This window comes from Streptomyces sp. PL-25 (genome assembly GCF_058344915.1).
Genome location: NZ_CP136997.1, coordinates 1,995,178 through 2,109,665, shown reverse-complemented (window position 1 = coordinate 2,109,665; position 114,488 = coordinate 1,995,178). Strand labels below are relative to the sequence as shown.

Sequence of the window (114,488 nt, the reverse complement as noted above, 5' to 3'; positions counted from 1 at the left end):
AAGTGCGCGAACCAGCCGAGGGGTGGACAACCTGGTGAATAACGGGGTGTGCCACCTGCTGGACCACTGGGCGGGCCGGGAGTGCGGCGGACTCCGCTACGGCTCGCGGCGGGGCTCCCCGGGCGCGCTCGGCCTGCGCGCGGAGGCGCGCCGGACGCATCCGGGGCGAACGTCGACGGGCGTCGAGTTAACGAACAAATGGCCGAACCACCACGGCCGGGTGCGGCGCCGGCGGCCCGATGGCTCGGATCGCGCCATGCGGGGGCGATGCGGATCGGCCACGCACCCGCCGCGCTGGCCCCCGTCCACGACGAAGCCCGCCCTCCTCCGCCGGCCCCGAAGGGCGTGTGTGACGGAGGAGGGCGGGCGGGTGGCGCGGTGTGTGGGGGGGAGGGGGGGTGCGAGGGGGTGGGCGGGTGCGGAGGGCCGGGAAGGGGTGATGGAGGGCGGGTGCTCAGCAGCTCGCGAGGTAGCCCTGGAGAGCGCTCTTCTCCGCCGAGTCGACCGACAGGCCGTAGTAGTACTTCACCTGGACCCAGGCGCGGACGTACGTGCAGACGTACGCCGACCGGGACGGCACCCAGGTGGCGGGGTCCTGGTCGCCCTTGGCCTGGTTGACGTTGTCGGTGACCGCGATGAGCTGCGGGCGGGTCAGGTCGTTGGCGAACGCCTGGCGCTGCGCGGTGGTCCACTTGCTCGCGCCCGAGTCCCACGCCTCGGCCAGCGGGACCACGTGGTCGATGTCCAGGTCGGAGGCGGCGGTCCAGGTCGCCCCGTCGTAGGGGGAGTACCAGCTGCCGCTCTTGGCGGCGCAGGAGGAGTCGGTGGTGACGTTCGAACCGTCCCGCTTCAGCACGGTCTCGCGGGTGTTGCAGCTGCCGCTGATGGTGATCCAGTGCGGGAACAGGGAGCGGTCGTAGCCGGTGCGGTTCTCGGTCGCGACGGTGAGGGAGGCGAGGTAGCCGCGGGCGGTGGCGGCGCTGACCGGGGTGGGGAGGGCGGCGGACGCGGCCGGGGGGTTGATCAGCGCGGCGGAGGCGAGGAGGCCGGTCAGCGCCGTGAGGATGCCCACGCGTCGACGCGCGTAGAACGAGGGTGCGGAGGACCGGCGGCGGAATATGCGGGCCATGTGAACTCCCTTGCGTGGTGGGGGCTTTGGGCGCGAGCGTGGGAATGCTCGCGGCGCCGCGTTGCGGGAGGGTGTGCGTCCGGTGAGAAGTTAGTGACGCGTCCATGACAAGACAAGGTCCGGAGCGGAACTCGTCGTCGCGTAGCATGGACGGCGCAGAAGGGGAGTAGCTCTTCGCCGGACCGTCGACATACTGCTCAGCCACGCTGAGCCGGCGCCCGGAGGCAGACCGCGGACACCGTCCCGGCCGGCCAGCGAGACCTTCGGCAAGCAGTGCACGCCCGTGCCCACGGCACGGGCGCATCAGTGCGCTGCCCTGCCGAGGCGTCTGTCGCACAGTTCACAGCACTCTCGGCGGGGCGGCCCGACCGATTGAGGGACAGTGATCAGTCTCAGCGTCATGGCGCTCGTCTTCGGCGTCGTCTTCCTCGCCGAACTGCCGGACAAGACGGCCCTGGCGGGACTCGTCCTCGGCACCCGCTACCGCGCCTCCTACGTCTTCGCGGGCGTCGCCGCCGCCTTCCTGCTGCACGTGGTGCTGGCCGTGGCGGCGGGCAGCGTGCTCACCCTGCTGCCGCAGCAGATCGTGCACGCGCTCACCGGCGTGCTGTTCCTGGGCGGGGCGGCCGTGCTGCTCTTCAAGAAGGGCGACGACGAGGAGGAGATCCGCAAGCCCGCCGACCAGTCCTTCTGGAAGGTCGCCGGGACCGGCTTCATGCTCATCCTGGTCGCCGAGTTCGGTGACCTCACCCAGATCATGACGGCGAACCTCGCCGCCCGCTACGACGACCCGATCTCCGTGGGCGTGGGCGCGGTGCTGGCGCTGTGGGCGGTCGCCGGTCTCGGCATCGTCGGCGGAAAGGCGCTGATGCGGCGCGTGCCGCTGGGGCTGATCACCAAGATCGCGGCCGTGTTGATGATCGCGCTCGGTGTGTGGAGCCTGTGGGAGGCGGTGAGCTGAGCCGCCGGGCTTGCGCGCGGGGCGTGCGCGCGGGCACGCGGTCGTGTGCGCCGGGGGCGTGCCGGGAGGGTGCCCCCGGGGTCCCGGCGCCCGGCCCGGAGCTGAACTTCCGATGAAGTCCGGTGAAGGGTGTGCGGGGCGGTGGCGGGAAGCCGGTCTCGTTTTGTACCGTGGGGAAACAAAGTGGCTCCCGCCCGTTCTCCCTGACCGGCGGGCGGGGCCGCCTTGTCCCCTCCGGGAAGCCCGGCGGGACAGCCGGGGCCCCTCCGCACGCCCCTCCGCACCTTGGAGCTGCCGATGACGGCCACCGCCGTGCTCACCGCCCGCGCCCTCCTGCTCGACATGGACGGCACCCTCGTCAACTCGGACGCCGTCGTCGACCGCATCTGGCGGCGCTGGGCCGACCGGCACGGCCTGGACGGCGACGAGGTGATGAAGGTGGTGCACGGCCGCCAGGGCCACGCCTCCATGGCGCTCCTGCTGCCGGACCGCCCCCAGGAGCAGAACATCGCCGAGAACGCCCGCATGCTCGCCGAGGAGACCTCGGACATGGACGGCGTGGTGCCCGTGCCCGGTGCGCCGGAGTTCATGGCCGCGCTGCGCGGGCTGCCGCACGCCCTGGTGACCTCGGCCGACGTGGGCCTGTCCACCGCGCGGATGGCCGCCGCCGGGCTGCCGCTGCCGGACGTGCGGGTCACCGCCGAGTCCGTGGGCGCCAGCAAGCCCGACCCCGAGGGCTTCCTCAAGGGCGCCGCCGAACTCGGCGTCGAGCCCGCCGACTGCGTGGTCTTCGAGGACTCCGGCGCGGGCATCGCCGCCGGCCGGGCCGCCGGGATGCGCGTGATCGGCATCGGCCCGCGCGCCGCCCTCCACGAACCCGACGCGGTCGTGCGGGACCTCACCGAGATCCGGGTCGAGCCGGTGGGGGACGGGACCGTGCGGTTGCACCTGGGCTGATCGTCCAGTTGGTGGGCTGACCGCCCGCCTGGCCGGTAGGCCGGTCACTGGTCACCGGTCACCGGCCGCTGGGCGCGCTGGGCTGGGGGCTGGCAGCAGGCCGGCCGTGGACCGGCCGCCGGGTGGCCGTGGACCGGTCACGGACCGGCTGCCGGGCGTGGGCCAGTCGCGGATCGGCCGCTGACCGGCCACCGGCCGTCGAGCGGTCGTCGACCGGTCACGGGTCGCCGACCGCTGGCCCCGGCCGCCGACCGCGCAGGCCCCGTCTCACCAGTGCGTCGGCTCCGCCTCCAGGCTCGCTCGGGTCGCCGGGCCGTACACGCCGAAGCCGTCCGAGGTGATGCCGCGGGCCCACTGGTAGTTGCGTACCGAGTCCTCGACGCTGCGGCTGTAGTAGCCGTCGATCGCGTCGGTGTAGAGGTACAGCCGCGTCAGGCGCTCCTGAAGGTCGCGCACCGCGGGGCCGTGGTCGCCCCGGCGCAGGGACCCGGCGGGCTGCGTGGAGGCGGTGGCCAGGGTGTTCGGCGGGCTCTGCGGGGGCGAGGCGGTGCCCGGCCCCGGTACGGCGGCGCCGGTCGGGGATCCCGAGGGCGTCGGCGAGTGGCCGGTGGCCGAGGGCGACGCCGACGCCGACGCCGACATGCTCGCGCTGGGCGAGGGCGACGTGGTCGCCGACACGGACGGCGAGGGCGAGCGCACCGGCGCGGCACTCGTCGGCGCGGACGGCGGGACCGTGGGCGCCGGGCCGTCGGGGATGCCCTCCCGCACGTCCTGGGCCGCGCCGTCGCGCGCGGGGGACTCGTACGAGAACAGACCGCCGGCGTACGCGGTCGCCGCGACGACCGCCACCACCGCCGTCGACACGGCGATCACAGCGGCGGGGCGGCGCCGGCGCCGACGGGACCCGCCCGGCCCGTCGCCCGTACCGTCCGCCCCGGCGGACGGGTCCACGGCCTCGAAGGTCCGGGTGGAGCGGGCGTCGAACAGGCTCAGGTCGGACGCGCTGGGCGCACCCGCCCGCTGCGCCAGCGGGGTGGGCAGGGCGGGCGGAGTGATGGCGCGCAGCGACATGGTGGCGTCCGGGCCGTGTGCGCCGTGCGCGCCGTCCAGGCCGTGCGCGGCGCCCGCGCCCTCGGCGGCGTCCGCGCGGGGCGCGCCGTGAGCGCCGCTCATGCCGGGCGCACCGTCCGCAGAGGCTGTACGGGAAGCGCCCCCCGCGCCCTCAGCGCCGCCCGCGCCGTCCACGACGGGCACGACGGGCACCGGCCGGGTCTCCGCCTCGGCCCGGGTGGCCCCGGCGCCCCCGGCGCGCTCGCCCTCGGCGGCAACGGGAGCCGCACTCGCCCCCGAGCCCGCACCGACGACCCCGGGGCCACCCGGGCCTCCGGCGTCACCCGGGCCTCCAGGGTCTGCGGGGTCACCCGGGTCTCCGGGGTCCCCGGGATTCACGTATGGCCGTATCCGCAGCGGGTCGAAGTCCTCGGCCCGCGCCGCTTCCGCCGTCCGCGCGTCGCGCAGGGCATCGGCCGCCCGGCGGCCGCAGGCGCACGACGGGGAGTTGTCCGCGCTGCGGGGTGCCCCGCACTCCGGGCAGACATGCCGTTTCGGCTCTTCCACGCGCCGGTCCCCTCCCAGTCCGAACTCCAAGGATTATGCAGATCCCCTCCACACCTTCTCCCCGAAGCCCCCGGAATGGCGGCGGCCGAAGGGGACTCGACAGGCCATAACCGGACACATTGGTGACGATGGAGGGTGTCACGCGAGCGTCGGGAGGTCGCCATGGCCGGGGATGGACACGGCACGACCGGTACCCCGGAGACCCCGGAGGTGCCGGAGACGGCGCCGCGCGGCGCCGCGCCCGACGACTCCGAGCACGTCCCGGGCAACGTCCTCGTCTCGATCGGCGCGCTGCTCCTGGGCATGCTGCTGGCCGCGCTCGACCAGACGATCGTCTCCACCGCGCTGCCCACCATCGTCAGCGACCTCGGCGGCCTGGAGCATCTGTCCTGGGTGGTCACCGCCTATCTGCTGGCGTCGACCGCCGCGACCCCGCTGTGGGGCAAGCTCGGTGACCAGTACGGCCGCAAGAAGCTGTTCCAGACCGCCATCGTGATCTTCCTGATCGGCTCCGCGCTGTGCGGGATGGCGCGGAACATGCCCGAGCTGATCGCGTTCCGGGCCGTGCAGGGGCTGGGCGGCGGCGGGCTGATGGTGCTGTCCATGGCGATCGTGGGCGATGTCGTGCCGCCCCGCGACCGCGGCCGCTACCAGGGGCTCTTCGGCGCGGTGTTCGGCGCGACCAGTGTGCTCGGGCCGCTGCTCGGCGGTCTGTTCACCCAGCATCTGAGCTGGCGCTGGGTCTTCTACGTCAACCTGCCCGTCGGTGTGGTCGCGCTCGCCGTGATCGCCACCGCGCTGCACATCCCGCGCAAGACGCAGCGCCATGTCATCGACTACCTCGGCACGCTGCTGATCGCCTCGGTCGCCACCTGCCTGGTGCTGGTCGCCTCGCTCGGCGGCACCACCTGGGGCTGGGGCTCGCCGCAGATCATCGGCCTCGCGGTGCTGGGCGTCCTCCTCGCGGCGGCCTTCGTCGCCGTCGAGCACCGGGCGGCCGAACCGGTGCTGCCGCTCAAGCTGTTCCGCGTCCGCACCTTCACGCTCTCCGCGGTGATCAGCTTCATCGTCGGCTTCGCGATGTTCGGCGCGATGACGTACCTGCCGACCTTCCTCCAGGTCGTGCGGGGCATCTCGCCGACACTGTCCGGTGTGCACATGCTGCCGATGGTGGTCGGCATGCTGCTGGCGTCCACCGGTTCCGGGCAGATCGTCAGCCGGACGGGGCGCTGGAAGGTGTTCCCCGTCACCGGGACCGCCGTCACCACCGTCGGCCTGCTCCTGCTGCACCGGCTCGACGAGCACAGCTCCACCGCCGAGATGAGCGCGTACTTCTTCGTCTTCGGTCTCGGTCTGGGCCTGGTGATGCAGGTCCTCGTGCTCATCGTGCAGAACGCCGTCAGCTACGAGGACCTGGGCGTCGCCACCTCCGGCGCCACCTTCTTCCGCTCCATCGGCGCCTCGTTCGGCGTGGCCATCTTCGGTACGGTCTTCGCGAGCCGGCTCGGCGACCAGCTCGCCGCCGCCTTCCGGGGCACACGGCTGCCGCCGGGCGTGACGGCGGACGCCCTCAAGTCCGACCCGCGCGGCATCGGCGCCCTGCCGCCCGCTCTACGCCCGGCCGCGCTGCACGCGTACGCCTCCGCCATCACCGACGTCTTCCTCTACGCCGCCCCGGTGGCCCTTCTCGCCTTCCTCCTGGCCTGGCTCCTGAAGGAGGACAAGCTGCGCGGCTCGGTCACGGCGCCGGACGGCACGCAGACGCTCGCCACCAACCCGGTGGAGCGGTCCTCGTACGACGAGGTGTGCCGGGCGCTGTCGGTGCTGGGCACCCGCGAGGGGCGGCGCGAGATCTACCGGACGATCACCGCGCGGGCGGGCTACGACCTGCTGCCCGCGGCGAGCTGGCTGGTGCTGCGGATCAACAAGTTCGGGTGGGTGGAACCGGCCCTGCTCGCCGAGCGCGTCCCGGTGCCGCTGACCGTCATCCTGGAGGCGGCCCGCCAGGTCGAGGAACGCCGGCTGGCCGAACGGCAGGGCCTGGACCTCGTCCTGACCGACCAGGGGCGCGAGGTCGCCGAGCGGCTGGCCCACGCCCGCGAGGAGTCCCTCGCCGAGCTCCTGGGCGACTGGTGGAAACCCGGCCGCTCCACCGACCTGACCCAGCTCGTGAAGGAACTGACCGGCGAACTCTGCGGCTCCGACGGCGAACGCCCCCACGACGGACGCCCGGTCACCCGGCAGCTCTGACCGCCGCGCCGCGACGCACCGTGCCGCGACGCGATGGCGGAGACGCGGGCGCCTCAGCGCAGGGCCTTGGCGAACCAGTGCTCGGCGTAGAGGGAGTCGTTGTGGGGTCCGGTCTCGGTGTAGCCGAGGCGGGCGTACAGGGCGCGGGCCTCGACGAGGTCGTGCCGGGTGTCCAGGACCATGCGCCGGGCGCCGAGGGTGCGGGCCGCCTCCTCGGCGGCGGTGACCAGGAGCGCTGCGCCGCCCCGGCCGCGCGCCTGCTCGTACAGGAACACCCGGGTCAGCTCGGCGGTGCCGGAGTCCAGCAGCCGGACCCCCGCCGTTCCCGCCGGTCGCCCCTCGTAGCGCCCGAGCAGCAACTGCCCGGTGGGAGGGGCCAGTTCCGCCCCGGTGACGGCGGCGATCTCCCGCTCCAGCTCGTCCGGACCGGTGCGGCGCCCCTCGTGCAGCAGATACCAGCGGTCGCTGACCTCGGTGTAGTACGCCCGCCACAGAGCGGCGGCGACCGGCGAGTCGTACGGCTCCGGGCTCACGCTCCAGGACACGGCGGTGGTCGACGGCGGCAGCGGCATGCGCACATTCTCACCGGCGGGCCACACGCGTCCGCAACCGGATATCACCCGCCCGTCAGCCGGACGAGCCGTCGCCCGCCGCCCGTGCTTCCCGCCCTCCCCGCCGTGCGCGCCACTCGGCCACGACCTCCTCCACGTCGAACCGTCGCAGGCCCAGCGGCGGACCGGGTGGCGGCTTCACCATCATGTCGAGGATCTTGGTGTTGATGTCCGCGACGATCCGGCGGACGGCGCTCTCCGAGGGGGCCGCGTGGGCCGCCGCAAGGGCGTCCTCGGCCTCCTTGCGCAGGGCGAGGGTCGGCGGGAGGACGGACAGGCCCTCGCGGGCGAGCTTGCGCTTGACCCACCACAGTTCGTCGTACGTGGTGTCGTCCGGGAGGGGCTTGCCCGCGCCGGGGAGCCGGTCGAAGGCGCCGCGCGCCTGCGCGTCGCGGATCTCCTTCTCGACCCAGGACTCGAACGGCACACCCGGTGGCTTTCGCTCGGTCATGGGCTCATTGTGCCGGACATGCCCCGCCCAGGCGATTTATCATTCCGCCGCGGTGCGTCAACCGGGCGCTCCGCGACCGGTGTTGGCGCGCACGGCCGGGCACGCGCAGACTGCGGCCCGGGGCGCCCCGAACCACGAGGAGCGCACGTGCTCGAACTCACCATGGCCGCGGTCGCCGGGACGGACGCGGGCAGCACCGCGGGCATGCTGATGGCCGAAGCGCCCAGCGAGCCGGGTGCCGTGCTGCGGGTGGGCCGGGACCGGGCCGTGTGCCGGCTGGCGACGCCCGAGGACTGGCTGTTCGTCTCCCGCGTCCACCTGGAGTTCCGCTGCGGAGCCGGGGGCGCCTGGCGGGTCACCTGGCTGCGCGGCTCGCAGCCGGAACCGTCCGCCGAGGTCCGGCTGACCTTCGGCGCGCAGGGCGGCGCGCCGGGCAGGGCACAGCTCGGCGCGCAGGGCGGCGGCCCGCTCGGTTACGGCGCCACCGCCGAACTGCCCCGGGGCGGCTCGGGCGAGATAGTCGTCCGGGACCGCACCAGCCCGCGCAGCCTCAGCGTCGGCTTCTACCACGAGGTGTGAGCGGGCCGCGCGCGGCCCGGACGGGCGGGCGGGCGGGCGACGGGGGCTCAGTCGTCGAGCACGAGGGCCAGCGCGAAGCCGTCGTAGCCCTTGCTGCCCACCGTCTGGATGGCGGTGCCGTCCAGGCGGGGGTGCTCGGCGACGAGTTCCAGCGCGCCGCGGGTGCCGCGCACGCTCGGGTCGGTGCTGTCCGGGTCGGTCACGGCGCCCCCGCGCACCACGTTGTCCAGGATGATCAGGCTGCCGGTGCGGGTCAGTCGCAGCGCCCACTCCACATAGCGCGGGTTGTTGACCTTGTCGGCGTCGATGAAGACCAGGTCGAAGGGGGCCGGGTTCTCGTCGGCGAGCTTGGGCAGCGACTCCAGGGCGGGACCCACCCGCACCTCGGTGATCCGGTCGAGCCCGGCGTGCGCGAGGTTGCGGCGGGCCACGTCGGCGTGGTGGGCGTCGTACTCCAGCGTGACCAGGCGGCCGTCCTCCGGCAGCGCGCGGGCCAGCCAGATGGTGCTGTAGCCACCCAGCGTGCCGATCTCCAGGACGTTGCGGGCGCCCTGGAGGCGGGCCAGGAGGTGCAGCAGCTTGCCCTGGCTCGGAGTGACGTTGATCTGCGGCAGGCCCTCGGTGTCGCTGTCCCGCTGCGCGGCCCGGAGGGATTCGTCCTCCGGGGAGAGCAGGCCGGAGAAGTAGGCGTCCACGTCGTCCCAGAGCTGCGAGTCGCTCATGCACCATGCCTTTCGTGTGCCTAGTTAGATCCGCTAACTAGCTGCGCTAACGAATATAGCCCGGCGGCACGAACAGTGTCAGCGAATTGCGGCCCCGGCGCTCACGACTCCACGGAGGGCGGCGAACCCGGCAGCGGGCGCCCGGCGGACTCCGCCATGAACCACACCGCCACACCGCCGATCAGCGACGCCGCCATCATGTAGTAGGCGGGCATCATCATGTTGCCGGTCGCGCCGATCAGGGCCGTGACCACCAGCGGGGTGGTGCCGCCGAACAGCGACACGGAGATGTTGAAGCCGATCGACAGGGAGCCGTAGCGCACCCGGGTCGGGAAGAGGGCGGGCAGCGCGGACGGCATCGCCGAGGTGAAGCAGACCAGGAGCAGACCGAGCGCGCCCATGCCCAGACCGATGGCGAGCAGGCTGCCCTGGCGGATCAGCAGCAGCGCGGGGACGGACAGCAGCAGGAAGCCCGCGCAGCCCGCCGCGATCACCGGACGGCGGCCGATCCGGTCGGTGAGCGCCCCGGCGAACGGCTGGACGATCATCATCAGCGCCATCACGGCCAGCACGACCAGCAGCCCGTGCGTCTCGTCGTACTTCAGCTCACTGGTCAGATAGCTGGGCATGTACGACAGCAGCATGTAGTCGGTGACGTTGAAGACCAGCACCAGGCCCATGCAGAGCAGCAGCGCCTTCCACTGGCCCGCGACCATCTCGCGCAGCGGCACCTTCGGACGGCTGGATTCGGACTTCTCGACCTCGGCGGCGAACACCGGGGTCTCCTCCAGGCGCATCCGCAGATACAGGCCGATGATGCCCATCGGGCCCGCGATCAGGAACGGGATCCGCCAGCCCCAGGAGACCAGGTCCTCCGAGGACAGCAGCGCCGTCATCAGCGTGACCAGGCCCGCGCCGCCGATGTACCCGGCGAGCGTGCCGAACTCCAGCCAGCTCCCGAGGAAGCCGCGGCGCCGGTCGGGGGCGTACTCGGCGATGAAGGTGGACGCGCCCGCGTACTCGCCGCCGGTGGAGAAGCCCTGCACCAGGCGGGCGGCCAGCAGCAGGATCGGGGCGCCCACGCCGATCGTGGCGTACGACGGGATCAGGCCGATGGCGAAGGTGCCCGCGGCCATCATGATCATGGTGACGGCCAGCACCTTCTGCCGCCCGACGCGGTCGCCGAGCGGGCCGAAGACCATGCCGCCCAGCGGGCGCACCAGGAAGGCCGCGGCGAAGGCGCCGAAGGTGGAGAGCAGCTGGGCCGTGGGGTTGCCGGAGGGGAAGAAGACCTTGCCCAGGGTCACCGCGATGTAGCTGTAGACACCGAAGTCGAACCATTCCATCGCGTTGCCCAGCGCGGCGGCCTTCACGGCCCGCCGTACGAGCGCCGGGTCGGTGACCGTGGCGTCGGAGCGGTTCTTGGTGAGAGTGACAGGGCGGGGTGCGGTGACGGTGGCAGCCGACAAGGCTTCGCTCGCCTACCTTTCGACGGGGGCAGGGACGCGACCCGCGCGGCGGCGCTGTCGCCGGGTCCGGCCGGTCCGCACGGGGCGGTCCGGCACCGGTCCGCACGGGGCGGTCCGGCACCGGTCCGCACGGGGTACGGACCGAAAGCGGCCCCCGCGTGACATGGCTGGAAAGCGACGTTCGCGGTGGGCCAGAAATCGACCATACGACCGCTTGCTCCCCTTGCGTGGTGTAAGCAGGTCGATGCACAGAGCACTCAAATGGGCGATACGCAGGGACGTATGCCCGCTTCGGGGCGTCCGGCACGGTTCCGCGTTGTGATCCTTGTCGCGCCCCACGACTGGGTACGAGGGACCGGGAGACAGGTGGAACCCGGCCCGGGGGCGTCTTCCGGGGAGGGGCCGGCGCCTCACGGGGGGCTTCCGTGGCGGTGCCGCGCGCCTCATAGGGTTCGTAAGGGTTCGTACCGGGACAGGCAGACGTCCCGGCGCACGGGACGCGGCACGCGGATTCGCGAGCGCGCGGGACGAGTGGGGCGGGAGGCCGACGAGGCGTGGCGGATGCGAAGCACAGCGGCGGACCGGTGGCGGCCTTCGGGGGCGGTGCGGCGGCGGCCGCGGCACCCGCCGGAGGACGCCTGAGAGCGGCCCGGCTGGGCCTGTGGCTGATCGCCGGGCTCCTCGCGATACGGCAGGTGGCCGTCGTCCTCGCCACCCCGCGCGGGGACCGGCTGACGGACCTGGAGACCTGGGTGGGACCGCACGGCGTCCTGCACGTCAAGGGCTCCCTGTACGAGACGGCCAGCTTCACCGGCACCCCCTTCAGCGGCCTCGTCCTCAAACCGCTGACCAACGCCGCCGAGCGGGCCCTCGGCTGGAGCTGGATCTTCGGCACGCTGCTGCTGGTCGTCGCCCTCGGCCTGGTCGCCGCCCGCGCGCTGCCCCAGCCGGCCGGGCGCCGCACCGCGCTGCTGGCCGCGCCCGTCGCGATCAGCCTGCTCATGCTGTCCCTGCCGGTGCGCAACGCGTTCTGGCTCGGCCAGACCGGTGTCCTGCCGGTGCTGCTGGTGCTGCTCGGCCTGTTCGCCGTGCGCGGCGAACGCACCGGCGGCCTCCTCGTCGGGCTCGCCGCCGCGCTCCAGCCGACCACGCTGCTGTTCGCGCCGCTGCTGTGGTGCACCGGACGCAGACGGGCCGCCGCCGCGGCCGGCGCCACCTTCGCCACGGGCACCGCCCTCGCCTGGGCGGCCATGCCGCACGACTCCGCCGTGTACTGGATCCGCCACTGCGCGGGCACCGGCCTCGGCGGTCCGGCCGACGCCCGCGCCAACCAGTCCCTGCACGGCGCCCTGCTGCGCTTCGGGCTGACCGGCCCGCTGGAGATCGCGCTGTTCCTGGCCCTGGCCGCCGCCGTCGCCGTCCTCGCCCTGCGCCGCGCGGTCCGCTACGCCCATGACGGACAGCTCCTGCTGGCGGTCGCCGTCACCGGCTGCGCCGTGATCGCCGTTTCGCCCACCGCCTGGCAGCACCAGCTGCTGTGGGTGCTGCTCTCGGTCGCGGGCCGGGCCGGGCGGCGCGCCTCCGACCGGTACGTGTGGCCGGTCGCCGTGGTGCTGGTGCTGACGCTGCCCGCGCGGGCGATGCTGCCCCAGATGGCGGTCCTGAACCCGCTGCGCGACAACCTCGTCCTGCTGGCGGCCCTGGCGGCGGCCACCGCCGTGCCGTTCCTGTCCCGTGCCGACGAGCACTACCGCACCCCGGTCGCCACCCGCTACGCGGACCCGGTGCCCGCCCGCCTCCGGCACGTCCCGCTCGTCCCGTTCCTGCGCCGGGTGCTCACCCGCCCGAACCTCCTGCTCGAACTGCTCCTGATCCGCGTCACCTACGCCGCCTACTCCCAGGTCCGGGTGGTCGCGCGCGGGGACCGCGCCACCGCCGAGCACCACGGCCGCCAGGTGCACTCCCTGGAGCACTTCCTGCACCTCGACATAGAGCACTGGGCCAACCACGCCATGGTCCGGCTGCCCCGGCTCGACCACTTCCTCAGCTACTACTACGAGACGTTCCACTTCGTCCTGCCGCTGACCGTCCTCGGCGTGCTCTACCTGCGGCGCCCGGCCGACTACCGGTGGGCGCGCACCGCCCTGGGCGTGGCCACGCTGCTCGCCCTGGTCGGCTTCTGGCTCTACCCGCTGGCCCCGCCCCGGCTCATGCCGGGCTTCGGCTTCATCGACACCGTGCACGGCGTGCAGGACTTCTCCAAACCGGAGTACGGCGCCCTGACCGCGCTCACCAACCCGTACGCGGCGATGCCGTCCCTGCACTTCGGCTGGGCCCTGTGGTGCGGTGTGGTGATCGCCGTGGTGGCACCGCGCTGGTGGATGAAGGCCCTCGGCCTGCTGCACCCCCTGTTCACCGTCTCCGCGATCATCGGCACCGCCAACCACTGGGTACTGGACGCGGTCGGCGGCGCCACCGTGGTCGCCACGGGCTTCACGGTGACCTACCTGCTGTCGGGCCCCCGCGCGCGGACGACCGCAACCCGCCCGCCGGAACTCCGGAAGGCCGCCCCGGCCCCGGTCTCCGGCGCGGCCTTGACCACGGGGGCGGTCCCGTCCGCCGGTGCGGGCTCGGGTACCGGTCCGGTTCCGGTCGCCGATGCGGCCCCGTCCGCCGGTGCGGCCCCGTCCGCCGGTGCGGGCTCGGCCACCATCCCGTCCCAGGCCACGGGCACCGATACCGACACCGACACCGACACCGACCCGGGTGGCCCCAGACCCGCATCGGCGGCGCGCTGAGATGACGCGTACGGCCTCGCCACGCACGACGGTGCGGGCCGCTCTGCCCACCGTCGCGCCCGCCGCCCTGCCCGCCGCCCTGCCCGCCGCCCTGCCCGCCGCCCTGGCGCTCGCCCTCGGCCTGTGGGGGATCGGGCGGCGGGACAGCATGTGGCGGGACGAGTCCGTCACCCACCAGGTGGCCCACCGGTCCCTGGGGGACATCGGACGGCTGCTGGGCCACATCGACGCCGTGCACGGCCTCTACTACCTGCTCATGCACGCCGTGTTCGCGCTGTGGGACGGCGGCCTGCTCGCGCTGCGCCTGCCCTCGGTCCTGGCGACGGCGCTGGCGGCGGCGGGCGTCGGGGTGACGGGCGCCCGGCTCGCGGGCCGCCGCGCGGGCGTGCTCGCCGGTACGGTCTTCGCCGTGCTGCCGGTGACCCAGCAGTACGCGCAGGAGGGCCGCTCGTACGCGCTGGTCACGGCGGCGGTCACCTGGGCCACGTACTTCTTCCTGCGCGCCCTGGACGCGCCGGGCCGCCGCTGGTGGGCCGGGTACGCGGTGCTCCTGGCCGTGGCCTGCTGGCTGCACGAGTTCGCCGCCCTGGCGCTCACCGCACACGCTCTGACCCTGTGGCGGCTCGGCGCGCCGCGCCGCACCTGGCGCCGCTGGGCCCTCGCCTCGGCCGCCGTCCTCGCCGCCCTGCTGCCGCTGGCCGTGCTGAGCGCCCGTCAGGCCGACCGTCAACTGGGCTGGCTGGGCCGCCCGAGCGCCGCCATGTGGTTCCAGTACGCGGCCGTCGCGGCGGTCTGCGCGCTGCTGGCGCGGTGGCTGTCGCGGGACGGGACCGGCGAGCCCGGGAGGGGTGGTGAGGCGCGCGGCCGGGTGACGCTCGTCCGGCTCGGGCTGGGGCTGGCCGTCCTGCCCGCCGGGCTGCTGATGACGGTGTCGCTGGTGAAGCCCTGGTACGTGGACCGGTACGTGATCTACGGGATGACGGGTACCGCGCTGCTCGCGGGCGCCGCCCTGGACCGCGCGGTCGCCGGGCGCGCCCGGTGGCGCCGGGCGGTCCGGGTGCCGGTGGCGTGCCTGGCGGCCGTGGCGGCGGTGGCCGTGCTGCTGCCGTGGTCGCTGGCGGTGCGCTCACCGCAGAGCCGCAAGGACGACGTGGTCGCCGTCTCCCGGGAGGTGCGGCGGCTGGCCCGGCCCGGGGACGGTGTGCTGTTCCTGCCCGCCCGGCGCCGCGAGTGGCTGCTGTCCCGCCCCGCGCTCTACGCCCGCCTGGACGATCTGGCCCTGTCCGGCTCGCCGGCGGCCTCGGCCACCCTCCAGGGCACCGAGCTGCCCGCCGCGGAGATCCGGCGGCGCATCCTCGCGGCCGACCGGATCGTCGCCCTCGCCGACCCGCCGGGGCAGCCCCTGGACCCGTACCCCCAGGAGGCCGTCAAACGGGACGTGCTGCACCGGCAGTTCGAGGTCTGCGCACGCGTCCACGTGCACGGCGCGCAGGTCCTGCGCTACGCCCGCCCCGGCCGCTGCGGGCGCTGACGGCACCGGTGAGCGGCGCGCCGTCGGGCCCGCCGCTCACCGCTCCCGGCGCAGTCCCGCCACGAGGAGCTGCGCGAGGCGGCGCGCGTCGTACTCCGGGTCGTTCTCCGCGCCGATGCAGAGGTTGCCGACCCCGCGCATCAGCTCGTAGGCGGTCACGTCCGGGCCGGTCTCGCCCGCCTCGGCCGCGGCGCCGAGCAGTTCGGCGCAGACGGGCAGCAGCCGGTCGAGGAAGTACGCGTGCAGGGTGCGGAAGCCCGCGTCGTCGGACTGGAGGGCGGCGGCGAGGCCGTGCTTGGTGACCAGGAAGTCGACGAAGAGGTCGATCCAGCGGCCCAGCGCGGCGTGCGGGCTGGCGCTTTCGGCCAGCAGCGCGGGCCCGGCCTCGGCGCAGGCTTCGACCTGGTGCCGGTAGACGGCGACGACGAGGTCGGCGCGGGTCGGGAAGTGCCGGTAGATGGTGCCCATGCCGACCCCGGCCCTGGCCGCGATGTCCCGGACCGGCGCCTCCACGCCCGAGGTGACGAAGACCGCGGCGGCGGCGTCGAGCAGGGTCTGCTGGTTGCGCAGGGCGTCCGCCCGCCTGGCCCGGGACGCGCTCCCCGCGCCCCCGTCGCTCTCACTCACCGTGCGTACGCCCCTTTCCCACCGCGACTCCACCGGACCCACTGATTCCACCGCGGTCGCCGTTGCCAAAGCGGAGCGCTGTTCCGTATCGTCGTCGTTAACGGAGCAACGTTCCGCTTGTTCATCATGGCAGAGCGGCGGCCCGTCGGCCACCCCTGCCCCCGTTCCCTGGAGAGCATCCGCATGCAGTACCGCACCCTGGGCCGCACCGGCGTACAGGTCAGCACCCTCGCGCTCGGCGCCATGAACTTCGGCAGCATCGGCCGCACCACGCAGGAGGAGGCCACCGCCCTGGTCGACACCGCGCTCGACGCCGGGATCAACCTCATCGACACCGCCGACATGTACGGCACCGGCGAGTCCGAGGAGATGGTCGGCAGGGCGATCGCCGGCCGCCGCGACGACATCGTGCTCGCCACCAAGGCGGGCATGCCGATGAGCGAGGAGCGCAACCACCGCGGTTCCTCCCGCCGCTGGCTGGTCACCGCGCTCGACGCCAGCCTGCGCCGCCTCGGCGTCGACCACGTCGACCTCTACCAGATCCACCGCTGGGACCCGGCCACCGGCGACGAGGAGACCCTGTCGGCCCTGACCGACCTCCAGCGCGCCGGGAAGATCCGTGCCTTCGGCTCCTCCACCTTCCCGGCCCACCGCATCGTGCGGGCCCAGTGGGCGGCCCGCGAGCACCATCTCGGCCGCTACGCCACCGAGCAGCCCAGCTACTCCCTGCTCCAGCGCGGCATCGAGGCCCATGTCCTGCCCGTCACCCAGGAGTACGGCATGGGCGTACTGGTCTGGTCACCGCTGGCCTCGGGCTGGCTCTCGGGCGCCGTCCGCGCGGACCGCGGCCTCACCAACCACCGCGCCCGCATCCTGCCCGAGCGCTTCGACCTGACCGTGCCCGCCAACCGCGCCCGGATGGACGCCGTCGAACGGCTCGCGAAGGTCGCCGACGACGCCGGGCTCACCATGATCCAGCTCGCCCTCGGCTTCGTCACCGCCCACCCGGCCGTGACCTGCGCCCTCATCGGCCCGCGCACCCTGGACCACCTGCGCGCCCAGCTCGCCGCCGCCGACACGGTGCTTCCCGCCGACGTCCTCGACGCGGTCGACGGGATCGTCGCGCCCGGCACCGACCTCGCCCCGCAGGAGAAGTTCGACACCCCGCCCGCCCTGCTGGACGCGGCCCTGCGCCGCCGCTGACCGGCTGCCGGGTCCGGAAGCCGGGGACGGCAGTCCGGGACGGCAGTCGGGGCACGGCCGCCCGTGGGCGGATCCGGTGGTTCAGCCGCGCACCTGATCCGGCGGGCAGGGCGCGGGACCGCACTCGAACCACACGGTCTTGCCGCCCTGCCTCCAGCGGTCCACACCCCACTTGTCGGCCACGGCGTCGAGCAGCAGCAGCCCGCGCCCGCTCTCCGCCTCCCAGGGCACCTCGGCCGGGGCCACGGGCAGTTCGGACGAACCGTCCGTGACCTCCACCCGGACCCCGGCCTCCCGTTGCAGCAGCACCAGCGTGCAGTGGCGGTCGGGGACATGCCGTACGACGTTCGCGACCAGCTCGGTCACGCCCAGTTCCACGGCGTCGGTCAGCTCGGCAAGGCCCCATTCGGCCAGGTGCGTGCGGACGATACGACGGATATGACCCGCCGAGTGCTCACCGGCGGTGAGGATCAGGCGGTACTGGGCAGGGCGGGGGCCTGCCAGAACGGAGGGGAAGTAGTCGTTCACGGTACGAGACTGACCTGTGGTCACTACTCTGGGCTATTGCCTGGATACAACGGGTCTGCCCGTGGGCAGTCCGAGGAAAGGGGACCTCGCGTGACCAACATCAACGTCCTCGACCCCGGGGCCTCGCCGCTCGACTACTACGGCTTCGAGCTGCGCCGCCTCCGCGAGGCCGCGAACCTGACGCAACGTCAACTAGGGGAGGTCGTCAACTACACGGGCTCGCTGGTGGGCCAGGTGGAGACGGCCCGGAAGCTGCCGACAGCGGAGTTCAGCGAACGCGTGGACGCCGCGCTCGGCACGGGCGGACTGCTGTCGCGGCTGGTCGAGTTGGTGATGCGAAGTCAGCTTCCGGCGTGGTTCCAGCAAGTGGCGGAGCTGGAGTTGCGGGCCGTGGAGATCTGCTCCTTCCAGACGCACATGGTGCTTGGCCTCCTTCAGACGAAGGACTACGCAAGTGCGGTGCTCGGTGCCCTCGATCAGGACGATGTCGACGGCCGTACCGCTGCGCGACTGGCGCGTCAGCGAGTCTTCAAGAAGAAGGCCCCGCCGGTGTTCTGGGCTGTCCTGAGTGAGGCTGTTCTCCACCAGGAGATCGGCGGGGCAGAGACCATGAAGGGCCAACTCGCGCACCTCTTGACATTCGAGGCCACGCCCCGGATCAACGTACAGATTCTCCCGTACGAAGCCGGAGCGCATGCCGGACTTCAAGGCTCGTTCGACGTCTACCGCTTCCAGAGCGACCCGACCGTTGTGTACACGGAGAGCTATGGCAGCGGGCATCCGACAGCGAATCCAGACACTGTTGCGGACTGCTCGCTCCGTTACGATCACCTCCGGGCCGCCGCGCTGTCCCTCAAGGACTCGGCGGAGCTGATCCGGCGAGTGATGGAGGACCGCTATGGAGAGCAACTGGCGTAAGTCCAGCTACAGCGGAGACCAGGGCGGCGAGTGCGTGGAGTGCGCGCCGCTCGGGCCCCTGGCCTGGCGCAAGTCGACGTACAGCGGCGACCAGAACGGCCAGTGTGTCGAGGTGGCGGACACCCCCTGCGCCTCCGTGGCCGTACGGGACTCCAAGGTGTCCGGCGGACCGATGCTGACGTTCCGCCCGGGGACGTTCGCGGGCTTCGTGGACTGGGCGGCGGAGGCGGGGGAGCGGTGACGACCCTGGAGAACCGGCCGGGGACCGCGCTGCTGGTCGTGGACGTCCAGGTGGACGTGGTGGGCGGGGCGCACGAGCGGGACGCGGTGGTGGGGAACATCGCGACGCTGGTGGAGCGTGCCCGGCGGGCGGACGTACCGGTGGTGTGGGTGCAGCACGCGGACGACGGGCTGGCGAAGGGCAGCGACGGCTGGCGGATCGTCCCGGAACTGGCCCCGGCGGAGGGGGAGGCGCTCGTCCACAAGAACTACGGCGACTCCTTCGAGGACACCACGCTGGAGAGCGTCCTGTCGGACCTGGGTGTGGGACGGCTCCTGGTGACGGGCGCGGAGACGGACGCCTGCGTCCGCTCCACGCTGCACGGCGCCCTGGTGCGCGGCTATGACACGATCCTGGTCGCCGACGCCCACACGGCCGGCGACAAGACCGCCTGGGGCGCCCCACCGGTCCCCCAGGTCATCGCCCACACCAACCTCTACTGGACCTACCAGCGGGCCCCGGGCCGCACAGCGGGCACGATCCAGACGGACTCGGTCGACTTCGAGAGCGCCCCGGCCGGGAAGTGACGGCGGACTGAACCCGGCCTCCGGGGCGAGAGCGGGCCTCGACACCACGAGGTCCGCTTCCCGAAGGGGCGTCCACGTGGTTCCCGGCGGCGAAAGTCACCGGTACCTGGGGAATTGACCGTGCTCGCGCGGGTGGGCGCAGCCGTCCGGAGCCATCGAAGCGGCACGGGCGGTCAGTCGGCCGCCCTGGACGTACCGACGTCGGAGCGGTGCCGGGCCACGATTCCCTCGACGATCTTCATCAGACGGTCTCCCGCCCGGTCGATGCTGCCGTTCTGCGTACTGACCTGCGCCCCCTTCGAGCACGAAGGTGATCTCGGCCGCGGCCTGTTCGGGGTCGGGCATCCGGGCACCGGCGCACATGGCGATCAGCCTGCGGGTCTGGTGGGCCTTGTGCTCCTCGATCACCTGCCGGGCCGGGTGCAGCCGGTCGGGCAGCTCGGCGAGGGAGTTGATGAACGGGCAGCCCCGGTACGAGATCGTCGGCAGCCCCTCGGCGATGAAGCGGGCCAGGCCCAGGATCTGCTCCTCGGGCCGGTCCGGGTACGCGGCTTCCACACGGTCGAAGGCCGCCTGATAATCGGCGGCGACGATCCGCAGCCACTCCGCGACCAGCGCGTCCTTGGTCTCGAAATGCCGGTAGATCGCCATTTTGGTGGTCTCGGCCCTGTCGGCGATCGCCTGGACCCCCACCTGCCGGATCCCTTCTCGCTGGAAGAGCTCCTCCGCCGCGTCGAGGATGCGCTCACGCGGCGGCAGCTTCGCCACTCTGCCCGGCCTGCTGAGGCTCGATGCCATGACTGCTCCGTCACTCCGATCGTGGGGTCCGCACCTCGCCACGGTACCAGTCAGCCCCCTTCGATACCGTAGGGTATCGTCCAAGACTAATCGGTATCGTTCTTGTTCGTTCCTGTCTGTTCTTGCCGAGGAGTGGCAGTGAAAGCTTCTGAATACGCGGGCTTCGACGCGGTCGGGCTGGCAGAGCTGGTGGCCGAGGGCGAGGTGCTCCCCGCCGAACTGGAGGCGGCCGCACGCGAGGCGGTACAGGCGGTCGATCCGCGGATCAACGCCGTCGTGGAGACCTGGCCGTCCGACGACGAACCGGCCCCCGGCAGCGCACCCCTGGCCGGCGTCCCCTTCCTGATCAAGGACATCGCGGTGACCATGGCCGGCCGGCGGACGGAGCTGGGAAGCCGTCTGGCGGCCGGTAACGTCGCCGCCTCCGACTCCGCACTGATGCGGCGCTTCCGCCGCGCCGGACTCGTGACGTTCGGGCGCACCGCGACACCGGAGCTGGCCTACGGCATCTCGACGGAATCGGCGTTGTACGGCGCGACCCGCAACCCCTGGGACCCGGAGCGGAGCGCGGGCGGCTCCAGCGGAGGCGCGGCCGCCGCTGTCGCCGCAGGGGTGGTCCCGGTCGCCCATGCCACCGACGCCGCCGGCTCGCTCCGTGTCCCCGCCGCCTGCAACGGCCTCTTCGGGATCAAACCCACCCGTGGCCGGGTGTCCATGGGGCCCGGCGTCGACGAGGTCTTCAGCGGCCTGGCCGTGCAAGGCGGCGTCAGCCGCACCGTACGCGACAGTGCGGTACTGCTCGACCAGATAAGCGGCCCGGAACCGGGCGACCCCTACTTCGCCCCGCAGCCGTCACGGCCGTACGCGGAGGAAGTCACCCGTCCTCCGGGCTCGTTGCGCATCGGTGTCCTCGCCCAGGCGTGGGGCGGACGCCGCACCACCGCACCGGTGGCCGACGCCCTCTCCCGCACCGTGCGACTGCTCGAATCCCTCGGTCACCGGGTGGCGGAGACCGAGGTCGACCTCGGCGCCGACTGGGAGGAGTTCGTCGTGGCCAACGCCCGGATCATGACGGTGAACCTCACCGCCCTGGTCGACGAGTTGGCCGCCGCCTTCGGCCGTCCCGTCGACTCCTCGACCCTTGAACCGGCGACCCTCGCCGGCTACCACTACGGGCAGCGGGTCGGCGGCGCGCGGTTCCTCACCGCTCTCGCGATGCGGAACCGGGTGGCCCGGAGCCTGGCGCGGTACTTCGACGCGTACGACATCCTCCTCACGCCGACCCTGCCGGAGCTCCCCTTGCCGCTGGGCACGCACACCGAGGGTGCGGAGGCACTGGACGGCCTCGGCTGGATCGAGCGCATCACCGACCTGTCGCCGTTCACCCTGCCGTTCAACGTGGCGGGCACGCCCGCCATGTCCGTACCGGTGACGGCCGATGCCGGGACGGGGCTTCCGGTAGGAATGCAGTTCGCCGCCGGATACGGCCTCGAAAGCCGCCTCTTCCGCCTCGCCGGCCAGCTCGAACAGGCGAGCCCGTGGTCGGGCCGGACCCCCACGGTATGGGCCGGGAACCGCCCTCCCCGCTGAGGAACGCGCCGCCGGGCATGGAGCGGACACCGCACTTCATACGGAACATCGCCTGTTCACAGCGTGATCACGATCTTGCCGTGGACGTGCCGCCCGGCCTGTGTCGTCACGGCTTCGCGGATCCGCTCGACCGGGAAGGCGGCCGCGACCGGCACCGTGATCCCGCCGGACCGGACGGCCTCGGCGATCCGTTCCAGGTCGCCCGGACCCGCGTCGTAGGCACCCGCCCTGCGCACACCGGGCGGCGGGGCGGGGCCGTCGGCCACGACGGAGATCCGCTCGGGTGCCACGCCGAGTTCGACCGCGGTCTCGGCCGCCTCCCTGCCGAACAGGTCCGTCGCGGCGGTGATCCCCTCGGGCGCCAGGGCCCGCACCCGGTCCGCCAGGCCGGGGCCGTACGCCACGGGTTCGGCGCCGAGCCCGCGCAGGAACCCGAACGTCCCCTCGGAGGCGGTGCCGAGCACCCGGGCACCCGCGAGCCTCGCCAACTGCACGGCGAAGATGCCCACTCCACCGGCCGCCCCGCCGATCAGGACGGTGTCCCCGGAACGCAGCCCGACCGCGGTGAGCGCGGCCGCGGCCGTGAGGCCGGACACCGGAAGCGTGGCCGCCACCTCGTCCCCGACGCCCTCCGGGGTGGGCCACAGATCTGCCGCGGGCGTCTTGACCAGCACGAAATCGGCGACGGACCGCCCGATCGCGGCCCCGTACACCCGGTCGCCGACCGCGAACCCCGTGGCCTCGGCGCCCATCTCGTCCACCACCCCGGCGAAGTCGCTGCCGAACCCGGCCGGCAGGGCGATCCCGAACCGCGCCGCCATGTCGGGCTGTGCGGCGATCTGCCAGTCCATCGGATTCAGCCCGGCGGCGGTGACCTGGACGCGGACCTCGTCGGGGGCGGCGTGCGGCTCGGGTATCTCCCGCAGTTCGAGCACTTCGGGACCGCCGAAGCGCTGGTAACGGACGGCTCTGCTCATCGGTGATCTCCTCGACCGGTGATGGGACTTGGTCTCATCGACCCTACACGGTGATGGGACCAAGTCCCGTACACTGTTCCCATGGCCCGATGGCAACCCGACGCACCAGGACGACTCGCCGCCGCCGCCCTCGACCTCTTCGAGGAGCACGGCTACGAGAACACGACCGTCATCGAGATCGCGGAGCGCGCGGGACTCACCAAGAGCACGTTCTTCCGGTACTTCCCGGACAAGCGCGAGGTGCTCTTCGGCCGGGGCGCGTTGACCGGTCTGCTCGTCGAAGCGATCGCCTCGGCGCCCCCGGAGGCCGGACCGCTCGACGCGGTGGCGCACGCACTCGACACCCTCGGCCGGACCTTCTTCACCGCCGACCGCCGCGAGTTCAGCGCCCGGCGCCAGGCCGTACTGAACGCCAACACGGAACTGCTGGAACGCGAAGCCCTGAAACGGACCGAGCTGACCACCGCGATGACCGAGGCCCTCACCCGCCGCGGCACCCCGCCCCCGACCGCCCGCATGGCCGCGAAACTGGGCACACTCGTCTGGGAGATCGCCTACGACCAGTGGATCGCCACCGCCACCGACACCGAAACGGGCGCGGACACCGACACGGACACCGGCACCGGCGAGGACTTCGGCCCCCTGACCCGCCGGGCGCTCACCGCCGTACGCGCGACCGCGGTCCAGTAGCCGGGCACCCTCCGGCACCCACCGCCCGGGGACTCGTCACCGCCAGAGCGCGATCCCTCGCACAGGCCGCGCACCTACGACCCGGTCTACGGTCTGGTCACCTCCCAGAGCGACAGCGGCGACAGCGACCACGGCGTCCAGCCCGTCCGCACCCGTACCACCAACGTCGCCCCTGCCACGGGCACCAAGCTCGCCGAGTGGACCTACGACACGGTCACCGACCACCAGGCCGCCGGCCCCAAGACCCTGTCCGACATCAAGTACTCCTCCGCACCGTCCACCGCCGGAACGGCGCAGGCTATCGCTCACATTAAGTTCAAATGAGGAGCTGTTGCGTGATGTTGGAATCTGAATCTTATGGGGCACTGACCAGGCTGATCAGCTGGGCTGATCCACTTGGGAACGGGCTGTCTACGGCTCGGAGCACCAGTTCTGGAACTTTTACAACGGGAGGTCGGGCTGATGGCTGATCGCGCGGCATGGCTGCGGGTACTGGGCCAGGTGGCCGACCGGCAGGGTGAGGTGGGCCTGGTCTCGTGTCCGGACTGCGGCCAGGGCCGGCTTGAGGTCAGGTATATCGTCAAGCCCGAAACCCGCGTCGGATACGTGCTCTTGTGGTGCGATGCTTGCCTGCACGGCATCTCTGTCTCGCGGGTTCGCGCACCAGAAGGCGCTCCGACACGGTCGATCGACGATCCGGCGTCGGCTGAGGGCGTGCCGGATTTCGCCCGCCACGAGTGATCTGTGGGTGCGGCTGGTCAAAGCACACGGGGGAGTCGCCGGGGCGGGGGTTGGTGTCGTGGACGGCCTTGAGGAAGCACAGGAGATGAGTTCTGAAGCGAGCATCGAGGTGTGGCTCGACGAAATGTCATCCCTCGTCCCGCGATTTGTTGCGGGATTCGAGACAAGGCATGGATATCCGCCGGGCGAACACTATGTAACCCGGTCGACTGACTGCAGCAGCCGTGACGCGCTCGCGGCGATTCTGTGCGACCGAAGCGTCAGAAATCTGATCGAATTCTACTCGTATGTGGCGTGTGTCTCTCTTCCCGATGTCGGACCAGGGTTCTTCATTCAAGAAGCCGAGGAAGTGGTGAGTGGTCTGCAGGGCGCTCAGCCGACATGTGTGAGCGGTCCGCCGGACACGCCGATCGTCGTATTCGGATCCGACGGCGGTGGCGGATTGTTTGCCATCGATCGGCAAACGGGAGAGGTGATCCGACTCGCAGGCGGCTCCCTTCTGGGTGCCGCTTACGAGGTGGGAAAATCTGAACTACAAGTTGTGGCGCGTGGATTCTTGGAATTCTTGCGGTCTCTCCGTGATGGCCTTGAATGAAACCCGAGAGAGATCGCCAGGTATCTGATCGACGAAGAGCAGATGTTCGGTTGGAAGAAATGCGAAGCCATCGGAGTGGGACGGGATCATCACGCTTGCCAGTGGCGAGAAGTGGGTTCCGATATACGGGGGGAGAAAATGATAAGTATCGACTTCGATTGCGAAACAATGAGAGAGCTTTCGGCTGGGGAGGTTGAAGGGGTCGTAACGGCGAGCGAGATGGACATCAGGTACGGCTATTTCGAGACGGATATCTCGTTCTCCGTTGACGGTCAATGGGGTGAGTCATTCTTCGGTGTTCCGATCGTGGACTTCATGTTTTGCCTTCTCCTTTCCGCTCGGGAGGTGCAGGGGGGTGGCGAAGGCAAGATTAGCTTTACGGAGAATGATATGACGATAGACGTTGTTTCGGTGGAGGGAGGGTTGGATATTGTGCGCTCATGGGACCCTGTCGTCGGACGTTGTCGATTGGGTGACTTCATGAGTCAGGTATCAGCCTTCGTTGACAGGGGTCTGGCGTGCATCCTGGATAAGCATCCAGAGTTCGGATTCAATCCGACATACCTAAAGATTTTGGGTTTGCGATAGATCCGTCTCGGTTTCTGGACCCTTCGGTTCCGTCGCATTGTGTTTGAGTGCGCGGGATGTGAAATTTGCTGTGCCGGCTGTGGCCTATTGGTGCCGCGTCGATGCATGAGGGTGAAGAATCGCGGTGTGTGATTTCTTGCGTTTCTTTCCATCGGGGATTATTCCCAGATATTTTTGGGGAGCGACCCTTGTCACGGGGATCCTCTTGGCGTTCGCTGACCGAAGACTGTTTTTGCCTGCGACGTGATTGGTCTGGCCAGGCCCTCACTCCCGTCCTGAAGCAACGACCGCCAGCACCCCCGCCGCCAGCGCGGCGGGCAGCAGGGGGGCGGCCAGGTCGTGGTGGACGACCCCCGGTTTGCGGACGGGGGGACGGTGGCGTTGCGCAGGCCCATCGTCAAGGCCGTGAGCGCGATCAGCGCGTAGGCCGCAGCGGCGCCCGTGACTACGACCCCGCCACCGGCCGTTTCATCAGCGTCGACCCGCTCCTCGAACTCGACAAGCCCCAGACCATCGGTGGCTACGCCTACAGCGCCCACAACCCCACCACCTACGGAAACACCCTGGCCCATGACCCCAACTTCTGGAGCGGGCTGATCCAGTTCGGCGGCGGAATAGCCGGCGGAGGGGGCGGCCTGGCCCTTGCCTTCTCCGGCGTGATCGAATGCGGAACCGGTGTCCTCTGCCTCGCCGGAGTCCCCTCGATCGTCGGCGGACTCGGCATCGCTGCCGCAGGCTACGGAACCGCCCAGAACGGCGCGGACCCTCTGGGGAAGGCGTTCTCGGAGGCTTCTTCCGAGGCAGCGGGCTCAAGTACAGGAGCCGAAGGCTCCGTCCGTAGCTATTCACCCGAGGATCTGACGCGGGTCTCGAATCATCTGGGACGTCCCGAGCCCGATCATTCTCCGGCGAACGATGCCATGATCGATGGGATCCGTCAGGGCATGGCAGATGGGCGTCTGCTCTCCGAGGGCGAGCAGAACTTCATGCGACACGAGCTCACCGAGGCCGGGATGATGGATGGCGGTATGTCGTATGAGGATGCCCACGAGCTGGTGCTACAGACGCACCCTCTGATGAAGAACTACACGCCCGAAGTGATCGACCAGTTCCCGGAGATGTTCAACGACAACTGGCGTCGCGCATGGGGATTGGAGCCACGGTATCATCCTTGCAGAAGGCGGCCGTCGTGCCGCGGTTCGGACAGACGAGTCGTCTGCTGCGTACGTCGCGATGCACGTGGCACGCTGCGAACGTTCCGCTTCGCCGGGCCCTGAGCGCGCGGTACGGGCGGTCGTGGAACTGAGCCGGGCGTTTGGTGGGATGACCATGCGGGCGTTGCTCGGAGCCGAGTTCTCGCCGGACCCGCAGGGTTCGTCGACCGTGTTCGAGGTCCCATTCTGCGAGGCGATGGGGCTTGGCGCGGTCGCCACGTGTGCCAGCGAGCTCGGCAGTCCACTGGTGGCTGGATTGCCGCGCGACTTCGCCGGTGCAGTACTCGACGGGCTGGCCGGGGACCCTGCAGTCAGAGCTTTGCCGGCCGGGCTGCTGCGGGTCGACCGCGCGGGCTTCGACGAAGCAGGGTCCTCCGAGATGGCGTTCAAGCTCGCAGGCGACCTGCTGCGGAGCGTGGTTGACACTCTGCTGCACCATCGGGATCCCCTCACGGCGGCTCAGGCCGTCCTGAGCGCGTGGTGATGCGGTGCCGATGGGCTCAGACCGGGGGGAACTGACGGCTCTGGTGGCAGCCAGGGGCCGGTGGTGAAGAGCTGGGTGCGCGCGTCGAGGTGGTCGAGGCCGTGTTTGGCGGCGGTGGACAGGTAGGACCAGATGACGGCGAGGTCGGCGGGTCCGTCCAGCGTCCGCCGACAGCCGGAGACCCGCTGGCGGACCTTCGCGCCTCTCACCTCCAACTCGGCCGGGTTGTTCGTGAAGGGGATCGTCAGGTCGTGGACGAAGGCCAGGTTCATGTCGCGGTGCTTGTCGAACCGGCCCGCCCGTTGGCCATGGCCTCGGCGCCGGTCTGCTGGTCGGGGTCGGTGTCGTGGACGGCCTTGAGGTCGCGCAGGGTGTGCGCGCCGTACCACACGTGGACGGCGTCCAGTAGGTGCGCGTAGCCGCCGTAGCCGTCGCGGACCAGGATCCCGCTGAAGCCGTCCAGGGTCTGACCGGCGTCGATGTCGGCGGTGGTGCGGCCGCCGGTGTGCAGCGCGGTGCACTTGTCGTCCGGTCGAGCAGTCAACGCCTGCCAGGTCACGCAGAAGCCGCCTCGCGCGGCCGAAGGGCAGGTGATGGGCATCACCGCGAGCATCGCGCGGCCTTGACACCCGGCCCCCACTGCACTCGACCACCCGCCCCCGACGGTGCCGTGCCCACGGTGACCTGCCCGCAACCCGGGCAGGTCGTCGGCGGCGGAGGCGGGGCCACCTCGAACACCTGCCGCTTGGACACCCCGAACACTGCGCCGGTTAGCCTCGATCTTGCATGACGGTCCGCCGACGGAGTCGGTGGACCGTTTCGCTTTCGATGGCTGATGGCGGGCACTGCGAGGGCCCGTGTGTCGTCTCGGGTGGACGCCGGGTTCCACTGCTCCGGTCTGTGGCGGCTCTCTCGTAGGGACGGGAAGGGTGCTGGTCAGCCGGGGTTCGGCAGGAGTGCAAGCCGTTCGAGGGAGCCTGTGACCTCACCGGTCCAGGGCCAGTGGCGGGCGAGACGGAGGATGCGGCGCCGGCCGGTGGTGATGAGCTGGGCGGCGGTGGGGAGCAGGCGGAACCGCAGGCGGCGGGGCTCCCAGAGACGGGCCTGGCCGGTCAGGGCGAGCATGGGCATCCAGGCCAGCAGGTCGAGCGCGATCTGGACGATCTCCAGCCAGACCTTGTTCTGTGCGGTGTGGTGAAGGGGCAGGTTGCGCAGGCCGGTGGACCGGGCGGCCCGGATCCGGTCCTCGGCGCGGGCCCGCAGCCGGTGCCGGAGCTCGAGTTCGGCGATGGGACGGTCCGGGGTGTTGGTCGCGAAGCACGTGATCCGCATGCCGTCCGCGTCGGTAATCCGCAACTGGGCCCCGGGATGCGGCCGTTCCTTGCGGACGATCAGTCGCATGCCCTTCGGCCAGCCGTCCAGCAGGCTGCCGGTGAGCTCGGCGACCCAGGCCCCGTCACGGACCGTGCCGTCGGCCTCGACGGCCGGGGTCCAGGTCAGGGCCGGGATCTTCAGCACATGCTGGTGGATGGTCTCGGTGATCACCATGCCGACCGAGTAGGACAGCCATCGGCCTCGCTTCGCGAGCCAGGACACGAAGTCGTGGGTGCCGCCGGCGGAGTCCGTGCGGATCAGCGTCTGCCGTCCCCGCCGGTGGTTCTTCGGCAGCTGTGCCAGGGCGAGCCGTGCGGTGGTGATGTGGTCGGCGGCTGTGTTGGAGCCCGCGTTGCCCGGCCGGAGAAGAGCGGCGACGGGCTCGCCGGTTCCGCCCGGTCCGTGGTCGACGAAGGCCGTCAGTGGGTGATGGCCGTAGGTCTTCTTCCAGGTCGCGGCCGCATCCTGCTTGTCGGAGTGCGCAATCAGCAGGACGCCGTCGAGGTCGACGGTGACCTGGCCATCGGAGTCCGGGGCGTTCTCACCGGCCAACGACCAGGCACGATCACGGACTTCTGACCGCGCGTTTCGGACGGCTCGCAGGGCTTTCTCGCCGGAGGCGGCAAGGGTGTCGATCAGGCGGGAGACGGTCGGATCGGAGGCGACCGGGCCGAAGACGGCCGGCTCGCACCGCAGCATGGCGACGTCCGCGAGGCAGTCCCCGCCCAATGCGACCGCCAGAGCGAGATCCAGGAGGATCTTGCCGGGATCATGAACGGCCCGCGGCTTCCGCCACGGCGCCAGAGCTGCGGATACCGCCTGGTCAAGACCCGTCTTGCGGACCGTCTCCAGCAGCAGGACCGCACCGGCCTGCGAGACCACCTGCCGACCGTCTCCCTGGACACGGACACGTGGGTACGACGAGATAGGCTCTCTCACCTGGGAAGTGCTCTTTTCCTTGCAGCCAACAGGACCCTCAGCAAGTCCCATCGTTGCAGGTCAAGGGCACTTTCCGTGTTTCTGATCAATGCTTGGACAGCCCAACTCGTGAAAGCGCGAGGTTAGATGCGAACAGCTACATAATTCGCCTTCCCGAAGGCGGCGCCGAGTTCAGCTACAAGGCGCCTGGGAGGGTTTCAGGATCCTTTGCCATCTATCGAAAGCGGGTCGATGTAAAGGGTGTCACGGAGTTGGCCTTCAAGGCGACTTGGCTCCCTGACGGAACTATCGCTCACATTAAGTTCAAATGAGGTGCTGTTGTGTGATGTTGGAATCTGAATCTTATGGGGCACTGACCAGGCTGATCAGCTGGGCTGATCCACTGGACGGAGTGATGGAAACTGTCGGCCGGTGTGACCTCAGTGAAGGGCTTGCGGTGATTCTTGATCGCCCGACTGTGACGCGTGTTCTTCGTAGGTGCATTTCGGGCGAGCTGGATGTTCGAGAATTGCCCACGTGGGCGAGTGCGGTTCATGGCTGCGGGTACTGGGCCAGGTGGTCGACCGGCAGGGTGAGGTGGGCCTGGCCTCGTGTCCGGACTGCGGCCAGGGCCGGCTTGAGGTCAGGTATATCGTCGAGCCTGAAACCCGGGTCGGGTACGTGCTCTTGTGGTGTGGCGCTTGCGTGCACGGCATCTCTGTCTCGCGGGTTCGCCCACCGGAAGGTGCTCCGGCACGGTCGATCGACGATCCGGCGTCGGTCGAGGGCGTGCCGGACTTCGCCCGCCACGAGTGATCTGTGGGTGCGGCTGGTCAAGCACACAGGGGAGCCGACGGTGGCCAGGGGCTGGTGGTGAAGAGCCGGGTATATGGAGATGCGCCGGGCGAACACTGCGTGACCCGATCGACCGACCGTGCTGTGCCGAGGCTCGACAGTTGTCACCGGCAGAGCCGAAGAGGCCGGCAGAAGAGCCGGGCCGAAGCAGCCTGGGTGTCACCTGGGAGACGGGCTACTTGTCACAGCCGCTCCATCAGCAATCGTTCTGTCACCAGGTCAAGGTGGGACGCTCGGCGTTGCGCGGCTCTCGGCTGGAGGCTTGGGGCAACAGCTTCACCCGCCCAGGGGCTTGGTCAGGTGTAGGTGGAGATTTCGATCAGGTTGCCGTCCGGGTCGCGCAGGTAGGTGCTGAGGATCGGGCCGAGGGCGCCGGTGCGCGGTACCGGGCCTTTCTCCACGGGTACCCCGCAGGCGGCCAGATGGGCCAGCACTTGTTCCTGCGGGGTCTCGGTGACCAGGCAGAGGTCGGCGCTGCCGGGGGTGGGTCGGGCGGCGTGGGGCAGGCGTTCGCGGCCTGCCCGGTGGAGGTTGATCTTGCTGCTGCCGAAGCCCAGCGCGCGGCGCCCCTCCCCGAAGGTGACGGGCCGTAAGCCGAGGACCCGCTGGTAGAAGGCGGTGGTCCGCTCGACGTCGGTGACGGTCAGCACCAGGTGGTCCAGGCCGCTGATCACGATCCCCGGCTCGGGGGCGTACCGGGCCAGATGCTCGGCGCAGGCGTTCCACGCGGGTGCGGACAGCAGATCGCGTGAGCGGGCGAACAGGCGGCACAGGGCCGGGCCGTGGCGTTCGGCCAGCCCGGCGTGGTGGGCCAGTACGTCGAGCTCGTTGGCGGCCGTGATCTCCACGATGGCGCGTACGTCCGCCTCGGCCGGAGTGTGTTCCCGGCCCGTGAAGCGGTCATGGAAGACCACCGGAAGTCCGTTGCCCAGGCACGGATAGACGGTCGCCCGGTCGCAGCTTGCGTACAGGTACACCAGGGCCTCCGCGCGATCGCCGATCAGTTCGGCGAGCACCCCGCGCTCGGTGATGCCCAGGAGCGACCCGTCGAATCCGTCCGTTCCGTAGGCGGCGTGGCACAGCCCCGCGAGCTGGACGTCAGGGGCGGCGTCCCAGGCGGAGAGCAAGCGCGCGACGCGGTGCAGGTGGTCCAGGAGCGTTCCGCCCGGATGGGCCGTCCGGGCGGCGCCGCGGGCAGACAGGAACTCCTCGGCCCGGGACCATCGCGCCGGGGCGGGCCGCCCCATCAGGCCACCCGTTTCGCGGACTGCGCCACCTCGGCGACCAGTCGGGCGGTGGCCGGGACGGCGATGCCGTGGGCGGCTCCGGCGCGCAGGACGGCTCCGCCGATGGCGTCGAGTTCGAGCGGGCGGCCGGCCTCGGCGTCGCGCTGCATCGAGGACCTCATCGTCCCAGGGACGCGGTCGAAGAAGGAGAGTAGCCCCTCGGCGCTCACCGGCGTGCCGGCGGCGAGGGCTACGGCCGCGATCTCGTCGAGGACGGTGAGCAGCTCGAGCCGGTGCCGATCACGGACGGCACCGACGTCGGACTGGTGGCGGGTGGTCAGCAGGGCGAACGGAGCGAGGAAGGCCAGTTTGTCCCAGAGCATCGCGCTCTCGTCCTCGCGTACGGTCACGCCCAGACCGGCCTGTCGCAGCAGCTCCACGAAGTCATCCAGGGGGGCGGCGAGTTCAAGGTCGGCGAAAGGGCTGGTGTGGGCGATGCGGCCAGGCGCCGTGCGGGTGGCCTCGACCCGGATGGTGCCCGCGACGACCCGGGCAGAGGGGAAGCACTCGCGGAGTACGGCGAGATGGTCGAGGCCGTTGAGCAGCGGTACCACGACCGCCGTGCCGAGCACCTCGGCCGGGATGCGGTCGAGCGCCTCGGCGAGCGCGGTCTGCTTGACCGTCACGAAGACGGCATCTACCGGCTCGCGCAACTCGGTGTCGGACTCCACCGCCACGGTGAACTCCCCGTACCGGTTGCTGTCGACGCGCAACCCGTCCTGGCGCAGCACGGCAACGGTCTGTTCCCCCGCCAGGCAGACGACGCGGTGTCCGGCACGGGCGAGCAGCGCGCCGACCAGGCCGCCGACGCCGCCTGGGCCGAGAACCGCCACGGTCGTCCTGCTTGTGCTCATGTGTGCTCCTGTCCGGGAAATCAATGAGTCGAGAGGTGGGGCGGCCGGGGCCGGGAAGCCGGTCGGGCCCGTGGTGAGTCGGCACCCGCCCGCATTCAGGACCGCGTCCGGACCACGGAAGAGACAGCGGGCGGGTCGCCGCCCTGGGCCCGGAACGATGATCAAACCTGCCGGGACCTAAGTCAATCCACGGGTTTGCTAGGAAATGCCCAAGCAATAGCTTGGGTCCCGCGCTAATTGACGATCTCCGTGTCTTTGCCGCCGCCCGTGACCTGGGCTGTACGCAGTCGGCCGTCAGCCGGCACGTGAAGCGACTCAAGCGGGAAGTGGGACCCAGCCTGCTCGAACGCCACCCGCGCGGGATTGCGCCGACCTCGGCAGGGCGGCTGCTGCACACCTCGCACAGGCCGCGGCGGGGGCGTCCCACACACGGACGCCCCCGCCGCCGAGGCCCGGCCGGTCCTGCTCAGCCGTGAGCGGCAGGCTCAGGAGATGTCGGTGATGGTGGTGTCCCAGCTGCTCGTTCCCACGAGCTTCGGTTTGCGAAGGGTGGTGGGGGTGCCGGGATAGAAGAGCAGGCACCCCGTGGGGCACTTGGTGGTCTGTTCCGCACCGGAGTCGTCGGTGTAACTGACGGTGTAGTTCGCGTCCGCAGGTGTGGTGGCCCAGACGTCGCCGTAGGTCTCACCGGCGGTGGGCTGGAACTGATGGTAGGTGATGTCGGTTCCGGCGTCGGGGTCGCTGTAGGTGCCGGTGGTGACGGTTCCCTGGACGTTGCCCGGTGAGGCGAGGTGCGGGCGGCGGTCCCAGCCCGACGTCCCGTACAGCACGCGCGTGCCGAGAGAGTACGTTCCGTCGGTGATGCGGCCGGGGTAGAGGAAGAGCTCGCCGGTGCTGGGGTTGCGGGCGACCAGGTCCTGGACGCCGTCCCCGTTCTGGTCACCGAGGGCGAGGTTGGTGTAGTCCTTCCAGCCGCGGGTGCCGATGACGGTGCGGTTGTTGAGGTCGAACGGTTCGGTCTGGTCCTGGCCCCCGCCGCCGATCGTGTTGCCGGTGTAGAGGTACAGCTGGGCGTCCGTGCAGGCGTCGGTCGTGCACTCGATGGTGATGAGGTCGTTGCCTGCTTCATGGCCCGGCGTGTTGTTCCGGTCGATGTCACCGGGGGTGACGATCTGCCGGATGCGGCGCCAGTCGGGGGCGGTGTCGACATTGGGATGGACGAGTTCGGTTCGGGTGTCGTAGGCGGGCCGGCCGAGTCCGTCGCCTCCGTAGACATAGAGCTTGTCGTTGCTCAGCCGGACGACGAAGTCCTCGTATCCGTCGGGTGCGGCGCCCTGGCCGGTGAAGCCGCGCAGGTCGCCGCGGTGGGCGATGAGGGCGTTGCTCCAGCCGCCCGTGCCCACGATGTCGGCGGGAGAGACCCTGCCGGTGCCGTCGCCCGCGTAGAGGCGCAGCTTGCTGGTCGCGTCGATGGCGACCATGTCGGTGTGGCCGTCGCCGGTGAGGTCGCCCGGGAGATCCGTGTGTGCCAGACCGGTGCCGGGGTTCTTGGCGGGGGCGTACACGAAGTCGGAGGGAGTGGTACTGAGGATGACGGCGTCGCTGGCCCGGTCGTAGGGGGAGTGGTTACCGGCCTTGTCGAAGGCGAGCACGTGCAGGGTGCTGTTCGGGGTGCCGCTGGGGGTGATGGTGATGCGCGCGCTGTGGTGGTCGGTGCCGACGTCGACCCAGTTGCCGTTGGAGCAGCGGGTGCTGGAGACGGAGATGTACTGGTCGGTGTTCCAGCAGAAGCCCGCCAGGTCGTCGGCGGTGTTGCTGAGCTGCAATGGGAGAGCCTTGCGGGCGGTGTAGATGTCGGTGGCCTCGTCCGCGGCCGTGCCGTCGGTGTTGGTCACGACGACGGCGTCGGCAGGCCCGATGCGGTCGACGGTGAAGCCGCAGGGTGCGGTGGTGCTGCTGGTGGTGCTCTCGTCGTCCTTGGCGCGGACCGTCCACGTGTACGACCCGTTGGGGATCTTGCCGGCTGCCACAGTGACCGAGGCGGTCTGTCCGTTGGCAACCGTGTCGGTGGCGGAAGCGACCGTCTTGCCGGCGGAGTTGACCACGGAGAACTCGCCGGTGACCTTCCCTCCGTCCTTGTCGATGAGCTTCGCCGTGAGTGCTATCCCGCTGTTGCCGACCAGACCCTTGCAGGGGACCTGCTTGTTGCCGTCTCCGCCGGGGCTCCAGGTGCCTTCGTAGGCGTGGTACTCGTCGACGGTGGGCTTGAAGTTGTAGGTGATCTCCAGAGCCGGGTTGTTGGTGAACCGCTTGTAGCTGTCGTGGTCACCTTCGTGGCTGCTCTCGGCCCGCAGACCGAAGGCGAGCGTGCTCCAGCCGCTGTCGGCGGCCTTCTGGATGTAGTCGGTCAGCGCGTCGGAGTGGTAGTCGTGTCCGAGATTCCCCGGGCAGTACGTGGGGTTGCCGTGGGCGTAGGAGGCGGAGTCGAGTTTCTGCGACCAGATCGGCTGGCTGTTCCAGGTGGGGGTGGTGTCGATGCTGCCGGTGGACCACAGTTCGGTCGGCCCGGCGGCCGAGGCGTCACAGCCCCAGGAGTGGGTCTCGACGACGGCGAAGGTGGCCTTGAGGATGTCCGCGCCCGCCAGCCCTTTGGTGTCCATCGCGAAGAACGAGCGGGTCCTGCCGGTGCCGTTGAAGCCGACCCGGGGTTCGTCGCTGGGGTTGTCGGAGTTCCATCCCGAGCCGTTGGGATAGTCGGCGCCCGGGGTCGCGGAGTACACGACAGCCCACTTCTTGCGCTTGCCGCCGGAGAAGGGCGGATCCACCACCAGCGGGAACTGATCGGCGGTGGCCAGCAGGGTGGGATCCGGTGTCAGGGTGAGGGTGTCGCCGGAGACCTCGACGCCCACCGGAGCGGATCTCGGCTGACCGTCCGTGTCGGCCGCGCTGATGTGCGTTCTCTTCGCGGCAGCGCCGGGGAGGGACGGCTGCTCCCACATCTTGGGCCGCAGGGCGCTGAAGACGGCGTTGCCGTCCGCGTCCACGGCGGTCAGGTTGCCGCTCCCGTCGTCGGCGAGGGTGACGCCGACGGTGCCGACGCCGAGTCTGATGCTTCGGACGGCCGGATCGGCGGCGGCCTGCGGGGTGTTGATGATCAGGTCTTCCGCGAACCCGTCGACCTCGGCGATGACCTTCAGGTCGACGCCTGGCAGGACCGACTTGTACAGGGCGGTGTTGCCCTCCAGAACCGGTTGCGGCAGAGCTGTGGGCCATGACAGTGACAGTTGCTTGTCGTCCTTGGTCATGGATGCCAAGGGAGTGGTGCCGCCGCCGGAGAAGGTGATCCCGAAGGTCGCTGAGGCGGGGCCCACCGTGCCGTCCGGCCGACGGACCACGGTGGCGTCGGCCTTCTTCCACACGCCCTCGTAGCGCGACCACACGGGGGTGGAGTACTGGCGGCGGGTGGTGGTCCCGTCAGGGTTGGCGAACGTCTCGGCGTCCTCCTCGCGCCGGTCCAGGATCTCGACGGGCTGCCCGCTCTTCGCGGCGAGGCCGGCCGCCTTGTTCTCGGAACTGGCCGGCGGCGCGGCGGGCGGACTGTCCTCCTCCGGGGCGGTGGCTGCGGCTGCGGCCGGGAGCGTCTGCGCGCTGACACCTGCCACCGCCGAGAAAGAGAGGGCGAGGAGTGCCGTTGCCAGACGCCTCCTTCCACGACGTATGAGGCGAGGATATTTCATCAGATTCCTTTCAGGGAGTACGCCCCGGAGAGTACGCGAATCCTGTCGCTGAATTGTGGAGCATTCGATCTCCGAGCACGTGGGCTGCGTTTGCGTTCCGGCAACTCGCGCGAGTATTCACATCACCTCCACATGTGTACTTATTGTAAATATTTGTCTATTTTTGCCCCCCATTCCTACCAGTGGAAACGTATTGGGATGTGTTGGTGGTGTGAAGATCGCTTTGACTCAAGAGGCTTCTGCCGACGTCTTAAATTCGCCACTTTTCCTCTTGTGTATGGGGCACTTAATCGGGTTTCCTGTGTCTGATCTTTGTAGCGAGCAGGTCTGAGGGTGGGGATTTCCATGGCGTTCCGCCGCAGCTTTGCCATGCCGTTTTCGGCACCTCGGTTGTTGCGGGTGCGCGGCCTGGTGACCGCCCTGGCCGGTCTGCTCGCCGTGGTCCTGTGCATGACGTTGCTCGAGGCGCCGAGCTGGGCCGCGCCCGCTGGTCCCTTCTCCCCGCGTGCCGTGCCCAAGCCCGTATCGGTGCCGGGCACGGACCTGGTCACCCATCACACGGCGGTGCGTTCGCAGTCCGATCTGAACATCTGGCACCCACCGGGGAAAGCGGCCTGGCCGGGTGCGGGGGAAGCAGACGTCGTGCTGCCCGCGGTCACGGCGGGATCGAAGCCGAAGGCGCACGACGGTGAGCGCCGCGTGCGGGCCGGCTCGCTTCCGGTCAGCGTCGGCAGGGCCTCCCACCCGGTCCGGGGGAGCGGCAAGATGGTCCGGGACACCGGCAGCACGGCACCTGACCGGCTGCACGTGAAGGTGGCCGACCGCACCGCCGCCCAACGGGCGGGGATCGAGGGCCTGCTGCTGTCGCTCCGGCCCACCGACACCTCGGGCACGGCCGGAGCGGCCGATGTCCAGGTGGACTACACAGGCATCACCGCGGCCTACGGTGCGGACTGGGCCTCACGTCTGCGTCTCGTGCAACTGCCCGCCTGCGCGCTGACGACCCCCGAGGCGGTCGGATGCCGCCAGGGCGTACCGCTGGCGACGGACAACGACACGAAGTCGCACACCCTGACCGCGACGGTCGCGCTTCCTCCTGCCGAGGCACCGGGTTCCCCCGCCGCAGGCAAGTCCTCCGCGCAGGGCACGGTGGTACTCGCCGCCGAGGCCGGCGCCTCCGGCGACGCGGGCTCTTTCAAGGCCACCTCGCTGACCGCGTCCGGATCGTGGTCGGCGGGCGGGAACTCCGGCGGGTTCGGCTGGAACATCCCCTTCGGGGTACCGCCCGTACCGGGCGGCCTTGAGCCCAAGGTCGGACTCTCCTACAACTCCTCGGCCGTGGACGGCCGGACCTCCTCCACCAATAACCAGACTTCCTGGATCGGTGAGGGCTGGGAGTACTCGCCCGGATATGTCGAGCGGACCTACGCCCCGTGCGAGAACGACAAGAAGGGCGGCAACAACACCGAGAAGGTCGGTGACCTGTGCTGGAAGTCCCAGAACGCGACCCTGTCCCTGAACGGCAGGTCCACACCGCTGGTGTGGGACGCGGGCAACAACGTGTGGAAGCAGGCTGACGACGACGGCTCCCGCGTCGAACTGATCAAGGGCAGTTCCCCGGACGACGTGAACGGCGACCAGGACTACGAGTACTGGAAGCTCACCACCGCCGACGGCACCCAGTACTGGTTCGGGAAGAACCGGCTGCCCGGCTGGAGCAGCGGCAAGAGCGAGACGAACTCCGTGTTCACCGTCCCGGTCTACGGCAACCACAGCGGTGAGCCCGGACACGGGTCGGACTTCGCCTCCTCGGCACAGACCCAGGGCTGGCGCTGGAATCTCGACTACGTCGTGGACCCGCACAGCGACGCCATGGCCCTGTACTACGCCAAGGAATTGGGCTACTACGCCCAGAACAACAAGATCGACAAGCCGGTCTCCTACACCCGCGGCGGCTACCTGACCCGGATCGACTACGGACTGCGCGCGGGCGAGGCCCTCACCACTGCCAACCCGGCCGGTCAGGTGAAGTTCGACGTCGCGGACCGGTGCCTGTCCGACTGCACCTTCGACAAGGACCACGCCGCCAACTGGCCGGACGTACCTGTCGATCTGGACTGCAAGGACGGCAAGCAGTGCCTGGAGGCCGCTCCGACGTTCTGGTCGACCAAGCGTCTGAAGGCGGTCAACACCTTCGCTCTGCAGGGCGGCACGATGCAGCCCGTCGACACCTGGAGCCTCACCCAGTCCTACCCGGGCACCGGTGACGTCTCCACCCCGGGCCTGTGGCTGGCCTCGGTCCAGCACACCGCCAAGGCGGGTGCTCTCGCCGACCTGTCCACACCGGCCATCACCTTCGGCTCCACTCTGATGCCCAACCGGGTGGACTCCTCCGAGGGCCGGCCGCCGCTGAACAAGTACCGCATCACCCGCATCACCAATGAGACCGGCGCCGACACGCTGGTCACGTACAGCCCCACCGAGTGCACCACGGGCAAGCTGCCCGCACCGGACAAGAACACCAAGCGCTGCTACCCGTCCTGGTGGACACCGGACGGCGCCGTCGACCCGGTCAAGGACTGGTTCCACAAGTACGTCGTGACCCAGGTGACCGAGGACGACACCACCGCGGGCTCCGGATCACCCTCGAAGACCACGACCTATGAGTACGCCGACGGACCGAACTGGCGGCGGGACGACAGCGAGTTCACGCTCGACAAGCACCGCAGTTGGAGCACCTTCCGCGGATACGGCACCGTCCGCACCCTGACCGGCACGGCGAACCGCACCAAGACCGAGACCAGCTACTTCCTCGGCATGGCGGGAGACACCCTCGCCGACGGCAGCCCCAGAAACGCCTCCAAGGTCAACGGCATCACCGACCGCGAAGACTTCGCCGGCCGGGCGGCCGAGACCCGCACCTACGACAAGGACGGCACCGACGGCAAGGTCGTCGCCAAAACGACCTACCTCCCCTGGGAATCCGACGCCACCGCCACCCAGCACATCACCGGGATCACCGACCCCGACAAGCCGGGGACCGACGGCCCCGCCCTGCCCGACGCCGTCGCCCGTCTCTCTGGAACGGTCACCGAGAAAGCCTCCACGCTGCTCGACGACGGCACGACGTGGCGCACTCTGACCACCACGCGCACCTACGACCCGGTCTACGGCCTGGTCACCTCCCAGGGCGACAGCGGCGACAGCGAGCACGGCGTCCAGCCCGTCTGCACCCGTACCACCTACGTCACCCCCGACACGGCCAACTGGCTGATCGCCTACCCCAGCGAAACGGTGAGCGTCACTTCCCCGCGCTGCGACGGTGGGATCCTCAACACCGGAATCACCAGCTCTTCCCGCACCTCCTACGACGGCCAGGCGCCCGGCACGGCACCCAAGCCCGGCCAGGCGAACGTCACCAAGACCGAACAGGCGTCGAAGCTCGGCGCCGACGGCGCCCTTGTCTGGGAGACCACCAGCCAGGCCTCGCACGACCAGTACGGCCGCGTGACCACGAGCAGGGGCCAGGACAACCAGCCGGTCACCACCGCCTACACACCGGCCACCGGCGCGCAGCCCACCACCGTCACCGTCACCAATGTCAAGAACCAGGCGGCCACCAGCACCTTCGACGGACTGCGCGGCCTCACCCTCACCACGACCGACGCGAACGGACGAACGGCGACCAGTCAGTACGACAGCCTGGGCCGTCTGACCAAGGCGTGGAGCACGGGCCGGGCCACCACCGAGGACCCCAACGCCACCTTCACCTACAGCGTCTCCGCCACCGTGCCCTCGGCCGTGACGACCAAGCAGCGCCGTGAAGACGGGACCTGGGCCACCTCCGTCACCCTGTACGACTCGTTGTTGCGCGAGCGCCAGACCCAGGCCGACGCCGTGGGCGTGACCGGCCGCACCGTCACCGACACCTTCTACGACACCCACGGCCGCGCCTTCCAGACGGATGCGCCGTTCTACAACGACCAGCCCGTGTCGACGACGCTGCTCAGTGTCACGCCCAACCAGATACCCGCGTCGACGGTGACCGAGTACGACGGCAGGGGCCGCCCCACCGCAGCGGTGACCCTCTCCCTGAACGTGGAGAAGTGGCGCACCGCCACCACCTACGGCGACACCTGGACCGCTGTGCTGCCCCCGGCGGGCGGCACCGCTGAACTGGCCGTCAGCGACATCCGCGGCCGCACGATCGAACGACGCGAGTACAAGGACCGCACCCCGGTCATCGGTGCGTCCGCCGACCGCTACGAAGCGACGCGCTACACCTACGACCCGGTCGGCAACCTCACCAAGGTCACCGACGCGTCCGGCCGCAACACCTGGACGTACACCTACGACCTGCGTGGGCGTCAGATCGCCTCGATCGACCCCGACAAGGGGGCCGGGACCACCGTCTACGGCAACGACGGCCGCGTCGCCACGACCACGGACGCCCGCAACACCACTCTGGCCACCACGTACGACGAGCTCGGCCGCAAGACGAGTCTGCGCGTCGGCTCCGCCACGGGCACCAAGCTCGCCGAGTGGACCTACGACACGGTCACCGGAGGCAAGGGACTGCCCGCCACCTCCGTCCGCTACGACACATCCGTCACACCGGCCGCCGCCTACAAGACGGAAGTCACCGGCTACGACACCGCCGGCAGCCCGACCGGCAGCAAGGTCACGGTGCCCTCGGTGGCCGGGGAGGAGAAGCTCGCCGGTACCTACACCGTCGCGACCACCGCCACTCCGGTCAACGGCCTGCCCGCCACCACCGCGTACAGCACCACCAACACCAACGCCACCACGGCCCTGCCCGCGGAGACGGTCACCGACCACTACGTCCAGGACCAGCTCTCCATCGTCGACGGCACCCTGTCCCAGGCATACCTGCGCGGCGCCACCTACACCCCCTACGGCCAGCTCGCCCAGGCGCAGCTCGGCAACCTCGGCACCCTCGTCACCCAGACCCTGAGCTACGACAAGGTCACCCAGCGGCTGACCACCTCGATCACCGACCGCCAGGCCGCCGGCCCCAAGACCCTGTCCAACATCAAGTACTCCTACGACACCGTCGGAAACCTGACCCGGGTCCGCGACGACCAGAACGACGGCACCGTCGTCGACGACCAGTGCTACACCTACGACTGGGCCCGCCGCCTCAGCGAAGCCTGGATCACGGGGGACGGCTGCACCACCAAGCCCGTCAACGGCTCCGGTACGCCAAGCCTGGGCAGCACCGACCCGTACTGGACCAGCTGGACCTTCACCGACAGCGGTGACCGCGCCACCGAGACCCAGCACAAGGCGGGCCCCGTCACGGCCGACACCACGCGCACCTACGGCTACCCCGCCTCCACCGGTGCGGCCCAGCCGCACGCCGTACGGACCGTCACCGCCACCGGCGGAGCAACCGGCGCCGACACCTACCAGTACGACGCGACCGGGAACCTGACCAAGAAGACGCCTGCCGGTGGTCCCGCCCAGGACCTCACCTGGAACGAGGAAGGCAGGCTCGCCACCTCCAGAGTCTCCGGCGCCACCACCAGATTCCTCTACGACGCCGACGGCACCCGCATCCTCCAGCGGGAGCCCACCGCCACCACCCTCTACCTCCCTGGCGGTCAGGAACTCGTCCTCACCAAGGCCACCAACGCGCTGGCGGGCACGCGCTACTACACGGTGCCCGGCGGCTCAGCGGTGCGCACCAGCAGCGACGGAAGGGTCCGCATCCTCGTCGCGGACCCCCATGGCACCAACACGCTCTCCATCTCCGCCACCACTCTCGCGACCAACCGCCGCAAGACCCTCCCGTACGGAGCTTCCCGTGGCACCGCGCCCACCTTCTGGCCCGGTCAGAAGGGCTTCATCGGCGGCGACACCGATCCCACCACCGGCTTCACCCACATCGGCGCCCGTGACTACGACCCCGCCACCGGCCGTTTCATCAGCGTCGACCCGCTCCTCGAACTCGACAAGCCCCAGACCATCGGCGGCTACGCCTACAGCGCCCACAACCCCACCACCTACAGCGACCCCACCGGAACCTGGCTCGACGACGGCACCGGCCACAGCGAACCCCGCAACGACGGAGGCCCGGCCGGCCCCGCCAACCCCAACGGCGCAGGCAAGCCCTCGGGGCAGGTCGGCGACGACGGCTGCTACTACAACTGCGGCGGGGGTGGCGGCGGGAACGGCGGCAGCAACAATGGTGGGGGAGGAGGTGGCAGTGGTGGTTCATCTGGTGTCGCTGGTAGTTGTGATGCGACATGTGTGAAGGCGCTGGACTCCTTGGTCAAAAAGGAGAATTCGGGCCTTCATCGAGAGCTAGCTATTCAGCTGGGAAAGTACATTAATGCCATCACTGGGAATACGCATCCGTGTGTGCCGGGTGCTGCGGTTAATAGTGGGGAGGCTGCCGCATGTAACTATATCGGGGGAAATTCTCCGCAACTGGGGTGGCGGGATATCCTCCTTCTCTGGGCCGACGGGAACGGTGAAGTGAATAATATCCCGTTTGATGACGGCAGTCCGTTGACTAGGGAGATCATGCAGGATTCAACCCATAAGGAAATATTGGCTGAATTGGCACAAAAAATTATCTCCTCCGACTTTAAGGCTCCCTTGAGTAAACTTGGAGGCAATCGGGATCATGTCGACGCGAAGTCGAATTTCGGGAAGGATTTGCTCGGGATGCTCACGAATGGCGGAAGGGGGAACGAGACTCCTACTGCCTTCCTTGGCAGCTATAATATCGAGTACCAGGTTGTTGCCGTATCTAAGGAATCTCGCTCATTTACGGTGGCTTTTGCGTCGTACAACAAAACGGGCATGGGATCACTTCTACATTTGCGGCATGTGGACGATGTGCCATCTGGGCATGCATTTTCGAGCATAGCCCAGGAGTACTACGGGACGGTGACGGTACGTGTTGGTTAGCTCCTCGGCCGTTCGGCGACAAACAGCTGCCAAGCTGCTGATCGGCGCACTGAGGTTCGTCGCTCTGTCGCTCTTAACGGTTTCTTTTGTGGCGTACCTGTTTCAGGAGTTTCCGGTATCGAGCACACGGGAAGACCTCTTTAGGGCTCTACGGTCCGATAATCCACCAGTTGTGCATCTCGAGTATGATGATCGCGGGGCACGTTTCACCTGGGAAGCCTTCCCGTTGGTCTACCGTCAATGGCGTACCCGCGTGCCGGATAACGTCCTTGGCGAAGGTGATGCGGACGCTATGAAGGAGATGATCGCGGCCGATCTCGGAAGGCCTGTAGCAGATCTTCCTTTTGAAGACGGCGCGGCCTTCCAGAGCCCTGCCGCTCTTTCCGTTCTCCTGCCTGCCTCCTACCCGCTCTTCCTTGATTCCGATGTGCTGCGCTTGAGTGCGCTGGTCGTGGGAGCTGCCGTGTTGACCGTGGCTTATGCGAGCCCGCGCCGATACATGAGGGTTAAAAATCGGGGCGTGTGGTTTCTTATATGTCTCTCTACTGGAATCGGCTTTTTTACGTTTCTTTGGCTTGAGAGAGCGCTGGAACCTGGTGGCGGCGAAGTTCCTCAGCTTCGTCCCAGATATGCGTGGGGAGCAACGCTGGTAACCGGGATCCTCCTGGCGTTCGCTGGCTGGGGGATTGTTCTCGCCACGACGCAACTGGTCTGATCAACGCCTCACTCCCGTCCCGAAGCAACCACCGCCAGCACCCCCGCCGCCACCGCGGCGATCAGCAGGGGGGTGCCCAGGTCGTGGTGGACGACCAGCCAGGCGCCCAGGGTCGCGCCGGCCAGCATGGCGAGGACCGAGGCGGTGCGGCGGGGGGAGTGGTGGCCGGTGCCGCCGCCTGCCCGGGAGTCGGAGGCGAGGCCCGTCAGGGTCATCGTCAGGACCGTGGTGGTCAGGTCGGGGATGCCCAGTTTGCGGACGGTGGCGTTGCGCAGGCCCATCGCGAAGGCGGTGAGGGCGATCAGGGCGTAGGCCGTGGTCGTGGCGTCCGGCACGGTGAACGCCACCACCGCCGAGACGCCGACCAGGGCCGCCTCCGCCGCCAGCGTCACCCGCGCCCAGGTGCGGCGCGAGCCGTCGCCGTAGCGGACCGCGACCCGGCCGCCGGTCACCGCGCCGACCAGGAAGCACACCAGCGAGGTCAGGGTGTGCGGTACGGAGAAGCCGGGCGCCCCGGCGGCGGCGAAGCCGAGGACGACCACGTTGCCCGTCATGTTGGCCGTGAAGACGTGCCCGAGCCCCAGATAGCTGACCGCGTCGATGATGCCGCTCACCACGGTCAGCCCCAGCAGGACCGGTACGAGCCGCAACCCCCGCGCCTCACGGTCCTCGCCGCCACCGCCACCGCCACCGCCACCACCACCGCCACCGCCGCCGTCACCGTTGTCCGGCTCCGCGTCCCGCGCGCCCTCCGCTGTCATCGAAACCTCCGGTCACCTGCACGGTCAGGGGTGTCGCCAAGTCCACCACGCACGCGGGGGAGTCTCGGATGTCCCGGGTGCCCCGCGTGTCCGTAGCGTCCAGGGCATGACGACGCACACCGGCAACAGCCGAGCCCCGCAGTCCCGTTGGCGCGCCCCGCGCACCCGCCGCACCCGCCGCACCCGCCGCGCCCTCGCCGCCTCCGCCGCCCTCCTCCTCGCCGCCCTCGCCGCCGCCCCCGCCGCGACGGCCGCCGCTGCCCCCTGCCCGTACCGCCCCGGTGGCTTCGGCCGACCGCGCCCACGCCCGTGGCGCGCTCCTCTCCGTCGTCCCGGCCGCCGCCCACAGCCGCGCCGAGGTCGTGCGGTATCTGGCCGCCCTGCCCATGGACACCGGCACCGTGCGCCACGGTGTGCGCGCGTACCGGCTGACGTACCGCACCGTCGACCCGTACGGCCACCCCACCACCGCCACCGGACTGCTCACCCCTGCCCGAGGGCGGCGGGCGGCGGCTGAGTCTGGTGTCGGACACCCACGGGACCATGGTCGACAGGGATTACGCGCCGTCCGTGGCGGAGGACAACCGGGCGCAGTCCTATCTGTTCGGCTCGGCCGGGCACGCGGTCGCCGCGCCCGACTACCTCGGCCTCGGCAAGGGGCCGGGCGTCCACCCGTACATGGACACGCGCTCGGCGGTCACCGCCTCGGTGGACATGCTGCGGGCGGCCCGCACGGCGGCGGCCGGGCTGGGGCGGACCCTCACCGGGGACGTGTACCTGACCGGGTTCTCGCAGGGCGGCCAGGTCGCGATGGCGCTCGGCCGGGCCCTCCAGAACGGCGCTGACGGCGCCGCCGGTGCCGACGGCGCCGACCGGCACTTCAGGGTGCGCGCGCTGGCCCCGGTCAGCGGCCCGTACGACCTGACGGGCCAGGAGATCCCCGCCCTCACCGACGGCCGGGTCAACGACGTCAGCGGGGTGTTCTACCTCGCCTACTTCCTCGTCGCGCAGAACCGCCTGCACCCGATCTACCGGGACCCCGCCGAGGTCTTCCGGGCGCCCTACGCGGACCGCGTCGAAGCCCTCTTCGACGGGCGGCACACCGAGGAGGAGGTCATCCCGCAGCTCGCGCCCACCGTGCGCGAGCTGGTCACCGACGACTTCTGGGCCCGGCTCGCCCACCCCGGCGGCGGCCTGCGCGCGGCGCTCGTCGCCAACGACGGCTCGTGCGACTGGAAACCGGCCGCGCCGGTGCGGCTGTACGCCGGGAACGCCGACACCGACGTCCCCATCGGCAACGCCCGCAGCTGCGCCCGCGCCCTGGCCGGGCACGGGGTGACGGCGCCGGTGATGAACCAGGGGGACGTCGACCACAACGGATCGGTGCTCGCGGCGCTGCCCAAGGTCGCCCGGTGGTTCGGCGCACTGGAGGCGGCTCAGTCAGATCAGGCGGCTCAGGCAGGTGAGGCAGGCCAGGGCGGCCGGTCATAACGGCTGACCGGGGGGTGCGGTGCGACGGTGGGCGTTCGGGCCACCGGCCGAGGCCCCGGCGTGGTGCGGAACCGGACGGGGGCGCCGGAGCGGAACACCGGCCGCGGTGCCCGTGGTGCTCCGGGGGCCGGTGGGGCGTCGCACAGCTCACCGCCGCCGGTAGCCGCCCCTTCGGGCGCGCGTTCGCGCCGTATCGCCGTTGTCCGTGAACGCCCTCCCGCCGCCGTGCCGCGCTCGGGCAGTGTGCTGCCTCGGCCGCCCCGGAGGCGGAAGCGCGGCCATCCACCACGGCCTCGATCCCGGGTGCGGCGGAAGGGGACAGCCATGCGCGAACGACGGGGACTGACACGCAGAGCGCTGCTGCGCGGCTCGCTCGCGGCGGGCGGGGCGGCGGCCGCGGTCCGGCTGCTGCCCGGCCGGGCGGGGCGGCCGCCGGACCCGACCGGCGGCCCCGGCGCCCCCGGCGTACCGCTGCGGCCCGCCGGGGCCGCCACCCGGCTCACGCCCGCGGCCTTCCCCGAGTGGGCCCGGCACGCCCGGATCGCGGACGCCACCTTCGACGACGACGCCGACCCCGCCCGCGACATGCGGCCGGTCATCGACGCGCTCAAGAAGCAGAACGTCAGCGTGATCGAGGTCGACACGATCCTGTCCAACTGGCTGACCGACGCCGAGTTCACCCGGCACCTGGGCAAGATCCACAGCTTCGCGGAACTCGCCCACACCGCCGGGATGCGGGTCGTCATGTACTACCCGTCCCTCGAACTGATCAGCGTGGGCGGCGAGAAGGGCCCCTCGTTCTACAAGACCGCCGAGGGCGCCTCCTGGGTGCAGCGCGACCTCACCGGGCAGCCCAACGTGTTCTACGGCAGCCTCGTCGTCTGGGTGGACCCCGGCGACGAGAGCTGCTGGCTCAGCCCCAACTCGCCCTGGCGCGACTACTACCTGGGCCGCGTCAAGAAGATCGCCGCGACCGGCGTGGACGCGATCTGGCCGGATGTGCCGATCTACTTCGACGGGGCGCTGAGCTGGTGCGACACCTCTTCCTGGGCGACCGCCGCGTTCACCGGGGACACCGGACTGCCGATGCCGGTCAAGCCCGACTTCAAGGATCCCGTCTTCCGGCGCTACGTCGACTGGCGCCACCACAACCTCAACCAGTGGCAGCTCGACATCGCCGCGGCCGGCCGCTCCGCCAACCCGGATCTGGTCACCTTCGTCGAGACCGTCACCATGGACTACGACTACGCCACCACCATCGGCCTGGACGGCGCCCTGCTGCGCACCGCCGAGAGCGCGAGCCACGTCTGGGAGGTGGACATCCTCGGCAACTACGACGGCATGCGCCACGCCACCGCCGACGACTGGATCTGCCTGATCTCCATGTACAAGTATGCGCGGGCGGCCAGCGGCACCAAGCCCGCCTGGGCGTTCTCCTACGGCTGGCAGGCCGACGACGCGTCCCTGGTGCTCGCCGAGGTGCTGGCCGCCGGGTGCAACCCGTACGAGGTGCAGACGCCCTTCAAGTCGGACAGCGCCGACCTGCCCACCCGCACCCGCGTGTACGGCTTCGCCGCCGCCCACCGGGAGCGGCTGTTCGACGCGGAGCGCGGCGCCGAGGTCGGCCTCTACCACTCCTCCGCCAGCCGCGACTTCACCGCCTCGCGCGACGGCAGCGGCATGTACGTCAACACGAAGCCGCCGGCCGGTGTCGAGGAGTGGTGGAGCGACGACTACGCCGAGGAGAGCTGTCTGAACCATCCCTGGCTCGGGGAGTTCCGCGGCACGGTCAAGGCGCTGGTGCGGGCGCAGATCCCGTTCGACACCGTGCCCAGCCCCGGCCTCACCGCGGCCGGTCTCGCCCGCTACCGCGTGCTGCTGCTGCCGTATCTCCAGGCCGTCTCCGACGCGGAGGCGGCGGTGCTGCGCGACTATGTGACGGGCGGCGGGACCCTCGTCGTCACCGGGCCCTCGCCCACCTCGCTGACCGAGTACGGCACCGCGCGCACCGAGTACGCGCTCGCCGACGTGCTGGGCTTCGGCGCCGCCGACCCGCAGCCCGAGACCCGCGCGCACGCCGTCGGGGCGGGCACCTGCCACTACGTGAAGGACCTCGCCGGACTGCGGTATCTGGGCAAGACCGACCAGGCCACCGCCGACCGGCTGCTCGGGCCGGTGCGGGCCGCGGCGCCGCCCGCGGTGGGCCTCACCGGGGACCCGCGCATCCACCTGGAGCTGAGCCGGCTCGGCGACGAGACGCTGGTGCAGCTGGTGAACTTCACCTGCTTCGGCGACGCCCCGGCCGCGTTCACCACCAGGCCCGCCACCTGCACGGTCCGGCTCACCGTGCCCGCGGGACGGCGGGTGACCGCCGTCACGGTCAGCTCCCCGGACGGGCCGTCGCCCGACCCGCGCCCGGTGCCCTGGCAGGTCACGGGGGACGCGGTCACGGCGGAGGTGACCGTCGCGCAGTACGCCCTGGTCGCCTTCACCACCGCCACCGCCACCGCCACCGCCACCACCGCCACCGCCGTCGGCACCACCGGCTGACCGGCCCTGGCTCCGGCCCCGGGCATGGCGAAGGCGGCGGCCCGGGGATCGGGGCCGCCGCCTTCACGACTGCCGTGCGGGGGCGCGGGTCAGGTGGATCGCACCTGCCGGGCCGGTCGCCGCATCAGGGGGCTGTGGCTCAGTACCAGCCGTTGGCCTGCCAGAAGTTCCAGGCGGCGGCCGGGCTGCCGTAGCGGGAGTTCATGTAGTCCAGACCCCACTTGATCTGGGTCTTGGGGTTGGTCTTCCAGTCCGCGCCGGCCGAGGACATCTTCGAGGCCGGGAGCGCCTGGACCAGGCCGTAGGCACCGGAGGAGGAGTTGGTGGCGTGGACGTTCCAGCTGCTCTCGTGGTTGACGATGTTGCTGAAAGCGTTGAACTGGGCGGCGTCCGGGATCATCTGGCGCGCGATCGACCTGGCGTCGGCACCCGAAGCGGTGGTGGCCGCGTGCGCGGGGGCCGAGGTGAGGGCCATACCGACGGTGGCGGCGGCCACGGCGGCGGTGGAGAGGGCCTTCTTCGGAGTGGCGATGCGGCGGATGAAGGAGACGGACACGGAGAACCTCTTACGTCGGGGACAGGAATCGCCGGCGGCCGGAGCCCGCGGAAGCGGGGGAGGGGCTGCCCGGTGCCGCGACCCCCGGGGGGACCGTCGGCTCCTGGCGACGTCGTCCAGAGAAGCAGGCCGGAAAACCGGGCGCAAACACCCCTTTTACTAGTGGTCGTCGCATCAGGGGTGATCCGGACTCGTGTGAGCGGCGTCTCAATGCCCAGGTGGACGCGCGTAAAGCCGTGTACATGACAGCCACTTCGTGCTACGGCCCCGCTTCGTAGGTGACCTGGGTCATGTGGGGCGCCTCACCGGTCCGGTCACGGTGGGCTCGGCGGGCCTCACCGACGGTTCACCGGCCGGGGGCCTCGAAGGTGACCGGCGTCTCGAAGGCGGCCCGCCGGGTGGCCCGGCGCAGCGCCCGCAGCACCGCCGGGCCGACCGCCAGCGTCAGCACCACGGTCACCACGGCCCGGCCCAGGTCCCAGCCCAGCGAGGTGGCCAGGCAGTACGCGGTGAAACGGGCCAGGTTCGCGCCGATCGCGGCATGCGGGTCGAAGGAGATGGAGGAGGCGAGGGTGCCCATGAAGGGCCAGCCCGCGAGGTTCATGACCGTGCCGTAGGCGAACGCGGCGACGAAGCCGTACAGGCCCAGCACCAGCAGCTCCGCCCGCCCGCGCAGCCGGTCCGGGCCCGGCAGCAGGCCCGCGCCCATGGTGAACCAGCCCATCGCCAGCATCTGGAACGGCATCCACGGCCCCACCCCGCCGGTGAGCAGCGCGGACGCGAACATCGTCACCGAGCCCAGCACGTACCCGAAGCCCGGCCCGAGCACGCGCCCGCTCAGCACCATCAGGAAGAACATCGGCTCCAGGCCCGCCGTGCCGGCGCCGATCGGGCGCAGCGCGGCCCCGGTCGCGGCCAGCACGCCGAGCATCGCGACCGCCTTGGGTCCGAGGCCCGACTCGGAGATCGTCGCCGCGACGACCGCCACCAGCAGGACGAGCAGTCCCGCGAACAGCCAGGGCGCGTCCTGCGCGTGCGCGTTCACCTGGGCGGTCGGCGGCGCCAGGAACGGCCAGCTGAACGCGGCCACCCCGACCGCGCTGACCAGGACGAGCGCGGCCACCGAGCGCGGCCCGAAGCGGACGGCGCGCACCCGGCGGGCGGGCCGGGCGGCGGGGTCCGGCGCGGGCGCGGTGGGTGTGGGCGCGGAGGCGGGAGCGGTCATGCCAGTGCCTCGCGGACCTGGGAGACGGTGAGCCACCGCTGCGGGGCGAGGATCTTGGCGACCTGCGGGGCGTAGGAAGGGGAGGAGACGACCACCTCGGCCATCGGGCCGTCCGCGATCACCTCGCCCTCGGCGAGCAGCACCACCCGGTGCGCCAGGTCCGCGGCCAGCTCCACGTCGTGCGTGGCCAGCACGATCGCGTGGCCCTCGGCGGCCAGCTCGCGCAGCACGGCGACCAGGCGGGCCTTCGCGCCGTAGTCCAGGCCCCGGGTCGGCTCGTCCAGGAGCAGCAGCGGCGGGCGCGCGGCCAGCACCACCGCGAGGGCGAGCGCGAGGCGCTGGCCCTCGGACAGATCACGCGGGTGGGTGGCGTCGCCGACACCGGGCAGCAGCTCCTCGACCAGGGCCCGGCAGGTGCCGGGCGCCGCCTGCGCGTCCCGGTCGGCGGCCGCGCACTCGGCGGCGACCGTGTCCGCGTACAGCAGGTCGCGCGGCTCCTGCGGGACCAGGCCGACCCGGCGCACCAGCTCGCGGGGCGCGGTGCGGTGCGGGACGGCGCCGCCCACCCGGACCTGCCCGGTGCGCGGCTCCACCAGGCCGACCAGCGAGCCGAGCAGCGTGGACTTCCCGGCGCCGTTGCGGCCCATGAGCGCGACGGTCTCGCCGGGGGCGACGGCCAGGTCGACGTGGTGCAGCGCCTGCACGCCGTCGCGGCGGACGCCCAGGGCGCGGACCTCGGCGGCGAGGGGGGCACCGCCGGACGCCCCCGGGGCAGCGGCGGCCGTGGCACTGTCTGCCGTGTCTGCCGTGTCTGCCGCGCGTCCGCGCAGGAGGGTGCGCAGCCCCGGCCGTCCGGCGGGGGCGTGCGGTACGGGCGGGGGCGCGCCGGGCGGTGCCGTGGCCGGGAGCGGCGCGGGCGCGGGCGCGCGGCCGGTCAGCCGGGTGCGCAGGCCGGCCGCGCGGCGCCGGGCGTCGCGCACGGTCAGCGGCAGCGGCGACCAGCCGGCCAGCCGCCCCAGGTCCACCACCGGCGGGACCACCGGCGAGACGGCCATCACCTCGGCCGGGGCGCCCAGCAGCGGGGCGGCGCCCGGCGCGGGCAGCAGGACGACCCGGTCGGCGTACTGCACGACGCGTTCGAGGCGGTGCTCGGCCATCAGGACCGTGGTGCCGAGGTCGTGCACGAGCCGCTGGAGGACGGCCAGGACCTCTTCGGCGGCGGCCGGGTCGAGCGCCGAGGTCGGCTCGTCCAGGACCAGGACCTCCGGATGCGGGGTGAGCACCGAGCCGATCGCGACCCGCTGCTGCTGGCCGCCGGAGAGCGTGGCGATGGGCCGGTCCCGCAGCGCGGCCAGGCCCAGCAGGTCGAGGGTCTCCTCCACCCGGCGGCGCATCACGGCCGGGGCGAGGCCCAGCGACTCCATGCCGTAGGCGAGTTCGTCCTCCACCGTGTCGGTGACGAAGTGGGACAGCGGGTCCTGGCCGACGGTGCCGACGACGTCGGCCAGCTCACGCGGCTTGTGGACGCGGGTGTCGCGGCCCGCCACGGTGACCCGGCCGCGCAGGGTGCCGCCGGTGAAGTGCGGCACCAGACCGCTCACCGCGCCCAGCACGGTGGACTTGCCGACGCCCGACGGGCCGACCAGCAGCACGAGTTCGCCCTCGGGCACCTCGAAGTCCACGCCGCTGACGGTGGGTTCGGCGGTCCCCTCGTACCGTACGGAGACATCCTCGAAACGGATCACGGCGACTCCTCGCGGGCGCGGGGGCCCGGCTCCTCGCGGGCGGCGGTGCCGGTGGGCGCCACGAACGCGGGGACCAGACCGAGCAGGACGGCCGCCGCGGGCCACAGCGGCAGACCGGGGGCGACCAGCGGGACCACCCCGGGGTGCAGGGCCTCCGGGTCGCGGGCGGCGGCCAGCGTCAGCAGCGCGGCCACGGCCACGCCCGAGGCGGCCACCAGACAGGACCGGGCGTTCCAGGTGTCGGGCCGGTAGCGGGTGCGCACCGAGCGGCGCCCGCCCAGCCAGAGCCCGCCGAGCGCGGCCGCGAGCCCGGCCAGCAGCACCGGGAGGCCGTAGCTGCCGCCCGCCGCGGTGAGCAGCCCGTACGTGCCCGCGCAGACCCCGAGCAGCCCGCCCAGGGTGAGCGCGGCGGTGGTACGGCGCACGGCGGGCGCCACCTCGGCGGTACGGCCGTAGCCGCGGGCGTCCATCGCGGCGGCCAGCGCCACCGAGCGCTCCAACGCGCCCTCCAGCACCGGCAGTCCGACGTGCAGCAGCCCGCGCACCCCCCGGTCGGGGCGCCCGCGCAGCCGCCGCGCGGCCCGCAGCCTGCGCCCGTCGGCCACCAGGTGCGGGGCGAAGGTGAGCGCCACGACGACGGCCACGCCCGTCTCGTACAGGGCGCCCGGCAGCGACTTGAGCAGCCGGGCGGGGGCGGCCAGGGCGTTGGCCGCGCCCACGCAGATCAGCAGCGCGGCCAGCTTCAGCCCGTCGTACAGCGCGAACAGCAGCCCTTCGGCCGTGACCCGGCCGCCCAGCCGGATGCCCTGCGCCCAGTGCGGCAGCGGGACCTCGGGCAGGGTGACCAGCACATGGGTGCCGGGGATGGGCGAGCCGAGGACGACCGCGAAGAACAGCCGGATGACGAGGACGGCCAGCGCCAGCCGCAGGAAGGCGGTGTAGGAGCGGGCCGAGGGGGTGCGCGGGCGGCAGGTCACGACGACGTAGCCGGAGACCGTGAGGAGCAGCGCGAGCAGCAGTGGGTTGGTGGTGCGGGTGGCGCCGGTGCCCAGCGCCAGCGCCCACAGCCACCAGGCGCCCGCGTGCACCCGCGGGCCGGACCGGCGCGCGGGCGCACCGGCCGTACGGCTGCTGCCGCTAGGCATTCCTGCGCCGCCGGGCCTGCCATACGGCCGCCCCGGCGAGGACCACGACCACGGCGCTGCCCGCGAGCAGACCCACCGAGGCGCCGCCGCCGTCGTTGTCCTTGGCGGCGGCCGAGCTGCCCGCGCCCTTGTCCTTGTTCTCGTTGTTCTCGTTGTTCTCGTTGTCGCCCTGCCCCCGGTCGGCCCGGTCGCCGCCGTCCGCGGCGACCTGCTCGCCGCAGCCCTTGCGCGGATAGCCGGAGATCGCGCAGAGCAGCGCGTCGGTGTTGTAGCGCAGCGGCTTGGCGACGGCCGCCAGGGCCTCGGCCGTGGTGGCGTCGGACGGCACCCGGGCGCAGGCCGTGCGCGGCGCGGGCGGACTCTCGCCGGAGGGCGCGTCCGCCGCGACGCCGAAGTCCAGGACCAGCGCGACGCGCTTGTCGCCGCCGCGGGCCTCGGTGCCCGAGCAGATGGCGGCGAAGCCGGCCGTCCCGCGCGGCTGGGCCGCGTCCTGGGAGTCCTGGCTCACCGCGAACCGGAAGCCCTGCACGTCCCCGTCGGCGGGGCGCGCCGTGGACGGCCCCTGGGTGGCGTACGTCCACTTCCCGCCCTCGCGGTCCCAGAAGGACCAGTAGCGGTACCCGGCCGCCTGCGCCGGGGCGACGCCCGCCGCCAGCAGGAACACGGCGGCCAGCAGCACGGGCAGGACGCGCGGGAGGCGGTGCGTCACGACCGCTGCCCCGCGCCGCCGCGCCCGCGCAGGACCGACCAGGCGACGGCGGCGACCACGAGGACCACGACGACACCGCCGACGATCCACCAGACGGTGTGCGAAGAGCCGCTGCCCTTGTCCGTCTTGTCTGCCCTATCCGCCTTGTCCGTCGGTGCCGTCGTGCCCTGGCCCTTGCCGTCGGCGGCTTGCTGCGGGGCCGGGCCGGTGGCGTTCAGCGCCTTGACCAGGTCGGTGCCGCCGAAGGCGCGCGGGTCGGTGCCGGTGGCGTGCGCGGCGAAGATCAGCTGGGCGTAGGCGGCCGGACCGCTCTGCGCCGCCCAGGTCCCGGCGTTCTTCTCCAGCCACTCCAGCGGCTTGCGGGCCTGCGCGGCGCCGCCCTGCGCGGCCAGCGCCACGACCGTGTCGGCGGTGTTGCCGTAGTCGGGCTGCGGGTCGGCGCCGGGCAGCGCGGAGGTGAGGTGGCCGTCCTTGGCGACGGCGCGGGTGAGGTAGGCGGCGCCGTTGGCGGCGGCCCGCTCGGGGGCGGGTCCGGCCTCGGAGCAGCGGGCCGCGCCGCCGTCCTTGGCGGCGGACGCGACCAGGCCCTTGCCGAGGATGCCGACGACACCGGCGGCGGTCGCGTCCGCGTTGGCGGCGAGCTTGCCCTGCTTGTCCGGCTGGAAGGCGAACGCGCCCGCGCCGTCGCCCGTGCCGGAGCACGGCAGGGCCAGCTTCAGCAGGGCGTCGTAGGGGGAGTTGCCGTCCTTGAGGACGGACGCGGGCTGGTCACCGGCGGCGGTCAGGGCGCCGACGACGACCGAGGTCGAGTTGGTGTCACTGGCGCCGCCGGGCATATAGCCCCAGCCGCCGTCCTTGTTCTGCACGGACTTCAGCCAGGCCACCGCCTTGCCGGTGACGGCCTCGTGGCCGCCGAGCGCGGTGAGGGCCTGGATGGCGGCGGCCGTGCCGTTGGTGTCCACGGCGGTCTTGGCGTCGCAGGCGCGGGAGGTGTCGGCGCGGAAGGGCGCGAAGCCGCCGCTGGCGCACTGCTGTCCGGCCAGCCAGTCCACGGCCTCGGCGGCGGGCCGTACGCCCGCGGTGTGCTGGGCGAGCAGCGCCAGGGACTGCCGCCAGACGCCGTCGTACTGCGGATCGGTCCTGCCGTACAGCGCCGCCGGGAGCTTGGGTGCGGCGGAGGCGGGCGGGGCGGTGTCGGCGGCGGCGGACTGCACCGGGGCACCGATCACGGCGACGGCGACGGCGGCCAGGGCCGCTGCGCTGCGGCGGATGTTCATGATCGGCGGAAGCCTCTCCCTGCGGGGAGCCGGACAGCGCGGGCGACCCCGGCGGCTCGGCTCCGTATCCCTCGACGGTGCCGTGCACCGGCGGACCGCCGGCGCACGCGAGCCGGTCACGCACGGGTCCGGGGCGGTCCGGCTCCCCGCTCCCGGGAGGGGAGGGGTCACGGTTGCGGGTCAGCGCCGGAATTGCACCGGCTTCCCCCAGGACAGGCGTGAAACGACCGGGCCACTCTACCGGCCCTGTCCGGGGCGGCTGCGGGGCGGCTGCGGGGCGGCCATGGGACGGAGCCGCACCGGCGGGGGCCCCGGAGAGACAAAAGACCTACGAGACGGGTTCCCTTCGCCGGTATGGTCCGGATCAGGTGATGGGGGTCGCCGTCCGGTCCGTCTCGCTCACTGGACCTTCGGCCTCTCAGCCCTACCGTCGACGTCGGCCTTGGCGGATACCGCAGCATCTCGCCCGAGTCGGCTACGCCGGTGGGACTCCCTCACTCGCCTCGCAGGCACTTATCAGTATAGAACGGCTGCTGCGCGACACAAGGGGCAGAAGGGAAAAATCCCCCCTTTTTTCCACCGTCTTCGGCCTTCTGCCGTCTTCTACCGCCCGCCGCCGCTCCCGGGGGCGGCCTCCGTCAGATCGATCAGGCGGCACACCGTGTCGATGTCCGCCTTCACCTGCGCGATGGAGGCCCGGCCCGAGAGCCAGGTGATCAGCGCCGAGAGCCAGGTGTGCTCGATGACGCGCACGGCGGAGAGCTGCTCGGGCGTCGGGTCGTCCTGGCCCATCGCGTCCAGGATGATCGCCGTGGTCTGCCGGGAGACCTGGTCGACCTCGGGGCTCACACTGCGGTCGGCGAAGGTCAGCGCGCGCACCATCGCGTCCGCGAGGTCGGGTTCGCTCTGGAGCGCGAAGAACGCCCGCATCAGCGTCTCCGCGACCCGCTCGGCGGCCCGCTCGCCCGCCGGGGGCCGCTTGCGCAGCGCGCCGTGCAGCCGCTCCAACTGGTCCTGCATGGTGGCGACCAGCAGATGCACCTTGGACGGGAAGTAGCGGTAGAGCGTGCCGAGCGCCACCTGGGAGGACTCCGCGACCTCCCGCATCTGCACCGCGTCGTAGCCGCCCCGGCAGGCCAGGCGCGCGCTGGCGCGCAGGATGCGGCGGCGGCGCGCCTCCTGCCGCTCGGTGAGCGGCGGCGCGGCCGGCCGGGAGGTACGGGCTTGCGCGGGCATGGGTCGCACTCCGTGGCAGTCGGTGGGCCGTGGGGCCGGCGGAGCCGGCGGGCCCGGTGGTCGGACAGCGTGGCAGGGCGTCCGGCCGGTGTGCGAGGGGGCGGGGCGTTCGCCGGCCGTGGTGCGAATCACCCGGTCCCCCGCTCACAGCGCGGCTACCTGCCGGTAGATTCGGAGCCTCCGGAACGATCAAGTCTGAAACTTGTTCTAGATTAGCGTCCCGGCGTAATCTCGCGGCGGTGCAGTCAGAAGGGGGCCCAGAGTGACCGCTGAGGCCAGTCAGGCAGGGTCCCCGGCGGATCTCGCCGCGGACGGCGGGCGACCGCTCAGGATCGCGCTCCTCACCTACAAGGGGAACCCGTTCTGCGGCGGCCAGGGCGTCTACGTCCGCCATCTCTCGCGCGAACTGGCCCGCCTCGGCCACCGCGTCGAGGTGATCGGCTCCCAGCCCTATCCCGTCCTGGACGAGAACGAGGACTACGCGGGCGCGCTGCGCCTGACCGAGCTGCCCAGCCTCGACCTCTACCGTCAGCCCGACCCCTTCCGCACCCCCGGCCGCGGCGAGTACCGCGACTGGATCGACGCGCTGGAGGTCGCCACCATGTGGACCGGCGGCTTCCCCGAGCCGCTGACGTTCTCCCTGCGCGCCCGCCGCCATCTGCGCGCCCGGCGCGGCGAGTTCGACGTCGTCCACGACAACCAGACCCTCGGCTACGGACTCCTCGGCGACGTCGGCGCCCCGCTGGTCACCACCGTCCACCACCCCATCACCGTGGACCGGCGACTGGAGCTGGACGCGGCGGCCACCCGGCAGCGGCAGTGGTCGGTGCGCCGCTGGTACGCCTTCACCCGGATGCAGAAGCGGGTCGCGCGCCGCCTGCCGTCCGTGCTCACCGTCTCCGGCACCTCCCGACAGGAGATCGTCGACCACCTCGGCGTCCGCCCCGACCGCATCCACGTGGTGCACATCGGCGCCGACACCGGCCTGTTCTCGCCCGACCCCTCCGTGGCCCGGGTGAGCGGCCGGATCGTCACCACCTCCAGCGCCGACGTGCCGCTCAAGGGCTTGGTCTTCCTGGTGGAGGCGCTGGCCAAGGTCCGCGCCGAGCACCCCGGCGCCCATCTGGTCGTCGTCGGCAAGCGGCCGTCCGAGGGCCCGGTCGCGCGGGCCGTGGAGCGCTACGGCCTCCAGGACGCCGTCGAGTTCGTCAAGGGCATCTCCGACGCCGAACTGGTCGACCTGGTCCGCTCGGCCGAGGTCGCCTGCGTGCCCTCGCTCTACGAGGGCTTCTCGCTGCCCGCCGCCGAGGCCATGGCCACCGGGACTCCGCTGCTGGCCACGACCGGCGGCGCGATCCCCGAGGTGGCGGGCCGGGACGGCGAGACCTGCCTCGCCGTGCCGCCGGGCGACGCGGAGGCCCTGGCCGCCGGGCTGGTCCGGCTGCTGGGCGACCCCGGCCTGCGGGCGCGGCTCGGCGCCGCCGGACGCGAGCGCGTGCTGCGGCACTTCACCTGGGCCCGTGCCGCCGAGGGCACCGTCGCCCGCTACCGCGAGGCCATCGCGGACTCCGCCCGCCCCGCAGGAGCGGCCGCGCGCCGCCGCCCCGCACCGGCGGCCGCCGCGCCCGCGGCGGACGGGCCCGCGCCGGGCTCACCCGCCGCGACCGCACCCGCCGCACCCGCCGCACCCGCCGCGACCGCACCCGCCGCAGCCGCACCAGCCGCAGAAGCAGCAGACGCATACGAAAGCAGGGCAACGTGCTGACCGTCGACTTCTCCCGGTTCCCGCTCGCCCCGGGCGACCGCGTCCTCGACCTCGGCTGCGGCGCCGGACGGCACGCGTTCGAGTGCTACCGGCGCGGCGCCCGGGTGGTGGCCCTCGACCAGAGCGCCGAGGAGATCCGCGAGGTCGCCAAGTGGTTCGCGGCGATGAAGGAGGCCGGCGAGGCACCCGCCGGGGCCACCGCCACCGCCCTGCGGGGCGACGCCCTCGCGCTGCCCTTCCCCGACGAGTCCTTCGACGTCGTCATCATCTCCGAGGTGATGGAGCACATCCACGACGACAAGGGCGTCCTCGCCGAGATGGTGCGCGTCCTGCGGCCGGGCGGCCGGATCGCGGTCACCGTGCCGCGCTACGGCCCCGAGAAGGTCTGCTGGACCCTGTCCGACGCCTACCACGAGGTCGAGGGCGGCCACATCCGCATCTACAAGGCGGACGAACTGCTCGGCAAGATCCGCGAGGCCGGGCTCAAGCCGTACGGCACGCACCACGCGCACGCCCTGCACTCGCCGTACTGGTGGCTCAAGTGCGCCTTCGGCGTCGACAACGACCAGGTGCTCCCGGTGAAGGCGTACCACAAGTTGCTGGTCTGGGACATCATGAAGAAGCCGCTGGCCACCCGGGTCGCCGAGCAGGCGCTGAACCCGCTGATCGGCAAGAGCTTCGTGGCGTACGCGACCAAGCCCCACCTGCCCCGGGCGGACGCCAAGTGACCACGCCCCGGACAGAACACCTCGTCCTGCCCGGGGTCCTCACCGCCGGGCAGGCCGCCGCCACCGTGGCCGGGCTCCTCGCCGTACAGCGGGAGGACGGCGCCATCCCGTGGTTCCGCGGCCACCACCTCGACCCGTGGGACCACACCGAGGCCGCCATGGCGCTGGACGCGGCGGGCGAGCACGAAGCCGCCGCGCGGGCCTACGACTGGCTGGCCCGCCATCAGCTCCCCGACGGCTCCTGGTACGCCGCCTACGCGGACGGCGCCCACGACGACGTCACCGGCCGCCACCGGGAGACCAACTTCGTCGCCTACGTGGCCGTCGGCGTCTGGCACCACTACCTGTCCACCGGCGACGACACCTTCCTGGACCGCATGTGGCCCGTGGTGTACGCGGCCGTCGAGTTCGTGCTGCGCCTCCAGCAGCCGGGCGGCCAGATCGGCTGGAAGCGCGACGACGACGGAACGGCCACCGCGGACGCGCTGCTGACCGGCTCCGCCTCCGTCCACCACGCGCTGTGCTGCGCGCTGGCCATCGCCGAGCAGCGCGAAGAGCCGCAGCCCGACTGGGAGTTGGCGGCCGGTGCGCTGCGGCACGCGATCCGCAGGCACCCGGAGCGGTTCCTGGACAAGGACCGCTACTCGATGGACTGGTACTACCCGGTGCTCGGCGGCGCGGTCACCGGCGCCGAGGCCAAGGCGCGCATCGAGGCCGGCTGGGAGCGTTTCGTGGTGCCCGGCCTCGGGGTGCGCTGCGTGGTGCCCAACCCGTGGGTGACCGGCGGCGAGTCGGCCGAACTCGCCCTCACCCTGTGGGCGGTGGGCGAGTCCGACCGCGCGCTCGACGTCCTCCAGTCCATCCAGCACCTGCGCGACGCGGACAGCGGCCTGTACTGGACCGGCTACGTCTTCGAGGACGACGCCATATGGCCGCGCGAACTGACCACGTGGACGGCCGGTTCGCTGCTCCTCGCGGTCGCCGCGCTCGGCGGCCACGAGCCCACCTGCACGGTCTTCGCGCAGGACGGCCCGCCCAGGGGACTGGAACCCGACTGCTGCGGCTGACGCGCCCCGGCGGACCGCCGAGGCCGCCGAGGCCGCGTCAGCCGCGGTGCAGCCGGTTGGCCACGGCGTGCCCGATGAACAGGTACACGACCGCGGCCAGGCCGTAGCCCGCGACCACCCGGGCCCACGCCTCGTCGAAGGTGAACAGGTCACGCGACCAGCCGGCGAGCCAGTCGGCCGCTCCATGGATGAACCGCACCAGGTCGTTGGCCCGGTTCGCGTCCAGCAGGTACATCAGGATCCACAGTCCGAGGATGACGGCCATGACATCGGCGACCACCGCGATGACCGTCCCGGCGGAGCCGGAACCCGTGCGATATCGAGGGGACATGCCAAGCGTCTGGCCGCGCGCGGCCGCTTGAAACCTCCCGCGCGCACACGTCGTCACGGCGTACGCACCCTCCGTGCCGTGTTTCGACAGGTATGGCGTGTTTCATCGGGTATGCCGTGGTTCACACGGACCTCTGGAGTATCCGAGACCCGGAGCAACACCTTTCGGAGGACACCGTGCCCGTACCGATACGGCGCCTCACCGTGGCGCTCACCCTCTGCTGCGCCCTGCTCGCCGGTTCCACCCCCGTGTGGGCGGCGGGCCAGGGCGACGGACGGCAGACCGTCCCCAGCGTCGCGGTCGCCGCCCCCACGCCCAGCCCGAGCACCCCCGCCGAGCGGCAGAAGTTCGCCAAGACCCGGTTCGTGGCGAACGCGGGCCTCGCGGCCGGCGCGACCTACCAGTGGATCGTGAAACCGTACAAGGAAGGCAAGTTCAAGAAGGGCGCCAAGCACCGCAGGACGACGCTCGTCAAGGCGGCCCTGGCCGGTGCCTTCACCTACAACCGGCTGAAGGCGGCCGAGCGCAACGCCAAGGGCGACCCGACCCTCTCCAAGGCGCTGGCCCCGCTGGAGTCGGCCGTGGCCGGGCTCAAGGACCTCCCGGCCAAGCTCCGCAAGGGCGACGGCTCGGCCGCGAGCAGCTTCAACGACACCATCAACAAGGTGAAGGACGCGGGCAAGGGCGCGGGCGCGCCCGTCAAGGACAAGGTGCCCACGCCGTCCGAGCTGCGGCAGGGCGCCAAGTCCGGCTCCTGAGCCGCCCGTACGCTCGCGCGCGACGGTCGCGCGAACGGCGACGGCCCCCCGCCGGGAGTCTTCCGGGCGGGGGGCCGTACGGCCATGGAGCCATGGAGCCATGGAGCCGTGGAGAGCGGCGGCGCGGGATCAGCCGCGCTGGATGTTCGAGGTGTCCTGGAGGACACCGCGGCGGCCGTCCTGCATCTCGGTCAGCAGGCCCTGGCCGCGCTGCTCGACGGCCAGGTACCAGACGCCCGGCGCCAGTTCGGCGATCGGCGCGGACGAACCGTCCTCGCCGAACAGCGGACGCGGCGCGGGCACCGCGAACCAGAACGGCGAGAAGGCCGGCGTCTGCTGACCGGCGGCCGCCGGGGCGGGGGCGGGCTGGCCCGGCTGCGGCTGCCCGCCGAAGGACTGACCGCCCTGCGGCTGCGCGCCGTACGGCTGAGGCTGGGCGCCCGGGTAGCCGTAACCGGCCTGCGGCTGCCCGCCGTACGGGCCCGCGGCGACCGGCTTGGGCGCCGAGACCAGCGGTGCCTGGAGCGCCGGGACCAGCGGGGTGGCGATCACCGCGCCCGCCATGACCAGGGACGCGATGAAGCCGAGGATCAGGCCCGCGCCCGCGCCGACCGTGCTCGGCGTGTCCACCAGGTCCCAGAACAGGATCCACGCCACGAGCACCGTGAACCCCGCGCCGACCGTGCCCAGTTCCAGACCGGCCACCTTGCGGGGCTGGGGCAGGCAGCGCTGCACGACGACCAGGACCGCACCGATCACCCCGCCCATGTAGATGCCGAGCCCCAGACCGAGCCCGTCCCAGGCATTGGTGCCGAGGTAGTTGTCGTACGTGTGGAGGAACGACGCGATGAACAGCAACACCGCTGCTCCGATCACCACGCCGTCGCCCCGAGTGAGGGAGCGGATATTCACTTCAGGTCCTTCAGTCGTCTTGTCGCGGGTCAGAGGCGTCGCTTCGGCAGGCCGCCGGTACCGGGTCCTGGGGTGAAGCGCGGGGGTGGCCCCTCATCGTACGGGTGACACTATCGTCCGTCCGGCGCGCCTGTCCGCCGGGAACGGGGTGCGGATCACGACCCGCGCAGGAAACTCACGATTCCCTCAGACAACCCCTCCGCCGCCTTCTGCCGCCAGCTTCCGCTGGTCAGCAGGGCCGCGTCGGTGCGGTCGCGCATATTGCCGCACTCGATGAACACCTTGGGAACCGTTGACAGATTGAGACCCCCGAGGTCCTTCCGCGTGACGAGTCCGGTGCCGCCGCCGAGGTAGGTGGACGGCGGTTCGCCGGTGCTCCGCCGGAAGCCGTCCGCGACGTGTTCCCCCAGGTCCCTGGAGGCGGCCGCGATCGGGCGGGTGTCGGCGGCGCCGGCGTGCACGGCCGCCGGGAGGATCACGTGGAAGCCGCGGTCGCCGGGGGCGGCGCCGTCGGCGTGGACCGAGACCGCCGCGTCCGCGTGCGCGCTGTTGCCGATCCGGGCGCGCTCGTCCACGCACGGCCCCCAGTCCGGGGAGCCGTCGTCGTGGGTCAGCTTCACCGTGACGCCCTGCCGCTGGAGCAGCGTGCGCAGCCGGTGCGCCACGTCCAGCGTGAACCGCGCCTCGGCGTAGCCGTCGTTCGTGGACGTGCCCGTGGTGTCGCACTCCTTGCGGTCGGTGCCGATGTCCACCGGGCGGGCGATCTGCGACGTGTGGCGGAAGTTGCCGGGATTGTGGCCCGGGTCGATGACGACGACCTTGCCCGCGAGGCTGCCCGCGCCGGACCCCTTGCCGTCACCGGAGGACGGGCCGGGGGAGCCGGGCGACGGCGTCCCGGGGCCGCCGGACGGCGCACCCGGGGCGGAGACGGCGGGGGAGGCGGGAGAGGCGGCGGAGCCGTCGTCCGGCGCGCCCACCGCCTCGTACCCCAGCCAGCCCAGCAGCCCGCCGCACACCAGCGCGGTGAGCAGCACGACGGGCGTACGGCGCGAACGGCCGGGGCGCCCGGAGGGCTCGGGGCGGTCCGGGTGCGGGCTCCGGGGGCCTGGGTCTGCGTACGACACGGCTGCGACTCTAACCGCGCGCCGGGGCGCTCGCGCCGGTCCGCCGCAGGACGCGCAGCGAGCCCGTCGCCGACACCTCGGTGAACTCCCCGGACTCCAGCGCCCGCAGATACACGCGGTACGGCGCCTGCCCGGTGAACTCGTCCTCGGGCTCCGGGAACACGTCGTGGATGACGAGCAGCCCGCCCGCCGCCAGGTGCGGGGCCCAGCCCGCGTAGTCGGCACCGGCGTGCTCGTCGGTGTGCCCGCCGTCGACGAAGACCAGCCCGAGCGGGGTGTTCCACAGCGCGGCGATCTGCGGCGAGCGGCCGACGAGCGCCACCACGTGCTCCTCCAGACCGGCCCGGTGCAGCGTGCGCCGGAACGCGGGCAGCGTGTCCATCAGGCCGAGCTCCGGGTCGACCGTCTCCGGGTCGTGGTAGTCCCAGCCGGGCTGCTGCTCCTCGCTGCCCCGGTGGTGGTCGACGGTGAGCGCGGTGACTCCCGCCCGCCGCGCCGCGTCGGCGAGCAGCACCGTGGAGCGCCCGCAGTACGTGCCGACCTCCAGCAGCGGCAGCCCGAGCCGCCCCGCGTCCGCCGCCGCCGCGTACAGCGCCAGCCCCTCGTCCGTGGGCATGAACCCCTTCGCGGCCTCGAACGCGGCCAGGATGTCGGGCTTCGGTACCGCGGTCATGCGGCGGGTCCTTCCGGTCGTACGTACGGCGTGCCGGGCGCCCATGCTGCCGCACCCGCTGCCGGGCGGGCGACAGCGGGTGCGGTGGGGTGCGTGCGGCGGGCGGCCCAGGCGGTGGACGGGCGGCTCAGGCGGTGGACGGGCGGCTCAGGCGGTCCCGGCCGGACGGTACCGGCGGCCGGGACGTCAGGCGCTGACCGTCTCGCCCGGCAGGGCCAGGTCGAGGTCGACCGGGCGGTCGTCGCCGGTGTGGGTGGCCGAGGCCGCGTGCGGGCCGTGGCCGGTGGCGCGGGCGGCCAGGACATACGGTCCCCGGACCGGGACCGCGAGGGCGTAGCTGCCGTCGGCCGAGGAGAGGGTGGCGCCGGCCTGGCGGCCGTGCCGGTCGATCAGCGTGACCTTGGCGCGGGCGACCGGGGCGCCGGCGGCGTCCAGGACCCGGCCGCGGAAGCCGCCCAGCATCTCCTGCGCGCGGGCCAGGTTCGCGTCCTCCTCGCTGCTGGCGCGCAGCTGCGGGGCGGTGGAGCGGGCGGGCCGGGGCAGGCACAGGGCGAGTACCAGGCCGACGGCGACGGCGCCGGTGGCGATCAGGAAGGAGACGCGGAAGCCGTGCATGGTGGGCACGGCCACGCCGTTCACCTGGTGGGCGGTGTTGGCCAGCACCATGCCGATCACGGCGCTGGAGACCGAGGTGCCGATGGAGCGCATCAGCGTGTTCAGGCCGTTGGCCGCGCCGGTCTCGGCGGCCGGGACCGCGCCGACGATCAGCGCGGGCAGCGAGGAGTAGGCGAGGCCGATGCCGGCGCCCAGCATCACCGAGGTGAGCACCGTCTGCCAGGCCGCGTCCATCAGGCCGAGGCCGCCGCCGTAGCCGATCGCGATGATCATCAGGCCGATGACCAGGGTGGTCCGGGGGCCGTAGCGGGCGGAGAGCCGGGCGTAGACGGGCGCGGTGAACATCATCGTCAGGCCGAGCGGGGCCACACACAGACCCGCGACGACCATCGACCGGCCGAGGCCGTAGCCGGTGGCGGTGGGGAGCTGGAGCAGCTGCGGCAGGACCAGGGAGACGACGTAGAAGGCGACGCCGACCATGATCGAGGCGAGGTTGGTGAGCAGCACCTCGCGGCGGGCGGTGGTGCGCAGGTCGACCAGCGGGGCCTTGCTGCGCAGCTCCATCAGGCCCCACAGCAGCAGGACGACGACGGCGGCGGCGAACAGGCCGAGCGTGGTGGGCGAGGACCAGCCCCAGTCGCTGCCCTTGGTGATCGGCAGCAGGAACAGCACCAGTCCGGCGGACAGGCCGAGCGCGCCCGGCAGGTCGAAGGAGCCCGCGGCGCGCATCGGCGACTCGGGGACGGTCAGCAGGGTGAGCACGATGGCGAGGACACCGAGTCCGGCGGCGCCGTAGAAGAGGGCGTGCCAGTCGGTATGCTGGGCGACGAGGGCCGCGGCGGGCAGCGCGAGGCCGCCGCCGACGCCGATGGAGGAACTCATCAGCGCCATCGAGGAGCCGAGCTTCTCGCGCGGCAGCATGTCGCGCATCAGGCCGATGCCGAGCGGGATCGCGCCCATGGCGAAGCCCTGGAGCGTACGGCCCACGATCATGGCGAGCAACGCACTTGTGAAGGCGCTGACCAGCGCGCCCGCGACCATGACCGTGAGGCTGGCTATCAGCATCCGGCGCTTGCCGTAGAGGTCGCCGAGGCGGCCCATGATCGGCGTGGCCACGGCGCCGGAGAGGAGGGTGGAGGTCAGGACCCAGGTGGCGTTGCTGGGGGTGGTGTCCAGCAGCAGCGGCAGGTCCTTGATGACCGGGACGAGCAGGGTCTGCATCACCGCGACAACGATGCCCGCGAAGGCGAGAACCGGGACGACGGCCCCGCTCGCGCTCCGGGAGGGCCGGTTGGTCGTCGTGAGCGTCATTGAGGGCGGCCTCCAGGCCTTGAGAACGAAGGTTCGGTGATCATCCGTACGGGATAAGTGCCGGGTAAACCTCGTTCGCCGGGGCACCTATTCCGATGCTTCGGCGTACTAACGAATTCTTGACCGTTCCGAAAGAATCTGACTAGGAGTCAGGCATGATCCGGTCGCAACGAGGCAGAGCGGGACGGGGGCGCGCGGACCGGAGGGGCTAGGCGGACTAGGCCGAGAGGACCAGGTGAAGGCGGCCCGAAATCCCGATGCAAGGGGCACCGGCCGCTTGAGACCATGACAACCATGCTCAAAGCCGCCGGTCGCACCGCGACCACCCGCAGCCGTGTCCCGGCTTCACCCACCTGGCTCGTCGTCGCCCTCGCCTGTGCCGGACAGTTCCTGGTCGTCCTGGACGTGTCCGTCGTCAACGTCGCCCTCCCCTCGATGCGCGCCGACCTCGGGCTCAGCGGCCCGGGACTGCAATGGGTGGTGAACGCCTACGCCATCGCCTTCGCCGGGTTCATGCTGCTCGGCGGCCGGGCCGGCGACCTCTACGGCCGCAAGCGCATGTTCCTGGTCGGCCTCGGCCTGTTCACGCTGGCCTCGCTCGGCGGCGGCCTCGCCCAGGAGGGCTGGCAACTGCTGCTGGCCCGCGCCGTGCAGGGGCTCGGCGCCGCCGTGCTCGCCCCCTCCACCCTGACCCTGCTCACCGCCGCCGTCCCCGAGGGCGCCGCCCGCGCGCGGGCGATAGCCACCTGGACGGCGGTCGGCGCGGGCGGCGGCGCGGCGGGCGGCCTGGTCGGCGGGATCCTGGTGCAGGGCCTGTCCTGGCGGTGGGTGCTGCTGATCAACGTGCCGGTCGGCGCGGTGGTGCTGGCCGCCTCGGTGCGCCGGCTGGTGGAGAGCCGGGCCGGTGAGCGCAGGCGCCTGGACCTGCCGGGCGCACTGCTGGTGACCGCCGGGCTCGCCGTCCTGGCGTACGGCATCTCGCAGACCGAGGCCGAGGGCTGGACCGCGGCGGCCACCCTGGTCCCGCTGCTCGCCGGGCTCGTCCTCATCGCCGCCTTCCTCGCCGTGGAGGCGCGCACCGCCGCCCCGCTGATGCCGCTCGGCCTGCTGCGGGTGCGCTCGGTGGCGTCCGCGAACGCGGCGATGCTGATCTGCGGCTCGGCGATGTTCTGCATGTGGTTCTTCATGACGCTGTACGCGCAGAACGTGCTCGGCTACTCCCCGCTGGACGCCGGACTCGCCCTGGTCCCCAGCTCCCTCGCCGTCGTCCTCGGCTCCAAGATCGCACCGCGCCTGATGCGGGCGGCGGGCGCGCGCAACGTCGCCGTGCTCGGCACCCTGGTGTCGGCCGCCGGCTTCGGCTGGCAGTCCCTGATGAAGGCGGACAGCGGCTATCTGACGTCGATCATGTTCCCCGGCATCCTGATGATGCTGGGCGCGGGCCTGGCCGGCACCCCGCTCGCCGCCCTGGCCACCTCCGGCGCCGCCCCCGGCGACGCCGGACTCGTCTCCGGCCTCATCAACACCTCCCGCACGATGGGCGGTTCCCTCGGCCTCGCCGTCATGTCCACCCTCGCCGCCGCCCGCACCGCCGGCCGCACCACCCCCGCCGCCCTCACCGACGGCTACGCTCTCGTCTTCCGCACCGGCACCGCCGTCGTCCTGGCCGGCGCCCTGCTGATGGCGGTGTGGCTGCCCCGGGGGGTGGGGGGCGGGGAGCGGCGGGCCTAGGGACTGCCCGGGGCGCGCCGGGCCGTGAAAACTCCCCCCGGCCCGGCGGGCGGCGGTGCCTTCCGGGGCCGCGGCGCCACCCGGCGCACGGTTTCCGCCGGGTACCGGGGCGATCCCCCTGCCTCGCCCGTACCAGCCCGGCGGTGCCCCGCACAGGGCTCCTGGAGGACCCCGTAGGGCCGCGCCTGACCTGGGCTTTCGGTGAGTACGGCACTACCGTCGGGGCACCGGGAACGGGCCCGGGGCAGGGCCCGCCCGAAGGCCCTGGGAGGGGAAGCGCATGGACCGGGACATCCGCACCGTGGACGACGTGCTCCGGCTGCTGGACGGGCTGTTCGCCCCCGGCGCCGACCGCTGGACGGGCGGTGCCGCCGACTGGTGGGACGGCTTCTACGCCGACCGGGACCGGCCGGTGCCGTTCTTCGCCGCCGCCCCCGACGAGAACCTGGTGGAGTGGCTGGACCGGGGGCTGATCGGCGGGCGCCGGGCCCTGGACCTCGGCTGCGGTCCGGGCCGCAACGCCCTGCACCTGGCGGCGCGCGGCTACGCGGTGGACGCCGTGGACCTCTCACCGGCCGCCGTGGACTGGGCGCGGGAACGGGCCCGCGCCGCCGGTGCCGAGGTGCGCTTCCTGTGCGGGGACGCCTTCGCCGCGAGCGGGACCGGCCTCACCGGTCCGTACGACCTCGTCTACGACTCCGGATGCTTCCACCACCTGCCGCCGCACCGCCGGATCAGCTACCTCGCCCTGCTGGACCGGGTCCTCGCCCCCGGCGGCCGGTTCGCCCTCACCTGCTTCGCCGCCGGTGCCATGGGCTGCGAACTGCCCGACGCCGAGCTGTACCGCACCGCCGGGCTGCACGGCGGGCTCGCCTACACGCCGGAGGCGCTGCGCCGGATCTTCTCCGGGCTGACGGAGGTGGAACTGCGCCGGATGCGCGCCGAACCCGACGGGTCGCCGCGCTTCGGGGAGGACTTCCTGTGGACGGCGCTGTTCCGCAGGCAGCCGTCCGGGACCGGGCCCTCGGCCTGAGACCGGGCGGCCTCTACAGCCACCCCTGCTGGCGGGCCTCGCGCATGGCTTCCATGCGGTTGCGGGTGCCGGTCTTGCCGATGGCGGAGGAGAGGTAGTTGCGGACGGTGGACTCGGAGAGGTGGAGTCTGGCGGCGATGTCGGCGACCGTCGCGCCGTCGGCGGACGCCTTGAGGACGTCGCACTCACGGACGGTGAGGGGGCTGGGGCCCGCGCTGAGGGCCGCCGCGGCGAGGGCCGGGTCGACCACCGTCTGACCGGCCAGCACCCGCCGGATCGCCGCCGCCAGCTCCTCCACCGGGCCGTCCTTGACGAGGAAGCCGGCCGCGCCCGCCTCCATGGCCCGGCGCAGATAGCCGGGGCGGCCGAAGGTGGTGAGGATCAGCACCTTGCAGCCGGGGGCCCGCTCGCGCAGCTCGGCGGCGGCGTCGAGACCGCTGCGGCCGGGCAGTTCGATGTCCAGGAGCGCCACGTCGGGGCGGTGGGCCAGCGCGGCGTCCACGATGGCGTCCCCGGCCGCCACCTGCGCGACGACCTCCATGTCCTCCTCCAGCCCGAGCAGCAGCGCGAGCGCGCCCCGCATCATCCCCTGGTCCTCGGCGAGAAGGACCCGGGTGCGTTCGGCCGGACGGTGCTCCTGCGGCGTCTCGTTCACGGGGCAAGCGTAGGGACTCCGGGGAGCGGCGGGCGCCGGAACGGTTCTCTCGGGACGGGCCCGCGGTCCCGGGTCAGCATCCGGCCGGGCGCGTGCCCAGGTCCGTGCCGCCCGGGAGTGCCGTGGCCAGGGCCGCGGCGGTCAGTTCCTCGGTGCTGGCGGGGAGTTCGGCGGTGACCGTGAAGCCGCCGCGCGGGGACGGGCCGGTGTGGAGGGAGCCGCCGGCCGCGGCGAGGCGTTCGGTGAGGCCCTTGAGTCCGGTGCCGCCGATGCCGGGGGTGCGGGCCGGGGCCGCGGGGCCCGGGGCGCCGGTGCCGTTGTCGGCGACGGTGAGGCGGACCCGCTCGGCCCCGCCCGTCACCGCGATCTCGCAGCGTCCGGCGCCGCTGTGGCGCACCGCGTTGGTGACCGCCTCGCGCACCACCCAGCCCAGCAGCGCCTCCGTCTGCGGCGTCAGCGGCGGCCCCGAGCGGCGTACGACGGGCTCGATGCCCGCGGCGGTCAGCGCCGAGCGGGCCCGGTCCAGCTCCGTGCTCAGGCTGCCCTCGCGGTAGCCCGTGACCGCCTCGCGGATCTCGGTGAGCGCCTGCCGGCCGACCGACTCGATGTCGCCGACCTGCGCCAGCGCCGCGTCCAGGTCCCGCGGCGCCAGCCGCCGCGCCGCCTCCGACTTCACCACGATCACCGACAGGGTGTGCCCCAGCAGATCGTGCAGATCGCGGGAGAAGCGCATCCGCTCCTCCTCCACCGCGCGCCGGGCCAGCTCCTCCCGGGCGGCCCGCAGCTCCCGCACCGCCTCGCTCAGGCTCAGGATCGCCGCCGTCACCATGGTGGACAGGAACGTCGCGTACGCGATGTTGACCCCGTCCCAGCCCTCCCGGAAGCCCGCGACGAGCCCCGAGAACACCGCCAGTGACAGCCCCGCCTTCCCCAGCCAGGGACCGCGCAGGATCGAGCCCGCGGCCAGCCCGAGCAGCGGGAAGAACAGCAGCCAGTTCCCGCCGTAGCCCAGGCCCAGCGCGGTGGTGACCAGCCCCATCAGCCCCAGCGCGGTCCGGGTGGCCCGCGCCGCCCGCCGCTTCTTGTCGAACGCGTTGAAGACGACGTAGACGTACAGCGAGTTGAACGCGAGCAGCCCGAGCACGCCGCCCCAGGCGTGGGGCGTGCGGCCCTGGAAGATGTTGGAGAGCGAGCCGAGACCCATCAGCAGCCACGGCAGCAGCGCGAACCCGCTCGGCGGCGGCCCCGAGTCCTCCGGCACCTCGCCGGCCTTCCGCGCCGCCTTCCACTCGCCCTTGAGCCGCGCCTTGTTGTCCTTCCAGAACCGCCGCGCCTCCCGGGCCTCGCGGACCGCCTCCTGCCAGGACCGCTTGTGGTGGGCGATGCTGAGCGACCAGTGCTCGGTGATGCTGCGCGTCCGGCTCATGTTCCGTTCCCCCGATCAGACGGTTGCCGCGGTGCGGCGGTACGCCAGCACAGCGTACGAACCGAACGCCGCGAGCCAGCCCGCCAGCACGAGGACGGCACCCATGGCCGGAGCATGCCCCTCGGTGACCGCCAGCCCGACCTGGGAGAAGCGGTTGGTGGGCGTGTACGCGGACACCGAACGCAGCCAGTGCGGGAACAGGTCGACCGGGAACCACAGCCCGCCGACCACCGCCAGTCCCAGGTTGCACACCAGGTTCGCCACGGCCGAGGTCTGCGGGGTGTTCAGCCGGTAGCCGTTGCCCAGCCCCAGCAGCGTGAACGGCACCGAGCCCAGCCACAGCAGCAGCGCCGTCAGCGCCCACTGCCACACCGCCAGCCGTACGCCGTTGACCAGGCCACCCGCCAGCAGCACCGCGCAGATCGCGGGCAGCACCGTCACCGCGCCGGTCAGCGCCCGTCCCGTCACCACCTGGCGCGGGGTCATCGGCGTCACCCGCAGCTGCCGCAGCCAGCCCAGCGACCGGTCCTCGGCGACCGCGCCACCCGTGTTCAGCGCCGCGCCGACCGCGCCGTAGGCGGCCATGCCCACCATCGCGGCCGTCCGCCACCCGCCGGTGCCGTCGGTGTTGTCGGTGTTGCCCGTGCCGATGTTGGTGAACAGCAGATACATCATCACCGGCACGGCGACCGAGCCGATCACGAACCCGGTGTCGCGCAGCGTGCGCCGCACTTCGAGGCGCAGGTAGTCCCACATCAGACCGTCTCCTTCCCGAAGGCCCGGCCGGCGGCGCCGGTCAGGGCCAGGAACGCCTCGTCCAGCGAGGCCGGGGCCACCTCGAGGCCGCGTATCGCGCCCAGACCGGCCAGCGCGACCACCGTCGCGTCCGCGTCGTCGGTGCGCAGCCGCGCCCGGTCCCCGCGCACCTCCAGGGACCGCACCCCCGGCAGCAGCTCAAGACCGGCCGTGCCGCGTCCGGACAGGTCGAACGCGACCAGACCGCCGCCCGCCGCCTGCCGCAGCTCCTCGCCGGTGCCGTCCGCGACGATCCGCCCCCGGTCCAGGACCAGGATCCGGTCGGCGTACGCGTCGGCCTCCTCCAGGTAGTGCGTGGAGAACAGCACCGTGCGCCCGCCGCGCGCATACGCCCGCATCGCCTCCCAGAACGCGTGCCGCGCCTCCACGTCCAGCGCGGCCGTCGGCTCGTCCAGGACCAGCAGCGCCGGATTCCCGGCGAGCGCCATCGCGAACCGCACCCGCTGCGTCTGGCCGCCGGAGAGCCGGTCCACGCGCCGCCCCGCCAGCTCGGCGATCCCGGCCAGCTCCAGCACCCGGGCCAGGGGCAGCGGCTCCGGATAGCGGCGGGCCACGAAGCCCACCAGCTCGCCCACCGTCACCCGGGGCACCGCCCGTGCCTCCTGGAGCATCGCCCCCACGCGACCGGCGCGCACCGCCTGCTCCGGCGCCCCGCCGAACAGCTCCACCGCGCCCGCGTCGGGCGCGACAAGACCCAGCAGCAGCGAGATCGCGGTCGACTTGCCGGCACCGTTGCGGCCGAGCAGCGCCACCGTCTCGCCGCGCCCGATCTCCAGGTCGATACCGTCCGCTGCGCGCACCGCGCCGTACGTCTTGACCGCCCCCGTGAAGGACACGGCACTTCGTGTCTGTGTCATGGCAGTGACGCTACGGATCCGGGCCCGGCCCCCGGCAGAGGCGCTTGTACGCACTCCGCCACGACGTCCGCCCTGCCGCGGGCAGGACAAATGTCCCGCCCCGCCACGCTGAGGTACCGTCAGGAAATGTGCCCGCCCGGCGCACCGGGTGTACAGAGGAGCCCATGCCCCTCGACGCAGCCCGCGCCCTCGCGGCCGGACCCCGCACCCGTGAGATCTCCTGGACCGACCGGGACGTACGCCTCTACCACCTCGCCCTCGGCGCGGGCGTCCCCGCGACCGACCCGCGCGAGCTGCGCTACACCCTGGAGACCCGGCTGCACGTCCTGCCCAGCTTCGCCACGGTGGCGGGCGGCCGGCCGCCCGGTGTGATCGACGCGCTGTCCGTGCCCGGCGTCGACGTCGACCTCGCCCGCGTCCTGCACGGCGGGCAGGCGCTGACCGTGCACCGCCCGCTCCCCGTCGCGGGCACCGCCACCGCCACCAGCCGGATCACCGCCGTGCACGACAAGGGGACGGCGGCCGTCCTCGTCCTGCGCACCGACGCCGTCGACGCGGACGGGCCGCTGTGGACCGAGGAGGCGCGGATCTTCGTGCGCGGCGCGGGCGGCTGGGGCGGCGACCGCGGCCCCTCCGCGCGCGCCGGGGCACCGGTCGGCGACCCGGACCGCACCGTGGAGCGGCCGGTGCGCGAGGACCAGGCGCTCCTCTACCGGCTGACCGGCGACGCCAACCCGCTGCACGCCGACCCGGACTTCGCGCGGGCCGCCGGTTTCGACCGGCCGATCCTGCACGGGCTGTGCACCTACGGCATGGCCCTCAAGGCGGTCGTCGACACACTCCTCGACGGCGACGCGGCACGCGTGCGCTCCTGCGCCGCACGGTTCGCCGGGGTGGTGCACCCGGGCGAGACGCTGCGGATCCGCATGTGGCGTCCGGGGCCGGGGTCTGGGCCGGGCACGGTCCGGGTGGCGGTGGGCGCCGTCGAGCGCGGTGACGCGCCGGTGCTGGCGGAGATGACCGTGGGCCTGGGCCGGCGCTGAGGCCGCCGGGACGCGGAACGGCCCCGCCCTCCGGTGCTTCCGTTCGGAGGGCGGGGCCGCGCTGTGCTCCCCGTGCTGTTCGGGCCGCTGTCAGGCCGCCACTTCGGCCTGCTCCCCGGCCGGCTTGCGGTGCCGTCCGGCGGGAGCCGTCTCACCGTCGTGGGAGGAGGTCTGGCCGCGGTGCCTGCCGTGGCCCTCGGGCTCCTGGACGTCGGTCGGACGCGGCTGGGTCGTGCTGGCGTCGGTCATCGGAAAAACTCACCCCGTCAACATCATCTTTCGTACAGCCGGGCGAGTTTAACCGGCACACCTCGGGCGAAATCCAGGCGGCCACGCCAACCGGCACGATTCCGTTACCTGCTCGCCATACGTCCCGTGACCGGCCCTGTCATCCGGCCGGTACGCGCGGCTTGTTGAAGGGTGACGGGGCGGGGAACGACGGGTGACGGAGGGTCGGATTCCGCCGGTTCCGCCGCCGGGCCAGCCGCCGGTTCCGCCGCCGGTTCCGTCTCCGGACAAGCGGCCGCTTCCGCCGCCGGTTCGGCTGTTTCGGCCGGTGCGGGCTGCGGTCCCGGGGCCCCGCGCGGGGGCCGGGGCGAGGTCCGGTGCGGGGTGCGGGGAGCGGCCGGGCGCGAGAAGCCGGAAGGCGGCCGGGACGAGGAAACCGGGGGAGGAGTGGGTGGGTTGGGGACCGGCGGGGGTGCCGGGGCCTCCGGTGCCAGGGGCGCGGGGGGAGGCGTGCGCGGGCGCGGGGGCGGCCCGGGGCGTCCGCGCCGGTGGCCGGGGCGCCCGGCCGGGGGGACGCCGCTGCGGCGGGACGCGGGTGAGGCCGGGCGGGACTCCGGCGGGGCCCGGCGCCGGGCCCTCCGTACGGCCCCTCGCCCTGGCGGGGTCCCGTGAGCGGCCCCTCGCCGGGCAGTCCCTGCGGCCGCGGTGCCTGCTGCCCGTACGGCATCGGGCCCGGCGGGGCGTACGGCCCCGGGCGCGGACCGGGCTGGGGGTACGGCCGCGCGACCGGCTGCTCCTGGAGCCCCGCGCCGGGCGGCCCCCCGTAGGGCCCGTACGGCCTGACGCGAGGTCTCCCCGCACCGGCCCCGCCGTCCGGTGCCGCGCCCGGCCGGACCGCCGGTACCGCCAGCTCCGCGCCCGGTCCTGTGCCCGGCCCCGTGTCCGGTCCTGCGCCTGGCCCCGTGCCTGGTCCTGCGCCCGGTCCCGTGCCTGGCCCTGCGCCCGGTCCCGTGCCTGGTCCTGCGCCCGGCCCGCCGTCCGGCGCACCGGCCGGCGACGGCAGCGCCAGAGCCCGCCGGACCGGTACCCAGCGGGGCGCGCGGACCGCCGGAAGCGCCGCCCGGGGGCTGCCCGCCTCGCGCCCCGGGTCCCGGCCCGGCGCCGTCCACCGGGCCACCCCGCACGGCACCGCGCCCGTGCTGAACGGCAGCCGCAGGGCGCCGTCGCCGGTCCAGACCCCGGCGCCGGGCAGCCACCCCTCGGGCGCGGGCAGATGGCGTACGCGCCGCTCGGCGGGCCGCCACACGCCGATCCAGCTGCCGTACGCGCCCTCGTAGCGCAGCGCCACCGCGCACTGCTCCGGGGTCAGCACCTGGCCCGGCTGGACCGCGAACGGCGTCACCGCGCAGTCCGGCACCTCCAGGCCGCTCGGGAAGCGCACCGGCAGGGTGCTGCCGAGCACGCCCCAGCCCAGCCGGGCCCGCCCGGGGGAGGGGGCGTCCGAGCGGATCAGCAGCAGCCCGCTGTCGGGGTCGGCGAGCAGCAGCCGGTCGTCGCTGTGCGGGGCGATCTGGAGCAGCGGGGTCACCTCGCCGCCGACGAGGTCCACCACGACCGTCTTGGTGCGCCCGCCGTCCCACCGGTCCAGGGCCAGCAGCCGCCCGGAGCGGTCCAGCCAGACCCCGCCCGAGCAGCGGCCGGGCACCTCGGCCAGCAGCTCGGGGCCGATACCGGCGCCCGCCACCAGCCACACCGCCGAGGTGAGCGGGCCCACGGCGAGGGCGTACGCCCGCTCGCCGCCGGGCGCGCAGGGCAGCAGCCGCAGCCGGGTGCGGTCGGGGCACTCGACCGCGCCCAGGGACAGCTCGCCGGTGCCGGAGCCCGCCGGGTAGAGCAGCGAGAAGGTGTGCCGGCCGGCCACCAGCCGCCGTACCAGGACCCGGCCGTCGCCCATCGGCTGCACCTCGGTCCCGGGCTCCTCGGGCCGTTCGGCGGGCAGCGGCACGGCGTACGGCTCGGGGCCGTCCAGCGTCCAGCGCTCCGGGTACCAGGAGCCGCCGCCGCGGGTGAGCCGGGCCGCGTAGGCGCCGTCCACCGTGATCGCGCAGGGCGCCGCGGGCGTCGCGCCGTCCTCGGCGGCCGCTCGCGGCGGGGCTGGGGCGCCCTCCTGTTCACGTGCGGCCGAGGGCCCCGGAGAGGCACAGACTGTCATTATTCGGTCACCTCCTGCGAGGACGCTAGTTTTCGTACGCACAGGCGGTGGCCCGGCGGGCGGAGGCTTCACACATACGGGTGGCCCAGGAACGATTCGCCGGAGAAAAGCGGAACGTTTGTGCTGGCGGGAAACGAAACCTCTGTGCGAAGGCACCACCGGACGAGTCCGGCGCCGGGACGGCCGTCCCCGGGCGACGGCACCGGTTCAGCCGCGCCGAACACCCAGGTAGCCTTGCACCCGTGCCCCGTCTGTCTGAAGTCATCGCCGCGCTGGAAGCCCTGTGGCCGCCCGAGCGGGCCGAGTCCTGGGACGCGGTCGGCACCGTCGCCGGTGACCCGGACCAGCAGGTCGGCCGGGTCCTGTTCGCCGTCGACCCGGTCAGCGAGACCGTCGACGAGGCGGTGCGGCTCGGCGCCGACCTGCTCGTCACCCACCACCCGCTCTATCTGCGCGGTACGACGACGGTGGCGGCCTCCACCTCCAAGGGCCGCGTCGTGCACACCCTCATCAAGAACGACATCGCCCTGCACGTCGCCCACACCAACGCGGACACCGCCGACCCGGGCGTCAGCGACGCGCTCGCCGGAGCGCTGGACCTCCGGGTCCTACGGCCCCTCGTCCCGGACCCGGACGACCCGGCGGGCCGCCGCGGTCTGGGCCGCGTCTGCGCGCTCGACCACCCGCTGACCCTGCGCGAACTGGCCGCACGCGCCGCCGCGCGGCTGCCCGCGACCGCGCAGGGCATCCGCGTCGCCGGCGATCCGGAGCAGCGGGTGCGCACGGTCGCCGTGAGCGGCGGCAGCGGCGACAGCCTCTTCGACGCCGTGCGCGCCGCAGGCGTGGACGCGTTCCTCACCGCGGACCTGCGCCACCACCCGGCCTCCGAGGCCCGCGCGCACAGCCCCCTCGCGCTGCTCGACGCGGCGCACTGGGCCACCGAGTGGCCCTGGTGCGAGCTGGCCGCCGCCCAGCTCGACGAGATCTCCGACCGGCACGGATGGGACCTGCGGGTCCATGTCTCCACGACGGTCACCGATCCCTGGACCGCCCACGCGGCGTCCACCACCACCGACAACTAGACACCCCATGGGAGCCCCCAACTGAACGCCGCGCCCGCCGACCAGATCCGACTCCTCGACGTCCAGGCCCTCGACGTCCGCCTCCAGCAGCTCGCGCACCGGCGCCGGTCGCTGCCCGAGCACGCCGAGATCGACGCGCTCGGCAAGGACCTCACCCAGCTGCGCGACCTGCTCGTGGCCGCGCAGACCGAGGAGAGCGACTGCGCCCGCGAGCAGACCAAGGCCGAGCAGGACGTCGACCAGGTGCGCACCCGCGCCACCCGCGACCAGCAGCGCCTGGACTCCGGCGCGGTCACCTCCCCGAAGGACCTGGAAAGCCTCCAGCGCGAGATCGCCTCGCTCGCCAAGCGCCAGGGCGATCTGGAGGACGTCGTCCTGGAGGTCATGGAGCGCCGCGAGTCCGCGCAGGAGCGGGTCGCCGAACTGACCGAGCGGGTCTCCTCCGTCCAGGCCAAGGCCGACGACGCCACCGCCCGCCGTGACGCCGCCTACGAGGAACTGGACGGCGAGGCCGCCTCGGTGACCAAGGAGCGCGAGGTCGTCGCCGCCTCCGTACCCGCCGACCTGCTCAAGCTGTACGACAAGCTGCGCGAGCAGCAGGGCGGCATCGGCGCGGCCAAGCTGTACCAGCGCACCTGCCAGGGCTGCCGCCAGGAGCTCGCCATCACCGAGCTGAACGAGATCCGCGGCGCCGCCGCCGACACGGTCGTGCGCTGCGAGAACTGCCGCCGCATCCTGGTGCGCACCGCCGAGTCCGGTCTGTAGCGCGGCGGGATCCCGGAGGGACTGAGGAAAGGGCTTCGCGCGTGCGGGAGTTCATCGTCGAGGCGGACGGCGGGTCGCGGGGCAACCCGGGGCCCGCGGGCTACGGCGCGGTGGTGTTCGACGCGTCCGACGGCCAGCCCCTCGCGGAGGCCGCCGAGTACCTGGGCACCGTCACCAACAACGTCGCCGAGTACCGGGGCCTGCTGGCCGGGCTGCGCGCCGCGCACGCCCTGGACCCGGGGGCGGCGGTGCACGTGCGGATGGACTCCAAGCTCGTGGTCGAGCAGATGTCGGGGCGCTGGCGGATCAAGCACCCCGACCTCCAGCCCCTGGCGGCCGAGGCCGCCCGGGTCTTCCCGCCCGGCCGGGTCACCTACGAGTGGATCCCGCGCGCACGCAACAAGCACGCCGACCGCCTGGCCAACGAGGCGATGGACGCGGGCGCGCGCGGCGAGCCGTGGTCGTCCGCGCCCGCGTCGGCGTCGACGGCGGCCACCGCCGCTGCCGGCACCCGGGCGAAGGGCGCCGTCGCGAGCGCCGTCGCGACAGAAGAAGCTCCTGCGGCGGAAGAAGCCCCCGTGACGGAAGGCACCCCCGTGGCGGGGGGCACCCCCGATCCGAAGCGCGCGGCTGACCAGCGCACCGCCGACCAGCGCGCCGCCCGGACCGTCGCCGCGCCCGGCTGGGCGCCCGCGGATCTGGGAGCGCCGGCCACGCTGGTGCTGCTGCGGCACGGTGAGACGCCGCTGACCCCGCAGAAGCGGTTCTCCGGCAGCGGCGGCAGCGATCCCTCGCTCTCCGCCGTCGGCCGGGAGCAGGCGGAGCGGGCCGCGGCGGCGCTCGCCCGGCGCGGCACGATCCAGGCCGTGGTGTCCTCCCCGCTGGCCCGCACCCGGGAGACCGCCGCGATCGTCGCCGCCCGCCTCGGCCTCGCCGTGACGGTGGACGAGGACCTGCGTGAGACCGACTTCGGCGCCTGGGAGGGGCTCACCTTCGGCGAGGTGCGCGAACGCCACCAGGACGACCTGAACGCCTGGCTGGCCTCGCCGGAGGCCGAACCCACCGGCGGGGGCGAGAGCTTCGCGGCCACCGCCGTACGGATCGGCGCGGCCCGGGACCGGCTGGTCGCGGCCCACGCGGGCCGCACCGTCCTGGTGGTCACCCATGTGACGCCGATCAAGACGTTCGTCAGGCTGGCCCTGGGCGCCCCGGCGGAGTCGCTGTTCCGCATGGAGCTGTCGGCGGCCTCCCTGTCGGCGGTGGCGTACTACGCGGACGGCAACGCGAGCGTCCGGCTCCTCAACGACACGTCCCACCTGCGCTGAGCCCCGCCGCCTCGCGCGCCAGCCGCTCGACACGGGCCCAGTCCCCGGCCGCGACCGCGTCCGCCGGGACCATCCAACTGCCGCCCACGCAGCCGACGTTGGGCAGCGCCAGATAGTCGGGCGCGGTGCCGGGCCCGATGCCCCCCGTCGGGCAGAAGCGGGCCTGGGGGAGCGGACCGGCCAGCGACCTGAGGTAGGCGGTGCCGCCCGCGGCCTCGGCCGGGAAGAACTTCATCTCGCGCACCCCGCGCTCCAGCAGCGCCACGACCTCCGACGTCGTCGACACTCCGGGCAGATACGGCAGTCCGGACGCGGCCATGGCGGACAGCAGGGTGTCGGTCCAGCCGGGGCTGACCAGGAACCGGGCCCCTGCCACCACGCACTGCTCGGCCTGCGCGGGCGTGACGACCGTACCCGCGCCCACCACCGCGCCCGGCACCTCGGCGGCGATGGCGGCGATCGCCTCCGGCGCGGCCGGGGTCCGCAGCGTCACCTCGATCGCGGGCAGCCCCCCGGCGACCAGCGCGCGGGCGAGGGGCACCGCGGCGGCCGGGTCCTCCAGGACGACGACCGGAAGGACGGGGGCGAGGTCCAGCACGGAGGTGGACCCGGACGGCGCGGCGGGCGGGAACGGCAGCGAGGACGGCGAGGGCTGCGACGGCAGCGACGGCAGCGATGCGGACATGGCGCCATCCTGCCGGTCCGCATCAGCATGCGCAAAGCAGGTTGCGCATGCTGCAACGACTGACGGCGGGGCGGGGCTCAGTGGACCTCGGTCACCAGCACGTCCAGCGACCAGGCCCGGCCCGCCCCGGCCGGCTCCCGCGCCTCCACCTCGTGACCGAGGTCCCGCAGCGCCTCCACCAGTTCGGCGGGGCCGGCCGGGGCGGCGCCCGCGCTCAGCAGACTCCGTACGATCCGCCCCTTGGTGGCCTTGTTGAAGTGGCTGACCACCTTCCGGGTGGGCGCGTGCAGCACCCGTACGGTCGCCGTCCGCTCCGCGACCTCACCCTTCGGCTTCCAGGCGGTGGCGTACGCGGCGGACCGCAGGTCCAGCACCAGACCGCTCCCGGCCGCCTCGGGCAGCACCTCGGCCATCGGGGCGCGCCAGTGCGCGCCCAGCGCACCGAGTCCGGGCAGCTTCACCCCCATCGAGCAGCGGTAGGAGGGGATCCTGTCGGTCACCCGGACCGCACCCCACAGCCCGGAGAAGACCAGCAGCGAACGGGCCGCGCGCCGCTTGGCCGCGGGGTCGAGCGTGGCCAGGCCGAGGGCGTCGTAGAGCACACCGGTGTAGATCTCCCCGGCGGGCCGCGCCCCCGCGGTGCGCAGCCCCGCGTTCTTGGCGACCTCGCCCCGCAGCCCCTCGCTCAGCCCGAGCACGTCCCGCGCCTTGTCCTGCGCGTCGCCGTCCCCCGAGCACAGCGCCACCAGCTCGTCGAGCACGGCCCGCCGCGCCCCGGCGAGCCCCGGCAGCGACAGCGACTCCAGCTCCAGCGGGGCACCACGACCGGAACCGGCCTTGCCTTCGGAGGGCGGCAGCAGGACGAGCACGGGTTCTCCTTCGGGTAGGGCTCCCGGCCAGCGTACGGGGACGCCGGCACGCCCCGGGGCGGGCCCTCGTCCTCACCCTCGGCGGGCGGCGGCCACCAGGCGGTCCGGCTCGTCGGCGTGGAAGCGGACGACGCGCACCGGACGGCGGCGGCCCAGGAAGGTGGTGTGCACCACCGGCTCGGTCAGCTCCAGGGTCACGGAGGTCTGCCCGTTGACCGCGAGGTCGAGTTCGCCGTCCGCCTGCCGGGGCCCCGGGGTGCGCGTCTCACGGCGGACGGCGGCGATCCGGTCCAGCGGCACGCGCAGATCGACGTGGGCCGCCCGGCGGACGCGCAGGGTGTCCGCGGTGAGCACATGGGGGCGGACGGCGGAGGCGGCGTGCAGGGCGACCACCAGGACGACTGTGTACACGTCCACCGCGAGCGTCACCCGTTCCGCCGTGGGCCACTCGCGCAGCAGCACGGAGGTGCACAGCAGTTCGATCACGCACACGAACGCCAGCCCGAACATGGCGGCGCCCTGCCCCCTGGCGTGCCCGAACGTTCTTCCCTCCCCGCCGCCATGGGTGCGCCGCCCCAGCCAGAGCACCAGACTGCCCAGCAGCCGCAGCTCGTGCCGCGCCAGCACGTACGTGGTCCGCATCATGTCCCCTCCCCACCCGGCCTGTCCGACCGGAGCTGCTTCCCGTTCCCGTACCGCTCCTGCTGTTCCTGTTCCTGTTCCTGCCCTTCCTGCCCTTCCTGCCCTTCCTGCCGTCTCAGGCGCTCCTCGGCCAGGATGCCCAGCGCGCCGCGGACGGCAGCCGCCTGGGCCGGCGCGAGGTCCGCGTACATGGCGCGCAGGAACGCGCCGTCGTGGTCGAACTCCGTCTCCGGCAGCAGCGCGGCGGGGATCAGCCCCGCCAGGACGCGGGCCGCGCGGCCGGTGCGCGGATCATCCGGTTCCGCGTCGGCGAGGTCGTCGAGCAGCGCGTACGCCTCCCGCGCCCCGGCCGCCGCCCGGGGAGTGCCCAGGGTCTCGTGCAGTCCGGCCAGCAGGCGGTCGCGGTCCGCCGGAGCCGCCGCGGTGTCCAGCAACGCGAGCACCTCCCGGTCCTTGGCGGCCATCGGCGAGCCGCCGGACGGCGGGGCGGCCGGTCCGGCGAACAGAGCGGCGAGTCCGGGCGACACGGGCCCCTCGTCGGGCAGCCCCGCGTCGAGAAGGGCCCGCAGCCGGGCCCGCCGCTCCCGTACGGCCGCCTCCTGCCGTGCCAGATCGGCGTCCAGCTCCTCCAGTACGTCGGCGAGATCGCGCCCCGCGTCCTCGGCGAGCACGTCCCGCACCTCCGACAGGGCCAGACCGAGTTCGGTCAGCCGCCGGATGCGGGCGAGGGCGACCGCGTGGCGGAGGGTGTAGCGGCGGTAGCCGTTGGTGTCCCGTCCCGGCTCGGGCAGCAGGCCCCGGTGGTGGTAGTGCCGCACGGTCCGCGTCGTGACGTCGACGGCCGCGGCGAGTTCTCCGATCCGCATACGGCCAGTACAGACGTTGACGTCGGGTGAAGGTCAAGAGCGGGTGGCTGCCGCCGGTTTCCCGAACCACCGTTCCAGAGCCGGGAGCAGCGGCTCGCCGCCGTCCGCCGCCTCCAGACCCGAGGCGCCGCCCGTACCCGTGCCCGTGTCCGCGGCCCAGGCCACGAAGCCGTCGGGGCGGACCAGCAGGGCGGCGAGTTCGGGGTGGGCGGCGCAGGGGGCGGTGACGACGGTGACGCGGTCGGTGTAGTCGTCGGCGAGGGCGCGCAGGGACGGGTCGCCGGTGAGGTCGAGGAGCAGGCCGCGGCCCCGGCGCAGCTGGTCGCCGAGGCGGCTGCCGTCGGCGAGTTCCAGGTCGGGGGCGCTGGCGCCGACGAGCGGGTGGCCGCCGGGCAGGTCGTAGCGCTGCCAGATGCCGGATATCTGCTTGACCAGGTACGTCGTCCCGGTCGTCGTCAGCGCCAGGTCGGTCACCACGCGGCGCAGCGCGCGGGCGTGCCGGTCCGGCCGCATGAGGGCGATCTGGGCGCGCGTCCAGTCCAGCACCCAGGCGCCGATCGGATGCCGCTCGGCGGTGTAGGTGTCCAGCAGCGCCTCGGGGGCCAGGCCGCGCGCCACGGCCGCCAGCTTCCAGCCGAGGTTCATCGCGTCGCCGATGCCCAGGTTCAGCCCCTGCCCGCCGAACGGCGAGTGCACATGGGCGGCGTCCCCGGCGAGCAGCACGCGGCCCCTGCGGTACGTGCTCGCCTGGCGGGCGTTGTCGGTGAAGCGGGTCACCGAGCGGATCGCCGTCACCGACACGTCGGGGACACCGGAGACCCGGCGCAGGCTGGCCTGGAGCTCCTCGGGGGTGACGGGCGCGGAGCGGTCGGCGGGCGGCCCGTCGAACTCGACGGTGAGGACCCGGCCGGGGAAGGGCCCGTGGACGTAGGTGCCGACCTCGGTGGTGTTCCAGCCCTTGCCGAGCTTCTCGGCGCCGGTCAGGTCGGCGATCGCCTGGTAGCCGGTGATCTCCGGGTCGGTGCCGGGGAAGTCGAACCCGGCGAGCTTGCGGACCGTGCTGCGCCCGCCGTCGCAGCCCACCAGCCAGCCGGCGCAGACGCGCTGGGGCGCGGAGCCGTCGACCGGGGCGAGCTCCACGGTGACGCCGTCGTCGCCGTGGTCCCGGAACCCGGTCAGGGCGACACCCCGGCGCACCTCGACGCCGGTCTCCGCCGCCCGCACGGCGAGGATCCGCTCCAGTTCCGCCTGCGGGACACCGAGCCCGGCGTCCGCGGCGGGCCCGAGGTCGGCGTAGGCCGGGTCGGACTCGTCGAACAGGGCCGCGTCCAGCATGATTCCGGCGAAGTGCCCGGCGAACTTGGGCGGCATACGGTCCTGAAGCCCCTCCTCCCCGCCCCGGCCGGAGCCCTGTTCCCGTTCCTGTTCCTGTTCCTGTTCCTGGCCCTGGGGCGCGTTCGCGCGCATGAAGGCGCGGATGCGGGCCGCCGACTGCTCCCACACCCGCGTCACCTCGGGCAGCAGCCCCCGCCGGTACAGCGCCACCGCGCTGGGCGTGTTGATCGCCCCCGCCTTGATCGTCTCGTCCACCTCGGCCAGCCGCTCCGCCACCAGCACCCGCGCTCCGCCGAGCCGCAGCTCACAGGCGAGGAACAGTCCCACCGGACCGGCGCCGGCCACCACCACGTCGTAGTCAGTCATGGCTTCACTGTAGCGACTAAAAGTTTCTATCGGCTATATTTTTCTCCATGAGCACACAACGGGCCACCGGCGAACCGGGTCTGAGGGAACGGAAGAAGCGCGAGACCCGGCGGCGGATCTCGGACGTGGCGACCGGGCTCTTCGTGGAGCGCGGCTTCGACGAGGTGACCGTCGTGGAGATCGCCCGCGCGGCGGAGGTGTCCCCGATGACGGTCTTCAACTACTTCCCGCGCAAGGAGGACCTGTTCCTCGACCGCATCCCCGAGGCGGTGGAACTCGTCGCGGAGGCCGTACGCGGACGCGCCCCGGGCGAGCACCCGCTCACCGCGCTGCGCCGCCTCGCCCTCGGCCTCCTCGGCACCGGGCACCCGCTCTCGGGCGCCCGCGCCCGCTTCCGCCCCTTCCTCTACGTCGTCGCCGCCTCCCCGGCGCTGCGCGCCCGCGCGCGCGAGGCGGTGGACGAGGTGGAGCACGCCCTGACCGAGGCCCTGGCCGAGACCGCGCCGGACGTCCCCGACCCCCGGCTCCTGGCCGCCCTGGCGGTCGCCGCGTACCGCGCGGTCGGCACCGGCACGGTCGCCCGCCTGCTGGCGGACACGGACACCGCCACCGAGGACACCGTCACCGACGACACCGCCGTCGATGACGCCCTCGCCGAGGACCACCGGCTGCGCCTCACCGCCGCCTTCGACGCCCTGGACCGCGCCTTCGCCCCGCCCGCCCCCTGACCCGGGCGGGCGCACCGGGCACCCGGCCGCCCGGTATCATGGTCCGTACGGCAGACGAGCCGGGCGGACGGCCGCGTGAAGTTCCCGCGAGGGGCTTCCCGAGGAACGTCCGGACTCCACAGGGCAGGGTGGTGGCTAACGGCCACCCGGGGTGACCCGCGGGACAGTGCCACAGAGAACAGACCGCCGGGGACCTCGGTCCTCGGTAAGGGTGAAACGGCGGTGTAAGAGACCACCAGTGCCCAGGGTGACCTGGGCAGCTAGGTAAACCCCACCCGGAGCAAGGTCAAAAGGAGACACCCCGGTGTCTCTGCGCGGACGTTCGAGGGCTGCCCGCCCGAGTCCGCGGGTGGACCGCACGAGGCCGGCGGCAACGCCGGTCCTAGATGGATGGCCGTCTCCCCGGCCGCCGCGAGGCGACCGGGCGACAAAATCCGGCGTACAGCCCGACTCGTCTGCCCCTCAGGCCGCTTCACCGCGGGTCAGCGGCCTTTTCTCACGGAATCGTGGGCGTCGGCCGGCTGCCGGAGCGCAGCGAGTACCGCGGGCCGGCCCTCAGGGCGCCGGAGGCTTCCGGTGCCTGCCGGTCCCGGGGCCGAGCCTCGGCGTGGCCGCGGGGGCGGGTGAGGGTGCGGAGTCGGCCTCGGCGCGGGGAAACAGGACGAGCCGTGCTTCGGCGAGGTTCGCCGCGAAGCCGTACGGCTCCCACAGATGGCCGTTCCACCGCTGGATCGCCCGGGGCGCCTCGGGGTTCAGATGCGATGCCCTCGGGCCGTCGCCGGTCACGAGAGGCACGGCGCGGAGCTGCCCGATCCTCGCATCGCGACGCTCGGCCCACCGGGAGAGCGGTTCGTCGTCCATGTCCGGAGCGTAGTGGGTCGGGCGGTCCGGTGTTCCCGGCGCGGGGAGGCCGTCCGTACCCCCAATGGTGCGCCGGGCGCGTCTGGTGGCGTGATGACGGACACCGTCCGGGGGTGCGCCCGAGGGTGGTGTCCGGGGCGGCGTCCGAAGTGAACCGGTGAGTCGTGCCGGTGCCCTTTCCGCCGACGTGTCGTCGGTCGCCGTCCCCGGGAGCACGCCGTATGGACCCTCTTCAGAAGCTCCACCGCATCCTGCTGATCCTGATCGTCGCGGGGCTCGTCACCTATGTGGCGTTCCTCGATCCGCTGCTCGGCACCGCGCTGCTCGTGGGTGTCGGGGTCGCCCTGTTCGTGCATCAGCTCCTGAGCTGAGGGGTGGGGCCGGGGCCCGTCCCCGGCCGTCACTCAAAGTTACGGAGACGGAAACGCACCACACCTGCCCCCGCGCGCGGCACAACTGAGTGAGAAGCCCAACCGCCGTTTCCCGGCCGCTCAGTTGGCCGCGCCACGGGAAGGACTGGTCCTGATGCACAATGCCCCCGATGTTCGAGGGCCGACGGACCCGCACGACCTGCCGCGTACACCGCAGGGACTCGTCCCGGAAGCACGCACCGCTCCGGAAGCCAAGCCGCGCCGCCGGCTGACACCGCGACAGGTGGACGAACTCCAGCGGCTCAAGCCGTTCCTGGAAGGCATGGTGCGCCAGGCCCGCATGCAGTACGCCATGGAGGACCTGGTGCAGACCGCGGTGCTCCAGCTCGTGCGCGCCTGGTCCCGCCCGGACTTCGTGCTGGACCGGCGCGACGGCGGCCGGGCCTTCGCGCGCAAGGTGATGCGGAACGTCATCGCGGACGCGGCGCGCGGCAACGACCGCGACCGCTCGACGCCGGTGGCGGAGATCCCCGAGGTGGTGGCGGTCCAGCCGGACGAGGGCGACCACATCCGCGACGACCGGCTCAGGGCCATCGACCGGTTCCTCGCGGACACCCTGCCCGACAGGCTGTACCAGGTCGCCCGGCTCGCGATCGTCGAGGGCCTGACCCAGGCGGAGATCGCCCAGGTCCTCCGGATCGACCGGCACACGGTGGCCCGCCGCTACACGAAGGTGCGCCAGGCACTGGAGCCGCACCGCGCCACCGTCCACGACGAGGTGCTCGGTGACGTGACGAGCTAGTGCCGTTACTCGGATTCACGGGAGGCGGCACGTACGTCGCCTCCCGTGAATCCAGGTTGGGTCCTAGCGACCCGTAGGACAACAACGAAGAACAGTGGCGAACCATGAAGAACAGTCAAGCGTCCGCTCGAAACCCATACGCACAGCTCGGGAGGGACACACGGAATGTCTGAAACATTCGAGCAGCTCCGCCGCCTGGCGGAGGAGTACCGGGAGGGAACCCGGCAGCAGACGGACGGGGACGGGATCGACCCCGTCAGCTGGGAAGCGCTCCTGGACCGGGTCGAGGACCAGCTCGACGAGGACGAGCGGGACGGAGGCATCGTCCCGGCCGAACCCGTTCCGGCCGAACCCGTTCCGGCCCAGCCCCGCGGGCCTGTCGCGATCCCGCTCTCACTCTTCACCGGCGGCGCGCTCGGCGCCGCACTCGTCCATCCGGCGGTGGGCGCGCCCGGCGGCGCACCACAGGTCGTCCAGTGCCTGGCCGCGGGAGCCGCGCTGGCGGGACTCGGGCTGGCCGCTTCTCTCGACCGGAGTCCTCGCAGGGGACCGCTGCGGGAAGGCGGTGTCGCGATCCTCTAGCGACCGTCCGGAAGCGGCCGGATCGGTCCGGTCGCGCGGCAGTGGCCGTGACAGTGGGGCGCCGCCATGGCGCCGGGTGCCGGATCCCCACGGGGGGTGGATGCGGCGCCGGACAAGAACCGCCGGTCAGGGCTGACCGGCCGCGGCAGCGTGCGACGGCGTGCCGCTCCGGCTCAGGGAGTACGGGGCGGCACGCCGTCGCCGTTCGTCGTGCCCGTGCCTGTTCCCGTGCCCGTGCCCAGCGAGCGGTCTCTGACCCGTGCCAGATGGCGCCCGAAGACCTCCTCGGCGTCCGGGGTCAGGGTGCGCAGCGCGACCAGGGCCGTGATCACCACGTCGCACAGCTCGGACTCGACGTCCTGCCAGGTGTGGGTCGTGCCCTTGCGGGGGTTCTGGCCGGTCGCGCCGATGACCGCCTGGGCGGCCTCGCCGACCTCCTCGGAGAGTTTGAGCAGGCGCAGCAGGAGGGTTTCGCGCTCGCCGTGCGCGCGGTGGCCGTCGAGCCAGGCCCACAGGACGTCGACGGTCGGCCAGAGGGCGGGCGCGGCGGGGGAGGAGGGCACGGGGGGAGCTGCGGGGGCCTGGGCGGCGGGGTCCGGGGCGGTCATGGGCGCAGCCTGCCACGAACCCGGGGCGGCTGCCCTCTGCTCCTCCGCTCCTGCCCTCTGCCCCGCTGCTCCTGTACTGCTGCTCCACTGCTCCGTACCGCCCTATTCCTCGAACAGCACTGCTCTACTTCTCGAACAGCGCCTCCTGCTGCCCCTCCTTCTGCCGCCGCAGGTACCGGACCCGGGCGCCCAGGACCGCCGCCGTGCCCGCCGCCGTCGCCGCGAGGGCCGCGGGGACCATCCAGCCGCGGTTGATGCTGTGGCCGAGGGCGTGGTCGAGGGAGAGGCGGCCGGGACCGGTGATCGCGAGGCCGGTCGCGGTGAGGCCGAGGGAGGCGGCGTACTCGTAGCCGCCGCCCTGCGCGAAGAAGCCGTTGGGGGTGTGCACCGCCGCGGCCCCCGCCATCGCGCCGGCCGCCGCGGCGCCCGCCGCCGGGGTGGCCAGGCCCAGCGCCAGCAGCAGACCGCCGCCCGCCTCGGCGAGCCCCGCCGCCGTCGCGCTCGCCCGGCCCGGCCGGTAGCCGACCGACTCCATGAACCGGCCCGTCCCCTCCAGACCGGCCCCGCCGAACCAGCCCAGCAGCTTCTGCGCGCCGTGCGCGGCCAGCACGCCGCCGGTGCCCAACCGGAGCAGCAGCAGGCCGAGATCACGTCGGTCGCAACAGGTCACGGTGACTCCTCGGGAGAAGCGGCAACGCCGTGACCACCCTCGCACCGGTCGCGCCCCGGCGGCCCGTTCTGCATGCCGTTCGGGTGGCGGGCGCCGCGAGTGGACCGACCAGGCGGCCCCGGCCGCCTCGCCCACCGCCGGTGCTCCGGTGGCGGGCGCCGCCGGCGGACCGAGCAGACACCGGGGCCGAACCGTCGGCCGCGTGCGCGACACGAGTGATCCGGCGTCCCCCCTTCGGTGATCTTTTGATCAGCCTTTGAAGACCTGTCGTGCGCGGGCCCGCCCCGGCTTTGTACGGTCCCGGAGTGCGCGATTCCTCTCTGTCCCCCCGCTTCCCCCGCCCACCCCGGTCCGCCGCCCCGTCCCCCCTCCCGTCGCGGCGCTCCCTGCTCGCCCTGTGCGCGGCCGCTCCGGTCGCCGCCGTCACCGCCGGTCACCCCGCCTCGGCCGCGTCCCCCACCGCGGCCACCACCGGGACCGCCAGGGCCGGGACCACCGGCATGACCGGGACCACCGGCATGACCGGCACCACCGCCTCGACCAGGTCCGCCGCCGTCATCGGCGGTGAGCGGCTGGCCCGTACCGGAGTCCAGGTGCGTGCCGCCGCCCGGCTCCCCGCGAAGCTCTCGGCCCGCGCCTGGCTCCTCGCCGACTGGGCGAGCGGCGAGGTGCTCGCCTCCTACCGCGCGCACGAGCGGCTCGCGCCCGCGTCCACGCTGAAGATGCTCTTCGCGGACACGGTCCTGAAGAAGTTCGACCGCACCGCCCGGCACACCGTCACCGCCGCCGAACTCGCCGACATCCCCTCCGGCTCCAGCCTCGTCGGCATCCAGGCCGGGATCACGTACACCGTCGAGCAGTTGTGGCAGGGCGTGTTCCTGCGCTCGGGCAACGACGCGGTGCACATCCTCGCCCATATGAACGGCGGGGTCGAACAGACGGTCGCCGAGATGCAGGCCAGGGCGGAGGACCTCCAGGCCCTGGACACGCACGTGGTCAGCCCGGACGGGTTCGACCACCCGGGCCAGATCTCCTCGGCGTACGACCTGACCCTGTTCGCCCGGCACGGGCTGCGCAACGCCGACTTCCGCGGATACTGCGCCACCCGCACCGCCGACTTCCCGGCCGGCGGCCGCAAGACGTTCCAGATCCAGAACACCGACCGCCTGCTGACCGGTTCCTGGGGGCTGAAGCCGTACGACGGCATGATCGGCGTCAAGAACGGCTACACCACCAACGCCGGGAACACCTTCACCGGTGCCGCGGTCCGTGGCGGCCGTACCCTCGTCGCCACCGTGATGCACCCCGAGAACGGTGCGAACGCCGTCTACGAGGAGACCGCCGCCCTGCTCGACTGGGGCTTCGCGCAGGGGAGTTCGGCGCAGGCCGTGGGCACGCTGGTGGAACCGCTGAGCGAGGGCGGCGCACCGGCGGGCGGTGCGCCCGGCTCGCGGGCGGCCGGGGCCGGTTCCGGGACCGGGGCGGCGGCGTCCGCCGGGGACGCCGGGCCCTCCACCTGGCGGCTGGTGGAGGGCGCGGGCGGCACCGCCGCGCTGCTCGCGGGCGGTGTCTGGGCGCTGCGCCGGCGCCGGGCCGCCGCGCGGGCGGAGGCGCGGGCGGAGGCGCGGGCTGGCACGGGCGGACGGCACCGCCGCTGAGTCACGTCATCGCGGCGGCTGACAGGCCGTCGCGATCTGCACATACGGAATGGAAGACTCCGCACCCTGCGGGCCGTTCGGCGGCATATGCTCGGCTTCTCCTTCACCGGAGCTTCACAGTTGGAGCGCCGAGCTTCCATCAGGCCATGTCCAGGGGGGTAGGCGGCGGCCGTTCCACGGCACCGGCTGGGGGTGGACCTCGCGGGACGCGAGGTGCGCACCGGTCCGTGGACGGCCGCCGCGCCACATCGGCGGGCAGGCCCGGTGTACGGCCGCTCAGCCCCGCCCGACGTACGGCATCGCCGTCGCCAGCACCGTCGCGAACTGGACGTTGGCCTCCAGCGGTAGTTCGGCCATGTGCCGCACCGTGCGCGCCACATCGGCGACGTCCATCACCGGCTCCGGCACCGTGCGCCCGTCCGCCTGGAGGGCGCCCGCCTCCATCCGGGCCGTCATCTCGGTGGCCGCGTTGCCGATGTCGATCTGCCCGACCGCGATCCGGTACGGCCGCCCGTCCAGCGACAGCGCCTTGGTCAGGCCGGTCAGCGCGTGCTTGGTGGCGGTGTAGGGCGCCGAGTGCGGCCGGGGCGTGTGCGCCGAGACCGAGCCGTTGTTGATGATCCGGCCGCCCTGCGGGTGCTGCTCCTTCATCTGCCGGTACGCCGCCTGCGCGCACAGGAACGCCCCGTTGAGGTTGGTGTCCACCACGTGCCGCCACGCCTCGAAGGGCAGGTCCTCCACGGGGACGCCGCCGGGGCCGAAGGTGCCCGCGTTGTTGAACAGCAGGTCCACCCGCCCGAACCGGGCCGCCGTCGTTGCGAACAGCGCGGCCACGTCCTCGGGTCGCGCCACGTCGGTGCGTACGGTGAGCGAGGCGGCGCCGGGCACCAGCGCCGCCGTCTCCTCCAGGGGCTCGGCGCGCCGCCCGGCCAGCGCCACGGACCAGCCCGCGCGCAGCAGTTCCACGGCGACGGCCCGGCCGATGCCGGAACCCGCGCCCGTCACCACGGCGGTCTTCGACGTCTCGGTGTCAGTCATGCCACCGGAGCGTACGAGCGCGGTCCGTCATACGGAATCCCGTGTCCGCCATACGGATGCCGCGCACTCGTACGCACCTACGCGGGCCGGGCAGCCCTCACGCGCCCGCGAGCACCGGACCCACCGGCTCGCCCGGCTCGCCCGTGTCGCCCGGCTCCCCCGGATAGCGGACCCCGATCCGCTCCCGGACGGCGTCCAGCGTCCGCATCACCGCGAGCGTGCCGTTCAGCGGCACCAGCGGAGACTCGGTCTCGCCCGCCCGCAGCGCCCGCATCACCTCCAGCGCCTCGTGCCGCAGGGTGCTGCGCGGGCCGTCCGCCGGGTCGGCCGCGAACTCCTCCGGGTCGCGGCCGTCGCGGTGCAGCACGAACCGGTCCGGGTGGAAGAAGCCGTACGGCACGTCGATCCGGCCGCGCGAACCGGTGACCGAGGCCGTCGTCCCCGTATCGCCGGTGATCGAGCAGTGCAGCTGGGCCAGCGCCCCGCCGTCCCAGGAGAGCAGCGCGCCGGTCTGGAGGTCGACACCCTCGGGGGAGAGCACCGCCTGGGCCAGCACCTCCGTCGGCTCGCCGAGCAGCAGATGGGCGAACGACACCGGGTAGACGCCGAGATCGAGCAGCGCGCCGCCACCGAGCAGCGGGTCACGCAGCCGGTGGGCGGGCGGGAACGGGCCGGCCAGTCCGAAGTCCGCCCGCACGCTGCGCACCTCGCCGATCGCGCCGTCGTCGACCAGCGCCTTCAGCCGCCGGACCAGCGGATTGCAGTACATCCACATGGCCTCCATCAGGAAGCGCCCCTGCCGCCGGGCCAGCGCGACCAGTTCACCGGCCTCGCGCACGTTCAGCGTGAACGGCTTCTCGCACAGCACGTTCCGCCCGGCCCGAAGGCACAGCCCCGCGGCGGTCCGGTGGGCGACGTGCGGGGTGGCGACGTAGACCACGTCGAGATCGGCGTCGTGGGCCAGCTCCTCCCAGGTGCCGTACGCCCGCGGGATGCCGAACCGGTCCGCGAACGCCCGCGCCGACTCCGCGCGGCGCGAACCCACCGCCACCACCTCGGCGTCCGGCAGGTCCACCAGATCCGCCGTGAACGCCGCGGCGATCCCGCCCGTCGCGAGGATCCCCCAGCGGACCTTCTCCTGCGCCCCACCGGATATTCCAGGCATCACGGACCCCACCCTCGCTCATGCGTTCCTCGGCACGGTGTACGAGCTGAGAGCATAGGTGGCGGACCAGTCGGAGAGGGAGGGACACATGTCCGAGGGTGGGGCGTCGGCACCGCACAGGCAGGCCGCGGGGGAGCCGGCCGCCGCGCGGACGGCACCGGGACCCCTGCCACCGCCGGGAGTTCAGACGCCACCTGGGCCCCGGCCGTCACCGGGATCCCCGCCGCCGGACCGCTCGGCCCGCCGCACCGGTGTGCTGGTCACCCTGATCCTGGGCGGCCTGACCGCCACACCCCCGCTCGCGATGGACATGTACCTGCCCTCGCTGCCGGAGGTCACCCGCACCCTCCACGCGCCCGCCGCGACCGTCCAGCTCACCCTGACCGCCTGTCTGGCCGGGATGGCGCTCGGACAGCTCGTCGTCGGCCCGATGAGCGACCGCTGGGGCCGCAGGCGCCCGCTGCTCGCCGGGCTCGCCGTCTACGTCGTGGCCACCGCCCTGTGCGCGCTCGCACCGAACGTCGAGGCGCTGGTCGCGCTGCGGCTGGCGCAGGGCCTCGCGGGCGCGGCCGGCATCGTCATCGCCCGCGCGGTCGTCCGCGACCTGTACGACGGCGTGGCCATGGCCCGGTTCTTCTCCACCCTGATGCTGATCTCCGGAGTGGCCCCGGTCGTCGCGCCGCTGATCGGCGGGCAGATCCTGCGGGTGACGGACTGGCGGGGCGTGTTCGCCGTGCTCACGGTGGTGGGCGCGCTGCTCGGCGCGGTGGTGTGGGCGCGGCTCCCCGAGACGCTGCCGCCGGCCGCCCGGCACGAGGGCGGCGTCGGCGAGGCGCTGGGCTCGATGCGGCGGCTGCTCGCCGACCGCGTCTTCACCGGCTATCTGATCGCGGGCGGCTTCGCCTTCGCCTCCCTGTTCGCCTACATATCGGCCTCGCCGTTCGTGATCCAGGAGATCTACGGCGCCTCCCCGCAGACGTTCAGCCTGCTGTTCGGACTGAACTCGATCGGCCTGGTCGCCGTCGGCCAGCTCAACGGCGCGGTGCTGGTCGGCCGGCTCCGCATGGACCGGGTGCTGGGCGCGGGCCTCCTCGTCGTCATCGCGGCGGCCACCGCGCTGCTGCTGATGGCCGCGGGCGCCTTCGGCGACGTGGGTCTGATCCCGGTGGCCGCCGCGCTGTTCGTGCTGATGTCCGCCATGGGCGTCACCCTGCCCAACACCCAGACGCTCGCCCTGATGCGCACCAAGCGCAACGCCGGGTCCGCCTCCGCCCTGCTCGGTGCCTCCTCCTTCCTGATCGGCGCGGTCGCCTCCCCGCTGGTCGGGATCGCCGGGGAGCACACCGCCGTACCCATGGCCGTGGTCCAACTGGCCGCGGCTCTGGTGGCGCTCGGCTGCTTCGTGGGAATGTGCCGTCCCTGGAGCACACCGGCGGCGGCAGCGGCAGCGGAGGCGTCAGGAACAGCAGGGGAAGCAGGAACAGCAGGGGCAGCGGGAGCAGCAGAGGGAGCCGAAGGAGCGGACAGCTGAGCGCGTCGAGACTGCGGCGGGACAGCCCGGAGCGGGCCGGGCTCGACCCCGCCGAACTGCGCCACCTCGTCCGCGAGGTGCGCGCCGCCACCGAGGGCGAGCACCCCTGGGCGGCGGGCGCCGTCGTGGTCGCCGGACGCGGTCCGGTGATCGCCGTCGCGGAGGCCGCCGGCTGGGCCGTACGGTACGCGTCCTACGACCCCGCCACCGACCGGGGCGTCGAACTCCCGCCCGACGAACGCGTCCCCATGACCGTCGCCACCCCCTTCGACCTGGCCTCCGTCACCAAGCTGTTCACGGCGGTCGCCGCGGTGCAGCAGATCGAACGGGGCACGCTGGGCGTGGACGCGAAGGTGGGCGCCTATCTCCCCGAGTTCCACGCCGCCGCCGCACACGGCGTCACCGTGCGGCAACTGCTCACCCACACCTCCGGGCTGCGGCCCGAGATCCCGCTGTACGACTGCCCCGACCAGGCCGCCCGGCTCGCCCGGCTGCGCGCCGAACCCCCCGTCGGGGTGCCCGGCACCTACACGTACTCCGACCTGAACCTGCTGCTGCTCCAGCATGTGCTGGAACGCGTCACGGGCCGGCCCCTGGACGTCCTGGTCCACGAGGGGATCACGCGCCCGCTCGGCATGACGGCCACCCGCTTCGGGCCCTGCCCCGGCGCGGCGGCCACCGAGGACCAGCGGCGGCCCTGGGCCAAGGCCGACAGGGGCATGCTGCGCGGCGCGGTCCACGACGAGAACGCCTGGGCGCTGGGCGGGGTCGCCGGGCACGCGGGCCTGTTCTCCACGGCCACCGACCTCGCCGTCTTCTGCCGCGCCCTGCTGGCGGGCGGCTCCTACGGATCGGCCCGCATCCTCGGCCCCGACCTCGTCGAACTGCTCCTGGCCCCGCCGGGGCTCGGCTTCGCCGTGGACGAGCCGCGCTTCATGGGGGAGCTGGCCGGGCGGGGCGCGGCCGGGCACGCCGGGTTCACCGGGACGTCCCTCGTCCTCGACCCGGCCACCGACACCTTCCTGGTGCTGCTGGCCACCACCGTGCACCCGCGCCGACGGCGCCCCGACAACCGGCCGCGGGCGGCGGCGGCCACCCGGCTCGCGCGGGCGGTCCGGGGCGTACGGGCCGCACGCGGGACCTGAGCGGGCCCGGGGCCGTCCGCGCGTCAGGCGGCCCCGAGCACCCCGTACCGGCTGAGAGAATCGTGCGGTGAACGACGTCGTACTTGCCTCGGAGACCCTCCGGGGCGCGCTCTCCGGTCTGCTCGACGGACTGCCGCCGCGGCAGGCCGCGGGCGCCGTGGAGCGGCTGATCGCGAACTACCGGGGCACCACCCCGACCGACGCGCCGATCCTGCGTGACCGCGCCGACGTGGCCGCGTACGCCGCCTACCGGATGCCGGCCACCTTCGAGGCGGTCCGCTCGGCGCTCGCCGAGTTCGCGGCGGCCGTACCCGGCTGGACGCCCGGCGGCCACGTCGACGTCGGCGGCGGCACCGGCGCCGCCACCTGGGCCGTCGCCGACACCTGGCCCGGGACGCGGCCGGTGACCGTGCTCGACTGGGCCGGACCCGCGCTCGCCCTGGGCCGGGAGATCGCCGCGGCCCACCCGGACCTGCGCGACGCGACCTGGCGGCGGGCCCGGATCGGCGCCGCGCTCGCCCTGGACGAGAGCGACCTCGTCACCGTCTCCTACGTCCTGGGCGAACTGACCGCGGCGGACCGGGCGGCCGTCGTCGACGCCGCTGCCGCCGCCGTGTCCGCCACCGGGGCCGTCGTGGTCGTCGAGCCCGGTACCCCCGACGGCTACGCTCGGATCATCGATGCCCGCGACCGGCTCGTCGCGGCCGGCTTCCGCGTCGCCGCGCCCTGCCCGCACAGCGCCGCCTGCCCGATCGTGCCCGGCACCGACTGGTGCCACTTCTCGGCCCGGGTCAGCCGCTCCTCGCTGCACCGCCAGGTCAAGGGCGGCTCGCTCGCCTACGAGGACGAGAAGTTCAGCTACGTCGCCGCCACCCGCGCCGCCCCCGCCCCCGCGCCCGCCCGCGTCGTACGGCGCCCCCAGATCCGCAAGGGGCAGGTCCTGCTGGACCTGTGCGAGACGGACGAGCAACTGCGCCGCCGTACGGTCACCAAACGCCACGGCGGCCTCTACAAGGCGGCCCGGGACACCGACTGGGGCGCCGCCTGGCCCCCTCAGGACGGCGCACGGTACGGGGACTGACCGGCACGGCGCGGGCCCACCGCCCGCCGCACCCGGTCGCCTGCGACCCGCATCGCCGGGGCCGGGGCCGGGGCCGGGGCCGGGGCCGGGGTCAGGGCTGGGGCCGAGCGTTGCGGGCCGGGCGCGCGGTCGCAGGAGGCTGCGTCTGCCTCGCCGTCGGCCTGGGGGGCGCGCAAGGCGGTCCGTAGGCTCGGCTCCGGTAGCGTCGCCCGCCGCCGCCCCCCACCCCCCGACCCGGCGTTCAGCCGCGCAGTTCCAGGGAGCAGCGCCGCACCCCGCCGCCGGCCTTGCGCAGTTCGCCGATCTCCACGCCGACCGGTGCGAAGCCGCGCTCCCGCAGCGCGGCGTCCAGACCGGCTGCCGCCGTGCGCGGCAGCACCACGTGCAGTCCGTCGCCGACGGCGTCCAGGGCGAAGGCGGCGGCGTCCTCCTCGCCCACGAGCAGGGCGTCGGGGAAGAGGCGGCGCAGCACCTCGCGGCTGCCGGGGGAGAAGGCGGGCGGGTGGTACGCCACCTCGTCGGCCGCGTCGTCGAGGACGGCCAGTGCGAGACCGAGGCGGGGACGGCGCGGGTCGGTCAGTTCCAGGCCGATCACGGGACGGCCCAGGAACTCCTGCGCCTCGCCGTGGGCGAGCGGACCGGTGCGGAAGCCGCGCCCGGCCAGCAGGTACGAGGCGGTCACCGCGAAGTCGCTCTCGCCCGCGTTGCCGTGCTCGGGCAGGCGCAGCCGGGCGAAGCCGTGCCCGGCGAACCAGCGCAGCTGCGCCTCCTCTCGCTCCCGGCGCGGCCGGGCGGACCGGGCGCCGAGGACCCGCCCGTCCACGACGAGCGCGCCGTCCGCCGTGCACACCATGTCCGGCAGACCCGGCTCGGGGACCAGCACCTCCACCGTGTGCCCGAGCGACCGGTACACCTCGCGCAGCCGCTCCCACTGGGCGAGCGCCGCCGAGGTGTCGGCCGCGCCCGCCGCTCTCGCCGCTCCTGCCGCGCCCGCCGGGTCCGTGCCCGCGCCGGGCGTGCGGGCGGCGGCGGAGTGGGCGAAGTGCACGGGCGGGCACATCAGGTAGCGCCGGGCAGTGGCGCGGCGGGGACGGGCCAAGGCGGCCTCCTCGGAGACGGCGGGCGCGGGGTCGGCGCGGGGACGGCGTGCCCGCGTGCTCGGCCGCCGGGACGCTCGCTGCCATGGTGCGCCGGGCGCCGCCGCCGCGCGCGGGCCGGACCGCCGCGTTCGCCCACGCGGGTGGCGCCCGGGACGCCCGGTGGCGAGACGGCCCGTCTCAGCCCCCTGCTACCGTCGCGGCATGGTCAAGAAGCCCACCCCCGACGCCTCCCGCCGCAGCGAGAAGTCGCGCCGGGCGATCTACGAGGCCGCGCTCGCGCTGGTCGCCGAGAACGGCTACCCGAGGACCACGATCGAGGGCATCGCCGCACGGGCCGGCGTCGGCAAGCAGACCATCTACCGCTGGTGGACGTCGAAGGCCGACGTGCTCCTGGACGCCTTCCTCGACCTCGCCGAGCAGGGCGCGCGGCAGAGCGGGGAGAAACTGGGCGGGGCGGCGGAGGCGCAGGGAAGCATCCCGGACACCGGCGACCTCGCCGCCGACCTGAAGGCCGTGCTGCGCGCCACCGTCGACGGGCTGCTCGACCCGAGGTTCGAGGCGCCCTCGCGCGCGCTCGCCGCCGAGGGACTGGTGAACGAGCAGCTCAGCCGGGAACTCGTGGCCCGGCTGCTGGAACCCCAGCTCCAGCTGTACGTGCACAGACTGCGCTCCGCGCAGGAGAGCGGAGCCGTACGCCCCGACATCGATCCGCGCATCGCCCTGGAACTCTTCGTCTCCCCGGTCGCCCAGCGCTGGCTCCAGCACACCGGCCCGCTCACCTACGCGTACACCGACACCCTCGTCGACTACGCGCTGTACGGACTCGCCCCGCGCTGAACCGCCGCCCGCGCCCCCGTGCCGGACACCCGCGTCCCCTGCCGGACACCCGCCGTGCGCCGGGGTGAGCCCCGGCCCGTGCGCCGTGTGAGCCCCGCGAAGACGCCCTGCCCCGACCCCGGATACCGGCTCCGGTCACCGAAGGCGCAGGATGGTGGGACCATGGAGAGCCACGGAGCAAGCTGTCCACACAGCGAGGCGAGGGGATAGATGAGCGCGGAGTTCGGCGGTCACAGCGGCCGGCAGGGCAAAATCTCCCAGTGGCTGCGCGGACGCCGCCCGAAGCAGCCCGCCGGGGACGGCGGCCGGGAGGCCCTGCTGCTCGCCGCCGCCGGCGCGGGACTGCCCCTCGCACCCGCCGCGCACCCGGGGATCGGCTACGGCTGTTCCTGTGACCGCGTCGGCTGTCCCACCCCCGCCCGGCACCCGGTGTCGTTCGCCTGGCAGACGCAGTCCACCACCGACCGCGCCCAGGTCGAGCGCTGGGCCAGGCACCAGCCCGAGGCGAACTTCATCACCGCCACCGGCATGGCCCACGACGTCCTGGACGTGCCGCTGGAGGCCGGGCGGGCGGCGCTGGAGCGGCTGCGGCTCGGCGGGGTGGAGGTGGGTCCGGTCGCGGAGAGCGACGACGGGCGCATGCTGTTCTTCACCCTCACCCGCGGCACCCCCGAGGACGAGGACGAGTGGTGGCCGTGCGAGCTGGACTGCCACCCGGAGACCATGGACGAGCACCCCGGACTGCGCTGGCACTGCCGGGGCTCATACGTCCTGGTCCCGCCGGCCCGGCTGCCCGGTGACGCGGACCGCGCGGTGCGCTGGCTCGCGGGGCACGGCCCCGAGCACCCCCTCCCGGACCCGCTCACCCTCCTGGAGACCCTCACCGACGCCTGCGCCCGCCACACCGCGGACGAGCCCGGCCACCCGGCCCCGGCCTGGCCGCTGCGCCACTGAGGCAGCCGGCCCCCGGCCCCCGGCGTCGGCTGCCCCGCCTCAGCCGCCCTGCGCCGACGTCATCCCCTGCACGCGCCCCACGACCGAGACCTTCCCGCCGCCGGACCCGGAGCCCGATCCGGAGCCCGTACCCGCCGCCGGGTCGAAGGCGGCCTCGGCGGAGACGAACTCCATGGTCAGGGACTGCTTGATCTCGCCCTTGGTGAGGGCGCGGACGTCCTTGTTCGGGGTGGGCACCGAGGCGCCCGCGGCGGCCGTCTGCTTCTGGAAGTGGCGGGTGGCGAAGAACACCAGCGCGCCGCCGTCCGCGGTGCGCAGCGCCAGCGGGGCGTGGTCGCCGCCGCTCAGCGGCTCGTCGATGTACTGGGTGGCGAGGCCCGGACGGACCGAGTTCTTGGCGCGCAGCGCGCGCCAGGCCGTGGTGTGCGTGCCCGGGGCGAAGGTGTCGCCGCCGTCCTTCAGATACGTGGCGTAGGCGCGGCTCAGCCCGCTCGGCGCGGCGGCGAGGCCCGGGGAGTCGGCGGGCACGGCCTCCGCCCAGCCGTCCTCGTCCACCCGGAACTTCGGCACCGCGTCCGGAGCCACCAGCGTCAGATACGCCACCTGCCAGGTGCCGGTGAGGGAGTGCCGGGTGAACACCAGCAGCCAGCGCGAGCCGCCGCCCTTGTTGCCCTTGGCGTCGGCGAGGAACCAGCGCGGCCAGCCGGCCTTCTTGGGGATGGTGAACTTCGCGTCCGTCAGCGTCAGCGGGCTGTGCGCGGCGTTGCCCGAGGGGCTGTTGACGCGGCCCGCCTTCAGCCGCGCCGCGTCGATCGCGCCGAACGCGCCGGTGACCCGGTCCGCGTCCAGTGAACTGTCGTACGCCCGGTCGGCCTTGTTGTAGGCGGCGGTGAACTGCGCCAGTGCCGTCGCGGCCTCGGCCCGGGTGGCGCCCGGGAGCAGTTCGCGCTCGCCGTGCACCACCACGCAGCCGCTCGCCGTCAGCGCCAGCGCGGTCACCGAGGCCGCCAGGACGGCCGCCCGCTCAAGCCTGCGAAGCCTCCGAGGGCCGCGAACCCTGCTCATCAGCTACCTTCACCTTCCCCTTCCCGGAGGCGAACCCTACCGGGGCGAAGAACAGCGTGAGCGCCGGGACGAGGTACAGCAGCCACACCGTGACCTGGAGGACGGTCGGGTCGGGCTGGAAGTTGAACACGCCCTTGAGCAGCGTGCCGTACCAGCTGTCCGGTTCGATGGTGCCGCTGATGTCGAAGGCGAGGTTCGTCAGGCCCGGCAGCCAGTCGGCCTCCTGGAGGTCGTGGAAGCCGTAGGCGAGCACCCCGGCCGCGACCACGACCAGCATGGCGCCGGTCCAGGTGAAGAACTTGGCCAGGTTGATGCGCACGGCGCCGCGGTAGAACAGCCAGCCGAGCAGCACCGCGGTGGCGATGCCGAGGGCCACGCCGATCAGCGGGCGCGGGGTGCCGTCGGAGGCGGCGTGCACGGACGCCCACACGAACAGCGCGGTCTCCAGGCCCTCGCGGCCCACCGCGAGGAACGCGGTGGCCACCAGCGCCCCGGTGCCCATCGCCAGCGCGGCGTCCAGCTTGCCGTGCAGTTCCGCCTTCAGGTGCCGGGCGGTGCGCCGCATCCAGAACACCATCCAGGTGACCAGGCCGACCGCGATCACCGACAGGGAGCCGCCGAGCGCCTCCTGCGCCTGGAACGTCATCTCCTGCGAGCCGAACTCCAGCACACAGCCGAAGCCCAGGGCCAGCGCGATGGCGATGGCGATGCCCGTCCAGATCGGCCGCAGGGCGTCCCGGCGGCCGGTCTTGACCAGGTAGGCGATCAGGATGCACACGACGAGGCTGGCCTCCAGCCCCTCGCGCAGACCGATCAGATAGTTGGAGAACACGGACCTACGCCTCCTCGGACAGCAGGGTGCGCCCCCACCAGTCGTTCGCGTCGCGGACGCCGGGCGGGATCGCGAAGACCGCCGAACCCACGTGCTGGATGTACTCGTTGAGCGCGTCGTGCGCGGACAGCCGGCGCTGGAGCGGGACGAAGCCCTTGCGCACGTCGCGCTGGTAGGCCAGGAAGAACAGCCCCGCGTCCAGGCGGCCCAGGCCGTCGGTGCCGTCGGTGAAGGAGTAGCCGCGGCGCAGGATGGTGATCCCGCCGTTGGAGTCGGGGTGCGCCAGGCGCACATGCGCGTCCGGCTTCATCGCGGGCAGGAACGGCTCGTCCCGCTCCTTGGCCTTGCCGACCGGCGCGCCCTCGCCCTTGTCCCGGCCGAAGACGTCCTCCTGCTCCTGGAGCGAGGTGCGGTCCCAGGTCTCGATGTTCATCCGGATGCGCCGGGCGACGAGGTACGAACCCCCGCTCATCCAGGCGTCCTTGCCCCCGCCGTCCTGGGCGCCGGCCCACACGTGCTCGTCCAGCCGCGCCGTCTCGGTGCCCGCGATGTTGCGGGTGCCGTCCTTGAACCCGAGCAGATTGCGCGGGGTCTGGGCGTCGGGCGTGGTGGAGGAGGTCTTGCCGAAGCCGAGCTGGGACCAGCGCACGGCGACCTTGCCGAAGCCGATCCGGGCCAGGTTGCGGATCGCGTGCACCGCCACCTGCGGGTCGTCCGCGCACGCCTGGACGCACAGGTCGCCGCCGGTGCGCGAGCGGTCCAGGTTGTCGCCGGGGAAGGGGGGCAGGTCGACCAGGGCCGCCGGGCGCCGGTCCTTGAGCCCGAACCGGTCGAACAGCGTGGGCCCGAAGCCGATGGTGAGCGTCAGCCGGGACGGCTTGAGGCCCAGCGCCTCGCCGGTGTCGTCCGGCGGCGCCTCGGCCAGCCCGCCGTAGGCGCCGTCGCCGACCGGGGCACCGGCGGTCATCTTGCGCGCGGCGGCCGTCCAGTCCTTCAGCAGCCGGACGAACTCGGCGCGGTCGTCGGTCTTCACGTCGAACGCGGCGAAGTGCAGCCGGTCCTGCACGGGCGTGGCGATGCCCGCCTGGTGGACACCGTGGAACTCCACGGCGCCCCCGGTGTCGGTCGCGCCGCCGCCGCCGTCGCCGCCGGTGGCCGCGGCCACCGCGCCGCCCGCCGTGACGGCGCCGAGCGCGAGCCCGGCACCGCCCCAGCCGATCAGCGCGCGGCGGGAGGGCGCGGGACGCCGTTCCTGCTCCTCGGCCATGGTCCCGTCCCCTACTTCACCACTGCGGCGGCGAGCTTGGACAGCGGCTCGGCGAGCGCGTTCACCGCGTCCGACAGCTCCTTGCGCTGCTCCTTGCCGACCGTGTCGTAGGAGACGAAGTCGTAGGACGTCTTGTCCTTGCGGTACTTGTCCAGGACGGTGTCCAGGGCCGCGAACTGCTTGTCGAGTTCGCCGGTGAGGGCGGCGTCGTTCTTCCGCGCGACCGGCTTGAGGAGTTCGTACGCCTTCTGCGCGCCCTCGACGTTGGCCTTGAAGTCGACCAGGTCGGTGTGCGAGTAGCGGTCCTCCTCACCGGTGACCTTGCCGGTGGCGACCTCGTCGAGGAGTTCCTTGGCGCCGTTGGCCATGGAGGTGGGGGTGATCTCCGCCTTGCCGACCCGCTGCTGCCAGTCCTTCAGGTCGGTGACGAGCTGGTCGGCGAGGGTCTTCTCCTCGGCGCCGATCTTCTTGTCCTGCCACAGCGCCTTCTCCAGGCGGTGCCAGCCGGTCCACTTCTGGCCCTGCTCCAGGCCGTCGGCGCGGGTGTCGGTCTTCGGGTCGATGTCCCCGAAGGACTCGGCGACCGGCTCGGTGCGCTCCCAGCCGATGCGGGAGGGCGCGTACGCCTTCTTGGCGGCCTCCAGGTCGCCGGCCTTGATCGCCTTGGCGAAGACCTCGGCGAGCGGCACGGTGGCGTCGGCCTGGTCCTGCGCGTACTGGCGGTACTCGGCGACCGGCTTGTCCAGCTCGGGGTTGCGCTGCGCGGCGGCGCCCTTGCCGGTGACGGTGAGCTTCTGGCGGACGCCGTGACCCTTCATGCCCGGCCGGCAGGCGATCTCGTAGGAGCCCGCCTTGACCTCGGCGGTCAGCGTGTACTTGGTGCCGGGGCCGATGTTCTCCTTCTCGGAGACGATCCGGTCGTCGGGGAAGAGGATCTCCACCTCGGTGGCCCGCGAGCCCTTGTTCTCTATCTTGAGGGTGACCTGTCCGGCCGGTACGGTCTTGGCCGAGGTGTCGCACGTGGAGTCGGCCGCCGTCACCTGGATCGCGTCGCCGTCCGCGGCGTCGCTCTTGGAGGTGCAGGCCGTCACGGCGGTCAGGGCGACCGCGGCGGCGGCGGCGGTGACGACGGAGCGTCGGACGGCTCTCATGCAGGGACTCCCGGATGACTGGAACTGGGCGTGACGGCCCTCACAGTTGTTGGTGAGGCTTGCCTAACTTAACCGACACCTCCCTGCTTGTTACCCGCGCGTGCCGTGATTCAGCTCTCACGCGCGGGACAAGGACACGGGCCGGTCGCGGCCTGTCAAAGGCGGTGCAAAGAACCGGCCACAGGTGCGTCAAAGGTGCCGTCTCGGGGTCACCAGGACCGCGCCCGTGCGCGGGTGCGGCAGCACCTCGACGGGCTGGTCGTAGACCCGGGAGAGCAGTTCCCCGGTGAAGATCTCGCCGGGCGGCCCGTCGGCGGCGACCCGCCCGGCGGCCAGCACCGCGACCCGGTGCGCGTAGGCGGCGGCGAGCCCCAGGTCGTGCAGGACCACGACCACCGCGTCCCCGGCGGCGGCCCGCTCCCGGCACAGCCGCAGCACCAGTTCCTGGTGGCGCAGGTCCAGCGCGGCGGTCGGCTCGTCGAGCAGCAGCAGCGGGGCGTGCTGGGCCAGCACCCGGGCGAACGCGACCCGCGCCCGCTCGCCCCCGCTGAGCGCCGGGAAGGGCCGCCCGGCGAACGCGCTCACCTCGGTGGCGGCCATCGCCGCGGCCACGGCCGCCTCGTCCTCGGCCGGGGAGGCGGGGTGCGGCGCGCGGCCCATGCGCACCACCTCCGCCACCGGGAACGGGAAGGACAGCTCCGCCGACTGGGGCAGCACGGCCCGGCGCAGCGCGAGTTCGGGCGCCGACCACTCCCGTACCGGACGGCCGTGCACCCGTACGACACCGGCGGCGGCCGGGAGATCGGCGGCGAGCGCGCCCAACAGGGTCGACTTGCCCGCCCCGTTGGGCCCGACCAGGGCCAGCACCTCACCGGCCCGTACGCGCACGTCCACCCCGCGCAGCACCTCCCGGGCGCCCAGGCGCACCCGCAGCCCCTCCGCCTCGGCGAGCACCTGCCCGGCGTGCGGCGGACCGGGGGGCTCCGGCCGGCCGCGCAGCCGCTTCACGTCAAGTCCCCGCAGAGCCTTCACGCCCAGCCTCCTTGCCTGCGTCGGGTGCGGCGCAGCAGCCAGAAGAAGAACGGGCTGCCGAGCAGTGCGGTGAGGACGCCGAGCGGGAGTTCGGCGGGTGCGGCCACGGTGCGCGCCGCGAGATCGGCGGCGAGCAGGACCAGCGCGCCCAGCAGGGCGCTGCCCGGCACCAGGAACCGGTGCCCCGGTCCCGCGGCCATCCGCAGCAGATGCGGCACCACCAGGCCGACGAAGCCGATGATCCCGGAGACGCTGACCGCCGCGGCGGTCAGCAGGGCGATCACCAGCACCAGCACGATCCGCAGCCGCTCCACGTCCACACCCAGGTGCCGGGCCGGGCGTTCGCCGAGCGCCAGCAGGTCCAGGCGGCGCGAGTACAGCGGCGCGAGGCCGAGCCCGAGCGCGGCGCACGGCAGTACGGCCAGCACCTTGGGCCAGGTGGCCTGGGCGAGCGAGCCGAGCTGCCAGAAGGTGATCTGGCTGACCGCGGCGCTGTCCGCGAAGAACAGGAAGAGGCCGATCAGCGCGCCCGCGAAGGCGTTCACCGCGATCCCGGTGAGGATCAGCGTCACCACTTCCGTACGGCCGCCCGAGCGCGCCATCACGTACACCAGCGAGGCCGTGCCCAGGCCCCCGGCGAACGCGAACACCGGCACCGTCCAGGTGCCGAGGAAGCCGATCCCCAGGGCGATCGAGGCCACCGCGCCGACCGCGGCGCCCGAGGAGACGCCGATGACGCCCGGTTCGGCCAGCGGATTGCCGAACACGCCCTGCATCAGGGCGCCCGCGCAGCCCAGCGAGGCGCCGACCAGCAGGGCCAGCACGATGCGCGGGAACCGCACGTTCCACAGCACCGACTCGGCCACCCGGTCGAGCCCGGAGCCGCCGAGCCCGGCCCGGTGCAGCACGGAGGACAGCACGTCGCCGAGCGGGATGGGGTACGCGCCGAGACCGGCGGCGACCGGCACCAGCACGAGCAGCGCGGCCAGCAGACCGGCCGTCAGGAGCCAGGGCCTGCCCCGCCGCCGCCCGGCACCGGGTTCCGTCAAGTCCCGTTTCCCGTCGGGAGGTTGTGATGTCCCGTGCTCCTCGGCCGTGCCGTCGAGGGCGGGGGCGGTCATCGCTTCGTCCCGTCGCCGTAGAGCTGGCCGACGATCGAGCGCAGCACCTGGTCGGTGCGCGGGCCGTAGTTGAGCAGCACACCGTCCTCCACGGACACGACGCGCCGCTTCATCCCGGCCGGGGTCTGGGCCACGCCCGGGATCCTCACCAGGCCGTCGACGCCGCCCACGGACGCGAGTCCCTTGCTCATGACGAGGATCGCGTCCGGCGCGGCCTTCGCCAGCGCCTCGGTGGTGATGGCGGTGAAGTCCTTGTCCAGGCCCGAGGCGGCGCCCGCGTCGATCCCCCCGGCCGCCTCGATCAGCGAGGTCGCGCCCGACTTCGCGCCGCCGATGAGGTAGACGGCGGCCGAGCCGCGCAGATAGAGGAACGCGACGCGCGGCCGGTCGGCGTGCGCGGGGATCGACCCGCGCACCGCCTCGATCCGGTCCTGCGCCCGCCGGGTCAGGCGCTCGCCCGCGTCCGGGACGCCGAGCGCGGCGGCGACCGCGTGGATGCGCGGCCCCACGTCCGCGAGCCCGGCGGCGGGCTTCACCACGAGCACCGGGACGCCCGCGGCGCGGATCTGGTCCATGGCCTCGGCCGGGCCCGACGTCTCCTCGGCCACCACCAGGTCGGGGTGGAGCGAGAGGACGCTCTCGGCGGACACGTCGTGATTGCGGGTCACCACCGGCAGCTTCCGGGCCTGCGCGAAGGTGGCGGTGATGTCGCGGGCCACGACCCGCCCGCCGAGCCCCAGCGTGAACACGATCTCGCTGAGGCTGCCGGACAGCGGCACGATCCGCCGGGCCCCGGTCACCGTCACCTTCCGTCCGTCGGCGGAGTCGACGGTGACGGGCAGCCGGGGCGCGGCGACACCGGTCAGCGGTTCGACCCGGTCGTCGACGGCGCCGGCCGGGCCGGTGGCGCCGCCGGTGCCGCCGGTGCCGCCGGTGCCGGAGGCGCCCGCCGTGCCGGCGCAGCCGGTGGCGGTCAGGGTGAGCGCGAGCACCGACAGCAGTGCTCCCGCCAGGTGTGTGCGCAAGCGTCGCACGGTGCGGTCCGTCCGTTCCTCTCGGGGAGTGCCGATCTCCGGCACGTTGAGCTTAGGTTAGCCTTACCTTTGTTCGCTACCGGCTGTGGATCCGGAGGACATTTCCATGCCCATGCCCGCGCGCTCCCCGCGCACCGTTCTCAGCGCGGCGAGCACCGCCCTCGCCGTGCTCGCCGCGGCCCTGCTGACCGCCCTGCTCCAGGCCCCCGCCGCCCAGGCGGCGGACCGCGCCGTGCAGGGCGGCCGGCTCGACTGGGGCATCAAGTCCTCCTTCCAGAGCTATGTCACCGGGCCCATAGCGAAGGGGAGTTACTCCCTGACCCAGGGCGCGGCCACGGTCGGCGCCAGCACCTTCCGCTTCCACTCGGCGACCGGCTCCTACGACGGCTCGACCGGCGCCTTCCGGGCCGCCTTCTCGGGCGGAGTGCGCTTCACCGGCCACCGGCAGGCGGGCGGCGGCTACCAGTTGGACCTCACGCTCAGCCGTCCCACCGTGCGTGTCGCGGGCTCCTCCGGCACCCTCTACGTGGACGTCGTCAGCAAGGCGAAGGGCACCGGGGCGGTCACGACGTCCTCGCAGGTGCCCTTCGCCTCCCTCTCCCTGGCCGGGATCGACATGCGCGGCGCCGGCACCTCGGTCGCCCTGAACAACCTGCCCGCCACCCTCACCGCACAGGGCGCCAAGTCCTTCGCCGGGTACTACACGGCCGGGACCCCGCTGGACCCGGTCAGCCTCTCGGCGGACGTACGCCCCGAGGACCGCGCCCCCGCCGGGGCCCCGTCCAGCCCGTCCCCGTCCACGCCGGCCGCCCCGTCCGCCACCGCCCCCGCACGCAAGGCCGCCTCCGGCGGCGCGATCGTGACCGGCGCCGTCGACTGGGGCGTACGCCGCACCTTCCGCGAGTACGTCACCGGGGACATCGCGCGCGGCAGGTGGACGCTGTCCGACGGCGCCCAGGACGGCGGCGCCCTCTTCCGCTTCCCCTCGGGCGCCGGCACCTTCGAGGACGGCACGCTGCGCGCCGCCTTCCGGGGCACCGTCCGCTTCACCGGCGCACACGGCCTGGACCTGCGCCTCACCGGCCCGCGCGTCACCGTCGAGGACGGCCGCGGCACCCTCTCGGCCGATGTGACCGGCACCACCCTGACGGGCAGGAACGTCCCCCTGGTCACCTTCACCGCCGAGGGCCTCACCGCCCGGGACGGACTGGCGCGGGTCACCGAGGCGCCCGCCGTCCTGACCGAGCGCGGCGCCCGCGCCTTCGGCGGGATGTACCCGGCGGGCACCGCGATGGACCCGGTCTCGGTGGCCGTCGCCCTCACCGCGGGCGCCGCCCTGCCCGCGCTGCCCGACCTCGGCACCGCGCCGACCGCCTCCGCCCAGGCGTCCGCCGCTCCGCAGGCGGCCGAAGGCTCCGGTCTCCCGGCCGAGCCCGTGGCGGCCTCCGGCCACGACGGCGGCGGCGGCTTCCCGGTCCTGCCGCTCGTCCTGGTCGCGGCCGGTGTCCTCGTGGTCTCCGCCCTCGGCACGCTGATCGTCCGCGGCAGGCGCCGCGCCCGCCCGGCCGCCGACGCCGCCGCCACGGCCGAGGACCCGGCCCCCGCGACCAAGACCTCCTGACACCCGCCGCGGCACAGCGCCGCGGCGACACGACAGCACAGCACCGCGGCGACACGGCAGCACAGCGCCGCGACACCGCGCGCACGCGTCCACCCACCCGTCCCGCAGGCCCGCACCGGGCCGCTCCCCGCACGAGGAGAACCACCATGTCCCGCACCACCGGAGGCCGTTCCCGCAGACGGCCCCTCGCCCTCGCCGCCGCCGTGGCCACCGTCACCGCCACCGTCGCCTCGGTGGGCGCCGCCGCGCTGGCCGGCGCCCCCGGCGCGGCGGCGGCCGACCGGCCCCTCAGCGGTTACGAACTCACCTGGGGCATCAAGGACTCGTACCGCTCCTACGTCACCGGCCCCTACGCCAAGGGCACCTTCACCACCGCCGACGGCGCCGTGCAGGCGTCCGGCAACGGCGCCTTCACCTTCACCGGGGGCCAGGGCACCTACAACGGCACCACGCACGCCGTGCACCTCACCTTCAAGGGCACGCTGACCTCCGAGTCCAGCGCCCACCGCTTCAAGCGGGTGCTCAGCGACTTCCAGTACGACAGCGGCACCGGCGTGCTCACCGCCGACCTGACCGCCGACGACGGCACCACCCGGCAGGACGTGCCGTTCGCCGAGGTCGCCGCGCCCACCAGCGCGGACATGACCGGCCTGGCCACCAAGCTCACCACCCAGGCAGGCACCTTCCTCGGCAGCGACACCTACGCGGGCGCGGCGGGCGACCCGCTCTCGGTGGTGAAGAAGGAGGTCCCGGCGTCGCCGAGCCCGTCCACCGGCCCCTCCACGGAGCCGTCCTCCCCGTCCTCGCCCCCGGCGTCCGCCTCCTCGTCCCCGACGCAGAGCACCGGGACCTCCCCGTCCCCCTCGGCCCCGGCCACCGGCGGCACGGGCACCTCCCCGTCCCCGTCCGCCACCGCGACGGGCTCCTCCGCCCCGGTCCCGGCCAGGGGCGTCCTCGCGGACGGACGGCTCACCTGGGGTGTGAAGGCGTCCTTCCGGTCCTATGTGACGGGCTCGCTGGCCAAGGGCACCATCACGGCGTCCGGCGGGGCGTCCCAGGCGTCCGGCAACGGCGCGTTCACCTTCACCGACGCCACCGGCAGCTACGACACCCAGGCCGGCACCCTGTCCGCCGCGTTCAAGGGCGCGGTGAACTTCAAGGGCCACAAGGGCGAGGGCAAGGACGGCGGTTACGGTCTCGACCTCACCCTCAGCGGTGTCAAGGCGTCCTTCTCCGGCACGTCCGGCAGGCTCACCGCCGATGTCACCAGCCTCGGCAAGCTCTCCAAGGGCGTCGTCCTGGCCGACCTGAAGGCCCCCGCGGGCGGGCTCACCCCCAAGGGCGACGTCATCTCCCTCAGCGGGGTGGGCGTGACACTGACCGACGCCGGCGCCACGGCGTTCAGCGGCTTCTACCCCAAGGGCACCGTGCTCGACCCGCTGAACCTGTCGGTGGCCCTCACCGACGGCGCCGAACTCCCCTCGGGCGACGGCACGTCGGGCTCCTCCGGCGGCGCGGGCTCCGCGGGCACCGGCGGTGACGCGGGCACGGGCGGCGGACCGGCGTCCGGCACCGGCGGCACGGCGGGCGGCATCGGTTCCACGACCGGGGGCACCGGCTCCACGATCGGCGGCGGCAGCCTCGCCTCCACCGGCTCCGGCGTGCCGGTGGCCGCCCTCGGCTCGGCCGCCGCGGCGGCCGTGGCGGCGGGCGCGGGCGTGGTGTTCGCGCTGCGCAGGCGGCGCGACGCCACCCAGCTCTGACAGCAGACCCGGCAGATCCGACAGGAGACCCGGCAGAAGGGGGGCGGGACCGGTCCGCTGTGCGACCGGCCCCGCCCCCTGCGGCGCCCGGGTGCTTGAATGCCCCGGTGACCGACTACGACGTGCTGCGCGTGTTCTGCGCGGCGAACGGCGGCTACGGCAACGAACTCGGTGTCGTCCGCGACGGATCCCTGCTGCCCGACTCCGACGAGCGCCAGGCGCTGGCCGCGAAACTCGGCTTCAGCGAGACCGTGTTCGTGGACGACCCCGAGCGGGGCGTCATCGACATCCGCACACCGACCCTGCGGCTGCCCTTCGCCGGCCACCCCTGCGTGGGCACGGCCTGGCTCCTGGACGTCCCCGAGCTGCGCACCCCGGCGGGCCCGGTCGGCACCCGCCTGGACGGCGAGTTCACCTGGATCGAGGCCCGCCCGGAGTGGGCCCCGCCGCGCACCCTGCGCCGCTACGCGAGCGCCGCCGAGGTCGACGACCTGGCGGTGCCGCCGCCCGGCGAGTGGATCTACGCCTGGGCGTGGGAGGACGAGGCGGCCGGGCGCATCCGCGCCCGCGCCTTCCCCGGGCGCGGGGACGGCATCGAGGAGGACGAGGCCACCGGCGCCGCCGCGCTGCTGCTGACCGCGCGGCTGGGCCGCGCCCTGAACATCGTCCAGGGCGCGGGCTCCCAGATCCTGACGGCCCCGCAGCCGGAGGGCTGGGTGGAGATCGGCGGCCGGGTCGTCCTGGAGCGCTGAGACCCGGCGGCGGGGCCGGGCCCGCTCACGCGGTGAGCGGGAACTCCTCGCCCAGCGCCCGGAAGACGGCGGTGTTCAGGGCGAACGCCCGCTTGCACTCCGCCACGATCCGCTGCTTCTCCAGGTCGTCGGCCCGCACGCCGTCCAGCAGTTCGCGGTACTCCCGCTTGAAGGCGGCCGGGTTGGCGACCTCCTCGAAGGTGTAGAAGCGCACGCCGTCGCCCCTGCGCTCGAAGCCCCAGGTGCGCTCCGCGCGGTCGCGGATGATCTGGCCGCCGGACAGGTCGCCGAGGTAGCGGGTGTAGTGGTGGGCGATGTACCCGGCCGGCCACTGCTCCCGGCACTCCCGCACCCGGGCCGCGTACGCCTCGGTCGCGGGCAGCGCGCGCAGCCCCGCGCGCCAGCCGGACCCGCGCAGGTGCGCGAGGTCGCGCTCCAGCGCGGACAGCCGGAACAGCTCGGGCCGCACGAAGGGCCCGGCCACCGGATCGGCGGCGAGCCGGTCGGCGCCCGTCTCCAGGGCCTCGTAGACGAACCAGAGCTGCTCGGTGTAGCGCGCGTACGCCTCCAGGTCGAGGCGGCCGCCGAGCAGGTCGCTCATGAAGGTCGAGTTCTCCGCCTCCACGTGCTGTTCGTGGGAGGCGGTGCGCAGGAGAGTCGAGAAGGAGTCCATGAGGGGATCCTCTAAGGTAAGGCTAACCTAAGTCAATGCCTTGCCGACGTCCGGTCGGTAAACTTTCCGACGCGCTGTCGGTAAACCGTACCGCGACGCGCGAGGGCCCACCTCCCCTGGGGAAGGCGGGCCCTCGTGAGGCTGCTGCGCGGCGGCGGCGCCGCACGGGTCACGGCAGCGTGAGGATGTCCGCTCCGGTCTCGGTCACCACGAGCGTGTGCTCGAACTGCGCGGTGCGCCTGCGGTCCTTGGTGACGACCGTCCAGCCGTCCTCCCACACGTCGTACTCGATGGTGCCCAGCGTCAGCATCGGCTCGATGGTGAAGGTCATGCCGGGCCGCATCACGGTGGTGGCGTGCGGGCTGTCGTAGTGCGGCACGATCAGCCCGGAGTGGAAGGACGTGTTGATGCCGTGCCCGGTGAAGTCGCGGACCACGCCGTAGCCGAAGCGCTTGGCGTACGACTCGATGACCCGGCCGATGACGTTGATCTGCCGGCCCGGCCGGACCGCCTTGACCGCGCGGTTCAGCGTCTCGCGGGTGCGCTCCACGAGCAGCCGGCTCTCCTCGTCGACGTCGCCGACGAGATAGGTGGCGTTGTTGTCGCCGTGCACCCCGCCGATGTACGCCGTCACGTCCAGGTTGACGATGTCGCCGTCCCGCAGCACCGTCGAGTCCGGGATGCCGTGGCAGATCACCTCGTTGACCGAGGTGCACAGCGACTTGGGGAAACCGCGGTAGCCGAGCGTGGACGGATAGGCGCCGTGGTCGCACATGTACGCGTGCGCCACCCGATCGAGTTCGTCCGTGGTGACGCCGGGCGCGATGTGCTTGGCGGCCTCCTCCATCGCCCGCGCGGCGATCCGCCCGGCGACCCGCATCGCCTCGACGGTCTCCGGGGTCTGCACCTCGGGCCCCGTGTACGGCTTCGGCGCGGGCCTGCCGACGTACTCGGGGCGGCGGATGTTTCCGGGCACGGAACGGGCGGGGGACAGCTCCCCGGGGACGAGCAGTGACTGGCCAGACATGCCGGTGAGTCTATCCAGCGCCGATGAGGGAACATGTCGGTGGCGAGAGGAGCTGGTCATGGCCCTGTTCAAGAAGCGCACCGCGGGCAAGCCGGGTGAGTGGTTCTACTGCCTGGAGCACCAGAAGGTCGAGGAGGGGCCGGAGTGCCCCGCCAAGGACCGGTTCGGTCCGTACGCCTCCCGCGAGGAGGCCCAGCACGCGATGGACACCGCGCACGAGCGCAACCTCCAGTGGGAGACCGACCCGCGCTGGCACGACGCCCCGCCCGGCGACCGCCCCCCCGGCCCCGGCCAGACCTGACCGCACGGGCCCCGCACCCCCCTCACCACGTCGGCGGCCACCCCCGGCCACCCCCGCGCACTCCGGCGCACGAAGGCCCGCCGCCCCGCCGCCCGGGACCCGGGGCGAGGGCCCGTTCGGTGCCCTGCGGGGCGGGCCGGTCCGGGGCCGTCCGGCGGGCCGCCGCCTGCGGCCTGCCGCGCGCTCATGCGCTCCCGGCGTGCGGGCGGCCCATTGCTTCTGGGCGCCCGGGACCGGAGGACGAGGACTGGTCCGGTGCCTGCGGGGCGGGCGGGTCCAGGGCCAGGCCGTTCGGCGGGCCTTCGGTGGGTGCCAGTGGGCGTCGGCAGCGCGGCCGTCCGCGGGATCGTCGTCCGCCGCTCGCCGCGGCCCGGGTGCGTCCGTGCGTTCCCGGTGTGGTGTGTGAGCGGCCTGCCGTCGCCCGGGGCGCGGGACCGCGGGGGTTCGGTGGGCCGGTGGTCAGGCGGCCGTGCGCAGGCCCGTCGCCCGCAGTTCGCGCTGGCGTACCGCGTGCTCGTTCGTGCGGACGTCGTAGGCCATCAGGCCGGGCAGGCAGAGGGCGAGCAGGCCGACCGCGCCCGCGCACAGGACGCCGCCGGACCACACGGAGGCCCGTACGCCCCACCAGGCGGCGAGCCCGCCGGAGCGCACCTGGCCCAGCTGCGGGCCCACGGAGTACGACAGCAGCTCGATCCCGGCCAGCCGGCCGCGCAGCTCGTCCGGGATGGTCTGGTTCCACATGGCGCCCCGGAAGATCCCGCTGACCATGTCGCAGCCGCCCGCCACGGCGAGGAACAGCAGCACCAGCCAGACGTTCCCGGCCACCCCGGCCGCGGCGATGGCCAGACCCCACAGCAGCGCCGCGAGGACCACCATCCGGCCGTGCCGGTGCACCCGCGAGGTCCAGCCGCTGGTCACGCTCACCAGCAGCGACCCGAGCGGCACGGCGGCGTACATCAGCCCCAGCGACCAGCGGGCGTCCAGTTCGTCCGCGAGGAACGGCAGCACCGCCAGCGGCATCGCCAGGAACATCGCGGCCAGGTCCACCGCGTAGGTGCCCAGCAGCTCCTTGCGGTTCCAGGCGTAGCGGGCGCCCTCCGCGACGGCCCGCAGCGACGGCTTCGCGGCCTCGTGGGAGGCGGGCTGCCCGGCGATGCGGACCACCAGCACCACCGAGAGGGCGAAGGTCGCGAGGTCGGCCGCGTAGGCCGGGGCCAGGCCCGCGTACGCCACGATCACACCCGCCACCGCCGGACCGGCCACCCCGCCCACGGTCCAGCGCAGCGAGTTCAGCGCGGTCGCAGCGGGCAGGTGCTCATGGGCCACGATGCGCGGCCACAGCGCGTCCAGCGCGGGCCGCTGCACGGCGGTCAGCGCGGAGGACAGCGCCGCCACCACGTACAGCGGCCACACCGCCGGGTGCGGCAGCAGGGCGTCCACCAGCAGCGCGGCGCTGAGCACCCCGAGGCCGGCCTCGGTCCACAGGATCAGCCGCCGCTTGTCCATCGCGTCCGCGAGCGCCCCGCCGTACAGCCCGAACACGATCAGCGGCACCAGCTCCACCGCGCCGATCGCGCCGACCGCCGCCGCCGAGCCGGTCAGCTCCTTCATCTGCACCGGCAGCGCGACGAAGGTCAGGAACGTCCCGAAGTTGGAGATCAGCCCGGACACCCACAGCCTGCGGAAGTCGCGGGAGGAGCGCCACGGGGCGAGATCGGGCAGCAGCGCCCGCACCCCGGACGGCGGCTCGGCGGACTCAGCGACGGGTGGGATGCCGGACGGAGCACCCGCGGAACCCGCAGAAGCAGAAGAAGCCGGAGCACCAGGAGAAGACGGAGAAGACGGGGCGTGATCGGTCACGTCGGGTCATGTTCAGGCACAGGCTCGGCTGGAGCAAATGGGTTTCCCCGGTTCCTACCAGCGGGCGGGCGGCGGAGCCGTCAGCGCCTCCGCCAGCCGGGACAGCCGGTCCCGCCACCGCCCGCGCCCGCGCGGCCCCGGCAGCGGGTTCTCCCCGGCCGCCGCGCTGACCAGGTGCTGCACGGTGTCCAGGTCGAGTTCGCCGCCGTCCGGCACCGCCAGCGTCTCGTGCGCCATCGCCGCCAGCTCGCCGCCGCCCGCGCCCAGCGCCAGCACCGTCGCCCCGGCCCGCCGCACATCGCGCACCCGCGTCAGCAACTCCGCGGGCTCGCCCCCTCCGCCGGGCACCTCGGGCGCCACCACCAGCAGCGTCTCGCCGCGCCGGGCCGCCGCCAGCCGGCCGAGCCCGACCGCGAGGTGCGCCGGATCC

Annotated in this window: 100 protein-coding genes, 1 other RNA gene, 4 pseudogenes and 1 riboswitch (1 of these 106 running past the window's edge); of the genes and pseudogenes, 47 read left to right on the top strand and 58 right to left on the bottom strand. The window is 73.1% G+C overall.

Features of this window, described 5'->3' with window-relative positions:
- Positions 1–454 precede the first annotated feature (454 nt).
- Positions 455–1,129 (bottom strand): HNH endonuclease family protein, encoded by a 675-nt coding sequence (locus R4Z62_RS09385; protein WP_064532971.1) that lies wholly within the window; start codon positions 1,127–1,129, stop codon positions 455–457.
- Between the two features lie 382 nt (positions 1,130–1,511).
- On the opposite strand from R4Z62_RS09385, the gene R4Z62_RS09380 reads away from it, so the two are divergent.
- Both R4Z62_RS09380 and R4Z62_RS09375 read left to right on the top strand, forming a co-directional pair.
- Positions 1,512–2,090 (top strand): TMEM165/GDT1 family protein, encoded by a 579-nt coding sequence (locus R4Z62_RS09380; RefSeq protein WP_018570600.1) that lies wholly within the window; start codon positions 1,512–1,514, stop codon positions 2,088–2,090.
- Positions 2,091–2,387: 297 nt separating this feature from the next.
- The gene (locus tag R4Z62_RS09375; protein ID WP_064532968.1) at positions 2,388–3,047 is read left to right on the top strand and encodes an HAD-IA family hydrolase; all 660 of its coding nucleotides are present in this window, start codon (positions 2,388–2,390) and stop codon (positions 3,045–3,047) included.
- Between the two features lie 267 nt (positions 3,048–3,314).
- On the opposite strand, the gene R4Z62_RS09370 is transcribed toward R4Z62_RS09375, so the two are convergent.
- Positions 3,315–4,220: a peptidoglycan-binding domain-containing protein gene (locus R4Z62_RS09370; protein ID WP_491519541.1), complete on the bottom strand. Its 906-nt coding sequence runs from the start codon at positions 4,218–4,220 to the stop codon at positions 3,315–3,317.
- A 606-nt stretch (positions 4,221–4,826) separates the two neighbouring features.
- Between R4Z62_RS09370 and R4Z62_RS09365 the strand changes: the two genes are divergently transcribed.
- Entirely contained in the window at positions 4,827–6,914 is a 2,088-nt protein-coding gene (locus tag R4Z62_RS09365; RefSeq protein ID WP_491519540.1) for an MDR family MFS transporter, read from the top strand.
- A gap of 53 nt (positions 6,915–6,967) precedes the next feature.
- Here the strand turns inward: R4Z62_RS09365 and R4Z62_RS09360 are convergent, their stop codons facing one another.
- Positions 6,968–7,486 carry a GNAT family N-acetyltransferase gene (locus R4Z62_RS09360; protein ID WP_491519539.1) on the bottom strand — a complete coding sequence of 173 codons (519 nt, stop codon included), beginning with the start codon at positions 7,484–7,486 and terminating at the stop codon, positions 6,968–6,970.
- A gap of 55 nt (positions 7,487–7,541) precedes the next feature.
- Positions 7,542–7,976, bottom strand: a complete 435-nt coding sequence (locus R4Z62_RS09355) for a DnaJ family domain-containing protein (protein ID WP_064532964.1) — start codon at positions 7,974–7,976, stop codon at positions 7,542–7,544.
- Between the two features lie 147 nt (positions 7,977–8,123).
- Between R4Z62_RS09355 and R4Z62_RS09350 the strand changes: the two genes are divergently transcribed.
- Entirely contained in the window at positions 8,124–8,555 is a 432-nt protein-coding gene (locus tag R4Z62_RS09350; protein WP_064532962.1) for a hypothetical protein, read from the top strand.
- A 47-nt stretch (positions 8,556–8,602) separates the two neighbouring features.
- Here the strand turns inward: R4Z62_RS09350 and R4Z62_RS09345 are convergent, their stop codons facing one another.
- On the bottom strand, positions 8,603–9,277 hold the full coding sequence (locus R4Z62_RS09345) for an O-methyltransferase (protein ID WP_355477580.1): 675 nt from the start codon (positions 9,275–9,277) through the stop codon (positions 8,603–8,605).
- 101 nt (positions 9,278–9,378) lie between these two features.
- On the bottom strand, positions 9,379–10,746 hold the full coding sequence (gene proP / locus R4Z62_RS09340; RefSeq protein WP_355477578.1) for a glycine betaine/L-proline transporter ProP: 1,368 nt from the start codon (positions 10,744–10,746) through the stop codon (positions 9,379–9,381).
- Between the two features lie 554 nt (positions 10,747–11,300).
- On the opposite strand from proP, the gene R4Z62_RS09335 reads away from it, so the two are divergent.
- A complete protein-coding gene (locus tag R4Z62_RS09335) occupies positions 11,301–13,544 on the top strand; it encodes a bifunctional glycosyltransferase 87/phosphatase PAP2 family protein (RefSeq protein WP_491519538.1) in 2,244 nt (747 codons plus the stop codon).
- Position 13,545: 1 nt separating this feature from the next.
- On the top strand, positions 13,546–15,075 hold the full coding sequence (locus R4Z62_RS09330; protein ID WP_491519537.1) for a glycosyltransferase family 39 protein: 1,530 nt from the start codon (positions 13,546–13,548) through the stop codon (positions 15,073–15,075).
- A gap of 36 nt (positions 15,076–15,111) precedes the next feature.
- Here R4Z62_RS09330 and R4Z62_RS09325 read toward each other — a convergent pair whose 3' ends face one another.
- Entirely contained in the window at positions 15,112–15,702 is a 591-nt protein-coding gene (locus R4Z62_RS09325) for a TetR/AcrR family transcriptional regulator (RefSeq protein WP_355477572.1), read from the bottom strand.
- 183 nt (positions 15,703–15,885) lie between these two features.
- On the opposite strand from R4Z62_RS09325, the gene R4Z62_RS09320 reads away from it, so the two are divergent.
- Positions 15,886–16,905 carry an aldo/keto reductase gene (locus R4Z62_RS09320; RefSeq protein WP_355477646.1) on the top strand — a complete coding sequence of 340 codons (1,020 nt, stop codon included), beginning with the start codon at positions 15,886–15,888 and terminating at the stop codon, positions 16,903–16,905.
- 81 nt (positions 16,906–16,986) lie between these two features.
- Here R4Z62_RS09320 and R4Z62_RS09315 read toward each other — a convergent pair whose 3' ends face one another.
- A complete protein-coding gene (locus R4Z62_RS09315) occupies positions 16,987–17,433 on the bottom strand; it encodes an ATP-binding protein (protein ID WP_355477570.1) in 447 nt (148 codons plus the stop codon).
- Between the two features lie 90 nt (positions 17,434–17,523).
- Here R4Z62_RS09315 and R4Z62_RS09310 point away from each other — a divergent pair, with 90 nt between their 5' ends.
- The 3 genes from R4Z62_RS09310 to R4Z62_RS09300 are packed head-to-tail and all read left to right on the top strand — an operon-like array spanning position 17,524 to position 19,158.
- Positions 17,524–18,351 (top strand): helix-turn-helix domain-containing protein, encoded by an 828-nt coding sequence (locus tag R4Z62_RS09310; protein ID WP_491519536.1) that lies wholly within the window; start codon positions 17,524–17,526, stop codon positions 18,349–18,351.
- Entirely contained in the window at positions 18,332–18,592 is a 261-nt protein-coding gene (locus R4Z62_RS09305) for a DUF397 domain-containing protein (protein ID WP_491519535.1), read from the top strand. Before R4Z62_RS09310 ends, R4Z62_RS09305 begins: the two co-directional genes overlap by 20 nt.
- On the top strand, positions 18,589–19,158 hold the full coding sequence (locus tag R4Z62_RS09300; RefSeq protein ID WP_064532946.1) for a cysteine hydrolase family protein: 570 nt from the start codon (positions 18,589–18,591) through the stop codon (positions 19,156–19,158). The genes R4Z62_RS09305 and R4Z62_RS09300 overlap by 4 nt, the downstream gene beginning before the upstream one ends.
- A 173-nt stretch (positions 19,159–19,331) precedes the next feature.
- Here the strand turns inward: R4Z62_RS09300 and R4Z62_RS09295 are convergent.
- Positions 19,332–19,956: pseudogene (locus tag R4Z62_RS09295) on the bottom strand (TetR/AcrR family transcriptional regulator).
- Between the two features lie 138 nt (positions 19,957–20,094).
- Between R4Z62_RS09295 and R4Z62_RS09290 the strand changes: the two are divergent.
- Positions 20,095–21,546, top strand: coding sequence for an amidase (locus R4Z62_RS09290; protein ID WP_491519534.1), 1,452 nt, complete (start codon positions 20,095–20,097; stop codon positions 21,544–21,546).
- A gap of 56 nt (positions 21,547–21,602) precedes the next feature.
- Here the strand turns inward: R4Z62_RS09290 and R4Z62_RS09285 are convergent, their stop codons facing one another.
- A complete protein-coding gene (locus R4Z62_RS09285; protein WP_491519533.1) occupies positions 21,603–22,523 on the bottom strand; it encodes an NADP-dependent oxidoreductase in 921 nt (306 codons plus the stop codon).
- Between the two features lie 81 nt (positions 22,524–22,604).
- Here R4Z62_RS09285 and R4Z62_RS09280 point away from each other — a divergent pair, with 81 nt between their 5' ends.
- From R4Z62_RS09280 to R4Z62_RS09255, 6 genes are all read left to right on the top strand, one after another.
- Positions 22,605–23,213, top strand: coding sequence for a TetR family transcriptional regulator (locus tag R4Z62_RS09280; RefSeq protein ID WP_491519532.1), 609 nt, complete (start codon positions 22,605–22,607; stop codon positions 23,211–23,213).
- A 462-nt stretch (positions 23,214–23,675) separates the two neighbouring features.
- A complete protein-coding gene (locus R4Z62_RS09275; protein WP_491519531.1) occupies positions 23,676–23,954 on the top strand; it encodes a hypothetical protein in 279 nt (92 codons plus the stop codon).
- 58 nt (positions 23,955–24,012) lie between these two features.
- Positions 24,013–24,549: a hypothetical protein gene (locus tag R4Z62_RS09270; protein ID WP_491519530.1), complete on the top strand. Its 537-nt coding sequence runs from the start codon at positions 24,013–24,015 to the stop codon at positions 24,547–24,549.
- A 42-nt stretch (positions 24,550–24,591) separates the two neighbouring features.
- Positions 24,592–25,137 (top strand): hypothetical protein, encoded by a 546-nt coding sequence (locus tag R4Z62_RS09265; RefSeq protein ID WP_491519529.1) that lies wholly within the window; start codon positions 24,592–24,594, stop codon positions 25,135–25,137.
- 656 nt (positions 25,138–25,793) lie between these two features.
- Positions 25,794–26,414, top strand: coding sequence for a hypothetical protein (locus R4Z62_RS09260; RefSeq protein ID WP_491519528.1), 621 nt, complete (start codon positions 25,794–25,796; stop codon positions 26,412–26,414).
- A 19-nt stretch (positions 26,415–26,433) separates the two neighbouring features.
- Entirely contained in the window at positions 26,434–26,835 is a 402-nt protein-coding gene (locus R4Z62_RS09255; RefSeq protein WP_491519527.1) for a hypothetical protein, read from the top strand.
- On the opposite strand, the gene R4Z62_RS09250 is transcribed toward R4Z62_RS09255, so the two are convergent.
- The 5 genes from R4Z62_RS09250 to R4Z62_RS09230 form a co-directional block, all read right to left on the bottom strand.
- The gene (locus R4Z62_RS09250; RefSeq protein WP_491519526.1) at positions 26,811–27,107 is read right to left on the bottom strand and encodes a hypothetical protein; all 297 of its coding nucleotides are present in this window, start codon (positions 27,105–27,107) and stop codon (positions 26,811–26,813) included. The two genes, R4Z62_RS09255 and R4Z62_RS09250, sit on opposite strands and share 25 nt — an antisense overlap.
- A complete protein-coding gene (locus R4Z62_RS09245) occupies positions 27,104–27,436 on the bottom strand; it encodes an IS66 family transposase (RefSeq protein WP_491519525.1) in 333 nt (110 codons plus the stop codon). The genes R4Z62_RS09250 and R4Z62_RS09245 overlap by 4 nt, the downstream gene beginning before the upstream one ends.
- A 335-nt stretch (positions 27,437–27,771) precedes the next feature.
- Positions 27,772–29,148 carry an IS1380 family transposase gene (locus R4Z62_RS09240; protein ID WP_491519524.1) on the bottom strand — a complete coding sequence of 459 codons (1,377 nt, stop codon included), beginning with the start codon at positions 29,146–29,148 and terminating at the stop codon, positions 27,772–27,774.
- Positions 29,149–30,278: 1,130 nt separating this feature from the next.
- Positions 30,279–31,229 carry a VOC family protein gene (locus tag R4Z62_RS09235; RefSeq protein ID WP_491519523.1) on the bottom strand — a complete coding sequence of 317 codons (951 nt, stop codon included), beginning with the start codon at positions 31,227–31,229 and terminating at the stop codon, positions 30,279–30,281.
- On the bottom strand, positions 31,229–32,122 hold the full coding sequence (locus R4Z62_RS09230; protein WP_491519522.1) for a ketopantoate reductase family protein: 894 nt from the start codon (positions 32,120–32,122) through the stop codon (positions 31,229–31,231). Before R4Z62_RS09230 ends, R4Z62_RS09235 begins: the two co-directional genes overlap by 1 nt.
- Positions 32,123–32,358: 236 nt before the next feature.
- Between R4Z62_RS09230 and R4Z62_RS09225 the strand changes: the two are divergent.
- Positions 32,359–32,523, top strand: a pseudogene (locus R4Z62_RS09225) (helix-turn-helix domain-containing protein); the annotation flags it as partial.
- A gap of 84 nt (positions 32,524–32,607) precedes the next feature.
- On the opposite strand, the gene R4Z62_RS09220 reads toward R4Z62_RS09225, so the two are convergent.
- Positions 32,608–35,784 carry a hypothetical protein gene (locus R4Z62_RS09220; RefSeq protein WP_491519521.1) on the bottom strand — a complete coding sequence of 1,059 codons (3,177 nt, stop codon included), beginning with the start codon at positions 35,782–35,784 and terminating at the stop codon, positions 32,608–32,610.
- A gap of 474 nt (positions 35,785–36,258) precedes the next feature.
- On the opposite strand from R4Z62_RS09220, the gene R4Z62_RS09215 reads away from it, so the two are divergent.
- The gene (locus R4Z62_RS09215) at positions 36,259–42,798 is read left to right on the top strand and encodes an RHS repeat domain-containing protein (RefSeq protein WP_491519520.1); all 6,540 of its coding nucleotides are present in this window, start codon (positions 36,259–36,261) and stop codon (positions 42,796–42,798) included.
- Positions 42,799–42,970: 172 nt separating this feature from the next.
- A complete protein-coding gene (locus R4Z62_RS09210) occupies positions 42,971–43,513 on the top strand; it encodes a hypothetical protein (RefSeq protein WP_491519519.1) in 543 nt (180 codons plus the stop codon).
- 8 nt (positions 43,514–43,521) lie between these two features.
- Here the strand turns inward: R4Z62_RS09210 and R4Z62_RS09205 are convergent, their stop codons facing one another.
- Positions 43,522–44,274: a YoaK family protein gene (locus R4Z62_RS09205; protein ID WP_491519518.1), complete on the bottom strand. Its 753-nt coding sequence runs from the start codon at positions 44,272–44,274 to the stop codon at positions 43,522–43,524.
- 543 nt (positions 44,275–44,817) lie between these two features.
- Between R4Z62_RS09205 and R4Z62_RS09200 the strand changes: the two genes are divergently transcribed.
- Positions 44,818–45,765 (top strand): alpha/beta hydrolase, encoded by a 948-nt coding sequence (locus tag R4Z62_RS09200; RefSeq protein WP_491519517.1) that lies wholly within the window; start codon positions 44,818–44,820, stop codon positions 45,763–45,765.
- Positions 45,766–46,089: 324 nt separating this feature from the next.
- Entirely contained in the window at positions 46,090–48,315 is a 2,226-nt protein-coding gene (locus tag R4Z62_RS09195) for a beta-galactosidase trimerization domain-containing protein (RefSeq protein ID WP_491519516.1), read from the top strand.
- Positions 48,316–48,454: 139 nt separating this feature from the next.
- Here R4Z62_RS09195 and R4Z62_RS09190 read toward each other — a convergent pair whose 3' ends face one another.
- The 7 genes from R4Z62_RS09190 to R4Z62_RS09160 all read right to left on the bottom strand — a co-directional run bounded on the left by R4Z62_RS09190 (position 48,455) and on the right by R4Z62_RS09160 (position 56,208).
- Positions 48,455–48,871, bottom strand: coding sequence for an aggregation-promoting factor C-terminal-like domain-containing protein (locus R4Z62_RS09190; protein WP_064532929.1), 417 nt, complete (start codon positions 48,869–48,871; stop codon positions 48,455–48,457).
- Between the two features lie 346 nt (positions 48,872–49,217).
- Positions 49,218–50,096: an ECF transporter S component gene (locus R4Z62_RS09185; RefSeq protein WP_355477544.1), complete on the bottom strand. Its 879-nt coding sequence runs from the start codon at positions 50,094–50,096 to the stop codon at positions 49,218–49,220.
- Positions 50,093–51,841: an ABC transporter ATP-binding protein gene (locus R4Z62_RS09180; protein ID WP_491519515.1), complete on the bottom strand. Its 1,749-nt coding sequence runs from the start codon at positions 51,839–51,841 to the stop codon at positions 50,093–50,095. The genes R4Z62_RS09185 and R4Z62_RS09180 overlap by 4 nt, the downstream gene beginning before the upstream one ends.
- Positions 51,838–52,986, bottom strand: coding sequence for a CbiQ family ECF transporter T component (locus R4Z62_RS09175; RefSeq protein WP_389595808.1), 1,149 nt, complete (start codon positions 52,984–52,986; stop codon positions 51,838–51,840). The genes R4Z62_RS09180 and R4Z62_RS09175 overlap by 4 nt, the downstream gene beginning before the upstream one ends.
- Entirely contained in the window at positions 52,979–53,695 is a 717-nt protein-coding gene (locus tag R4Z62_RS09170) for an SCO2322 family protein (protein WP_491519514.1), read from the bottom strand. Before R4Z62_RS09170 ends, R4Z62_RS09175 begins: the two co-directional genes overlap by 8 nt.
- Positions 53,692–54,972 carry an SCO2321 family membrane protein gene (locus R4Z62_RS09165; RefSeq protein WP_491519513.1) on the bottom strand — a complete coding sequence of 427 codons (1,281 nt, stop codon included), beginning with the start codon at positions 54,970–54,972 and terminating at the stop codon, positions 53,692–53,694. The genes R4Z62_RS09170 and R4Z62_RS09165 overlap by 4 nt, the downstream gene beginning before the upstream one ends.
- A gap of 140 nt (positions 54,973–55,112) precedes the next feature.
- A riboswitch (cobalamin riboswitch) is annotated at positions 55,113–55,178 on the bottom strand.
- A gap of 397 nt (positions 55,179–55,575) precedes the next feature.
- Positions 55,576–56,208 (bottom strand): TetR family transcriptional regulator, encoded by a 633-nt coding sequence (locus R4Z62_RS09160; protein ID WP_355477534.1) that lies wholly within the window; start codon positions 56,206–56,208, stop codon positions 55,576–55,578.
- Positions 56,209–56,470: 262 nt separating this feature from the next.
- Between R4Z62_RS09160 and R4Z62_RS09155 the strand changes: the two genes are divergently transcribed.
- From R4Z62_RS09155 to R4Z62_RS09145, 3 genes are read left to right on the top strand one after another with little or no spacing between them, the layout of a single operon-like run.
- Positions 56,471–57,973: a glycosyltransferase family 4 protein gene (locus R4Z62_RS09155; RefSeq protein WP_491519512.1), complete on the top strand. Its 1,503-nt coding sequence runs from the start codon at positions 56,471–56,473 to the stop codon at positions 57,971–57,973.
- Positions 57,967–58,701 (top strand): class I SAM-dependent methyltransferase, encoded by a 735-nt coding sequence (locus tag R4Z62_RS09150; RefSeq protein ID WP_491519511.1) that lies wholly within the window; start codon positions 57,967–57,969, stop codon positions 58,699–58,701. Before R4Z62_RS09155 ends, R4Z62_RS09150 begins: the two co-directional genes overlap by 7 nt.
- Positions 58,698–59,768 (top strand): prenyltransferase/squalene oxidase repeat-containing protein, encoded by a 1,071-nt coding sequence (locus R4Z62_RS09145; RefSeq protein WP_037893345.1) that lies wholly within the window; start codon positions 58,698–58,700, stop codon positions 59,766–59,768. The genes R4Z62_RS09150 and R4Z62_RS09145 overlap by 4 nt, the downstream gene beginning before the upstream one ends.
- A 37-nt stretch (positions 59,769–59,805) precedes the next feature.
- Here R4Z62_RS09145 and R4Z62_RS09140 read toward each other — a convergent pair whose 3' ends face one another.
- Entirely contained in the window at positions 59,806–60,099 is a 294-nt protein-coding gene (locus tag R4Z62_RS09140) for a hypothetical protein (RefSeq protein ID WP_026252980.1), read from the bottom strand.
- 176 nt (positions 60,100–60,275) lie between these two features.
- On the opposite strand from R4Z62_RS09140, the gene R4Z62_RS09135 reads away from it, so the two are divergent.
- The gene (locus R4Z62_RS09135) at positions 60,276–60,857 is read left to right on the top strand and encodes a hypothetical protein (RefSeq protein ID WP_491519510.1); all 582 of its coding nucleotides are present in this window, start codon (positions 60,276–60,278) and stop codon (positions 60,855–60,857) included.
- A gap of 129 nt (positions 60,858–60,986) precedes the next feature.
- Here the strand turns inward: R4Z62_RS09135 and R4Z62_RS09130 are convergent, their stop codons facing one another.
- From R4Z62_RS09130 to R4Z62_RS09115, 4 genes are all read right to left on the bottom strand, one after another.
- Entirely contained in the window at positions 60,987–61,769 is a 783-nt protein-coding gene (locus tag R4Z62_RS09130) for a hypothetical protein (RefSeq protein WP_173860821.1), read from the bottom strand.
- Between the two features lie 155 nt (positions 61,770–61,924).
- Positions 61,925–62,893, bottom strand: a complete 969-nt coding sequence (locus tag R4Z62_RS09125) for an N-acetylmuramoyl-L-alanine amidase (protein WP_491519509.1) — start codon at positions 62,891–62,893, stop codon at positions 61,925–61,927.
- 10 nt (positions 62,894–62,903) lie between these two features.
- Positions 62,904–63,566, bottom strand: coding sequence for a class I SAM-dependent methyltransferase (locus R4Z62_RS09120; protein WP_389595823.1), 663 nt, complete (start codon positions 63,564–63,566; stop codon positions 62,904–62,906).
- A 186-nt stretch (positions 63,567–63,752) separates the two neighbouring features.
- Positions 63,753–65,492, bottom strand: coding sequence for an MFS transporter (locus tag R4Z62_RS09115; protein ID WP_064532896.1), 1,740 nt, complete (start codon positions 65,490–65,492; stop codon positions 63,753–63,755).
- Between the two features lie 294 nt (positions 65,493–65,786).
- On the opposite strand from R4Z62_RS09115, the gene R4Z62_RS09110 reads away from it, so the two are divergent.
- Together R4Z62_RS09110 and R4Z62_RS09105 are read left to right on the top strand one after the other, a co-directional pair.
- Entirely contained in the window at positions 65,787–67,223 is a 1,437-nt protein-coding gene (locus R4Z62_RS09110) for an MFS transporter (RefSeq protein WP_064532895.1), read from the top strand.
- 280 nt (positions 67,224–67,503) lie between these two features.
- Positions 67,504–68,256 (top strand): class I SAM-dependent methyltransferase, encoded by a 753-nt coding sequence (locus R4Z62_RS09105; protein WP_355477519.1) that lies wholly within the window; start codon positions 67,504–67,506, stop codon positions 68,254–68,256.
- Positions 68,257–68,269: 13 nt separating this feature from the next.
- Here R4Z62_RS09105 and R4Z62_RS09100 read toward each other — a convergent pair whose 3' ends face one another.
- The 5 genes and pseudogenes from R4Z62_RS09100 to R4Z62_RS09080 all read right to left on the bottom strand — a co-directional run.
- Positions 68,270–68,911, bottom strand: a complete 642-nt coding sequence (locus R4Z62_RS09100) for a response regulator transcription factor (RefSeq protein ID WP_064532890.1) — start codon at positions 68,909–68,911, stop codon at positions 68,270–68,272.
- Between the two features lie 73 nt (positions 68,912–68,984).
- Positions 68,985–70,337, bottom strand: a complete 1,353-nt coding sequence (locus tag R4Z62_RS09095) for a sensor histidine kinase (RefSeq protein WP_491519508.1) — start codon at positions 70,335–70,337, stop codon at positions 68,985–68,987.
- A 15-nt stretch (positions 70,338–70,352) separates the two neighbouring features.
- On the bottom strand, positions 70,353–71,093 hold the full coding sequence (locus R4Z62_RS09090; protein ID WP_064532888.1) for an ABC transporter permease: 741 nt from the start codon (positions 71,091–71,093) through the stop codon (positions 70,353–70,355).
- 248 nt (positions 71,094–71,341) lie between these two features.
- Positions 71,342–71,440: pseudogene (locus R4Z62_RS09085) on the bottom strand (ABC transporter ATP-binding protein); the annotation flags it as partial.
- 15 nt (positions 71,441–71,455) lie between these two features.
- Positions 71,456–72,010, bottom strand: a pseudogene (locus tag R4Z62_RS09080) (ABC transporter ATP-binding protein); the annotation flags it as partial.
- A gap of 164 nt (positions 72,011–72,174) precedes the next feature.
- Between R4Z62_RS09080 and R4Z62_RS09075 the strand changes: the two are divergent.
- Entirely contained in the window at positions 72,175–73,053 is an 879-nt protein-coding gene (locus R4Z62_RS09075) for a MaoC/PaaZ C-terminal domain-containing protein (RefSeq protein ID WP_491519507.1), read from the top strand.
- A gap of 90 nt (positions 73,054–73,143) precedes the next feature.
- Here the strand turns inward: R4Z62_RS09075 and R4Z62_RS09070 are convergent, their stop codons facing one another.
- Both R4Z62_RS09070 and R4Z62_RS09065 read right to left on the bottom strand, forming a co-directional pair.
- On the bottom strand, positions 73,144–73,302 hold the full coding sequence (locus R4Z62_RS09070; RefSeq protein WP_491519506.1) for a hypothetical protein: 159 nt from the start codon (positions 73,300–73,302) through the stop codon (positions 73,144–73,146).
- Between the two features lie 139 nt (positions 73,303–73,441).
- Positions 73,442–75,493 (bottom strand): hypothetical protein, encoded by a 2,052-nt coding sequence (locus R4Z62_RS09065; protein ID WP_491519505.1) that lies wholly within the window; start codon positions 75,491–75,493, stop codon positions 73,442–73,444.
- 242 nt (positions 75,494–75,735) lie between these two features.
- Between R4Z62_RS09065 and R4Z62_RS09060 the strand changes: the two genes are divergently transcribed.
- Genes R4Z62_RS09060 through R4Z62_RS09050 form a run of 3 tightly spaced genes read left to right on the top strand, consistent with a single transcriptional unit; the run spans position 75,736 to position 78,665 of the window.
- Complete coding sequence (locus tag R4Z62_RS09060) at positions 75,736–76,575, top strand: Nif3-like dinuclear metal center hexameric protein (RefSeq protein ID WP_491519504.1); 840 nt, start codon at positions 75,736–75,738, stop codon at positions 76,573–76,575.
- A gap of 21 nt (positions 76,576–76,596) precedes the next feature.
- A complete protein-coding gene (locus R4Z62_RS09055; protein WP_079158887.1) occupies positions 76,597–77,340 on the top strand; it encodes a zinc ribbon domain-containing protein in 744 nt (247 codons plus the stop codon).
- A gap of 41 nt (positions 77,341–77,381) precedes the next feature.
- A complete protein-coding gene (locus R4Z62_RS09050; RefSeq protein ID WP_491519503.1) occupies positions 77,382–78,665 on the top strand; it encodes a bifunctional RNase H/acid phosphatase in 1,284 nt (427 codons plus the stop codon).
- Here the strand turns inward: R4Z62_RS09050 and eda are convergent.
- From eda to R4Z62_RS09025, 5 genes are all read right to left on the bottom strand, one after another.
- The gene (gene eda, locus R4Z62_RS09045; protein ID WP_491519502.1) at positions 78,640–79,350 is read right to left on the bottom strand and encodes a bifunctional 4-hydroxy-2-oxoglutarate aldolase/2-dehydro-3-deoxy-phosphogluconate aldolase; all 711 of its coding nucleotides are present in this window, start codon (positions 79,348–79,350) and stop codon (positions 78,640–78,642) included. The two genes, R4Z62_RS09050 and eda, sit on opposite strands and share 26 nt — an antisense overlap.
- Positions 79,351–79,427: 77 nt before the next feature.
- On the bottom strand, positions 79,428–80,219 hold the full coding sequence (yaaA, locus tag R4Z62_RS09040; protein WP_064532870.1) for a peroxide stress protein YaaA: 792 nt from the start codon (positions 80,217–80,219) through the stop codon (positions 79,428–79,430).
- 72 nt (positions 80,220–80,291) lie between these two features.
- Positions 80,292–80,861 carry a hypothetical protein gene (locus tag R4Z62_RS09035; protein ID WP_382845311.1) on the bottom strand — a complete coding sequence of 190 codons (570 nt, stop codon included), beginning with the start codon at positions 80,859–80,861 and terminating at the stop codon, positions 80,292–80,294.
- Entirely contained in the window at positions 80,861–81,727 is an 867-nt protein-coding gene (locus R4Z62_RS09030) for a MerR family transcriptional regulator (protein WP_491519501.1), read from the bottom strand. Before R4Z62_RS09030 ends, R4Z62_RS09035 begins: the two co-directional genes overlap by 1 nt.
- Before the next feature lie 33 nt (positions 81,728–81,760).
- A complete protein-coding gene (locus R4Z62_RS09025) occupies positions 81,761–83,428 on the bottom strand; it encodes an FAD-dependent monooxygenase (RefSeq protein ID WP_491519500.1) in 1,668 nt (555 codons plus the stop codon).
- A gap of 47 nt (positions 83,429–83,475) precedes the next feature.
- Between R4Z62_RS09025 and R4Z62_RS09020 the strand changes: the two genes are divergently transcribed.
- Both R4Z62_RS09020 and rnpB read left to right on the top strand, forming a co-directional pair.
- On the top strand, positions 83,476–84,156 hold the full coding sequence (locus R4Z62_RS09020; RefSeq protein WP_491519499.1) for a TetR/AcrR family transcriptional regulator: 681 nt from the start codon (positions 83,476–83,478) through the stop codon (positions 84,154–84,156).
- Positions 84,157–84,211: 55 nt separating this feature from the next.
- Positions 84,212–84,614, top strand: an RNA gene (rnpB, locus tag R4Z62_RS09015) — RNase P RNA component class A.
- A 97-nt stretch (positions 84,615–84,711) separates the two neighbouring features.
- Here the strand turns inward: rnpB and R4Z62_RS09010 are convergent.
- Positions 84,712–85,017, bottom strand: a complete 306-nt coding sequence (locus tag R4Z62_RS09010) for a DUF6087 family protein (protein WP_491519498.1) — start codon at positions 85,015–85,017, stop codon at positions 84,712–84,714.
- Positions 85,018–85,238: 221 nt separating this feature from the next.
- Between R4Z62_RS09010 and R4Z62_RS09005 the strand changes: the two genes are divergently transcribed.
- The 3 genes from R4Z62_RS09005 to R4Z62_RS08995 all read left to right on the top strand — a co-directional run bounded on the left by R4Z62_RS09005 (position 85,239) and on the right by R4Z62_RS08995 (position 86,772).
- Positions 85,239–85,388, top strand: coding sequence for a hypothetical protein (locus tag R4Z62_RS09005; RefSeq protein ID WP_018570538.1), 150 nt, complete (start codon positions 85,239–85,241; stop codon positions 85,386–85,388).
- 283 nt (positions 85,389–85,671) lie between these two features.
- On the top strand, positions 85,672–86,190 hold the full coding sequence (locus tag R4Z62_RS09000; protein WP_064532856.1) for a sigma-70 family RNA polymerase sigma factor: 519 nt from the start codon (positions 85,672–85,674) through the stop codon (positions 86,188–86,190).
- Positions 86,191–86,355: 165 nt separating this feature from the next.
- Positions 86,356–86,772 carry a hypothetical protein gene (locus R4Z62_RS08995; RefSeq protein WP_382845250.1) on the top strand — a complete coding sequence of 139 codons (417 nt, stop codon included), beginning with the start codon at positions 86,356–86,358 and terminating at the stop codon, positions 86,770–86,772.
- Between the two features lie 173 nt (positions 86,773–86,945).
- Here R4Z62_RS08995 and R4Z62_RS08990 read toward each other — a convergent pair whose 3' ends face one another.
- Positions 86,946–87,380 (bottom strand): MazG-like family protein, encoded by a 435-nt coding sequence (locus R4Z62_RS08990; RefSeq protein ID WP_491519497.1) that lies wholly within the window; start codon positions 87,378–87,380, stop codon positions 86,946–86,948.
- A gap of 124 nt (positions 87,381–87,504) precedes the next feature.
- Positions 87,505–88,050 (bottom strand): DoxX family protein, encoded by a 546-nt coding sequence (locus R4Z62_RS08985; RefSeq protein ID WP_491519496.1) that lies wholly within the window; start codon positions 88,048–88,050, stop codon positions 87,505–87,507.
- Positions 88,051–88,550: 500 nt separating this feature from the next.
- Between R4Z62_RS08985 and R4Z62_RS08980 the strand changes: the two genes are divergently transcribed.
- Positions 88,551–89,708 carry a D-alanyl-D-alanine carboxypeptidase family protein gene (locus tag R4Z62_RS08980; protein ID WP_491521854.1) on the top strand — a complete coding sequence of 386 codons (1,158 nt, stop codon included), beginning with the start codon at positions 88,551–88,553 and terminating at the stop codon, positions 89,706–89,708.
- Between the two features lie 276 nt (positions 89,709–89,984).
- Here the strand turns inward: R4Z62_RS08980 and R4Z62_RS08975 are convergent, their stop codons facing one another.
- Complete coding sequence (locus R4Z62_RS08975) at positions 89,985–90,746, bottom strand: SDR family oxidoreductase (RefSeq protein ID WP_491519495.1); 762 nt, start codon at positions 90,744–90,746, stop codon at positions 89,985–89,987.
- 97 nt (positions 90,747–90,843) lie between these two features.
- Positions 90,844–91,911, bottom strand: coding sequence for a Gfo/Idh/MocA family protein (locus R4Z62_RS08970; RefSeq protein ID WP_491519494.1), 1,068 nt, complete (start codon positions 91,909–91,911; stop codon positions 90,844–90,846).
- A gap of 88 nt (positions 91,912–91,999) precedes the next feature.
- Between R4Z62_RS08970 and R4Z62_RS08965 the strand changes: the two genes are divergently transcribed.
- The 3 genes from R4Z62_RS08965 to R4Z62_RS08955 all read left to right on the top strand — a co-directional run bounded on the left by R4Z62_RS08965 (position 92,000) and on the right by R4Z62_RS08955 (position 95,668).
- Entirely contained in the window at positions 92,000–93,442 is a 1,443-nt protein-coding gene (locus R4Z62_RS08965) for a multidrug effflux MFS transporter (RefSeq protein ID WP_491519493.1), read from the top strand.
- Positions 93,439–94,587, top strand: a complete 1,149-nt coding sequence (locus tag R4Z62_RS08960; protein WP_173860959.1) for a serine hydrolase domain-containing protein — start codon at positions 93,439–93,441, stop codon at positions 94,585–94,587. The genes R4Z62_RS08965 and R4Z62_RS08960 overlap by 4 nt, the downstream gene beginning before the upstream one ends.
- A 67-nt stretch (positions 94,588–94,654) precedes the next feature.
- The gene (locus tag R4Z62_RS08955) at positions 94,655–95,668 is read left to right on the top strand and encodes a small ribosomal subunit Rsm22 family protein (RefSeq protein WP_491519492.1); all 1,014 of its coding nucleotides are present in this window, start codon (positions 94,655–94,657) and stop codon (positions 95,666–95,668) included.
- 241 nt (positions 95,669–95,909) lie between these two features.
- On the opposite strand, the gene R4Z62_RS08950 is transcribed toward R4Z62_RS08955, so the two are convergent.
- The gene (locus R4Z62_RS08950) at positions 95,910–96,767 is read right to left on the bottom strand and encodes a dimethylarginine dimethylaminohydrolase family protein (protein WP_491519491.1); all 858 of its coding nucleotides are present in this window, start codon (positions 96,765–96,767) and stop codon (positions 95,910–95,912) included.
- A gap of 202 nt (positions 96,768–96,969) precedes the next feature.
- Between R4Z62_RS08950 and R4Z62_RS08945 the strand changes: the two genes are divergently transcribed.
- On the top strand, positions 96,970–97,605 hold the full coding sequence (locus tag R4Z62_RS08945) for a TetR/AcrR family transcriptional regulator (RefSeq protein ID WP_382845272.1): 636 nt from the start codon (positions 96,970–96,972) through the stop codon (positions 97,603–97,605).
- A gap of 210 nt (positions 97,606–97,815) precedes the next feature.
- Positions 97,816–98,559, top strand: a complete 744-nt coding sequence (locus tag R4Z62_RS08940) for a bifunctional DNA primase/polymerase (RefSeq protein WP_064532837.1) — start codon at positions 97,816–97,818, stop codon at positions 98,557–98,559.
- 39 nt (positions 98,560–98,598) lie between these two features.
- Here the strand turns inward: R4Z62_RS08940 and R4Z62_RS08935 are convergent, their stop codons facing one another.
- The 7 genes from R4Z62_RS08935 to R4Z62_RS08905 form a co-directional block, all read right to left on the bottom strand.
- Complete coding sequence (locus R4Z62_RS08935) at positions 98,599–99,624, bottom strand: SCO2278 family lipoprotein (protein WP_491519490.1); 1,026 nt, start codon at positions 99,622–99,624, stop codon at positions 98,599–98,601.
- The gene (efeU, locus tag R4Z62_RS08930) at positions 99,584–100,456 is read right to left on the bottom strand and encodes an iron uptake transporter permease EfeU (RefSeq protein WP_018570522.1); all 873 of its coding nucleotides are present in this window, start codon (positions 100,454–100,456) and stop codon (positions 99,584–99,586) included. The genes R4Z62_RS08935 and efeU overlap by 41 nt, the downstream gene beginning before the upstream one ends.
- Before the next feature lie 4 nt (positions 100,457–100,460).
- Entirely contained in the window at positions 100,461–101,723 is a 1,263-nt protein-coding gene (efeB, locus tag R4Z62_RS08925) for an iron uptake transporter deferrochelatase/peroxidase subunit (protein ID WP_491519489.1), read from the bottom strand.
- Positions 101,724–101,734: 11 nt separating this feature from the next.
- On the bottom strand, positions 101,735–102,874 hold the full coding sequence (gene efeO, locus R4Z62_RS08920; protein WP_355477471.1) for an iron uptake system protein EfeO: 1,140 nt from the start codon (positions 102,872–102,874) through the stop codon (positions 101,735–101,737).
- Positions 102,875–103,063: 189 nt separating this feature from the next.
- Positions 103,064–103,906, bottom strand: coding sequence for a heme ABC transporter ATP-binding protein (locus R4Z62_RS08915; protein ID WP_491519488.1), 843 nt, complete (start codon positions 103,904–103,906; stop codon positions 103,064–103,066).
- Positions 103,903–105,027 carry a FecCD family ABC transporter permease gene (locus tag R4Z62_RS08910; RefSeq protein ID WP_491519487.1) on the bottom strand — a complete coding sequence of 375 codons (1,125 nt, stop codon included), beginning with the start codon at positions 105,025–105,027 and terminating at the stop codon, positions 103,903–103,905. The genes R4Z62_RS08915 and R4Z62_RS08910 overlap by 4 nt, the downstream gene beginning before the upstream one ends.
- On the bottom strand, positions 105,024–106,052 hold the full coding sequence (locus R4Z62_RS08905) for a heme/hemin ABC transporter substrate-binding protein (RefSeq protein WP_491519486.1): 1,029 nt from the start codon (positions 106,050–106,052) through the stop codon (positions 105,024–105,026). The genes R4Z62_RS08910 and R4Z62_RS08905 overlap by 4 nt, the downstream gene beginning before the upstream one ends.
- Before the next feature lie 115 nt (positions 106,053–106,167).
- Here R4Z62_RS08905 and R4Z62_RS08900 point away from each other — a divergent pair, with 115 nt between their 5' ends.
- The 3 genes from R4Z62_RS08900 (at position 106,168) to R4Z62_RS08890 (ending at position 110,197) form a co-directional block, all read left to right on the top strand.
- Positions 106,168–107,682 (top strand): HtaA domain-containing protein, encoded by a 1,515-nt coding sequence (locus tag R4Z62_RS08900; protein ID WP_491519485.1) that lies wholly within the window; start codon positions 106,168–106,170, stop codon positions 107,680–107,682.
- Between the two features lie 146 nt (positions 107,683–107,828).
- Positions 107,829–109,445 carry an HtaA domain-containing protein gene (locus tag R4Z62_RS08895; protein ID WP_491519484.1) on the top strand — a complete coding sequence of 539 codons (1,617 nt, stop codon included), beginning with the start codon at positions 107,829–107,831 and terminating at the stop codon, positions 109,443–109,445.
- Positions 109,446–109,552: 107 nt separating this feature from the next.
- Positions 109,553–110,197 (top strand): PhzF family phenazine biosynthesis protein, encoded by a 645-nt coding sequence (locus tag R4Z62_RS08890; protein ID WP_064532814.1) that lies wholly within the window; start codon positions 109,553–109,555, stop codon positions 110,195–110,197.
- A gap of 25 nt (positions 110,198–110,222) precedes the next feature.
- Here R4Z62_RS08890 and R4Z62_RS08885 read toward each other — a convergent pair whose 3' ends face one another.
- A complete protein-coding gene (locus R4Z62_RS08885) occupies positions 110,223–110,870 on the bottom strand; it encodes a biliverdin-producing heme oxygenase (protein WP_355477463.1) in 648 nt (215 codons plus the stop codon).
- A 169-nt stretch (positions 110,871–111,039) separates the two neighbouring features.
- Entirely contained in the window at positions 111,040–111,897 is an 858-nt protein-coding gene (gene map / locus R4Z62_RS08880) for a type I methionyl aminopeptidase (protein WP_389595870.1), read from the bottom strand.
- A 58-nt stretch (positions 111,898–111,955) separates the two neighbouring features.
- On the opposite strand from map, the gene R4Z62_RS08875 reads away from it, so the two are divergent.
- Complete coding sequence (locus R4Z62_RS08875; RefSeq protein WP_064532807.1) at positions 111,956–112,198, top strand: hypothetical protein; 243 nt, start codon at positions 111,956–111,958, stop codon at positions 112,196–112,198.
- Positions 112,199–112,657: 459 nt separating this feature from the next.
- Here R4Z62_RS08875 and R4Z62_RS08870 read toward each other — a convergent pair whose 3' ends face one another.
- On the bottom strand, positions 112,658–113,932 hold the full coding sequence (locus R4Z62_RS08870) for an MFS transporter (RefSeq protein ID WP_491519483.1): 1,275 nt from the start codon (positions 113,930–113,932) through the stop codon (positions 112,658–112,660).
- Between the two features lie 180 nt (positions 113,933–114,112).
- Positions 114,113–114,488 carry the 3' portion of a hypothetical protein gene (locus tag R4Z62_RS08865; protein ID WP_064532799.1) on the bottom strand. 242 nt of this gene lie beyond the right edge of the window, so the window shows 376 of its 618 coding nt (coding positions 243–618); its start codon lies off the right edge, out of view — the gene reads right to left on this strand; the stop codon is at positions 114,113–114,115.

Bases quoted from the DNA above. Each gene is read 5' to 3' on its own strand.
- R4Z62_RS09165 (WP_491519513.1), bottom strand. From the start codon at position 54,972: ATGAACATCCGCCGCAGCGCAGCGGCCCTGGCCGCCGTCGCCGTCGCC.
- R4Z62_RS09200 (WP_491519517.1), top strand. From the start codon at position 44,818: ATGGTCGACAGGGATTACGCGCCGTCCGTGGCGGAGGACAACCGGGCG.
- R4Z62_RS09365 (WP_491519540.1), top strand. From the start codon at position 4,827: ATGGCCGGGGATGGACACGGCACGACCGGTACCCCGGAGACCCCGGAG.
- R4Z62_RS09235 (WP_491519523.1), bottom strand. From the start codon at position 31,229: ATGGGGCGGCCCGCCCCGGCGCGATGGTCCCGGGCCGAGGAGTTCCTG.
- R4Z62_RS08895 (WP_491519484.1), top strand. From the start codon at position 107,829: ATGTCCCGCACCACCGGAGGCCGTTCCCGCAGACGGCCCCTCGCCCTC.
- R4Z62_RS09245 (WP_491519525.1), bottom strand. From the start codon at position 27,436: ATGCCCATCACCTGCCCTTCGGCCGCGCGAGGCGGCTTCTGCGTGACC.
- R4Z62_RS09305 (WP_491519535.1), top strand. From the start codon at position 18,332: ATGGAGAGCAACTGGCGTAAGTCCAGCTACAGCGGAGACCAGGGCGGC.
- R4Z62_RS08990 (WP_491519497.1), bottom strand. From the start codon at position 87,380: ATGACCGCCCCGGACCCCGCCGCCCAGGCCCCCGCAGCTCCCCCCGTG.
- R4Z62_RS09285 (WP_491519533.1), bottom strand. From the start codon at position 22,523: ATGAGCAGAGCCGTCCGTTACCAGCGCTTCGGCGGTCCCGAAGTGCTC.
- R4Z62_RS09360 (WP_491519539.1), bottom strand. From the start codon at position 7,486: ATGCCGCTGCCGCCGTCGACCACCGCCGTGTCCTGGAGCGTGAGCCCG.
- R4Z62_RS08970 (WP_491519494.1), bottom strand. From the start codon at position 91,911: ATGCCTGGAATATCCGGTGGGGCGCAGGAGAAGGTCCGCTGGGGGATC.
- map (WP_389595870.1), bottom strand. From the start codon at position 111,897: ATGTCTGGCCAGTCACTGCTCGTCCCCGGGGAGCTGTCCCCCGCCCGT.
- R4Z62_RS09205 (WP_491519518.1), bottom strand. From the start codon at position 44,274: ATGACAGCGGAGGGCGCGCGGGACGCGGAGCCGGACAACGGTGACGGC.
- R4Z62_RS08900 (WP_491519485.1), top strand. From the start codon at position 106,168: ATGCCCATGCCCGCGCGCTCCCCGCGCACCGTTCTCAGCGCGGCGAGC.
- R4Z62_RS09185 (WP_355477544.1), bottom strand. From the start codon at position 50,096: ATGACCGCTCCCGCCTCCGCGCCCACACCCACCGCGCCCGCGCCGGAC.
- efeB (WP_491519489.1), bottom strand. From the start codon at position 101,723: ATGGCCGAGGAGCAGGAACGGCGTCCCGCGCCCTCCCGCCGCGCGCTG.
- R4Z62_RS09275 (WP_491519531.1), top strand. From the start codon at position 23,676: ATGGCTGATCGCGCGGCATGGCTGCGGGTACTGGGCCAGGTGGCCGAC.
- R4Z62_RS09160 (WP_355477534.1), bottom strand. From the start codon at position 56,208: ATGCCCGCGCAAGCCCGTACCTCCCGGCCGGCCGCGCCGCCGCTCACC.
- R4Z62_RS09355 (WP_064532964.1), bottom strand. From the start codon at position 7,976: ATGACCGAGCGAAAGCCACCGGGTGTGCCGTTCGAGTCCTGGGTCGAG.
- R4Z62_RS09195 (WP_491519516.1), top strand. From the start codon at position 46,090: ATGCGCGAACGACGGGGACTGACACGCAGAGCGCTGCTGCGCGGCTCG.
- R4Z62_RS09110 (WP_064532895.1), top strand. From the start codon at position 65,787: ATGCTCAAAGCCGCCGGTCGCACCGCGACCACCCGCAGCCGTGTCCCG.
- R4Z62_RS09090 (WP_064532888.1), bottom strand. From the start codon at position 71,093: ATGTGGGACTACCTGCGCCTCGAAGTGCGGCGCACGCTGCGCGACACC.
- R4Z62_RS08975 (WP_491519495.1), bottom strand. From the start codon at position 90,746: ATGACTGACACCGAGACGTCGAAGACCGCCGTGGTGACGGGCGCGGGT.
- R4Z62_RS09105 (WP_355477519.1), top strand. From the start codon at position 67,504: ATGGACCGGGACATCCGCACCGTGGACGACGTGCTCCGGCTGCTGGAC.
- R4Z62_RS09030 (WP_491519501.1), bottom strand. From the start codon at position 81,727: ATGCGGATCGGAGAACTCGCCGCGGCCGTCGACGTCACGACGCGGACC.
- R4Z62_RS08980 (WP_491521854.1), top strand. From the start codon at position 88,551: ATGACCGGGACCACCGGCATGACCGGCACCACCGCCTCGACCAGGTCC.
- R4Z62_RS09095 (WP_491519508.1), bottom strand. From the start codon at position 70,337: ATGAGCCGGACGCGCAGCATCACCGAGCACTGGTCGCTCAGCATCGCC.
- R4Z62_RS08940 (WP_064532837.1), top strand. From the start codon at position 97,816: ATGAGCGCGGAGTTCGGCGGTCACAGCGGCCGGCAGGGCAAAATCTCC.
- R4Z62_RS09370 (WP_491519541.1), bottom strand. From the start codon at position 4,220: ATGAGCGGCGCTCACGGCGCGCCCCGCGCGGACGCCGCCGAGGGCGCG.
- R4Z62_RS08965 (WP_491519493.1), top strand. From the start codon at position 92,000: ATGTCCGAGGGTGGGGCGTCGGCACCGCACAGGCAGGCCGCGGGGGAG.
- R4Z62_RS09375 (WP_064532968.1), top strand. From the start codon at position 2,388: ATGACGGCCACCGCCGTGCTCACCGCCCGCGCCCTCCTGCTCGACATG.
- R4Z62_RS09140 (WP_026252980.1), bottom strand. From the start codon at position 60,099: ATGTCCCCTCGATATCGCACGGGTTCCGGCTCCGCCGGGACGGTCATC.
- R4Z62_RS09035 (WP_382845311.1), bottom strand. From the start codon at position 80,861: ATGCGGACCACGTACGTGCTGGCGCGGCACGAGCTGCGGCTGCTGGGC.
- R4Z62_RS08910 (WP_491519487.1), bottom strand. From the start codon at position 105,027: ATGACCGCCCCCGCCCTCGACGGCACGGCCGAGGAGCACGGGACATCA.
- R4Z62_RS08875 (WP_064532807.1), top strand. From the start codon at position 111,956: ATGGCCCTGTTCAAGAAGCGCACCGCGGGCAAGCCGGGTGAGTGGTTC.
- R4Z62_RS09250 (WP_491519526.1), bottom strand. From the start codon at position 27,107: ATGAACCTGGCCTTCGTCCACGACCTGACGATCCCCTTCACGAACAAC.
- R4Z62_RS09115 (WP_064532896.1), bottom strand. From the start codon at position 65,492: ATGACGCTCACGACGACCAACCGGCCCTCCCGGAGCGCGAGCGGGGCC.
- R4Z62_RS09320 (WP_355477646.1), top strand. From the start codon at position 15,886: ATGCAGTACCGCACCCTGGGCCGCACCGGCGTACAGGTCAGCACCCTC.
- R4Z62_RS09175 (WP_389595808.1), bottom strand. From the start codon at position 52,986: ATGCCTAGCGGCAGCAGCCGTACGGCCGGTGCGCCCGCGCGCCGGTCC.
- R4Z62_RS09265 (WP_491519529.1), top strand. From the start codon at position 24,592: ATGTTCGGTTGGAAGAAATGCGAAGCCATCGGAGTGGGACGGGATCAT.
- R4Z62_RS09070 (WP_491519506.1), bottom strand. From the start codon at position 73,302: ATGACCGACGCCAGCACGACCCAGCCGCGTCCGACCGACGTCCAGGAG.
- R4Z62_RS09075 (WP_491519507.1), top strand. From the start codon at position 72,175: ATGCCCCTCGACGCAGCCCGCGCCCTCGCGGCCGGACCCCGCACCCGT.
- R4Z62_RS09120 (WP_389595823.1), bottom strand. From the start codon at position 63,566: ATGACCGCGGTACCGAAGCCCGACATCCTGGCCGCGTTCGAGGCCGCG.
- R4Z62_RS08885 (WP_355477463.1), bottom strand. From the start codon at position 110,870: ATGGACTCCTTCTCGACTCTCCTGCGCACCGCCTCCCACGAACAGCAC.
- R4Z62_RS09025 (WP_491519500.1), bottom strand. From the start codon at position 83,428: ATGACTGACTACGACGTGGTGGTGGCCGGCGCCGGTCCGGTGGGACTG.
- eda (WP_491519502.1), bottom strand. From the start codon at position 79,350: ATGTCCGCATCGCTGCCGTCGCTGCCGTCGCAGCCCTCGCCGTCCTCG.
- R4Z62_RS09010 (WP_491519498.1), bottom strand. From the start codon at position 85,017: ATGGACGACGAACCGCTCTCCCGGTGGGCCGAGCGTCGCGATGCGAGG.
- R4Z62_RS09020 (WP_491519499.1), top strand. From the start codon at position 83,476: ATGAGCACACAACGGGCCACCGGCGAACCGGGTCTGAGGGAACGGAAG.
- R4Z62_RS09065 (WP_491519505.1), bottom strand. From the start codon at position 75,493: ATGACAGTCTGTGCCTCTCCGGGGCCCTCGGCCGCACGTGAACAGGAG.
- efeO (WP_355477471.1), bottom strand. From the start codon at position 102,874: ATGAGAGCCGTCCGACGCTCCGTCGTCACCGCCGCCGCCGCCGCGGTC.
- R4Z62_RS09385 (WP_064532971.1), bottom strand. From the start codon at position 1,129: ATGGCCCGCATATTCCGCCGCCGGTCCTCCGCACCCTCGTTCTACGCG.
- R4Z62_RS08945 (WP_382845272.1), top strand. From the start codon at position 96,970: ATGGTCAAGAAGCCCACCCCCGACGCCTCCCGCCGCAGCGAGAAGTCG.
- R4Z62_RS08995 (WP_382845250.1), top strand. From the start codon at position 86,356: ATGTCTGAAACATTCGAGCAGCTCCGCCGCCTGGCGGAGGAGTACCGG.
- R4Z62_RS09280 (WP_491519532.1), top strand. From the start codon at position 22,605: ATGGCCCGATGGCAACCCGACGCACCAGGACGACTCGCCGCCGCCGCC.
- R4Z62_RS09230 (WP_491519522.1), bottom strand. From the start codon at position 32,122: ATGAGCACAAGCAGGACGACCGTGGCGGTTCTCGGCCCAGGCGGCGTC.
- R4Z62_RS08935 (WP_491519490.1), bottom strand. From the start codon at position 99,624: ATGAGCAGGGTTCGCGGCCCTCGGAGGCTTCGCAGGCTTGAGCGGGCG.
- R4Z62_RS09345 (WP_355477580.1), bottom strand. From the start codon at position 9,277: ATGAGCGACTCGCAGCTCTGGGACGACGTGGACGCCTACTTCTCCGGC.
- R4Z62_RS09005 (WP_018570538.1), top strand. From the start codon at position 85,239: ATGGACCCTCTTCAGAAGCTCCACCGCATCCTGCTGATCCTGATCGTC.
- R4Z62_RS09330 (WP_491519537.1), top strand. From the start codon at position 13,546: ATGACGCGTACGGCCTCGCCACGCACGACGGTGCGGGCCGCTCTGCCC.